117 protein-coding genes, 8 tRNA genes and 5 pseudogenes (1 of these 130 running past the window's edge) are annotated in these 111,254 nt (G+C 59.2%); 104 read left to right on the forward strand and 26 right to left on the reverse strand.

Annotated elements, in window-relative coordinates:
- From Tam1G_RS04090 to Tam1G_RS04100, 3 genes and pseudogenes are all read left to right on the forward strand, one after another.
- A pseudogene (locus Tam1G_RS04090) lies at positions 1 to 236 on the forward strand (integrase catalytic domain-containing protein); the annotation flags it as partial.
- Between the two features lie 157 nt (positions 237 to 393).
- Positions 394 to 783: a chorismate mutase gene (locus Tam1G_RS04095; protein ID WP_033890643.1), complete on the forward strand. Its 390-nt coding sequence runs from the start codon at positions 394 to 396 to the stop codon at positions 781 to 783.
- A gap of 24 nt (positions 784 to 807) precedes the next feature.
- Positions 808 to 2,796 carry a hypothetical protein gene (locus Tam1G_RS04100; protein ID WP_101625563.1) on the forward strand — a complete coding sequence of 663 codons (1,989 nt, stop codon included), beginning with the start codon at positions 808 to 810 and terminating at the stop codon, positions 2,794 to 2,796.
- An 8-nt stretch (positions 2,797 to 2,804) separates the two neighbouring features.
- Here the strand turns inward: Tam1G_RS04100 and Tam1G_RS04105 are convergent, their stop codons facing one another.
- The 9 genes from Tam1G_RS04105 to Tam1G_RS04145 form a co-directional block, all read right to left on the reverse strand.
- Positions 2,805 to 4,124 (reverse strand): ATP-binding protein, encoded by a 1,320-nt coding sequence (locus Tam1G_RS04105; protein ID WP_243394866.1) that lies wholly within the window; start codon positions 4,122 to 4,124, stop codon positions 2,805 to 2,807.
- Between the two features lie 561 nt (positions 4,125 to 4,685).
- A complete protein-coding gene (gene valS / locus Tam1G_RS04110) occupies positions 4,686 to 7,415 on the reverse strand; it encodes a valine--tRNA ligase (protein ID WP_101625565.1) in 2,730 nt (909 codons plus the stop codon).
- Between the two features lie 50 nt (positions 7,416 to 7,465).
- Positions 7,466 to 9,013, reverse strand: a complete 1,548-nt coding sequence (locus Tam1G_RS04115) for an ABC transporter substrate-binding protein (protein ID WP_033890637.1) — start codon at positions 9,011 to 9,013, stop codon at positions 7,466 to 7,468.
- Positions 9,014 to 9,037: 24 nt separating this feature from the next.
- Positions 9,038 to 9,709 (reverse strand): endonuclease III, encoded by a 672-nt coding sequence (nth, locus tag Tam1G_RS04120; RefSeq protein ID WP_033890636.1) that lies wholly within the window; start codon positions 9,707 to 9,709, stop codon positions 9,038 to 9,040.
- Positions 9,710 to 9,758: 49 nt separating this feature from the next.
- Positions 9,759 to 10,526, reverse strand: a complete 768-nt coding sequence (locus Tam1G_RS04125; RefSeq protein WP_165781898.1) for a winged helix-turn-helix transcriptional regulator — start codon at positions 10,524 to 10,526, stop codon at positions 9,759 to 9,761.
- Between the two features lie 128 nt (positions 10,527 to 10,654).
- Positions 10,655 to 11,359 carry a hypothetical protein gene (locus Tam1G_RS04130; protein WP_101625567.1) on the reverse strand — a complete coding sequence of 235 codons (705 nt, stop codon included), beginning with the start codon at positions 11,357 to 11,359 and terminating at the stop codon, positions 10,655 to 10,657.
- A gap of 82 nt (positions 11,360 to 11,441) precedes the next feature.
- Positions 11,442 to 12,020, reverse strand: a complete 579-nt coding sequence (locus Tam1G_RS04135; protein WP_101625568.1) for a manganese efflux pump MntP — start codon at positions 12,018 to 12,020, stop codon at positions 11,442 to 11,444.
- 163 nt (positions 12,021 to 12,183) lie between these two features.
- Positions 12,184 to 12,675 carry an inorganic diphosphatase gene (locus Tam1G_RS04140; protein ID WP_033890633.1) on the reverse strand — a complete coding sequence of 164 codons (492 nt, stop codon included), beginning with the start codon at positions 12,673 to 12,675 and terminating at the stop codon, positions 12,184 to 12,186.
- Positions 12,676 to 12,775: 100 nt separating this feature from the next.
- Positions 12,776 to 15,064, reverse strand: coding sequence for an alpha-1,4-glucan--maltose-1-phosphate maltosyltransferase (locus tag Tam1G_RS04145; RefSeq protein WP_165781899.1), 2,289 nt, complete (start codon positions 15,062 to 15,064; stop codon positions 12,776 to 12,778).
- Between the two features lie 233 nt (positions 15,065 to 15,297).
- Here Tam1G_RS04145 and Tam1G_RS04150 point away from each other — a divergent pair, with 233 nt between their 5' ends.
- Complete coding sequence (locus Tam1G_RS04150) at positions 15,298 to 17,271, forward strand: cell surface protein (protein ID WP_101625570.1); 1,974 nt, start codon at positions 15,298 to 15,300, stop codon at positions 17,269 to 17,271.
- A gap of 44 nt (positions 17,272 to 17,315) precedes the next feature.
- Here the strand turns inward: Tam1G_RS04150 and Tam1G_RS11620 are convergent.
- Positions 17,316 to 17,418, reverse strand: a tRNA-Met gene (locus Tam1G_RS11620).
- Positions 17,377 to 17,748, reverse strand: a complete 372-nt coding sequence (locus tag Tam1G_RS04155) for a helix-turn-helix domain-containing protein (RefSeq protein WP_242689699.1) — start codon at positions 17,746 to 17,748, stop codon at positions 17,377 to 17,379. Before Tam1G_RS04155 ends, Tam1G_RS11620 begins: the two co-directional genes overlap by 42 nt.
- An 83-nt stretch (positions 17,749 to 17,831) precedes the next feature.
- Here Tam1G_RS04155 and Tam1G_RS04160 point away from each other — a divergent pair, with 83 nt between their 5' ends.
- The 60 genes and pseudogenes from Tam1G_RS04160 to Tam1G_RS04430 all read left to right on the forward strand — a co-directional run bounded on the left by Tam1G_RS04160 (position 17,832) and on the right by Tam1G_RS04430 (position 56,475).
- Positions 17,832 to 18,101, forward strand: a complete 270-nt coding sequence (locus tag Tam1G_RS04160) for a helix-turn-helix domain-containing protein (protein WP_101625572.1) — start codon at positions 17,832 to 17,834, stop codon at positions 18,099 to 18,101.
- A complete protein-coding gene (locus Tam1G_RS11625; RefSeq protein ID WP_165781900.1) occupies positions 18,098 to 18,508 on the forward strand; it encodes a hypothetical protein in 411 nt (136 codons plus the stop codon). The genes Tam1G_RS04160 and Tam1G_RS11625 overlap by 4 nt, the downstream gene beginning before the upstream one ends.
- Positions 18,509 to 18,605: 97 nt before the next feature.
- Positions 18,606 to 19,505, forward strand: a complete 900-nt coding sequence (locus tag Tam1G_RS04170; protein WP_101625574.1) for a prohibitin family protein — start codon at positions 18,606 to 18,608, stop codon at positions 19,503 to 19,505.
- An 11-nt stretch (positions 19,506 to 19,516) separates the two neighbouring features.
- Complete coding sequence (locus tag Tam1G_RS04175; protein ID WP_101625575.1) at positions 19,517 to 19,705, forward strand: hypothetical protein; 189 nt, start codon at positions 19,517 to 19,519, stop codon at positions 19,703 to 19,705.
- A gap of 403 nt (positions 19,706 to 20,108) precedes the next feature.
- Positions 20,109 to 20,390 (forward strand): hypothetical protein, encoded by a 282-nt coding sequence (locus Tam1G_RS04180; protein WP_101625576.1) that lies wholly within the window; start codon positions 20,109 to 20,111, stop codon positions 20,388 to 20,390.
- On the forward strand, positions 20,387 to 20,878 hold the full coding sequence (locus Tam1G_RS04185; RefSeq protein WP_242689700.1) for a hypothetical protein: 492 nt from the start codon (positions 20,387 to 20,389) through the stop codon (positions 20,876 to 20,878). The genes Tam1G_RS04180 and Tam1G_RS04185 overlap by 4 nt, the downstream gene beginning before the upstream one ends.
- Positions 20,878 to 21,426 (forward strand): annotated as a pseudogene (locus Tam1G_RS04190) (single-stranded DNA-binding protein). Before Tam1G_RS04185 ends, Tam1G_RS04190 begins: the two are co-directional and overlap by 1 nt.
- Before the next feature lie 13 nt (positions 21,427 to 21,439).
- On the forward strand, positions 21,440 to 21,853 hold the full coding sequence (locus Tam1G_RS04195; protein ID WP_101625578.1) for a hypothetical protein: 414 nt from the start codon (positions 21,440 to 21,442) through the stop codon (positions 21,851 to 21,853).
- Between the two features lie 62 nt (positions 21,854 to 21,915).
- On the forward strand, positions 21,916 to 22,923 hold the full coding sequence (locus tag Tam1G_RS04200; RefSeq protein WP_243394867.1) for a hypothetical protein: 1,008 nt from the start codon (positions 21,916 to 21,918) through the stop codon (positions 22,921 to 22,923).
- Entirely contained in the window at positions 22,920 to 23,336 is a 417-nt protein-coding gene (locus tag Tam1G_RS04205) for an HNH endonuclease (protein ID WP_242689701.1), read from the forward strand. Before Tam1G_RS04200 ends, Tam1G_RS04205 begins: the two co-directional genes overlap by 4 nt.
- Positions 23,333 to 23,986, forward strand: a complete 654-nt coding sequence (locus Tam1G_RS04210) for an exonuclease domain-containing protein (protein ID WP_101625580.1) — start codon at positions 23,333 to 23,335, stop codon at positions 23,984 to 23,986. The genes Tam1G_RS04205 and Tam1G_RS04210 overlap by 4 nt, the downstream gene beginning before the upstream one ends.
- Positions 23,983 to 24,363 carry a DUF3310 domain-containing protein gene (locus Tam1G_RS04215; protein ID WP_101625581.1) on the forward strand — a complete coding sequence of 127 codons (381 nt, stop codon included), beginning with the start codon at positions 23,983 to 23,985 and terminating at the stop codon, positions 24,361 to 24,363. The genes Tam1G_RS04210 and Tam1G_RS04215 overlap by 4 nt, the downstream gene beginning before the upstream one ends.
- Complete coding sequence (locus Tam1G_RS04220) at positions 24,360 to 24,623, forward strand: hypothetical protein (protein ID WP_101625582.1); 264 nt, start codon at positions 24,360 to 24,362, stop codon at positions 24,621 to 24,623. The genes Tam1G_RS04215 and Tam1G_RS04220 overlap by 4 nt, the downstream gene beginning before the upstream one ends.
- Positions 24,620 to 24,928 carry a hypothetical protein gene (locus Tam1G_RS04225; protein ID WP_101625583.1) on the forward strand — a complete coding sequence of 103 codons (309 nt, stop codon included), beginning with the start codon at positions 24,620 to 24,622 and terminating at the stop codon, positions 24,926 to 24,928. The genes Tam1G_RS04220 and Tam1G_RS04225 overlap by 4 nt, the downstream gene beginning before the upstream one ends.
- On the forward strand, positions 24,925 to 25,131 hold the full coding sequence (locus tag Tam1G_RS04230) for a hypothetical protein (protein WP_101625584.1): 207 nt from the start codon (positions 24,925 to 24,927) through the stop codon (positions 25,129 to 25,131). Before Tam1G_RS04225 ends, Tam1G_RS04230 begins: the two co-directional genes overlap by 4 nt.
- Positions 25,124 to 25,306 (forward strand): hypothetical protein, encoded by a 183-nt coding sequence (locus Tam1G_RS11505; RefSeq protein WP_133124972.1) that lies wholly within the window; start codon positions 25,124 to 25,126, stop codon positions 25,304 to 25,306. The genes Tam1G_RS04230 and Tam1G_RS11505 overlap by 8 nt, the downstream gene beginning before the upstream one ends.
- Positions 25,303 to 25,632: a hypothetical protein gene (locus Tam1G_RS04235; RefSeq protein WP_101625688.1), complete on the forward strand. Its 330-nt coding sequence runs from the start codon at positions 25,303 to 25,305 to the stop codon at positions 25,630 to 25,632. Before Tam1G_RS11505 ends, Tam1G_RS04235 begins: the two co-directional genes overlap by 4 nt.
- A complete protein-coding gene (locus Tam1G_RS04240; RefSeq protein WP_101625585.1) occupies positions 25,629 to 25,844 on the forward strand; it encodes a hypothetical protein in 216 nt (71 codons plus the stop codon). Before Tam1G_RS04235 ends, Tam1G_RS04240 begins: the two co-directional genes overlap by 4 nt.
- A complete protein-coding gene (locus Tam1G_RS04245) occupies positions 25,844 to 26,095 on the forward strand; it encodes a hypothetical protein (protein ID WP_101625586.1) in 252 nt (83 codons plus the stop codon). The genes Tam1G_RS04240 and Tam1G_RS04245 overlap by 1 nt, the downstream gene beginning before the upstream one ends.
- A complete protein-coding gene (locus Tam1G_RS04250) occupies positions 26,092 to 26,322 on the forward strand; it encodes a WhiB family transcriptional regulator (protein WP_101625587.1) in 231 nt (76 codons plus the stop codon). The genes Tam1G_RS04245 and Tam1G_RS04250 overlap by 4 nt, the downstream gene beginning before the upstream one ends.
- Entirely contained in the window at positions 26,319 to 26,552 is a 234-nt protein-coding gene (locus Tam1G_RS04255) for a hypothetical protein (RefSeq protein ID WP_101625588.1), read from the forward strand. The genes Tam1G_RS04250 and Tam1G_RS04255 overlap by 4 nt, the downstream gene beginning before the upstream one ends.
- Positions 26,549 to 26,776, forward strand: a complete 228-nt coding sequence (locus tag Tam1G_RS04260; protein ID WP_101625589.1) for an RNA polymerase subunit sigma — start codon at positions 26,549 to 26,551, stop codon at positions 26,774 to 26,776. Before Tam1G_RS04255 ends, Tam1G_RS04260 begins: the two co-directional genes overlap by 4 nt.
- Before the next feature lie 145 nt (positions 26,777 to 26,921).
- Positions 26,922 to 27,767 carry a hypothetical protein gene (locus Tam1G_RS04265; protein ID WP_101625590.1) on the forward strand — a complete coding sequence of 282 codons (846 nt, stop codon included), beginning with the start codon at positions 26,922 to 26,924 and terminating at the stop codon, positions 27,765 to 27,767.
- A gap of 91 nt (positions 27,768 to 27,858) precedes the next feature.
- A tRNA-Ser gene (locus Tam1G_RS04270) sits at positions 27,859 to 27,943 on the forward strand.
- 8 nt (positions 27,944 to 27,951) lie between these two features.
- Positions 27,952 to 28,028, forward strand: a tRNA-Leu gene (locus tag Tam1G_RS04275).
- Between the two features lie 138 nt (positions 28,029 to 28,166).
- The gene (locus tag Tam1G_RS04280) at positions 28,167 to 28,478 is read left to right on the forward strand and encodes a hypothetical protein (RefSeq protein WP_133124973.1); all 312 of its coding nucleotides are present in this window, start codon (positions 28,167 to 28,169) and stop codon (positions 28,476 to 28,478) included.
- Between the two features lie 2 nt (positions 28,479 to 28,480).
- Entirely contained in the window at positions 28,481 to 28,801 is a 321-nt protein-coding gene (locus tag Tam1G_RS11995) for an HNH endonuclease (protein ID WP_279324889.1), read from the forward strand.
- Positions 28,802 to 29,143: 342 nt separating this feature from the next.
- The gene (locus Tam1G_RS04290) at positions 29,144 to 29,668 is read left to right on the forward strand and encodes a bifunctional DNA primase/polymerase (RefSeq protein WP_101625593.1); all 525 of its coding nucleotides are present in this window, start codon (positions 29,144 to 29,146) and stop codon (positions 29,666 to 29,668) included.
- The gene (locus Tam1G_RS04295; RefSeq protein WP_101625594.1) at positions 29,655 to 30,683 is read left to right on the forward strand and encodes a DUF4417 domain-containing protein; all 1,029 of its coding nucleotides are present in this window, start codon (positions 29,655 to 29,657) and stop codon (positions 30,681 to 30,683) included. The genes Tam1G_RS04290 and Tam1G_RS04295 overlap by 14 nt, the downstream gene beginning before the upstream one ends.
- A 43-nt stretch (positions 30,684 to 30,726) precedes the next feature.
- Positions 30,727 to 31,359, forward strand: coding sequence for an ADP-ribosyltransferase domain-containing protein (locus Tam1G_RS04300; protein ID WP_101625595.1), 633 nt, complete (start codon positions 30,727 to 30,729; stop codon positions 31,357 to 31,359).
- A 2-nt stretch (positions 31,360 to 31,361) separates the two neighbouring features.
- A complete protein-coding gene (locus Tam1G_RS11630; protein ID WP_165781901.1) occupies positions 31,362 to 31,538 on the forward strand; it encodes a hypothetical protein in 177 nt (58 codons plus the stop codon).
- Positions 31,535 to 32,338 carry an ADP-ribosylglycohydrolase family protein gene (locus tag Tam1G_RS04305; RefSeq protein ID WP_101625596.1) on the forward strand — a complete coding sequence of 268 codons (804 nt, stop codon included), beginning with the start codon at positions 31,535 to 31,537 and terminating at the stop codon, positions 32,336 to 32,338. Before Tam1G_RS11630 ends, Tam1G_RS04305 begins: the two co-directional genes overlap by 4 nt.
- Before the next feature lie 10 nt (positions 32,339 to 32,348).
- Positions 32,349 to 32,600 carry a hypothetical protein gene (locus Tam1G_RS04310; RefSeq protein ID WP_101625597.1) on the forward strand — a complete coding sequence of 84 codons (252 nt, stop codon included), beginning with the start codon at positions 32,349 to 32,351 and terminating at the stop codon, positions 32,598 to 32,600.
- Positions 32,601 to 32,646: 46 nt separating this feature from the next.
- Positions 32,647 to 33,435: a hypothetical protein gene (locus Tam1G_RS04315; protein WP_133124974.1), complete on the forward strand. Its 789-nt coding sequence runs from the start codon at positions 32,647 to 32,649 to the stop codon at positions 33,433 to 33,435.
- Between the two features lie 20 nt (positions 33,436 to 33,455).
- On the forward strand, positions 33,456 to 33,881 hold the full coding sequence (locus tag Tam1G_RS04320; RefSeq protein ID WP_101625599.1) for a hypothetical protein: 426 nt from the start codon (positions 33,456 to 33,458) through the stop codon (positions 33,879 to 33,881).
- Positions 33,847 to 35,298, forward strand: a complete 1,452-nt coding sequence (locus Tam1G_RS04325; RefSeq protein ID WP_101625600.1) for a terminase — start codon at positions 33,847 to 33,849, stop codon at positions 35,296 to 35,298. The genes Tam1G_RS04320 and Tam1G_RS04325 overlap by 35 nt, the downstream gene beginning before the upstream one ends.
- Positions 35,295 to 36,848 (forward strand): phage portal protein, encoded by a 1,554-nt coding sequence (locus Tam1G_RS04330; protein ID WP_101625601.1) that lies wholly within the window; start codon positions 35,295 to 35,297, stop codon positions 36,846 to 36,848. Before Tam1G_RS04325 ends, Tam1G_RS04330 begins: the two co-directional genes overlap by 4 nt.
- Positions 36,748 to 37,482, forward strand: coding sequence for a VG15 protein (locus Tam1G_RS04335; RefSeq protein WP_133124975.1), 735 nt, complete (start codon positions 36,748 to 36,750; stop codon positions 37,480 to 37,482). The genes Tam1G_RS04330 and Tam1G_RS04335 overlap by 101 nt, the downstream gene beginning before the upstream one ends.
- Before the next feature lie 97 nt (positions 37,483 to 37,579).
- Positions 37,580 to 38,191, forward strand: coding sequence for a capsid assembly scaffolding protein Gp46 family protein (locus Tam1G_RS04340; RefSeq protein ID WP_101625603.1), 612 nt, complete (start codon positions 37,580 to 37,582; stop codon positions 38,189 to 38,191).
- A 24-nt stretch (positions 38,192 to 38,215) separates the two neighbouring features.
- Positions 38,216 to 39,295, forward strand: a complete 1,080-nt coding sequence (locus Tam1G_RS04345) for an SU10 major capsid protein (RefSeq protein ID WP_165781902.1) — start codon at positions 38,216 to 38,218, stop codon at positions 39,293 to 39,295.
- 1 nt (position 39,296) lies between these two features.
- Positions 39,297 to 39,704 carry a hypothetical protein gene (locus Tam1G_RS04350; RefSeq protein ID WP_101625604.1) on the forward strand — a complete coding sequence of 136 codons (408 nt, stop codon included), beginning with the start codon at positions 39,297 to 39,299 and terminating at the stop codon, positions 39,702 to 39,704.
- Entirely contained in the window at positions 39,701 to 40,054 is a 354-nt protein-coding gene (locus tag Tam1G_RS04355) for a hypothetical protein (protein ID WP_101625605.1), read from the forward strand. Before Tam1G_RS04350 ends, Tam1G_RS04355 begins: the two co-directional genes overlap by 4 nt.
- Before the next feature lie 2 nt (positions 40,055 to 40,056).
- A complete protein-coding gene (locus Tam1G_RS04360; protein ID WP_080825783.1) occupies positions 40,057 to 40,314 on the forward strand; it encodes a hypothetical protein in 258 nt (85 codons plus the stop codon).
- 10 nt (positions 40,315 to 40,324) lie between these two features.
- Entirely contained in the window at positions 40,325 to 40,678 is a 354-nt protein-coding gene (locus tag Tam1G_RS04365; protein WP_101625606.1) for a hypothetical protein, read from the forward strand.
- 9 nt (positions 40,679 to 40,687) lie between these two features.
- Positions 40,688 to 41,308, forward strand: coding sequence for a phage tail tube protein (locus Tam1G_RS04370; RefSeq protein WP_101625607.1), 621 nt, complete (start codon positions 40,688 to 40,690; stop codon positions 41,306 to 41,308).
- 78 nt (positions 41,309 to 41,386) lie between these two features.
- Positions 41,387 to 41,698 (forward strand): hypothetical protein, encoded by a 312-nt coding sequence (locus Tam1G_RS04375; protein ID WP_101625608.1) that lies wholly within the window; start codon positions 41,387 to 41,389, stop codon positions 41,696 to 41,698.
- Between the two features lie 11 nt (positions 41,699 to 41,709).
- Positions 41,710 to 42,066 carry a DUF5361 domain-containing protein gene (locus Tam1G_RS04380; protein ID WP_133124976.1) on the forward strand — a complete coding sequence of 119 codons (357 nt, stop codon included), beginning with the start codon at positions 41,710 to 41,712 and terminating at the stop codon, positions 42,064 to 42,066.
- A gap of 39 nt (positions 42,067 to 42,105) precedes the next feature.
- Positions 42,106 to 45,069, forward strand: a complete 2,964-nt coding sequence (locus Tam1G_RS04385) for a tape measure protein (protein ID WP_243394869.1) — start codon at positions 42,106 to 42,108, stop codon at positions 45,067 to 45,069.
- A 19-nt stretch (positions 45,070 to 45,088) separates the two neighbouring features.
- Positions 45,089 to 45,868, forward strand: coding sequence for a phage distal tail protein (locus Tam1G_RS04390; RefSeq protein ID WP_101625611.1), 780 nt, complete (start codon positions 45,089 to 45,091; stop codon positions 45,866 to 45,868).
- A 20-nt stretch (positions 45,869 to 45,888) separates the two neighbouring features.
- On the forward strand, positions 45,889 to 49,233 hold the full coding sequence (locus Tam1G_RS04395; RefSeq protein WP_101625689.1) for a phage tail spike protein: 3,345 nt from the start codon (positions 45,889 to 45,891) through the stop codon (positions 49,231 to 49,233).
- A gap of 12 nt (positions 49,234 to 49,245) precedes the next feature.
- Complete coding sequence (locus Tam1G_RS04400) at positions 49,246 to 49,791, forward strand: nitrate reductase (protein WP_095346233.1); 546 nt, start codon at positions 49,246 to 49,248, stop codon at positions 49,789 to 49,791.
- Between the two features lie 14 nt (positions 49,792 to 49,805).
- Positions 49,806 to 49,988, forward strand: coding sequence for a hypothetical protein (locus tag Tam1G_RS11635; RefSeq protein WP_022527298.1), 183 nt, complete (start codon positions 49,806 to 49,808; stop codon positions 49,986 to 49,988).
- Positions 49,975 to 50,967: a hypothetical protein gene (locus tag Tam1G_RS04405; protein ID WP_242689703.1), complete on the forward strand. Its 993-nt coding sequence runs from the start codon at positions 49,975 to 49,977 to the stop codon at positions 50,965 to 50,967. Before Tam1G_RS11635 ends, Tam1G_RS04405 begins: the two co-directional genes overlap by 14 nt.
- Positions 50,968 to 50,983: 16 nt before the next feature.
- Positions 50,984 to 52,564 carry a hypothetical protein gene (locus Tam1G_RS04410; protein WP_101625612.1) on the forward strand — a complete coding sequence of 527 codons (1,581 nt, stop codon included), beginning with the start codon at positions 50,984 to 50,986 and terminating at the stop codon, positions 52,562 to 52,564.
- 522 nt (positions 52,565 to 53,086) lie between these two features.
- Positions 53,087 to 53,701: pseudogene (locus tag Tam1G_RS11905) on the forward strand (RNA-directed DNA polymerase); the annotation flags it as partial.
- Between the two features lie 344 nt (positions 53,702 to 54,045).
- Positions 54,046 to 54,381, forward strand: a complete 336-nt coding sequence (locus tag Tam1G_RS11910) for a hypothetical protein (protein WP_242689704.1) — start codon at positions 54,046 to 54,048, stop codon at positions 54,379 to 54,381.
- Positions 54,378 to 54,512, forward strand: a complete 135-nt coding sequence (locus Tam1G_RS12000) for a CD1375 family protein (protein ID WP_278251017.1) — start codon at positions 54,378 to 54,380, stop codon at positions 54,510 to 54,512. The genes Tam1G_RS11910 and Tam1G_RS12000 overlap by 4 nt, the downstream gene beginning before the upstream one ends.
- A complete protein-coding gene (locus tag Tam1G_RS04420) occupies positions 54,509 to 54,832 on the forward strand; it encodes a hypothetical protein (protein ID WP_101625613.1) in 324 nt (107 codons plus the stop codon). The genes Tam1G_RS12000 and Tam1G_RS04420 overlap by 4 nt, the downstream gene beginning before the upstream one ends.
- A 62-nt stretch (positions 54,833 to 54,894) precedes the next feature.
- Entirely contained in the window at positions 54,895 to 56,127 is a 1,233-nt protein-coding gene (locus Tam1G_RS04425) for a GH25 family lysozyme (protein WP_101625614.1), read from the forward strand.
- 84 nt (positions 56,128 to 56,211) lie between these two features.
- On the forward strand, positions 56,212 to 56,475 hold the full coding sequence (locus tag Tam1G_RS04430; RefSeq protein ID WP_101625615.1) for a phage holin: 264 nt from the start codon (positions 56,212 to 56,214) through the stop codon (positions 56,473 to 56,475).
- Positions 56,476 to 56,543: 68 nt separating this feature from the next.
- On the opposite strand, the gene Tam1G_RS04435 is transcribed toward Tam1G_RS04430, so the two are convergent.
- Entirely contained in the window at positions 56,544 to 57,368 is an 825-nt protein-coding gene (locus tag Tam1G_RS04435) for a tyrosine-type recombinase/integrase (RefSeq protein ID WP_101625616.1), read from the reverse strand.
- A 95-nt stretch (positions 57,369 to 57,463) separates the two neighbouring features.
- Positions 57,464 to 57,537, reverse strand: a tRNA-Met gene (locus Tam1G_RS04440).
- Positions 57,538 to 57,664: 127 nt separating this feature from the next.
- On the opposite strand from Tam1G_RS04440, the gene Tam1G_RS04445 reads away from it, so the two are divergent.
- The 9 genes from Tam1G_RS04445 to Tam1G_RS04485 all read left to right on the forward strand — a co-directional run bounded on the left by Tam1G_RS04445 (position 57,665) and on the right by Tam1G_RS04485 (position 66,125).
- Positions 57,665 to 58,705, forward strand: coding sequence for a homoserine O-succinyltransferase (locus Tam1G_RS04445; protein ID WP_101625691.1), 1,041 nt, complete (start codon positions 57,665 to 57,667; stop codon positions 58,703 to 58,705).
- Positions 58,706 to 59,078: 373 nt separating this feature from the next.
- Positions 59,079 to 59,888, forward strand: a complete 810-nt coding sequence (gene atpB, locus Tam1G_RS04450; RefSeq protein ID WP_033890627.1) for a F0F1 ATP synthase subunit A — start codon at positions 59,079 to 59,081, stop codon at positions 59,886 to 59,888.
- An 89-nt stretch (positions 59,889 to 59,977) separates the two neighbouring features.
- The gene (gene atpE / locus Tam1G_RS04455; RefSeq protein ID WP_033890625.1) at positions 59,978 to 60,208 is read left to right on the forward strand and encodes an ATP synthase F0 subunit C; all 231 of its coding nucleotides are present in this window, start codon (positions 59,978 to 59,980) and stop codon (positions 60,206 to 60,208) included.
- 94 nt (positions 60,209 to 60,302) lie between these two features.
- Positions 60,303 to 60,821, forward strand: a complete 519-nt coding sequence (locus Tam1G_RS04460; protein WP_033890624.1) for a F0F1 ATP synthase subunit B — start codon at positions 60,303 to 60,305, stop codon at positions 60,819 to 60,821.
- Positions 60,822 to 60,867: 46 nt separating this feature from the next.
- Positions 60,868 to 61,698 carry a F0F1 ATP synthase subunit delta gene (locus Tam1G_RS04465; RefSeq protein WP_033890623.1) on the forward strand — a complete coding sequence of 277 codons (831 nt, stop codon included), beginning with the start codon at positions 60,868 to 60,870 and terminating at the stop codon, positions 61,696 to 61,698.
- 81 nt (positions 61,699 to 61,779) lie between these two features.
- Positions 61,780 to 63,408, forward strand: coding sequence for a F0F1 ATP synthase subunit alpha (gene atpA, locus Tam1G_RS04470; RefSeq protein WP_101625617.1), 1,629 nt, complete (start codon positions 61,780 to 61,782; stop codon positions 63,406 to 63,408).
- 3 nt (positions 63,409 to 63,411) lie between these two features.
- Complete coding sequence (locus tag Tam1G_RS04475) at positions 63,412 to 64,332, forward strand: F0F1 ATP synthase subunit gamma (RefSeq protein WP_033890621.1); 921 nt, start codon at positions 63,412 to 63,414, stop codon at positions 64,330 to 64,332.
- A gap of 9 nt (positions 64,333 to 64,341) precedes the next feature.
- Positions 64,342 to 65,829, forward strand: coding sequence for a F0F1 ATP synthase subunit beta (gene atpD / locus Tam1G_RS04480; RefSeq protein WP_033890620.1), 1,488 nt, complete (start codon positions 64,342 to 64,344; stop codon positions 65,827 to 65,829).
- On the forward strand, positions 65,829 to 66,125 hold the full coding sequence (locus Tam1G_RS04485) for a F0F1 ATP synthase subunit epsilon (RefSeq protein ID WP_033890619.1): 297 nt from the start codon (positions 65,829 to 65,831) through the stop codon (positions 66,123 to 66,125). The genes atpD and Tam1G_RS04485 overlap by 1 nt, the downstream gene beginning before the upstream one ends.
- Positions 66,126 to 66,219: 94 nt before the next feature.
- Here the strand turns inward: Tam1G_RS04485 and nucS are convergent, their stop codons facing one another.
- Together nucS and Tam1G_RS04495 are read right to left on the reverse strand one after the other, a co-directional pair.
- Positions 66,220 to 66,933 (reverse strand): endonuclease NucS, encoded by a 714-nt coding sequence (gene nucS / locus Tam1G_RS04490; RefSeq protein WP_033890617.1) that lies wholly within the window; start codon positions 66,931 to 66,933, stop codon positions 66,220 to 66,222.
- Positions 66,934 to 67,018: 85 nt separating this feature from the next.
- Entirely contained in the window at positions 67,019 to 67,975 is a 957-nt protein-coding gene (locus Tam1G_RS04495) for an FKBP-type peptidyl-prolyl cis-trans isomerase (protein ID WP_101625618.1), read from the reverse strand.
- Positions 67,976 to 68,205: 230 nt separating this feature from the next.
- Between Tam1G_RS04495 and Tam1G_RS04500 the strand changes: the two genes are divergently transcribed.
- From Tam1G_RS04500 to Tam1G_RS04510, 3 genes are all read left to right on the forward strand, one after another.
- Positions 68,206 to 69,342, forward strand: a complete 1,137-nt coding sequence (locus tag Tam1G_RS04500) for a hypothetical protein (RefSeq protein ID WP_423220503.1) — start codon at positions 68,206 to 68,208, stop codon at positions 69,340 to 69,342.
- Positions 69,339 to 70,352 (forward strand): DUF8094 domain-containing protein, encoded by a 1,014-nt coding sequence (locus Tam1G_RS04505; RefSeq protein WP_101625620.1) that lies wholly within the window; start codon positions 69,339 to 69,341, stop codon positions 70,350 to 70,352. Before Tam1G_RS04500 ends, Tam1G_RS04505 begins: the two co-directional genes overlap by 4 nt.
- Before the next feature lie 131 nt (positions 70,353 to 70,483).
- The gene (locus tag Tam1G_RS04510; RefSeq protein WP_101625621.1) at positions 70,484 to 71,452 is read left to right on the forward strand and encodes a tetratricopeptide repeat protein; all 969 of its coding nucleotides are present in this window, start codon (positions 70,484 to 70,486) and stop codon (positions 71,450 to 71,452) included.
- 129 nt (positions 71,453 to 71,581) lie between these two features.
- Here the strand turns inward: Tam1G_RS04510 and Tam1G_RS04515 are convergent, their stop codons facing one another.
- The gene (locus Tam1G_RS04515; protein ID WP_101625622.1) at positions 71,582 to 72,208 is read right to left on the reverse strand and encodes a CYTH domain-containing protein; all 627 of its coding nucleotides are present in this window, start codon (positions 72,206 to 72,208) and stop codon (positions 71,582 to 71,584) included.
- A gap of 99 nt (positions 72,209 to 72,307) precedes the next feature.
- On the opposite strand from Tam1G_RS04515, the gene Tam1G_RS04520 reads away from it, so the two are divergent.
- From Tam1G_RS04520 to Tam1G_RS04570, 11 genes are all read left to right on the forward strand, one after another.
- A tRNA-Arg gene (locus tag Tam1G_RS04520) sits at positions 72,308 to 72,380 on the forward strand.
- Between the two features lie 327 nt (positions 72,381 to 72,707).
- The gene (locus tag Tam1G_RS04525) at positions 72,708 to 73,649 is read left to right on the forward strand and encodes a glycerophosphodiester phosphodiesterase family protein (RefSeq protein ID WP_101625623.1); all 942 of its coding nucleotides are present in this window, start codon (positions 72,708 to 72,710) and stop codon (positions 73,647 to 73,649) included.
- A gap of 113 nt (positions 73,650 to 73,762) precedes the next feature.
- On the forward strand, positions 73,763 to 74,152 hold the full coding sequence (locus tag Tam1G_RS04530; protein ID WP_033890612.1) for a Rid family detoxifying hydrolase: 390 nt from the start codon (positions 73,763 to 73,765) through the stop codon (positions 74,150 to 74,152).
- A 282-nt stretch (positions 74,153 to 74,434) separates the two neighbouring features.
- On the forward strand, positions 74,435 to 75,361 hold the full coding sequence (locus tag Tam1G_RS04535; protein ID WP_101625624.1) for a lysophospholipid acyltransferase family protein: 927 nt from the start codon (positions 74,435 to 74,437) through the stop codon (positions 75,359 to 75,361).
- A 52-nt stretch (positions 75,362 to 75,413) separates the two neighbouring features.
- Positions 75,414 to 76,415 (forward strand): NAD(P)H-dependent glycerol-3-phosphate dehydrogenase, encoded by a 1,002-nt coding sequence (locus tag Tam1G_RS04540; protein ID WP_101625625.1) that lies wholly within the window; start codon positions 75,414 to 75,416, stop codon positions 76,413 to 76,415.
- 46 nt (positions 76,416 to 76,461) lie between these two features.
- On the forward strand, positions 76,462 to 77,637 hold the full coding sequence (locus Tam1G_RS04545) for a D-alanine--D-alanine ligase family protein (RefSeq protein ID WP_101625626.1): 1,176 nt from the start codon (positions 76,462 to 76,464) through the stop codon (positions 77,635 to 77,637).
- Between the two features lie 370 nt (positions 77,638 to 78,007).
- Positions 78,008 to 79,177, forward strand: a complete 1,170-nt coding sequence (locus tag Tam1G_RS04550; protein WP_101625627.1) for an ABC transporter substrate-binding protein — start codon at positions 78,008 to 78,010, stop codon at positions 79,175 to 79,177.
- A gap of 34 nt (positions 79,178 to 79,211) precedes the next feature.
- The gene (locus tag Tam1G_RS04555) at positions 79,212 to 80,144 is read left to right on the forward strand and encodes an ABC transporter permease (RefSeq protein ID WP_101625628.1); all 933 of its coding nucleotides are present in this window, start codon (positions 79,212 to 79,214) and stop codon (positions 80,142 to 80,144) included.
- Positions 80,135 to 81,013 carry an ABC transporter permease gene (locus Tam1G_RS04560; RefSeq protein ID WP_165781904.1) on the forward strand — a complete coding sequence of 293 codons (879 nt, stop codon included), beginning with the start codon at positions 80,135 to 80,137 and terminating at the stop codon, positions 81,011 to 81,013. The genes Tam1G_RS04555 and Tam1G_RS04560 overlap by 10 nt, the downstream gene beginning before the upstream one ends.
- A 3-nt stretch (positions 81,014 to 81,016) precedes the next feature.
- Positions 81,017 to 82,261: an ABC transporter ATP-binding protein gene (locus Tam1G_RS04565; protein ID WP_242689705.1), complete on the forward strand. Its 1,245-nt coding sequence runs from the start codon at positions 81,017 to 81,019 to the stop codon at positions 82,259 to 82,261.
- Between the two features lie 160 nt (positions 82,262 to 82,421).
- Positions 82,422 to 83,501, forward strand: a complete 1,080-nt coding sequence (locus tag Tam1G_RS04570; protein ID WP_101625629.1) for a CPBP family intramembrane glutamic endopeptidase — start codon at positions 82,422 to 82,424, stop codon at positions 83,499 to 83,501.
- Positions 83,502 to 83,574: 73 nt separating this feature from the next.
- Here Tam1G_RS04570 and Tam1G_RS04575 read toward each other — a convergent pair whose 3' ends face one another.
- The 6 genes from Tam1G_RS04575 to Tam1G_RS12005 form a co-directional block, all read right to left on the reverse strand.
- Positions 83,575 to 84,372, reverse strand: a complete 798-nt coding sequence (locus Tam1G_RS04575; RefSeq protein WP_101625630.1) for a mechanosensitive ion channel family protein — start codon at positions 84,370 to 84,372, stop codon at positions 83,575 to 83,577.
- 87 nt (positions 84,373 to 84,459) lie between these two features.
- Positions 84,460 to 85,890 (reverse strand): aspartate ammonia-lyase, encoded by a 1,431-nt coding sequence (locus tag Tam1G_RS04580; RefSeq protein WP_081890018.1) that lies wholly within the window; start codon positions 85,888 to 85,890, stop codon positions 84,460 to 84,462.
- A gap of 84 nt (positions 85,891 to 85,974) precedes the next feature.
- Positions 85,975 to 86,619, reverse strand: a complete 645-nt coding sequence (locus tag Tam1G_RS04585; protein WP_101625631.1) for a TetR/AcrR family transcriptional regulator — start codon at positions 86,617 to 86,619, stop codon at positions 85,975 to 85,977.
- A 99-nt stretch (positions 86,620 to 86,718) separates the two neighbouring features.
- Positions 86,719 to 88,047, reverse strand: a complete 1,329-nt coding sequence (locus Tam1G_RS04590) for a DUF2974 domain-containing protein (RefSeq protein ID WP_033890598.1) — start codon at positions 88,045 to 88,047, stop codon at positions 86,719 to 86,721.
- Between the two features lie 195 nt (positions 88,048 to 88,242).
- A complete protein-coding gene (locus tag Tam1G_RS04595) occupies positions 88,243 to 88,800 on the reverse strand; it encodes a methylated-DNA--[protein]-cysteine S-methyltransferase (RefSeq protein WP_033890597.1) in 558 nt (185 codons plus the stop codon).
- Positions 88,801 to 88,892: 92 nt separating this feature from the next.
- Complete coding sequence (locus Tam1G_RS12005) at positions 88,893 to 89,018, reverse strand: NAD(P)H-dependent oxidoreductase (RefSeq protein WP_161786488.1); 126 nt, start codon at positions 89,016 to 89,018, stop codon at positions 88,893 to 88,895.
- 278 nt (positions 89,019 to 89,296) lie between these two features.
- Between Tam1G_RS12005 and Tam1G_RS04600 the strand changes: the two genes are divergently transcribed.
- The 3 genes from Tam1G_RS04600 (at position 89,297) to Tam1G_RS04610 (ending at position 89,596) form a co-directional block, all read left to right on the forward strand.
- Positions 89,297 to 89,369, forward strand: a tRNA-Gly gene (locus Tam1G_RS04600).
- Between the two features lie 41 nt (positions 89,370 to 89,410).
- A tRNA-Val gene (locus tag Tam1G_RS04605) sits at positions 89,411 to 89,482 on the forward strand.
- Between the two features lie 41 nt (positions 89,483 to 89,523).
- Positions 89,524 to 89,596, forward strand: a tRNA-Val gene (locus tag Tam1G_RS04610).
- Between the two features lie 35 nt (positions 89,597 to 89,631).
- On the opposite strand, the gene Tam1G_RS04615 is transcribed toward Tam1G_RS04610, so the two are convergent.
- Positions 89,632 to 90,861 carry an esterase/lipase family protein gene (locus Tam1G_RS04615; RefSeq protein WP_101625633.1) on the reverse strand — a complete coding sequence of 410 codons (1,230 nt, stop codon included), beginning with the start codon at positions 90,859 to 90,861 and terminating at the stop codon, positions 89,632 to 89,634.
- Positions 90,862 to 90,993: 132 nt separating this feature from the next.
- Here Tam1G_RS04615 and Tam1G_RS04620 point away from each other — a divergent pair, with 132 nt between their 5' ends.
- The gene (locus Tam1G_RS04620) at positions 90,994 to 91,617 is read left to right on the forward strand and encodes an HAD family hydrolase (RefSeq protein WP_033890595.1); all 624 of its coding nucleotides are present in this window, start codon (positions 90,994 to 90,996) and stop codon (positions 91,615 to 91,617) included.
- A gap of 83 nt (positions 91,618 to 91,700) precedes the next feature.
- Here the strand turns inward: Tam1G_RS04620 and Tam1G_RS04625 are convergent, their stop codons facing one another.
- Positions 91,701 to 93,224, reverse strand: coding sequence for an amino acid permease (locus tag Tam1G_RS04625; RefSeq protein WP_033890594.1), 1,524 nt, complete (start codon positions 93,222 to 93,224; stop codon positions 91,701 to 91,703).
- Positions 93,225 to 93,448: 224 nt separating this feature from the next.
- Here Tam1G_RS04625 and Tam1G_RS04630 point away from each other — a divergent pair, with 224 nt between their 5' ends.
- Positions 93,449 to 94,732, forward strand: coding sequence for an MFS transporter (locus Tam1G_RS04630; RefSeq protein WP_033890593.1), 1,284 nt, complete (start codon positions 93,449 to 93,451; stop codon positions 94,730 to 94,732).
- 10 nt (positions 94,733 to 94,742) lie between these two features.
- Here Tam1G_RS04630 and Tam1G_RS04635 read toward each other — a convergent pair whose 3' ends face one another.
- Together Tam1G_RS04635 and Tam1G_RS04640 are read right to left on the reverse strand one after the other, a co-directional pair.
- Positions 94,743 to 95,759 carry a PfkB family carbohydrate kinase gene (locus tag Tam1G_RS04635; protein WP_033890592.1) on the reverse strand — a complete coding sequence of 339 codons (1,017 nt, stop codon included), beginning with the start codon at positions 95,757 to 95,759 and terminating at the stop codon, positions 94,743 to 94,745.
- A gap of 187 nt (positions 95,760 to 95,946) precedes the next feature.
- Positions 95,947 to 96,648 carry a LysE/ArgO family amino acid transporter gene (locus tag Tam1G_RS04640; protein WP_101625634.1) on the reverse strand — a complete coding sequence of 234 codons (702 nt, stop codon included), beginning with the start codon at positions 96,646 to 96,648 and terminating at the stop codon, positions 95,947 to 95,949.
- Between the two features lie 238 nt (positions 96,649 to 96,886).
- Between Tam1G_RS04640 and Tam1G_RS04645 the strand changes: the two genes are divergently transcribed.
- From Tam1G_RS04645 to Tam1G_RS04695, 12 genes and pseudogenes are all read left to right on the forward strand, one after another.
- Positions 96,887 to 98,401 (forward strand): aminotransferase-like domain-containing protein, encoded by a 1,515-nt coding sequence (locus Tam1G_RS04645; RefSeq protein WP_101625635.1) that lies wholly within the window; start codon positions 96,887 to 96,889, stop codon positions 98,399 to 98,401.
- Between the two features lie 215 nt (positions 98,402 to 98,616).
- Positions 98,617 to 98,811, forward strand: coding sequence for a 50S ribosomal protein L28 (gene rpmB / locus Tam1G_RS04650; protein ID WP_033890590.1), 195 nt, complete (start codon positions 98,617 to 98,619; stop codon positions 98,809 to 98,811).
- 84 nt (positions 98,812 to 98,895) lie between these two features.
- Positions 98,896 to 99,327, forward strand: a pseudogene (locus tag Tam1G_RS12070) (ATP-dependent DNA helicase RecG); the annotation flags it as partial.
- Positions 99,328 to 99,360: 33 nt separating this feature from the next.
- A pseudogene (locus Tam1G_RS04655) lies at positions 99,361 to 101,391 on the forward strand (ATP-dependent DNA helicase RecG); the annotation flags it as partial.
- Positions 101,392 to 101,459: 68 nt separating this feature from the next.
- Positions 101,460 to 102,179 (forward strand): sulfite exporter TauE/SafE family protein, encoded by a 720-nt coding sequence (locus Tam1G_RS04660; protein WP_101625637.1) that lies wholly within the window; start codon positions 101,460 to 101,462, stop codon positions 102,177 to 102,179.
- Between the two features lie 15 nt (positions 102,180 to 102,194).
- Complete coding sequence (locus tag Tam1G_RS04665; protein WP_101625638.1) at positions 102,195 to 103,367, forward strand: PucR family transcriptional regulator; 1,173 nt, start codon at positions 102,195 to 102,197, stop codon at positions 103,365 to 103,367.
- Positions 103,368 to 103,594: 227 nt separating this feature from the next.
- Positions 103,595 to 104,956 carry an aminotransferase class III-fold pyridoxal phosphate-dependent enzyme gene (locus tag Tam1G_RS04670; protein WP_101625639.1) on the forward strand — a complete coding sequence of 454 codons (1,362 nt, stop codon included), beginning with the start codon at positions 103,595 to 103,597 and terminating at the stop codon, positions 104,954 to 104,956.
- A 30-nt stretch (positions 104,957 to 104,986) separates the two neighbouring features.
- Entirely contained in the window at positions 104,987 to 106,117 is a 1,131-nt protein-coding gene (locus Tam1G_RS04675) for an iron-containing alcohol dehydrogenase family protein (RefSeq protein WP_101625640.1), read from the forward strand.
- 49 nt (positions 106,118 to 106,166) lie between these two features.
- Positions 106,167 to 107,861 (forward strand): amidohydrolase, encoded by a 1,695-nt coding sequence (locus Tam1G_RS04680; RefSeq protein ID WP_165781905.1) that lies wholly within the window; start codon positions 106,167 to 106,169, stop codon positions 107,859 to 107,861.
- 53 nt (positions 107,862 to 107,914) lie between these two features.
- A complete protein-coding gene (locus Tam1G_RS04685) occupies positions 107,915 to 109,552 on the forward strand; it encodes an MFS transporter (protein ID WP_101625642.1) in 1,638 nt (545 codons plus the stop codon).
- A gap of 49 nt (positions 109,553 to 109,601) precedes the next feature.
- A complete protein-coding gene (locus tag Tam1G_RS04690) occupies positions 109,602 to 110,519 on the forward strand; it encodes an ABC transporter permease (RefSeq protein ID WP_101625643.1) in 918 nt (305 codons plus the stop codon).
- Positions 110,520 to 110,644: 125 nt separating this feature from the next.
- Positions 110,645 to 111,254 carry the 5' portion of a taurine ABC transporter substrate-binding protein gene (locus Tam1G_RS04695; RefSeq protein WP_165781906.1) on the forward strand. The gene runs 479 nt beyond the window's last position, so only the first 610 of its 1,089 coding nucleotides appear in the window; it begins with the start codon at positions 110,645 to 110,647; the stop codon falls past the right edge of the window.

The raw sequence follows: 111,254 nt of genomic DNA on the forward strand, positions 1-111,254 counted from the left end.
TCATACCCGACGACAAGCGAGAGGAGATCGAACACCCGCTCGCGCCCGTGAACCCGGCCGAGCTCGTCCGCCGCATCCACGACATCCAGGACCGGCTCGAAGCACTGGCGGCACCGCGCACCGCGCGGCTGGCCAGACGCATGGGCCCGGACATGGCATACTTGAACAAGACGCTCGCCCGGATCGCGGGCGTCGAACCGGAAGACGACGAAACCCCACAAGCCGACGCGGACTAGGATTTCACGCTCACCACAGGTGAGGCACCACTCCGGATTACGCGCTCATTTTCAAATGAGGCACCTCGCTGCTTGATAAGGGCTAGATTTGCCGAGCATGAAAGTACAGTATGTGCAGACTCGCGAAATACCGCGATAGGGGAGTATCCTCGAAACTATGAGCGAAACGAGCAGTGACTGGCAGAGGACGACCATCGATTCCGCCCAGGCGGCGGCACATCCGGAAACCGCGCAGGCGGTGGCGCGTATCAAAGCGCTTCGTCAATCCATCGATAATATCGATTCCGCAGTTATTTCCCTGCTCGCAGAGCGGTTCAAAACCACTTCACAGGTGGGTGTGCTCAAAGCCAATGCTGGTTTTGCTCCTGAAGATATGAAGCGTGAGGATTACCAGATCGAGCGCTTGCATCGCATTGCCATCGAAGCGGGCCTTGACCCGGAAATCGCTGAAAAATACCGCGAATTCGTTGTGACCGAGGCTAAGAAGCGCCACCAGCGCATCGCCGAGGCCGGTGGCGATCCGGGCGTGCTGGACGTGTTCGCCTGAGTTCGGTTGTCTTTTCAACTTGATATGAGACTTTTTCCTGCACTAATCAGCTGTGCATTGTGCGTAACAGGTGCTGTGGGCGGCGCTTGGGTATCTCGCCCACAAGAACCGGATTACGCTGCCATGCTTGACACGGCTGCTGACATCTATGCCGTAACCGATTCCGAGGGCGAACCCACGCGCTTCTATGTGGCATCGAATTCCGCAAAAGTCGATTCCACTCAACATGCGCCCGGAACCGTAAACCGTCTCCCTACATCCGCAGTCCAGCTGCCGTGGTCGATCAGTGTTGAATATTCGCTTGATGGCCCAAATGTCTCGGCTAGCAAAGTCGCAAATGCCTCAGGACTTGTAGGCGTGCATGTTACGGTTCGACCGGCGCATGCTTCTGGCAATACCGCTCGTCAAACCATTCCGATGGTGGCGTTCACAGTTCCCAGCCAAGTCGCCGATGATATCTCCGCCGATAGCAGCGTATCCGTCAGCACACAAGGCACCAATACGCTGATTGCGGCAGCTGGACAGGCCGGAACGACTCTGGAATTCAGCTGCTATATGAACGCCAAACATTTCACCATGAGTTCCATCGCGCTCGCTGTGCTGCCTGGCAATGCTACCGGCAATGATACCGGCAGTGGCGCGAATGCCAGCTCCGATGCTGCTCAGTTGACTTCCACCGCATCCATTTTGGTCGATTCGCTGACTGATGCCGGTTCCGGCGAGCATCAGCAGCTGATCGATCAACTCAAGGCCTTGCGCACCAACGAGCAGCAGCTCGCCCAATCCGTGACTGCTGAACGTACAGCCGCGCATAAGCAAACATTCCAGAATTACATGGCTGCCTATGTGGGCTCATACACCACGCATCTATCTGGTTCTATCGGCACTTCCACACAATTGCCTGCGCTGGTCGGTACGGCAGGTGAGCTTTCCGGCGATACGCCGCTTGCTCAGGCGGTGCTTGATTTGGCGAATGCGGTGAACAATGTGAGCGCTGCGCATATGCATGATGGTGCCGTGGATGCACTGGACGAAGTAATTCGTCGCATTCAGCAGCAGGGTACTACCGGTCTGGTCGATGATCTGACCAAGGAAGCCGCTGAGGAAGCCACTAAAGGTTCCAAGCAGTATGCGGCAGGGCAGAAGCAGTTGTCTGCTGCGATGATTCCTTATTCGATGAAGTACACGGACGTGTACACGGCCAAGCTCAGCGCTCTGACCGGTGAATCTTCCGCAAATGCTTCGGCCTATGCGCAGCAGGCCATCAGCGAAACCAACAGCAGCGATGAGCTTAAGGATTCGCAGACCAAGGTAGATGCCGCAATGGCTGCGCTCGCCACCGCGTGCGAGCATACCGGCAAATCGCAGGCATTGAAGCAGATTCTGCTGCGATTCTCCGATCAGTTCGAGGGTGGGAGTACATCTGCAAAAACAACGCAGGATGCTGCGTCTGATTCCGCCGTACATCTGTTTACGCAAGGTTTGGTGGATTCGCAAGCCCAGTCGTTCTACGGGAAAACCAAGGCGGCTCAAGCCAAGCGCAAAGCCGCCGCTGCGCGCAAGAAAGTGCAAGCTGCCCAGCAGCAACAATCCCAGGATTCCAATGCTTCGCTGGTGGATGACGCAATGTCGATGTCTGCCAGCGATGTGATGAGCTATGCGAACGGCCTGACGTCCGCGCTCGGCGGCGGCAAATCAGATAGTTCTGCCAGTTCAGATTCTGGAAGTTCCGGAAACTCCACAGATGCGAATGCGACGGATGATGCTGCGGCACAGCAGACTGCGAAGAAGAATGAAGCTGACGAAGCTCCAATCCTCTTCGGTTTTGGTCAAAGCGACACTGGTGGCACATTGTTTACGCATGATATGAGCGCGCTGATTGCCGAGACGGTGGAAATCGGCGATGCAGGCCAGCTTATTGCCGAAGCAGTAACCCAACTAGGCTCAGCTGCGATTTCGCAACAGTCATCAGCACAAGCTCCCGCTTACCTTATAGTTATTCCCACGGTGTGAATATAGATTTATTCCGCATGCGCCCAATCGCTGTAGTGGCGCCTCAGATATGACCTGAGCCCATTAATCGCCCACAATGGCAGATTCGCCACCCATGACTCATCACGGTATCCGGCAAGGCTTGCACGGATTGCATGCACAAGCTCAAAATGGTCATACGCATATTTAAGACTCTTGGCATGCAGATTCTGTTCTGCCTTCACCTCGATTGGGTAAATCACGCCGTTGTTGCTGATGGAAAAATCTATTTCCGCGCGCCCATTTGGATTCGCCCAGTACGTGGGCTCAAACGCGTCTGCCACAAGCTGCTGGCATACATACTGCTCGGTCAGAGCACCTTTGAATTCGGTGAATATCTGGTTCTGCTGCGTGATTACAGACGGTTCAAGATTGGCCAATGCGCCTAGAAGGCCGATATCGGATGCAAACATTTTGAAGGTGGAGGTGTCGGTATAGCTCGTTAATGGTTCGCGCAGCGCAGAGGCGCAATATACCTGATGGATAACACCGTAATCACGCAGCCACATGATGCTTTCTTCAAAATCACGAGCGCGCGCACCCGGGCGTACCACGCCATAGACGAATTTGCGGTTTTCTTTGGATAACTGTGCAGGTAATGTGTGCCAGACCATGCGGATGCGGTCAACCAGTCTTGCCGGAGCGTGCTTGGAGAAGTCGAGATCGTATGCGTCGAGGATTTCTCGTTGGATATTGCGTACTTCGGCTGCGTTCGACCCATTAAGATGGGCAGCTACTGCTGCCGGCATGCCACCAACGAACAGGTATTGCTTAAGCATATTGTGCAATCGGTCGTTGAACAATGAGTTGATTTGCTCAATCTCGCCATTGCGAATCAGGTTTGCAAGTTGTGGTTGCCCGGCATTTTCCAAGTATTCGAGGAACGTGAGTGGGTGAAGTGTCAGCATGTTGACTTTGCCTACAGGGAAAGAAGCATCGGGATGTTTCGATACACCCATGTACGATCCAGTAGCAATCACATGCTGTTCCGGTGCTTCTTCGCAGAAGTATTTCAGCGCGGTCAGTGCGCGCGGGCATTCCTGGATTTCGTCAAAGAAAATAAGCGTCTTCCCAGGGGTGATGTTCACGCCGGTATAGAGCGAAAGATTGCTCAGAATGGTATTGGGGTTTAGATTGCCTTCGAATAAGCTTCGCACTTCGATATCGCGCATAAAGTCGATGCGCAGCACATTGCTGTATGCTTGGCGACCGAATTCGGAAACGATCCAAGTCTTGCCGGTCTGCCGGGCTCCACGCAGGAGCAGAGGTTTGCGGTTGGGCTGCTGTTGCCATGTTTCTAAGTCGCTCATCAATGTACGTTGCAATTTCTCGACCATGACTACCTCGATTACCCCTACCAAAATGTGTGTGACTCCCACATTTTATCATCCAAAAATGTGGGAGTCACACACATATTAGGATCCAAAAATGTGGGAGTCACACACATATTAGGATCCAAAAATGTGGGAGTATGTGTTGTGCCTAAGTGTGAGGGAGAGGCTGGTTCCAGTGATTGTTGCAACACCTGATGATTCGAGAGGAGATTTCAGGTGGGCAGGTGGGTGTTCGATGGTATTGGGTACGCGACCCGGAATCAGATGTGTCAAGCACGTCGTGACCGGTATGTGGAGCTTATCCGCGACGGCATGAACACATGAATCTCAAACAGGAGTTGCATCGCCTGCGTATCCGTCACGGCCTTGACGCTGCATAAGGCGCAACTTATATGTTGATGGTTCCATCTATGACAGATGGAACCATAATGAATTTTCACGAGCATAGGGATGATTTCAAAAAATAAGCCGTTGAACTGACGTTACATCAGTTCAACGGCTTTGAACTACCCTTCAGTCAGCTAGCGCTGGGGTGAATCACTTCTTCTTTACCGGCGGTTCGCCGAGCTCGCTGGCGGCCACGGCCACCTCGGTCTCGGGAGCGTCTTCCGCGGCGGATTCCTCGGCGTGCTTGGCAACCAGGTCGAACTTGCCCACCACACGGCCGGCCTGAGCGATATCACCCAGAGCGGCGTGAATGGCGTCCACACCTTCCTGAGCGGCGGTCAGAGCCACGGAGAGAATCGGGGTCTTCATGGAGACCTTGGCCTCGGACTTGATCTTGCGCAGCTGCTCCACAGCCTTGCCAGCCCAAGTCAGCAGCTCCGGAGAAGCGCCGGTGGCAGCCTCAACGTACGGTTCCGGAGTCGGCCATGCAGCGCGGTGCACGGAGCCGGAGCCGGCGTGCATCCAGCTCCAGACCTCTTCGGTGGCGTACGGCAGGTACGGTGCCAGCAGACGGGCGAAGGCATCAAGACCCAGGCCCAGAGCGGTGCGGGCGGAACGAACAGCCTTCTCGGAAGGAGCCACACCCTTCTCATCCGGAGTGCCATAAGCACGGTTCTTCACGAGCTCGATGTAATCATCGCAGAACTGCCAGAAGTAGCTTTCGATGACCTCCAGAGCCTTGGAATGCTCGTAAGCCTCCAGCGCGTCAGTGGCCTGGCGAACCACCAGAGCCAGCTTGGCCATAGCGGCGCGATCCAGCGGCTCGGTCACATCAGTCGGATTCCAAGCAGCAGTAGCGGCATCGCCAACGTGATGGTTCTCGTCTTCGCGGCCGATAGCCAGAGCGAACTTGGTGGCGTTCAGCAGCTTGATGGCCAAGCGGCGGCCGATCTTCATCTGGCCGACGTCGTAGGTGGCGTCAAGGCCCAGACGAGCAGCGGCAGCCCAGTAGCGCACAGCGTCGGCACCGAACTTCTCGATCGGCTCGTTCGGCACCACGACGTTGCCCTTGGACTTCGACATCTTCTTGTGGTCCGGATCCAAGATCCAGCCAGACAGGGTGGCATGGGCCCACGGCAGGCACTTGTTCTCAAGGTGAGCACGGTCCACGGTGGAGAACAGCCAGGTACGGATGATGTCCTGGCCCTGAGGGCGCAGATCCATCGGGAACGTAGCCTTGAACAGTGCCTTGGAAGCCTCATCCGGCTCAGCCCAGTGGGTCACGATCTGCGGGGTGAGCGAAGAGGTGGCCCAAGTATCCATGATGTCCTTCTCGGCGGTGAAGCCACCGGGCACATCACGCTGAGACTCGTCGTAGCCTTCCGGCACATCAATGGTCGGGTCGATCGGCAGACGGTCCTCAGACGGGGTCAGCGGGTGATCGTAATCGGCGGAGCCATCGGCCTTGACCGGGTACCACAGCGGGAATGGCACACCGAAGAAGCGCTGGCGGGAAATCAGCCAGTCGCCGTTCAGGCCGTGCACCCAGTTCTCATAGCGCACACGCATGAAGTCCGGGTGGAAGTTCAGTTCCTTACCGCGCTCGATGAGCTCAGCGTTCAGCTTCGGGTCAGTGCCGCCGTTCTTCAGGTACCACTGGCGGGAAGTGACGATTTCGAGCGGCTTGTCGCCCTTCTCATAGAAGTTCGTCATACGCTTGGTCGGCGTCGGCTCACCGTCCATATCGCCGGATTCACGCAGCTTGTCGACAATCACCTTGCGAGCGGAGAACGTGGTCTTGCCAGCGGTCTCGGCGAAGATTTCACGGCCGGCCGAATCGGTGATCCAATCCGGGGTGTCCATCACGATGCGGCCGTTGCGCTGGATGATGGAGCGGGTCGGCAGCTTCAGATCGCGCCACCACTGAACATCGGTCACATCACCGAACGTGCAGCACATGGCGATGCCGGCGCCCTTGTCCATTTCGGCGGCCGGGTGAGCCAAAATCGGCACCTTCACCTTGAACAGCGGGGAGTAGACTTCCTGGCCGAAGTACTTCTTGTAACGGTCATCATCCGGGTTGGCGATTAGCGAAGTGCAGGCGGCCAGCAGTTCCGGACGAGTGGTCTCGATGTAAATCGGGGTGCCGTCTTCGAAGCGGAAGGCGATCTTGTGGTAGAAGCCCGGGTATTCGCGGGATTCCAGCTCGGCCTGAGCCACTGCGGTCTGGAAGGTCACATCCCACAGACCCGGAGCGTCCTGCTGGTAGGCCTCGCCGCGGGCCAAGTTGCGCAGGAAGGCCTTCTGAGCCACACGCTGCGGGTGTTCACCGATGGTGTGGTAGGTCTGGGACCAGTCGATGGAAAGACCCAGCTTGCGCCACAGTGCTTCGAACAGCTTCTCGTCCTGAGCGGTCAGCTTCTCGCACAGCTCGATGAAGTTCTTACGGGAAATCGGCACCTGATCCTTGGCCTGAATCTTCTTGCCATCAGTGCCCTCGTACGGCGGCTTGAAATCCGGGTCGTACGGCAGGGAGACGTCCACGCGCACGCCGTAATAGTTCTGCACACGGCGTTCGGTCGGCAGACCGTTATCGTCCCAGCCCATCGGGTAGAACACGTCGTAGCCGCGCATACGCTTGTAACGAGCGACCACGTCGGTATGCGTGTAGGAGAACACATGACCCACATGCAGGGAGCCGGAAACGGTGGGCGGCGGGGTATCGATGGAATACACAGCCTTGCGGTCACGAGTGTTGTTGAACTTGTAGGTGCCGTTTTCATCCCAAACGGCGCGCCACTTATCCTCAAGACCGTCTACACCGACCTTGTCGGGCAGCGGGGTGAGGTTGGCGTTGATGATGGAATTGCCTTCAGTCATAAGGCCAAAGTTTATGCATGTTGTATGACAAGGAATAACTCTCGTAAGAGCTACTGCTTATCCAATGCTCCCAACGGCATGCGCGTATCAATCAGACCGGTCGGATAGCCGGAGAGTTTGCTGTTGGCCACGGTGAAGCATTTGCGCGTGTACAGCCAATCGCTTGCCGCGTCCTGGCTGATTGTGCGCGCATACGCCTTCAGTCGTTCCGCATAGTCGGCATCATTGGTGGCCGCACGAGCATTCGCATAGGCTTGCTGAGCTTCGGCATGATTGTAATGGAAGATTGAATCCGGGTTTGCGAAGTCCCCTATGCCATCAGAGCCGTTCATGCTCATAATGGTGAGTTCCCAGGAACCATCCTGAATGCGCTTGGCATAATCCTCATCAGATACGACTTCAAGGTTGACTTTTGGCCTTGGAATTTGACCGATCTGCTGGGCGATATTCTCCGCCATCGAACGATATTGTTCAGTGACTACGAAATCAACAGTGGTCAGATAAGTGCCAAAGTACCAGGTCATTGACTGTACTTGCGATAGGTCATGTGGGAACAGTCCGGTCAAATCCTCATACCCGGTTTCCAGAGGACTGATCGGGCCGCCCAAAGCACCGGCTGAGTCAGGTTGAGAGGAAGCAATGGATGCGGCATCGATGAGATAGCGGAACGAGGTGCGCACTTTTTCATCAGACATGATGGAATCAGTGCCGGTATTGAATGCCAGCAGTACTTTGTCTGTTGTGGCACCTTCGCTTACCTTAAGATTCTGTTTATCTGCAGCAGCAGAGGCAACAGCTGCAGTGGTCGGCATGGCCAAATCAATGCTGCCGTTGTTAAGGGCTTCAGTGAGCTGGTTCTCATCGGAATATTGGTTGAATGCTACTGACCCCACTTTGGCTTTGGTGCCGTGGTATGTGCTGTTGTATTGCAATGTGAGCGATTGTGCGGCAGTGAATCCGCTGACGGTGAATGGTCCTGAACCAATAGGCTGCTTGGCGTAATCGATGTTGCCGGCTTCAGAATCGTAGACAATGCCCAATCGTCCGGATAATGCGCGTAACAGGGTGGGGTTCGGCTGCGTGAGCTTGATGATAACAGTGTGAGCATCCGGGTTCGTGATGGATTTGAGCTCGCCAAGCTGATCAACGTCGGCGTATTTATTGGTGACGGCCTGCTGCAGCGACCACACTACATCCGCGGAGTCCAACGTATGCCCATTGGAGAATGTGACGTTGCTGGCGATGGTCAATGTGTAGGTGAGGCCATCTTTTGAAACATCCCATTTGGTAGCGAGCCCGGGCTTAAGCTGATTTTGCTGATCTACTGTGACGAGGGTTTCATACACGTTATCGATGAGCAGACGCTCAGCTGCGGCGGAGCTTGATGCGCGAACGTCCAGCGATTGCGGCATGTCGCTAATGCCTACGGTGACGCGTGCGGTGGGGGAGGATTCGATGCCAAGATCATCGACGATGTTGCGATGCTGCAACATCGACCATCCAGCCCATACCAGCGTGCTTAACACGAGAGCCACTGCAAAGAAGACTCCCCAACTAACTAGTCCGCTGTTCTGCTTGTGATGTTGCTTGCTGCGCATGCCCTTCAGTCTAACGATGGCATGCTACCGACTGACGGCCGGCTCATAACTTGGGCAGGAATCGGCGAGCGGGCAGTTTGCACAATCGGGTTTGCGCGCATGGCAGGTGGCTCGGCCGAATAGAATCAGTCGATGGCTGAGGTCCGTCCACTCGTCAGGTGGGAAACATGCTGTGATTTCATGTTCGATTTTGACTGGATCCGGGTGAGTGGAACGCCAATCCGTACGCCAGCGCAGGCGGCCGGTAACGCGCATCACATGCGTATCGACCGGGAAGCCTGGTATGCCAAAAGCGTTACCCAATACTACGTTTGCGGTTTTGCGGCCTACGCCGGGCAGACTGGTCAACTCCGCCATTGTCTGCGGTACAACACCACCGAATCGTTCATCCAATGCGGTTGCCAAGCCAATGAGATGCTGTGTTTTGGAACGGTAAAACCCTAGCGGATGAATAATATCCTCAACCTGACTTGGATTCGCGGCAGCCAATGCGGCGGCGGTAGGGTAGGTTGCGAAAAGTTCTGGAGTAACGGTATTGACTCGTTTATCCGTGGTTTGTGCGCTCAGTACCGTGGCGATAAGCAGCTGCAATGGGGAAGTGAAGTTCAGTGCACATTGTGGCGCTGGAATCACTTGGCACAGCACCTCGTATTCCTGATGCATGCGGGCGATGCGTTGGGATTTACTTTCGCGCATAAGAGCGGCCTTATCAGTATGAAAGCTCTACGCAGTTGGGTGCTGCTGATTACTCTGCGATACCGTTGGACTCAGCAGCGCTATGCATGCTGGCTTTGGCGGCTTCCTGGGCGGCAGCATCGCCCTTATCGTTTTCAGGCGGGTCGAAACGGTAACCCACGTTGCGCACCGTGCCGATGAGATGCTCATATTCGCCGCCGAGCTTGGCGCGAAGACGACGGATGTGCACATCCACGGTTCGGGTGCCGCCGTAGTAGTCGTAACCCCACACTTCCTGCAGTAGCTGGGCGCGCGTGAACACACGTCCTGGATGCTGTACGAGGTACTTCAGCAGCTCGAATTCCTTATAGGCCAAATCAATGGGGCGGCCGTGCAGAGATGCTGTGTAGCCGTTAGTATCCACGATGAGATCGCCGGAACGAATCTGCCCGTCTTCCACGGTAGTGGTCGGTTCAGCCGATGAGCCGGGGGAAGTGGCGGCCGGAGCATTGCCCCGCTCGGAAACCAAACGGAGTCTGCCCTCAACCTCAGCAGGAGAAGCAGTGGTGACCACTACGTCGGCAATACCCCACTGGGAGTTGACCACAGTGAAGCCACCCTCAGTGAGCACCAGAACAATAGGAGTGGAAAGACCGGAAGCATGGATGAGGCGGCACAAGGTTTTAGCGGTAGCCAAATCGTCGCGAGCATCGAGGAACAGAATGGTGTTTTCCGGCATTTTCACCAAGCTGGCGGCATCCATAGGAAGAACGCGGACTCGATGAGACAGCAGCGCGAGCGATGGCAGTACCGTTGCGGGGTCGCTAGCGAATGTCATTAACGTTAAGTCCGTCACGCTAATCCCCCTTGGCGAATGTAATGCAATCGCAAATTTTCCATCATTGTACGCGCCAACTCGGGACACTGGTTGCGTATCGTTGCGAAAATGATACGCAACCAGTGCCACTAAGCCAAGAACCGGCTCAGCAGCAGCGTCGCAGAAGCGATAGTCACGCCCATCAGCATAACCGGCAACAATCCAGTGCCAATCCACGGTTCACGAGTAGTTGGATCAGGATCCGCATCCCGCACCCACAGCACGGAAGCCACTGCCAGAGCCAGAGCAAGTATTACTAATACAGCAACCGTGATATTGCCTTCAGTGGTGCCTTTGGCCACCAATGCAGCGAGGTTGGGCAGGAAGCACCAGCCGGCCACAGCAATGGCGGCGACACCGGAAGTGACTGCATGGGACAGTGCGCGAATGAGATGAGACCGTTCCTTGCGAGCCATTTGGCGGCCGAATGAGAACACCACCAGCACTACAAGCAGGAGGCCTACGGCCAGAGCCCAGGAATACCAAGGCAGCACGCCACCATCTTCAGTGGTCATCTGCGGTGGTACCTCATGAATGGGGAAGGGAATGACCACGAACAGCAGTGAAATCACACCGAAAATCAAGGTGATGGCACGGTCGAACACCGAGCCGCGGAACGGCCAGAACAGTGTGAACATGCCCAGCGTGAGAGCCGAGAAAATCAACGAAGCTTCAGGTATTGGCCCAGGCGTGGTGATGGCAGTGGCTGCGATAAGCAGCACATAAGCCGTAAGCTGAGCCAACAGCATGCTGATTGCCTTGTGCTTCCAGTTTTCCTGAGTGATCTCGGTCATGTGAACCTCTCGAAAAGTCATTGCTCGGTCTCATCCTACGCTGTGTGCTGGAATGAGACCGAGCAATGACTGCTGCGGCTGATTAGAAAGCGATGATACCGAGGTGCTCAAGCAATACTTTGAGACCGATGAGAATCAGCACCACACCGCCTGCGATTTGCGAAGGTTGCTGCCAACGTGCGCCGAAAACGCGACCGATGTAGAGGCCTGCCGCAGAGAAGAGACCGGTGACGATGCCGATGCACGTGACGGCGAAGATGATGTTGGTTTTCATGAAAGCAAGACTCACGCCCACGGCGAATGCATCAATGCTGCAGGCCACGGCGAGAGGCAGCATGTGCTTCCAGTCGAATTGAGGTGTTTCCTTGGCGTTCTCCTCGGGCTCCTCGAATGCCTCGTGCACCATGTTGCCGCCGATGAATACAAGCAGACCGAAGATGATCCAGTGATCGAATTCGGTAACGTATGAGCTGAACGCGGATGCGGCAAAATAGCCGAGCAGAGGGAATAATGCTTGGAATCCGCCGAACCACAAGCCGGTTTTGATGGCGTCTTGTGTACGAACTTTGGAGACGGTAAGCCCCTTGCCAATGGAAACGGCAAACGCATCCATTGAGACGGAAACGGAAATCAACAAGGTTTGAATGATTATTGAAATCATGAATATTGAGAAGGTTCATCGCCGCTGTACTGCGCGATGGGCCTCGACCAGCGCTCCCACACGCCGCCTACGCCTAGTTGAAAAGACAAAACATCACTATACAACAAAAGGCCCCCGAAGGAGCCTTTTGTCATGTTCTATTGCGTTTGAGCGCAGCTAGAAATCACTTGGAAGCGGCGAGGCGCTCGCGAGCTTCCTTGATTTCCTTCTCGGCCACGTCAGCACCGGTCCAGTAGTCACCAGGCTTGACTTCCTTACCCGGCTCCAGGGCCTTGTACTGCTCGAAGAAGTGCTTGATCTCAGCGAGGTGGTACTCGTTGACATCCTTGACATCCTTGATGCCGTCGTAGCGAACGTCAGCCGGCACGCACAGCACCTTGTCGTCGCCGCCCTCTTCGTCTTCCATGTGGTACAGACCAACGGCGCGGCATTCGATGACGCAGCCCGGGAACACGGAGTTCTTGACCATCACGAGAGCGTCCAGCGGATCGCCGTCCTCGCCCAGGGTGCCCTCGATGTAGCCGTAGTCATCCGGGTAGCCCATAGCGGTGAACAGCTCACGATCCAGGAACACGCGACCGGTTTCCTGGTCGACTTCGTACTTGTTCTTGGAGCCGCGCGGAATCTCGACCACAACGTTGAAGGTTTCTGCCATTGTTTATCTCCTTGTCTGGAAACTATTCGTTACACACACTACTACCGACTGTGCGAAGTCACACAGTGTTGCCCTTCGCACAGTCGGCATACACGACATATCACTGCACAGACAGGATATGAGCCACGTCAGCCCACGGGGCGAGCGAAACGTAGTTGTCCCAGCCCCACTGGAACTCACGGCCGGTCAGCTCATCGCGCACCGTAAGCGGACGGTCGGTAGGCAGTCCAAGCTCGCCCAACTCCACATGCACCATAGCCTGATGTGCGTTGTGACCGTCGAGGTTGACCACCACAATCAGCGTATCCGCCTGGCCGGTGCCGGTCAGCTCGGCCGGCGTATGGCGGGCGAACGCCAGAATGTTCGGATCCGAGGTGGGCAGAATAGTCAGGTTGTGGTAGCTCAGTGCAGCCGGATGAGAACGACGAATCTTGTTCAGCGAAGTGAGCATCTTGGCCACGCCATAACGCTCGGCCTTGGACCAATCGCGAACCTTGACCTCGTACTTCTCGTTATCGATCTGCTCCTCGAAACCGGGGCGCTGCCTGTTCTCAATCAGCTCGAAGCCGTTGTAGATGCCCCAGCTCGGGGAGCCCATAGCTGCGAGTACCGCGCGCACGCAGTGGCCGGCGATGCCGTTGTCGCGCACGTAGGCGGTGAGAATATCCGGGGTGGTGGGCCAGAAGGTGTTGTGCTGGTAGTAGCCGTCGTCGCCATTGGTGACCGGCAGATACTCCTCCAGCTCCTCCTTGGTGTTGCGCCACGGGAAGTAGCAGTGGGACTGGGTGAAGCCCACATAGCTCAGTGCACGCATCATGCCCGGGCGGGTGAACGCTTCAGCCAGGAACAAGATCTCCGGGTGCTTCTTGGTCACGGCGGCAATCACGTCCTGCCAGAAACGAACCGGCTTGGTATGCGGGTTATCAATACGGAAGATGGTAACGCCTGCGTCGATCCACAGGTTCAGCACGCGTTCGACTTCCTTCTCAATGCCGGGCATATCGGCGTTGAAGTCGATCGGGTAGATGTCCTGATACTTCTTCGGCGGGTTCTCGGCGAAGGCGATGGTGCCGTCCGGCTTGTGGCGGAACCAATCCGGGTGCTGCTTAACCCACGGGTGGTCAGGAGAGCACTGCAGAGCAAAATCAAGGGCGATTTCGAGACCCAGCTCATGAGCGCGAGCGGTCAGAGCCTTGAAATCATCCATCGTGCCAAGCAGCGGGTCGACGGTATCATGGCCGCCAAGTTCGGAGCCGATGCCGAACGGGGAGCCCGGATCATCAGGACCAGCAACCAGCGAATTGTTGCGGCCCTTACGGTTGGTCACACCGATCGGGAAGATCGGCGGCAGGTAGACGATGTCGAAGCCTTCGGCCTTGGCACGCTCCAAACCGGCGAGCGAAGTCTTCAGCGTACCCTGAATAATCTTGCCGGTGTTCGGATCGACCGTGGCACCTTCGGAGCGCGGGAAGAACTGATACCAAGCGGCGAAGCTGGACTTCGGACGTTCCACCTTGAAGCGCTGCGGCTGGCTGGGAGAAATGCCGTCGCGCAGCGGGTTGGACTCATGCAGTGCGGCGATGTGCGGGTTATCGCCGGCTGCCAGACGCTCCTCAGGAGTCAGGGATTCATCGGCCATCGTCTCAGCGGCCTGCTGCAGTGCCTTGCGCTCGCGGGCAGGAAGGCCGGCATCCGGGGTCACGGCCCAACGAGCCAACAGCTCGGCACCGGAGTTCAGCGCGTTATCCACATCGTCATGAACCTTCACCTTGATGCGGGCATCATGCAGCCAGGACTTGTAGGTGTCTTCCCAGCCCTCAATGGTCACAGTCCATTCGCCAAGTTGACGCTTGACTGCGGCATAACCATCTTCCCAAGGCTTCAAATCGCTGTGCTCGCCGCACTTCAGCGTGACTTCCCAACGATCCAGACCAGCGTTCGTGCAAGTCATGGCGCGGCGCAGCGTTTCCTTGCCGCGTGCATTGCGCACGATGGCGGTGGCGCCTACCTTGGTACGACCTTCGATGAACACCTGGGCGGTCACCTTGAATGGTTCGCCAAGCTCAACGCGTGCCGGGTAGATGCCGCGCTCTTCGCCAGGCGTAATGTCCATGACGTTGATGCGGCCGAACAGGCCAGGCTCATCAGCGGGAATGGACGGGGCCGGAGCTTCGCCGGTCAGGCCCTTGAGCGCTGCATTGGCGCGTGCGGTTTCGGCATCGACGCGCTTGCGCGTGGTCTTGGTGGTTTTGGATCGGGAAGTCGCCTTTGACTTCGCTGCCTTGGAGGACTTGGAGACCTTAGTGGTCTGAGCGGCCTTAACGGCCTCGAGGGATTCTGTTTCAGATGTGCGCGAATCCGCGCTATGTTGTACTGCCATACGGCCCATTCTAAGGGGAATCCGACATTTGGCGTGCATTGTGGACAACTTTTGGATGAACGTTCGATAAATGGCTTGAAGTGGATAACTCGTTGTCCAAGTTATCCACAACTCGCCAGTAAACGGCAAGCTCGGACCACATTGCCCGAAAAACGGCTGATGAAAGCCGTAAATCTGCCATGCTCATGGTCTATTCGCTCGCAATGATGTGGGTGAATTCACACCACGGAAAGGATGGGAACATGGCGGCATCATGGTGGAAGAAACGCGTGATTGCTTTTGGGGCCATGCTGGCGGGTCTGGCAATGATGATGGGCGTAATTATCGGAACGCCTGCAAGGGCTTATGCGGCAATAGTGCTTTCGCCCTCGCGCGCACATCAACGCATCGACTTTACGTTCGACGGTAATCGGCTTCAATTAGGTGTTATAGCTAATGATGCCGATAACACCCGGTATTACTGCATTGAAGCCAGCCTCATCACCGATTATGTCAGCGGCCCCACACGCGTGGTTGATGATGACATGGAAGTGCGGCGCATGGCTTGGCTTCTTGACCGCTATCGCATTGCGTCAACCAATGATTATGCGGCTATCGCGTCGCTGATTCAGGACAAATTCGGCAACCAGGAGCAGTGGAAACCGCAACGTGATTATCTTGTGCCGCTGTATCCGGAAGTTTTCGCTCGAGCGCAGGAGATGTGGAGTGAGGCGGAGCGCAATACGCAGGGCAATGCAGTAATCGAGAGCACATATGCCGAAGGTTTGCGTCAAGGCACTGTTACGGTGGCAGTGGTTAACGGGGATGAACGCCAGCCGCAGCCGGTTGCAGGCGTGCCGTTCACCATTACGCTCGAGGGTCCGGCCGTGTTTGAGGATAACGGTCTCAAAACATTGAGCAAGACCTCCACCGAGCAGGAGCAAACCTATCAGTGGAAGGCCACCGGGCGAGGCGAAGTGCGTGCAAGCGTCACCTATGACATTCCGCGAATGAGACATATGGATGCCCGCCAAGATATGCGCGCGTTCGATTCGTTCAGCTCGGTTCCGGGTGAAGCGGTGACATTCAAAGTGCGCAAGGATTTCACGCCATCGGTGCATACGCAGGTTTCAAGCAAAATATTGGATGCTGGCGCAGCGGTATTCGATGAGGTGACCAGCGCAGTGGTTGGCTCTGATAGTCACTGGGTGCCGGATTTGCTATTGAACGCTCAGGGATATTACTTTGCCGAACTTGGCGTTGACGATCTGGCGCATATTACGGCGCCTCAAACTGGTGAAAGTGCTGATGATTATTTGGCCCGTTTGAAAGCGGACGGATATGCGCCGGTTGCCTATGGCAGTGCATCATTCAGCGGGCCCAACCAAAGCGCTCGCGTACAGGCTATGACCAAACCGGATGGCAGTAAGCCGTATCTGACTCGTGCAGGCGGTGGATTCAGTACATGGGTGTGGGTTTTCCGCAAAAGTGAGCAGAGCAAAGAAGCGCAAGATTATCTCACCGGTGACTGGAGCAGTACGTTCTTGGAAGCTGAGGAAAGTGGTTCGAATCGCAGCAGGTTGACTGTGGAATCAACGGTGACTGAGCATTCCGCTCAGATAGGTGCCGAATTAAGCGACACCATTACCGTCACCGGTTTCCCGGATGACCACGGCAACTTTACCGGCGATGAGGTTTTTGGCTTTGGTGCTGATAGACCGCACGCGCAGGTAAGCGTCTGGTGGGCAGGTGATTCAGCCGATCAGACGCAAGATGAACACTATAAGCCGAGCGGTGCCGCAGTGCCTCAGGAAGATGAGCATCATCGCAAGTTAATAACGTGGGATATTCCGGCAAGGAACGGCACGTTTAAGATTGGCGCGGGAACGCTCGACGCCAATGGTGACCCCATGACTATTACCGCACAGCAACATGGCTGGTATGTATTCGTGTGGGAATTCAAGGGCGATGACCGTGTGATGCCTGCAACGAGCAGATACGACGATGCATGGGAGCGCACTCGTGTGACCGAGCCCTGCGATCCTGAGGAACCGTGTGAGCCTGATGAACCAGATGAGGAGGAGCCAGAGGAACCTGAGGAGCCGGTCAAGCCCGAAGAGCCTGAAACGCCATTACCGTATACCGGCATCAATATGATGCCTCCGTTGGCGGTAACGGCTACGGCCATTCTCATCGGTGGCGTGATGCTGTTCATAGCCAGCAGGCGGCATATCTAGTCGGAAATACGAAAAACCGGAATCCATTCGGATTCCGGTTTTGTTGGTAGCGGGGCATGGATTTGAACCATGGACCTCTGGGTTATGATCCCAAACGACCCAAAATCAGGCCGCCAGAACCACTGCCGGGGTCTTCCATGCCCCGCCACCTAGGCGGAAGTCGTCAACGTTGACGACTGATAAACCTCCATTCTTTCCATCGAGGATCGCTCGAACTTTCGACGGCGTAAGGTCGTCGCGCTGCAATGTATCAAGGGAGATACCAAAGTAGTCGGCGGCGGCCAGCATATCTTCGTAGAACCAACGATTTTTCCCCTTGAGCAGGTTGGTAATCATCGCAGGGTCTTTTCCGATGTAGGCGGCAAGGTCTTTGCGTTTGGTGCCAGAGGCAGCCATGAACATGTTTAGGTTGTCGTTGGCTAACGCCTGACGATCCGTCTTGGGGGCCACACTCGGCGGCGCAAATACTTGAGTCATATTCAACATTGTAAGCCATATCCGAAAAATTGCAACACGCCGAATTATGTGAATGTGCTTGAACAGGACTATTGTACTTGAACATGACTCAAGTTGATAAGCAAAACTCAATCACTGCCGAGCGAGTTGAATACCTGCGCCGCATGCGCCACCTCAAGCAAAACGAGGTAGCCAAGGCAGCGGCAATGAGCGATTCCCTGTACAGCCACAAAATTCACGGCCGTACTCAATTCATGCCAGAAGAACTCCGGGCGCTCGCCGACTTCTTCAACACGTCCGTTGACTACCTCATGGGCCGCACCCTCGACCCGTGGCCCGTGGACAACCCCCAACCGGAAGAGGCGACGGCATGAGCGAGTCCGATCGCGAACCCGTATTGCTGTCCTCTCTGGAGGCATTGCAGCACAATCTTCAGGACGCCGGAATGCTGCGCATGAAAGCGTCCCTGTATTCGGAGGCTGCCGTGCGCGAGGCGCTGGGAGACTCCGAATACAGGCGAATCTCGGAGAAGCTGGACAGGCGCGCGCTGCTGGCGCAGCTCGACGCGGTGTCCTTGTTCCTTCTACAAGTCCTTGGTCTTGTTTCGGTCGGTGAGGGCGAGGTCGATCTGCTGAGCGCCGAAACCGATGTAATGGACGGCGCGGGCGAGTTTCCTCACCTCTTCGCTTTCTGCATGATCCCGGAGCCACGCGGCGCTACTGGTTCCGACGCGGAGATTATCGAGCGCTTCGTTAAGCGCCTCTCGTTGTGTCTGCATTGAAATTCTTCCTTTCCCCGCTGTCGTGCGGATTGTTTTGGTTGGCACCTTCAAGCCTACCGGCGACGGGGAAAGGGCCTTGCTCCTGAAAGGAACCCTCATGATCTGGTTTATTGTCTCCATCGTCCTGCTGCTCTTCAGCGCCGTCATTACCGGCGTCGCGCTGTCCAACAACGTCAAGGGGGCCGGCATCGGCCTCATTCCGGGCCTCATCGGATTGCTGCTGCTGATCCCCTCATGCCTGTACTCCGTGGACGTGGGCGAGGTCGCGGTCATCCGCAACATGGGCGGCAGTCTGGCCGGCCATTCCGAAGACGCGGGCTTCCATTTGAAGACGCCGTGGCAGAGCGTCATCAAATACGACACCCGCAACAACCTCATCAACTTCTACAAAGACACCGATTACAAGTACGAGGGCGGCAGCGCGGTCGGCAAGCAAGTCACCGTCAACGACAAGAGCGGCGCTTCCGCCGACATCGACATCCAAGTCAACTACAGCCTCGATCCGAGCGCCGCCGAATACCTGTACTCGGAGTACGGCAAACAGCAGACGTTCACGCAGAACTACATCAGTAACGATCTGCGTTCCGTGGCCCGCGAACAGTCCGGCCGGTTCGACACCCTGACGATGCTCACCAACCGGGGCGAATACACGAAGGCGGTGCAAGAGGCGCTGGCGGCTAAGTGGAAGAAGATCGGCCTGACCGTAGAACAGGTCAGCGTGCAGGACGTGCGCTATGGCGACGAGATCGTCAAGAAGTACAACGAGGCTCAAGCGGCCGAGATCGACAGGCAGAAGGCGTTGAACGAGCAGGAAGTCGCCAAGACCGAGGCCGAGACCAAGAAGATCAAGGCGCAGGGCGAGGCCGACGCGAACGCCGTGCTCAACGAAAGCCTGACCGACAACGTGCTCAAACAGCATTACATCGACGCGCTGTCCAACGCGGATCAGCTCGTCGTCGTCCCTGACGGCGCTGACACGCTCGTCCAGACCAAGTAAAGGAGGCGGTCATGTTCAAGCGCTACCCGTACACGATCGGCCTCGTGGCCGTCGTCTCGTTCATCTGCTGCATAGCGTGGCTGCTCACGCATGAGGCGTGCATGCACCCGCTCGGCAACGGCTTGGCTGCATGGTGGGCGTTCGTCGTCGTGCCCACCTTGTTCATCGCCATCGCCGAGGAAGCGGGGGATGAGGCGTGAACGTCCCCGTGCTGACCATCTAAAAGGCTTGCCCGCCATCATTGCATTCCCTTCCAATATGGCGGGCGGCGACAAGGAAAAGTCGTTAACACCGCCTCTCTCAAACCCCGCGCGCCGTCGGCTCCCCACATTTTTCCGGCGGCGTGCGGTACGGGCGGGCAGGTTCGCCCCCGGCCAAGATCGGCGCAGTGGTGGCGTCGGCAACCAGCCGGGACGTGGTTCGATTCCACGGCCGTCCACTGCGATCGCGTCAACGTCGCCCCCTCGCACGCCACTGACAGGACAACGCGGAATGCCCGTGCGAGCGGGGAGCGATGGACACGGCAGGCTTCGACTCCTGAGGCCGCACCACCGAGTCCAGCGCGACCGCAACCCACATACTCCGACAGAAAGGAACGCGCACATGGTGCATCAGCCGCCACCGGACGAATACGACCACAGGGAAGAGGGATGCAGCCTGTTCGAGTGGCCCCTGAGCGACGAGGCGCTGCACATGGGTGCCGGCGAGCTTTTGGACTCGCTCATAGACACGATCCGCAGGCTCAACGTCGATCCGCAATGGGATCGCACGCTGATCTTCCCCCGCTTCGACGATGTGGTCGTGGATCGCGGACGCCGGCAGATCACCGCGCGCTGCATGTGGAAGATCAAGCCCGACTATCAGATGAAAGGAACCAAGAAATGACCGATATCTCGCTTGAGGAGCGCTTGGCCCGTAGCCTCGCCGGCCGGCTGCTCGGCTACACCGAGGGCGACGTGGACGACATCGCCAACGTGAAGGACTCGCTCGAAGACGCTCTCAAGGACGCCGGCGTTGAACTGTGCAAGCCGGTCAAGGCCGGCGTGTACGTCGCGCCCAACCCGGCCGAGGTGTCCGACTTCCTCGAAGAGGTGTTCAAGAACGTCAAACCGCAGTTCGTCGTCACCGATGACGCCGATGACGACGACGAGGAAGAGGACGACGGCCCGGATGATGACGGCGAGCTTGCCGAGCTGGAGCATATGCGCGACGTGGCCGACATGGCCTATGCGGCGCTCTCCGACCTCGCCCTGCACTGCCACAACCGCCGCGAAGACGTGGCATGGGGCATCGCGAGCAGCGCAGCCAAGGACGCGCACACCCTCGCCACGTTCGTCGGCGACTGGATCGAGGACATGGAGGACGAGGACTAGTGGCCGGCGAAACCATTCTCACGATCGTCGGCAACCTCACCGCCGACCCCGAGATACGCACCACCGGCGGCGGTGCCCCGGTAGTGAACTTCACGATCGCCTCGACGCCCCGCAACCACAACCGCCAATCGAACCAGTGGGAGGACGGGCCGGCCCTGTTCATGCGCTGCTCGTGCTGGAACGACATGGCGCAGCACGCCGCCCAGAGTCTCGCGAAGGGCATGCGCGTCATCGCACAAGGCCGGCTCTCGCAGCGCTCCTATCAGGCTCAGGACGGCACGAACCGCACCGTCATGGAGCTGACCGTGGACGAGATCGGCCCCAGCCTGCGGTATGCGACCGCGCAGGTCATGAAGCAGAGCGGCGGTAATCACGGCGGGTATTCGGGCGGCACCACCTACGGCAACCCCGCCGGCAACCCGCCCGCCGCGCCACGGCCAACAGCGGCACCGGCTCAGCCGCCGGCTTCCGATCCGTGAGCCAACGGCAGCGGCTACACGTCGGACTCATTCGCCCCGGCCGATCCGGCCGGCGAACCGGAATTCTAGAAAGGACGCTCTCATGGCGAAAAAGAAGGACAAGGGGATACAGGACTCGCTCATACCCGACGAGATCACCCCGTTGCAGCTCCTACCCCTGTCGGCCGCCGCCGGCGCGATCAAGAAAGCCGCCAGCGCGTTCCGCGTCAAGGCCGCACGCCTCTTGGAATGCGAGGACAAGGCCGAATACATCGAGAAGTACAAGGGCATCAGCCCCTACGTCGAAGCCCTATACGACGCGGACGCCGCCGCGCAGCACATCATCGACGAAGCCACGCTCATGGACGACCTGATGACCTACCCGACCGACACGCGCCGGCGGATCATGCGCGACGACCTCGAACGATCGTTCGACCCGTTCCACGGGCTGCCCACCACCGATGACGGGGAAGACGGCGGGGAGGCCGTCGATCCGAACACCGGCGAGATCAAATAACCCATCACATTGAGAGAGGCTTATATGCAGCAGTCAAATAAACGGGATGGTGCGTCGTGTCTGTGAACTTCGACAGCACCTTCGGCTTCGATCCGGGCGTGCAGGACAGCAGCATGGCCGCACGCGGCCTGTACGCGACGATGGTGACGTGGTGCGACCACCAGATATACACGCGGCCGGACTCGTTCGACGGAACCTTCGACCTCAAGCGCGTCAGAAGCGTCGGCGGAAACGCCAGACTCGTGCGCGAACTCGTGGAAAACGGCCTCTTCGAGGAGGTCGGCGAAGGCTTGTACAGGGTCGTGACCCGTCGCGGCCTCGCCGTGTTCGGCAGCTTCAAGAACCAGAAGAAGCCGCTCACACCCGAGGAAGCCGCCGAACTGCACGAAAAGAAAGCGGCCGCCGGCCACGCCGGAGGCAAGGCATCAGGCGCGGCAAGACGAGCCAAAGCCGAAGCAAACGCGAAGCAAAACGAAGCAGACGCGAAGCAGACTGCTTCAACTTCAACAAAGCAAACAGGAAGCACTACCGTACCTAACCAAACCATGCCTTCTTCCTCCCCTAACCCCTCCGGGCCGGAATCGAAGCAAACCGTGTCGATCGCCGAAATCGAGGCCCGGGCGATGCTCGACCCGTTCGCCACGGCGTGGAGCCTGTACCCGAAGCACACCGGATCGCCCGACCGTGCCCGGATCGCATGGCAGGCCATCGTTGACGGCCGTGCCGTGACGCCACGGGCCACGCCCGAAGCGCTCCTAGCCGCCGTGACCCGCTACCAGAAAGCCGTCCGAGACGGCGACGCCGATGACCGGTTCGTCAAGGGCATGGGCAGATGGCTCGAAGAAGGCGGATACCTCGACTGGCTGCCCGCGCCACCGAAACCCCGGTACACGTGGGGCATCTGCGACGAGCAATGGCTTCAAGACCACATCCTCAGCCAAGTGCCCGAAGGCAGCTTCGAAGGCAGCATCGTCGGAACGTTCTGGGCCAACGTCAAAGCCGGGGGAGACCCCGAACAGGCGGCCGAGAGGGTCGTCAAGGAACTCACAAGGAAAGGAAGGCCATCATGAGCGGGCCGACGCCCGAAACCCGGCGCACCGTGCTCGGCCGGGACGGCTGGAAGTGCGCCATCTGCGGCCGTGAGATCGACTGGCGTTGGAGCGGGTACAGCATCCACCACCGGCTCAAACGAAGCCAAGGCCACGGATACACCGGCCTGCACCAAGCCGGCAACCTGCTGCCCCTGTGCGGCAGCGGCTCGGACGGCTGCCACGGCTGGGTACACGACCAAGCCGGCGAGGCCGCCTACCAGCTCGGCTACCTCGTCCACCCGTGGCAGAACCCCACCGCCACGCCCGTCTACTATCCGCGCCACGGATGGCAGCAGCTCGACGACGACGGCCGACGCCAACCCGCCCAACCGCCGGAAGGCATGCCCGACTACATCCCCGACATCAAACACCCGGAAGGAACCCAAGAATGAACACCACCACCGAAACCCGCTCGCTCACCGTCGGAGGCGTCGCCATCCCGCTCGACCCGCCCCGACCGCCCAAGAAGCCCCACAGGCTTTTGTGGATCGACACCGAAACCACCGGCATCGGCCGCACCAATGCGAAACTCTTGGAGATCGGCATGATCGTCACCAGCATGGACGGCGCGACCGAACACGACCGGTTCGTCTGCCCGGTACGCCCCGACAAAATCAGCCTCTACGACCTCGACCCCAAGGTGCTGCGCATGCACCTCGACAACGGACTGCTCGAAGAAGTCATGGACATCGACCCCGATGCCGCCGGCTACCGCAAGACCGCGCTCAACCTCAGCGAATTCCTCAACGATCAGGCAGCCCAATACGAACTCCACCCCGCCGGCACCAACGTGGACTACGACATCGACCTGCTCACCAACCAACTCGCCGGATACATCCACCCCGACTACCTGCGGGAACTCACCAACCACCGCAAACTCGACCTCAGCACATTCCGCCTCGCGGACACCGCACTGGGCGTCAACCCCTACAAAGGCCACGCCGGCACCCACCGCGTCACCGACTGCATCACCCGAGACCGCAACGACTACGCCACCTACCTCGACCTGCTGCGCACCGCCCGAGAGGAACCCGAATCATGAACTGGATACACGATCCCGTGAACAGCCCACGCCATTACACCGACTCGCACCCCGGCATGGAATGCATCGACCTCACCGCCGACACCACCTTCTGCCTCGGCAACTGCTGCAAATACCTGTGGCGCTACCACTCGAAGGGCCGACCCGTCGAAGACCTCGAAAAAGCCCGATGGTACCTATGCCGCGTCATCGACAACGGCGAAAAGATCGCATGGACGCAACGCCAGACACGCATCCTCACCCGACTACGAGGCCAAGCCGAACAAGCCGGCCTCGAACACGAATACCGCATATGGCGAGACCTCGCCCTCGGAGACACCGACACCGCCCTCACCAACCTCGACATCCTCCTAGAACACGAAAGGAACAAGCAATGAGCACACGCATCTACTGCGACCAATGCGACACCGAAACCAGCGAGCGCGACGCCCTGCGATTCCACCTGTCGGGCTATTCGGCCAACCGCACCACTATGGGCCGGATCGAGGAAATCGAAATCGACATCTGCCCCAAGTGCGCCGCCTCGTTCAACGGCACGCCCATCGGCCGGCTCGACATCAGCCGAGACCTCACGCTCCCCGGTGCCCCATACAAGCTCGAATACCAGCCCCAAGCCCAGAAAGGACAAACCGCATGAGCAGCATCATCACCAACGAGATCGAAGAACGCTACCCCTACCCCGACAACGGCGAGCGCCCTGTTTCTCAGACCCGGTTGGGTGCGTGCCTCGCGTCGCGCAAGGCGTACAGGGCCGGCGTGGGGCGCACGCCTACCGATCGTGAGATCGACGCGGCGGCGCTCGCCGTCTACACCGGCACCACCGGCATGAGCTTGGAGGAAGTCAGCCCGTTGTGGCCGAAGCTGAACCCCGAAGCCAAAGCCCAATACCGCAAGCTCGCCCGATTGGCATTGGACGCGGCACGCAAGGAGGCCATGCGATGAACGAGACGACCGGGAAGATATTCACGCGGCACATGCTCGAAACTGCGCTCGCGAGCGCTCTGGACATGATTAGCGAAACCCTCGCCCCGCCGACGGTGTATGAGATCGATCGGAAGGATATCAAGGCGCTCGCCGGCAATGTGTTCGTGCTCGGCGGCATCCCGACCGATATCAGCGAACTGGAAGAAGCCCGGAATGAGTAGTCAGTACTGCAAGCCCGCCGGTTCCGATCCGGTATGGCGCTGCCACATATGCGGCCAATGGTGGCATCTCGACCTGTGGGGCGAATTCTGGGAGCCAATGAGCACCCTCACCGCGTTCCTCTTCTACCACCCGAAATGGAAGGCCGAACGCAAACACAGAAAGGCCCGCGCATGAGCATCGACATCACCCAACAGGCATTGAACGCGCTCGCCGACGCCGGCCTCGGCAACGACAGCCCCGCAGAAGCCTACGTCATCGGATACACCCAAGGGCACGACGACGCGCTCGCGCTCGCCGTCCAGATCGAACAGGCCATCAACCATAGGCCGGCAAGCCCGGACGAGGCCGAACGGCTCGCGATGCGACTGCGCGACGAGGTTGGCGACTGCCCGATTGTCTACGAGAGCGACAAAGTCATCGCCGACAAGGTATTCGACTGGTGGGTGCGGCTCGCCGCCACCGCCTTGGACATCATCAACGGAACGGAGGCCACGCGATGAGCGATCGCATACGACTCACTCCGGCCATGCGCGACCTGCTGCTCGAAATCTGGGAGCAGGGCAGCGCCTACCCGGCGGATCGCAACCAACGGCGCACCTTCGAAGCCCTCGAAGAGCGTGACTACATCGAACACGTCACATGGGGCCGATGGCAGATCACCCCGCTCGGCGAGATCGTCGCCAAACAACTAGCCAAGAAAGGAAACCGGTAATGCAGGTCAGCTTCACCTCCCACATCCCGGCACACAGCCCACTCACCATCCAACAACGCCTAGAAGCCGCAGGCTTCACCAACGTCCACGTCAACGCCATCAGCGACACCACCGAACCCTTCGTGCGCACCAACCGCGAAACCATCCAAGCCTACGAAAACGGCAAACACGCCATCCTCAACACCATGAACCACCTCAGCAAACTCAACGACGAAATACACCACAACCCCTACCAAGACGGCACCAAATGACCGACTGGAGACACCAAGCCACATGCCGACAATACGACCCCGAACTCTGGTTCAGCACCCGGCCAGACGAAACCAAAACGGCGCTCGCCGTCTGCCGGCAATGCCCGGTCATCGACGAGTGCCGCCAGTTCGCCGACCATAACAACCGGATCAACGGCTACCCCCTGCAAGGCATCTGGGGCGGCCGCAGGTATGGCACAGGACGATCCAAGAAAGGACTCTCATGAACAACATCGACACCACCGTCACCGCCCACCAGATAGGGCCCATCGTCATCATGCGAGGCACCGCCACCCCAATCGGGAAGGTCTCGCACCCCGAATGCTTCGGCCGGTTCACCGTCATCGCCCTATCGCCCGCCACGGCGATCCGCAAGTGCATGCGCCGCGTCGCCCGGATGTGCGCCGACCACTCGGCGCGAGAACAACTCGACCGGCAGGAAGGAGCACGGGCATGAAAGTCACTGACGGCATCCGGCGGATCATCGAGGACTGGCACGACAAGGGCGTCAGCCCCGAGGACACCGCCCAAAGCCTGCGCATCCCCATCGACGAGGTGCGGGCCATCATCCTGCAAGCTCACCCCGCACCTCCGCAGCCCAAACGACCCGAATTCCTCGAACCCCGCATGAGCGCGCTGGAAGAGACGGCCGACGTGCGGGACAATAGGAAGGAAAGTTAAGGAAAGTAAGCAAATCGTTGAAAACAAGCCATTCCCGGCCGTCTCGTCACGTCGGGAACGGCATCGAGGCAAATAAAAAGCCCCCACCCGAAGACAGAGGCTCGCATACCCAAAGAACAAGTCTACCAGCAAAGGGCGGGGAACGATGGAACCACAGCGGACATGCGCGGCATGCGGCCACCAGACCAACGAAGGCCGACGCCTCTGCGACGAGTGCACCAAGGAATGGGCCCGCCGCCTCGCATGGCTCCTTAAAGCCGGCATGCCCGCCCTCCAACAGATTGTCTACAAACAAGCCACCACCCGCGAGCGCTCCCCGCGTCACGGCAACGCGGCGTATGCGTCGCCGCCGGTCAACGAGACCGCCCAAGCCCTGTTCGGCACGGTGGAGGTTCACTTGCAGCTCATGGGCGGCATGCTCAACCTTGCCCCGGTCGGCCATGACCGGTACGGGCGCGCCCGCACCCTGAAACAATGGTCTGAGCTGATCCGCTTGCTGCTGCATCGCCTAGGCGAGCTCGCTGGGCTGGAGACGGCCGGAGACCTGTACGCGGACACCACGCGGCTCGCGGAAAAGGTGGATGCGGCGACCACGCGCACTGCGGAACGCCTGCTGATCGGCGTATGCCCCGACTGCCTCAACGAGCGGGACGAGCAGGGGAAGCCGATACGCACGCCCATCTACGCCGCCCAATCCTCACGGTACGCGGTATGCCCCGCATGCGGCGCATGGCTCGATTTGAAGCGCATCAGGCTCGAATACCTGCGCAGCGCCGGGCTCATGCACATCACCCGCACCCAAGCCGACGCCGCACGATGGATACGCGACAACACCGGCGTCAACGTCACGGGCAAGGACTTGGCGAACTGGCGCAGCCGGGGCAAAATGCCGTCCACGCGGCGCATCGACCGCCATTACTGGGAGTGGAACATCATGGAGCTATTGGCCTGTGCGCAGGATCGAGCGGAACGCGACCGCGGCGACGTTTGAGGTTTGAGACAAAAACGTGTTACGCTGTCGCGTGTAATCGGAGTGTCAAGAAAGCCCTGCCCATGTCGGCGGGGCTTTTTTGTCCCCCGCTGGATGGTTGGCCGAGCGGTCGAATGCACCCGCTTGCTAGGCGGGCAACCGGCAACGGTTCGCGGGCGCGAATCCCGCACCATCCGCCCTTGAGGCCCCATTAGACCAATCGGTAGAGTCAACTGATTCAAGTCCAGTCAAGTCACGGTTCGAATCCGCGATGGGGCACCAGCCGCCGCCGGCAATCGTGCACGGCCGGCCATGCGGCACCCGAAAAACACCACCACAAGCGGCGAGCGCCGGCGGGCTTTTCCTCTCCTTTCTCCCGCCGGCCGCTTCGCCGTTGTCTCGGAGAGGGAGGCTACACTGTTGGCTCGCATTCGTGTTCTGAGGCGCTTCCCGAAGGATTGGGGGCGGCTGCGCCGGTTCGACCCGGCCAATCCGGCCCATATGCGCCTGCTGCAAGAGGTCGTCCATTATTGGGCGGGGGACTGGCGTGGCATGATCCCCGTGCAGGTGGCACCCTGCCGTATCCGGTTCGACCGGGGGCACCTGTATGCGCCCTCCTGCATACGCGGCCATACGGGCGGCCCGGTGATCCGCGACGGCATGCCGTTGGTCAAATACCACGCCATCCCCATACCGGCCGAGCTCAGGCCCATGCTGTGGGGGCTGCTGTGAACGTGCGGCGCAGCAACGGGGCCGCCCGCAGCCGCATCCGCAAGCGCCTGCTGTCACGGGCCAACGGCCGGCCGATATGCGCCCTGTGCGGCCAGCCCATAGACACCAGCCTCAGGACGCCGCACCCCGGCAGCATGGAGATCGACGAGAAGCTGCCCGTATCCAAGGGCGGCGACCCGTTCGACCTCGACAATTGCCAGCTCACGCACCGACGCTGCAACCAGCGCAAAGGCAACCACCAATACACCAGACTCGACACCGACCCGAACGCCAAGCCCGCGCCGCCGGCACCCAAGCCGATCCCGCTGTCCCGGCAATGGTAGGGGCGGTATACCCTCACCCGCCCGCCTAGCCCTTCCACGGTCATAGGGCCATAGATACCCCCGGCGGCGGTTTTTCCACGGAACCTCCCCGCAGGGCGTTCCGCCCGACGGCGCGGAAACACCGTGTACGGCCGTTTCGGCCGCGTTTCGGCGGTTCCGGGGCTTTGTTGCCATGATCGGCCGCGTTCGCCGTCCTGCGCCGATCGGCCCCGAACGGCCGGCCTCGCATGCCAGCAACCACGCTCGAAGCGCTCGAAAACGTTGCAATACCGCTTGTCAAGCGTTACAAAACATGATATAGTCTTGAATATGGGAAGACGTTGCGAGATCGACGGAACGTACATGGCCGGCGACAACGGGCACGGAGGCAGCGAACGGCGCGTATGCTCAGGCCGCTGCCGCGTCGAGGCGTACCGGCGGCGCAAGGCCATCCCCGACGAGATGAAGGCGCTGCGCAGGTGGGTGCGCGCCGACGGCAAACGGCCCATCCAACCCGACGGCAAACCCGCGTCCAGCACCAAGCCGGCCACATGGTCGGCGTTCGAACAGGTAGCGAACACGGGGGAGGGCGACGGCTTCGGGATCATGCTCGGCGACGGGCTCGCCTGCTACGACCTCGACCACATCCTCGACGAGCAAGGCCACGTCAAGCCCCGCCACCCCGGCCGGCTCATCCTCGACCGGCTCGAACGCGAAGGCTGCGTGTTCGCCGAGATCAGCAGCAGCGGCGAAGGCCTGCACCTGTTCGTCCATTCCGACGCCCCGAGCTGGAAACGCGAAGGCGTGGAATTCTACAGCCACAGCCGCTTCATCCGCATGACCGGAATCAAGTGGAACCCGAAAAGGAGGCGCAATGCTCATCAGTGACATCATCCCCTACGAGCGCAACGCCCGCCACAACGACAAGGCCATACCCAAGGTCGCCGAAAGCATCCAGAAGTTCGGCCTGCGCGGCAGCATCGTCTTGGAATCGCGCGACAACCCCGTCATCGTATGCGGGCACACGCGCGTCGCCGCCATGAAAAGCCTCGGCTGGACGGAAATACCCGACGACCACATCGAATACTGCGACGGCCTGACCCAAGACGAGATCGACGCCTTCCGCCTCATCGACAACAAGACCGGCGAGATCGCCACATGGAACGTCGCCCTGCTGAAAAGCGAAGCCAAACGCCTCAACGGCAAACTCGACTTCGCCCGCTACGGCTTCGACTTCAAAAGCAAGGTCAAACCCTACGGGGCCGAACGCACCCGCACCGACGACTACTACAACCTGCGCCTGTGCGACATCGACGACTGCTCCCCGGACGGCATGCCCCTGCTCGCCCCCACCGACATCCGACCCGCCCGGCTCATCGGCTTCAACTACGCCAAAAGCTGGAAGGACGACAAAACCGGCGTCGGCATCCACTTCTTCCTCGACGACTACCAATTCGAACGCCTGTGGAACAGGCCGGAGGACTACACGGGGCTGCTTAAGGGCTTCGACATGGCATGCACGCCAGACTGGAGCCTCTACCTCGACATGCCCCGGCCGATGCAGCAATGGAACATCTACCGCTCCCGCGCCATCGGCGACTGGTGGCAACGCCACGGCCTGACCGTCGTACCGACCCTGTCATGGAGCGACGAGAACAGCTACGAATACTGCTTCAACGGCCTGCCCACCGGCTCCACCGTCGCCGTGAGCACCATCGGAGTCAAGGGCGACCCGGAGCGCGAACGACTCTGGCACCACGGCATGGACGAAGCCATCGACCGCGTGAAACCCAAGCGCGTGCTGCTCTACGGCGGCACCCTCGGCCACGACATGCATGGCATAGAGACCATCGCATACGCCAACACCGTCACCGACCGCATGGCCGGCGACAAGCCGCCGTAAACCCGGCGCAAGCATGCCTGAAAACTGAAAAGAGGTACCCGACATGGGCGGACGAGGCGCAACCAGCAGCCACGGCAAAACCAAAACCAAGGAAAAGCCGCGACAGAAAGGCCACCTCACCGGCGACCAAATCCCCAAGAACGCCGAAGAGACCGCCAAATACATCGGCTCGACCGTTCAGGAAGCCAAGGACATGTTCGACGCGGTGCAGGACTTCACGGGCAGCGCATACTCGGGCATCCGACGCGCACAACGCGGAGAGAAGGCGTCCGACATCCCCGAGCTGCAAAAGAAGTACGACAGCGAGGCCAAACGGATCGAAGGCTACATCGAACGAGCGCCCAAATGGGGAGGCGGCGTCACCTACCGAGGCATGAGCCTTCCAGCGTCCGCCGTCAAAGGACTCAAGGTCGGAGGAACGTTCGACGTCAACCTCGGCACCGCCTCATGGAGCACGCAGGAAAGCACCGCCCGCAACTTCGCCAAATCAAGCAGCGGCGACAAACCGGTCGTGTTCGTCAGCCAGACCCAGAGCAAGGGCACCTCCATCAAGCACATCAGCCGCTTCACCAAGGAAAACGAGGTGCTGGTGTCCAAGAACGCGAAATACACAGTCACCAACATCTCGACCAAACCCGGCAGCCCATACACCTACGTCTACGTAAAGGAGAGCTAGACATGACCGCCAAGAACACCACCAAGAAGACCACCACCGCATCGGAAGACTGGTCACACCCCAAGCAGTACACCCGCCGACGCGGCGAAATGGCCGCACGCGGCCATCAGGACGGCCTCGACTTCATCAAAGGCAACGCCAAGGCCCTCGGCCTCGACAAGAAGAAGGGCGGCAAATGACCCACACGCTCAAAGACGCCGTCTATGGTCAGGCCGTAGCCGACGCGCTCGGCGTACCCTACGAATTCCAACCGCGCGGCACCTTCCACGCCACCACCATGACCGGCCACGGCACCCACAACCAGCCCGCCGGCACATGGAGCGACGACACCAGCATGGCGCTCGCCATCTGCGACAGCATCCGCAGCAACAAGGGGCGCATCGACCCGGACGACATGCGCGAACGGTTCAACGACTGGTACCAGCACGGCGATTACACCATCGACGGGCTCTTCGACATCGGCAACACCACCATCAAGGCCCTGCGGGCCGGCCACGGCATGACCGGCGAATACGACAACGGCAACGGCTCGCTCATGCGCACCATCCCACTCGCATTCACCGACGCCAGCGAAACGCAAGTCGAACAGGTCAGCGCCATCACCCACGCCAACCCCACCAGCACCCGAGCATGCGTGAAACTCATCCACTACGCCCGCCAACTCGCCGCCGGACACACGCCGCTCGACGCGATAGAAACGGCCGGATACACGAGGGCGCTCGCCGACGAGCCCGAGGGCATGATCCGTTCCGGCGGGTACGTGCTCGACACGCTCAAGGCCGCCGTCTGGTGCCTCGTCACCACCGACGATTACGCCGGCTGCGCGCTCAAGGCCGTCAACCTCGGCGACGACACCGACACCACCGCAGCCGTCGCCGGCGGCCTCGCCGGCATCGTCTACGGCACCGAAGGCATCCCCGCCGAATGGATCGCCAAACTGCGCGGCAAGGACGTCATCGACGCATGCCTGTTCGCATAGGAGGAACATCGTGACACACATCAGAAAGGCCGCGATCCTGTGCGACAAGTGCGGCGCGCGCATCGACATCGACCCGGACGTCGCCAGCCCGTTCTCATCGTCGATCCTGCACCGCGAAAGCGCATGGCGCGACTGGATCGAGGTCGATACCGGCCGACACCTGTGCCCCGAATGCGCGGGGCATTACCGGGAAGTGAAGCGGCGCATGGAACGCGAGCTGCGCGAGGCAGCCGGCGTGCGCACCATCGACTTCGACTACTGACCGCCACCAAACCAAACGAAAGCCGCCCCACGGGGTGGCTTTTTCTTTGCCCGAAAGCGAGACGCAGAACATGGAGCGCTCCCAATTCGAAGCCGATTCAAGGCTCGTGGAATTCTGCGAGGTCGGCGGCCGCCTGTTCACTGCCGACGACATGGAACTATGGAACCCGCAGGACGCCAAGACCGTCACCTTCCCCGACTGGGACACGGCCTTCGCCTACCATGACGGCGCGTACAGCTTCGCCGACAACGTCAGGGAGATGCGCAGCGTCCTGATCGACGAGAACGGCGGTCGCGGCGCGTCCAGCAGCACCAAGGGCGCGATGAAGACCTTCAAGTTCGGCCACGCCCCGCACAAGAGCGGCGAAGACCTCGGCAAGACCAAATTCCCCGCCGAATTCAACGACGGCGAGAAAACCCAGTCGTTCGACAAGGCCCTAGCCAAGTTCCGCAGGAAGCACGCCGACAGCGACACCGAATACGCGATCACCGTGGACGAACAGGGCTACGTGCACCAGTACAGGCACGGCGGCAGCACGGCCGTGCAGATCGCCGGCCGCAAAGGCCAGATGGTCATCCACAACCATCCCAGCGGCGGCGCGTTCTCCGACAGCGACCTTCTGTCCACCGCACAGACCCCGGCCAAGGGCATCGTCGCGACCGGGGCGAAGGGGAGCTACATCGTGAGGAAGACGCAGAAGTTCAAGGCCAAAGCGTTCGCCAAAGGCGTCAAGACCGCGCAGATGCAGGGCACCAGCTACGACGACGCCGTTGACAAATGGCTCACCGCCAACCAGAAGAAATACGGCTACCAGTACGAATTCCGCAAGGCCTGACACAAGGGAGGCGGCGACGCATGGACGACCTCAAGCCCGAACTCATCGCCGCCGACCCCTACAAAAGCCGCAAATGGGACGAACTGACCACCGGCGCGGACATCGACCCCGCAGCCGTGCCCACGCTCACCCTCCTCGTCAACTGGTACGCGATCCTCGACCAATGCATGCGCGACATCAGCGCCGACGACGGCACCCACGTCGCCTACGTCAACGATCAGGGCGACGTCAAGGCCATGCCCCAGATCGCCACCATGAAACAGGCCAGCGCCGAAATCAGGGCGCTCAACAAACAACTGTTCGCCGACGGCGGCGACACCGCCCTCATCCGCCGCGAAACCAAGGCCGCGCAGCGCGACAACCCGCTCGAACGCGCCCGACGCGCCCGCGAACTGAGACTGGAGGTCAGAAATGGCGGCAAGGCTCAAAGGAAGGCAGCAACCTAGCTACCAGCTCACACCCCGCCACGCGGACAGCTACGGGCCCGACGCGGCCGCATTGGCCGAGGGGTACGGCATGCCGCCCGACCCGTGGCAGCGAACCATCCTCGACGGCTGGATGGGCACCCTCAAAGACGGCCGCTGGGCCGCCGGCGACTGCGGCGTCAGCGTGCCGCGCCAGAACGGCAAGAACGGCGTCATCGAATTCCTCGAACTGTACGACACCGCCATACTCGGCCTGAAAATCCTGCACACCGCCCACGAGGTCAAGACCTGCCGCAAGCACTTCCTCAGGATGAAGAACTACTTCGAGAACGCCCGCCAATACCCCGAGCTAGCCGAGGCGGTGGACTACATCAGGAACACGAACGGACAGGAAGCCATCGTCCTGACCAACGGCGGCAGCATCGAATTCATCGCCCGCTCCAAAAGCTCGGGCCGAGGCTTCACCGTGGACATCCTCGTATGCGACGAGGCGCAGGAACTCACCGACGAACAGATGGAGGCCATACAGCCCGCCACCTCGTCCGCACCCAGCGGCAACCCCCAGACCATCTACGCCGGAACCCCGACCCCGCCAAGCTCGCCCGGCACCGTGTTCGAACGCATCCGCCGCACCGCCCGCACCGTGAAGCCGAAACGCACATGCTGGTACGAATGGGGCGTCGAAGAGATCGGCGACATCCACGACCGCACCCGCTGGGCGCAGGCCAACCCCAGCCTCGGCATCCGACTCGTCGAAACCGTCATCGAAAGCGAAGTCTCCAAATTCACCCCCGAAGGCTTCGCCCGCGAACGCCTCGGATGGTGGGACGAATCCCAATCCAACGCCACCGAGATCAACCCCGACGACTGGGCCGCATGCAAGACCGACCACCCATGTCAGGAAGGCCGCAACAGCTTCGCCGTCAAATTCAGCCCCGACGGAGCCACCGCAAGCCTCGTCGCCTGCGTCCGCCCGCCCAAGGGCAGCGACCTCAAACCGCACATCGAACTCATCGACGTGCGCAGCATGCGCAACGGCGTCATGTGGCTCGCCGACTTCCTCGAACAACGATGGCGCAAAACCGTCGGCATCGTCATCGACGGCCGCGTCGGAGCCCCCACCCTCGTCCAGATGCTCAAGGACCAAGGCGTCTCCAGCCGCGTCATCGTCACCCCGACCAGCCGCCAAGTCGCCGACGCCGTAAGCATGTTCGAACAGGCCATCAACGACCACAGGCTCACCCACTTCGACCAACCCGGCCTCAACGACGCCGCAGCCCACGCCAAACACCGCAAGATCGGCGACGGCTACGGCTACGAGCCCGGCGACCAAAACACCGACGTCATGCCCCTCGAAGCCGCAGCGCTCGCCTACTGGAACCAGAAGACCAGCCGCCGCGACCCCGACCGCAAGCAAAGGATGGTACGACTCGCATGAACGGACTCACACCGGTCACGGACTTCTCCCGCGGACCGCAATGGTTCACGCCGCCAAGCGGCGTGGAGGGCCTCGACCCCGAGACCGAACGGCTCATGTTTCCCCTGTTCGCCGTATGGAACCGCAAACGCGCCCGCAACATGCTGCGCAGCGCCTACGCGGACGGCAAGCACCGGCTCGACCACATCGGCTTCTCCATTCCGCCAGCCATGCGCCACATCGAGGAGGTCGTGGGATGGCCCGCCAAGGCCGTTGCGGCCCACGCCGAACGCTGCATGTTCGACGGCTTCGTCAGTCCCAGCGCGAACGACGACCCCTTCGACCTCGACGCCGTGTTGTCCGCGAACCAGTTCGGCCTCGAACTGCCCCAGGCGATCCGCAGCAGCATGACCCACTCGGTCGCGTTCATGACGGTCTCGCCAGGAGACCCGAACGCCGGCGAACCGCCGGTGATCGTCATGCCCTACTCGGCGCAATGGTCGGCCGGCCTGTGGAACTTCCGCACCCGCAGCCTCAAGGCCGGCCTCGTCGTCAAGGACGTGGACGACTACGCCATGCCGACGATGTACAGCATCTACACGCCGAAGGAAGTGACCACGCTCAAGCTCGCCGGCAAATGGGTCGTGGACAACGTATGGAGTCACAACCTCGGCCGCGTGCCGATGGAGGCGCTGCCGTACCGCCCCGACATCGACCGTCCATTCGGCCGCAGCATCATCAGCCGACCCGTCATGAGCATCACCGACGACGCCGTGCGCACCGTCATGCGCACCGAAGTCAGCGCCGAATTCTACAGCGCACCGCAACTGCTGCTGCTCGGAGCCGACAAAGACAGCTTCCTCGACGACAAAGGCAACCCGATACCCGTATGGGAATTCATCATCGGCCGCATCAACGCCATCAGCCGCGACGACAACGGCGACGTGCCCACCGTCCAGCAGATCAGCCAACAAAGCGTCCAGCCCCACGTCGAACAGATGCGCGAACTCGCCAGCCGCTTCGCCGGCGAAACCAACGTACCCGTCTCCAGCCTCGGCGTCGTCACCGACAACCCATCCAGTGCCGAAGCCATGCACGCAGCCGAAAAAGACCTCGTCATCGACTGCGCCGCAGCCAACCGCGTCTACGGAGCCGCCCTGCGCCGAATCGCACAGGACATCATCATGATCCGCGACCGCACCGCCGACATCACCGACGAAATGGCCGGCATCACCGCCAGATGGCGCTCGCCGGCGCTGCCCAGCGTGATCGACAGCGGCGACGCGATCGTCAAGCTCATCGGCGCGTTCCCGTGGCTCGCCGACACCAGCGTCGCCCTGGAGGAGGCCGGCTTCACCGACGAGCAGATCACCCGACTGCTCGCCGAGAAGCGCCGCAACCAAGCCACCGCCACCGCCACGCAGATGCTCGCCGCCCTCACCTCGCAACAGACGCAGAAGGAACCCGAGAATGGTCAGCAGGACACAACTCAACCAGCTCAACCTGACGCAGCAGCAGGCGGTCAGGCTGGCGATAGCGGAGATGCGCAAACTGTGGACGACTCTCAATGAGCTCACGCCCGAATGGCAGCACGACCTGCTGCTCGACGCGATCCCGCAACTCGCCGCCAGATACGGCGACATCGCCGGAGCCGCAGCAGCCGAATGGTACGAAGCCACCCGCCTCGAAAACACCGGAGCCGCGTTCGACGCCCTCACCTACGGCAGCTTCAGCCCCGACGCCATCAAAGGCAGCATCGACGCCAAGGCCTACCCCATGATCCTCAGCGGCAACCCCCAGCAGGCGTTCGACTTCCTCACGGGCGCGATGCAACGCTGGATCAGATACGTCGGCCGCCAGACCATCGCACGCAACTGCCAGCACGACCCCTTCAAACCCAGATGGGCCAGAGTCCCCAGCGGCGCGAAGACCTGCGCATGGTGCGAAATGCTCTGCTCGCGCGGCTTCGTCTACTACTCCAAGGAAACCGCCGGAGCGCTCGCCCACTGGCACGACGAATGCGACTGCTCGATCGTGCCCGAATGGGAGAAGGACGACACCCACATCGCCGGCTACGACCCAGACCTCTACTACTCGCGGTACAAGGCCGCGTGGGACGCGGCCGGCGGCTACGGGGCCACCGACGCGCAGGTGACGCACTGGATGCGCGTGCTCAATCCGGGGGCCTACACCGACAACGCATAGATTTACCGCGACCGGAACCGGATCGCGGCGGCACTCGCACCGCATTGCGTGGACACCAAACAACCGACGGCCGGACAGCCGGCAAGGAGAAACGACCATGTTCCGAAAGTCATGGATGAAGCACATCCGCACGATCGTCGCCGAAGGCGAGACCGGCGGAGACTCCGAGAACACCGCCGAACAGGCGGGAGAAGCCCCCAAGGACGAGCCGCAGCGCACGTTCACCCAAGACGAGGTGAACGAACTCGTGGAACGCCGTCTGGCGAGGGAACGGGCCAAGCAGGGCGACATCGCCGAGCTGCGCCGCAAGGCCAAGCTCTACGACGAAGCCGAAGAGGCCAACAAGACCGAGACGCAGAAGCTCACCGAGCAGAACCAGAAGCAGGCCGCACGCATCGCGCAGCTCGAACACGGCAAGCTCGTGTCCGACGCATGCATGGCGCACGGTATCCCCGCCGAATACGCCGACCTCGTGACCGGCGCGGACGAAGAGGCCGTCAACGCATCCGCCGAGAAGGTCGCCAAGCTCATCGGCGGCGCGGCCAAGCCGCAGGTCGAACCCCCGGCCGTCACCGTGCCGAGCGAAGGCATGCGACCGGCATCCACCGGCAGCAAGACCATCTACGAGCTCATCGCCGCCGCCGAGAAGAACGGCGACACCGCCAAGGCCATCGCGCTCAAGAGCACGCTGCTCGCGGACAAGAACTAACCAACCGATCCGAAAGGAACCATCATGCCCGGAATCACCGGTCAGGGAACCACCTACAACCTCCCCAACTACGTCGGCGAACTGTTCGCCGTCAGCCGCGAGGATACCCCGCTGCTGTCCGCCATCGGCGGACTGACCGGCGGCCGATCCACCACCGCCACCCTGTTCGAATGGCAGGGCTACGACCTGCGAGACCCCGACGCCAACCGCCAGCGTCTCGAAGGCGCGGCCGCGCCCGACGGCGAGGCCCGCGTGCGCTTCCACGCCAACAACGTGGTCGAAATCCATCAGGAAAGCGTGGAGATCAGCTACACGAAGCAGGGGGCCACCGGCAACCGATCCACGGACGGCATGCCGACCGTCAGCGTGGGCGGCACCGTCATCCCGGCCGACGAGCTCGGCTGGCAGATCACCCAGCAGCTCAAGCAGATCAGCCGCGACGTCGAAGCCTCGTTCATCTCCGGCACCTACCAGAACCCGACCGACAACACCAAGCCCCGCAAGACCCGAGGCCTGCTGGAGGCCATCGCCACCAACGTGGCGACCACCACGCACACCGCCGCGCAGCTCACCGCCGACGACGTGCTCGACCTCGCGCAGCTCGCGTGGGACAACGGCGGCATCCGCGAGACCGAAACCCGCACCATCGTGGTCAACTCCACCCTCAAGCGAGCCCTGACCCGCGCGTTCGTCACCGACCGCAACTATCAGGAAGAGACCCGCAACGTGGGCGGCGTCAACCTCCAGACCATCGAGACCGACTTCGGCCGGTTCAACATCATGCTCGACCCCTACGTGCCCAAGGACAAGCTGCTCGTCCTCAGCCTCGAAGAGCTCGCGCCCCGCTTCCTCGAAATCCCCGGCAAGGGCCACTTCTTCGCCGAACCGCTCGCCAAGACCGGCGCGGCCGACAAGGTGCAGCTCTACGGAGAGATCGGCCTCGAATACGGCAACGAGAAGGCCCACGCCGTCCTCACCGTGGGCGTGACCGCATCCGAGAAGACCGCCGCCGAACCGGCCGCCCAGTCCGACGAGCCGGCCCCGGCCGCCCAGTCCGACGAGCCGGCCCCGGCCGCCGCGAAGCGTTCCGCCAAGAAGGCCTGACATGGCCGACAGCGACGCAACGGAAGAGCAGCCGTTCGCCACCGTCGCCGACCTTGAGAAACGCTGGTACGGGCGCACGTTCACCGGCACCGACAAGGAGGACCACGTCAAGGTCCTCCTTGAGGACGCCAGCGACCTGATCCGCCAATACCCCGGACACAAGAGGTGCACCACGGCCACGCTGCGCCGCATATGCTGCGCCGTGGCCCGCCGCACCCTCGAAAACGAGGAAAGCGACCTCAACAGCAACGTCACCAACATGAGCGAGACCGTCGGCCCCGTGTCGCAGAGCTACACGTTCGGCAACAGCGGAGCCGACATGCGCCTATGGCCCAGCGAGGAAAAGGAACTCGGCGTGGGACGCCAGCAGGCATGGAGCTACGACCCGTTCGAGGGGGCCAAGCCATGAAACGCATCCAAGGCGTAGACATCCGACTCGCCCGCCGCGAACCCTATCGGCTGCCCGACGAGATGAACGAACAGACGCTCATAGACCTGCCGCCCGAGACCATCGCCAACGCGATCGTCACCGACGGCACGCAGGCCAACGCCGGCGAAGCCGAACGCCCGCAAGGCACGGACACGGCCATCACCGTGTACCTGCCACGCTCATGGCCATGGCGAAGCCTCAGGGGGGCCCGCCTCACCATCGACGGCACCGATTACTGGGTGCACGGCGACCCGCACCCGGTACGAACCAACCTCACCCCGACCGGATACTGGCCCGTCGGGGTGCAGGCCAGCACGAGGAAGGCGTGAACATGGCACGAACCCGCGTCAAACTCGACCTCAAGGGCTTCCGCGCCTACCGGCGAGACCCGACCGTCAAGGCCGTCCTCGACGAACAGGCGCGGGCATGGGCCGCAAGGGCGAACGGGGCAAGACGCCGCCGCAAGGCCGAATACGAGGCGGTGCCCGCCGCCGACAGCGAACACGGCAGCGTCGCGCTCGTCCACACCGGCAACATCGAAGCCCGCTTCGACAACGCCGAAAACAACACCCTCCTCCACACCATGTAGGAGCCGCCGCATGTCCAGCATCGCATCCACCGCCATCCAATGGATCAACCAACACCTGCCGGACGGATACACGGCACACGGCAGCACGCCAGACCCGCGCCCCGAACGATACATCACCGTGCAGCGATCCGGCGGCGTCAGGACCCGCTACAGGGACGACGCCATGCTCATCGTCCAAGTCAACGCCCCCACCCGCTCGCAGGCCGCAGACACGGCCGAACAAGTCGCCGACCTGCTGCTCGACATGTGGCGGCTCCCCGAAATCGCCGACGTCGAGATACACAGCATCGCCGACGTCAGCCTCAACGGGCCGCCGGTCGAACACCGCTACCAGATCACGGCGGAAATCACCACAACCACCTAAGGAACCAACATGGCAACCAAGAACAACAAGAAGAACGTAAGCCTCGGCAAGCCGATGGTCGCCGGCGTCGCCTACCGCGCCCCCGCCGGAACCGCACTGCCCGCCGACGCCACCACCGCGCTCGCGGCGGCATACGAATGCGTCGGCTTCCTCGGCGAGGACGGCATCACCAACGCCACCGACACCGACAACACCACCATCAACGACATGGGCGGCGTGCAGGTCATCAACGAGATCAGCAGCTACGCCGAGACCTACCAGTTCATCATGATCGAGACCCGCGCCGAAAGCCTCAAGGCCCGCTACGGCGACGGCAACGTCACCGCCGCCGGAACCGGCGACGCGACCACCCTCACCGTCCTGCACGCCATGCCCGACGGCGAATCCTGCGTCTGGGTCTTCGAAATCCTCATGACCGGCAACCGCGTCAAGCGCATCATCATCCCCGACGCCACCATCAGCGAGGTCGGCGACATCACCTACTCCAGCACCGAGGTCATCGGCTACGACGTCACCTACAGCGCCAACCCGTCCGACCTCATCGACGGTGCCACCAGCAAGGAGATCATCGCCCCGCTGTCCAAGGCCGCCACCAAGGCGCTCAAGCAGGCGCTCCACGCCGCAGCCTGACCCGCGCACCGATAAACAGCCAAGCCGACCGGAACCACATCCGGCCGGCTTTTTTCGACTTCCGTGAAAGGACAACCAATGACAACCAAGCCGCAGGATCACAAGCAGCCCAAGGACAAGCCCCGCAGGATCGAGGTCATGGGCGCGACCCTGACCATCGACCCGTCCATCCTCGACGACCTCGATATGGTCGAATACCTCTACGACCTCCAGCACGCCGCCGACAGCGACGACGGGGGCTTCGCTATCGTGCCGTTCCTGCGCAAGCTGTGCGGCGACGACTACACGAACGTGAAGAAGGCGCTGCGCGACGACAACGGGCGCATCCCCTTCGAGAAGGTCGGCGAATTCGTCCAGCAGCTCATCGAAGCGCTCAACCCAAACTCCTGACGCTCGTGGAAATGATGGAGGCCGCGCCCGACGCCCTGCGGGCCGACCTCCAACGCTTCTACGGGCTCGACATGGACGAGATCGGCCACACGGTGAGGGTGCGCCGCGCCGCCGACCTCGCCGCCAACCTCCCCGAAGACGCGCTCACATGGGGACGCATCGATGAACGCGCCACATGGGGCACTGCCAAGCACCTGCTCGCCACCATCGCCGACAACACCGGCTTCCTCGCGTGGACGAAGACCAAGGCCGCCAAGCAAGGCGAATGGCGCGGCGCGATCGAACGCCCCGGCTTCCCCAGAACCGCCAACGTCCAGAAGCTCGACCCCGACAACATGCTGCGCATCCTGCGCATGCCACGAACCTGACCGAAGGGAGCGCACATGGTCGCACTCGCACACGCCTACGTGCAGATAGTCCCATCCATGAACGGTGTCGGCCGAACCATACAGGACGCCTTCGGTTCGGCCGGAGACAAAGGCGGTGCACAGGCCGGCAAGAACTTCACCTCCGGCTTCTCCGCCAAGATCGGAGCCGTCGCCGGCGTCGCCGCAAGCGTGTTCAACAAGGTCGCCGGCGTGGTCGCATCCAGCCTCAACAGCGCCATCGGCCGAGCCGACCAGATGAACAACTTCCCGAAGGTCATGAAAAACCTCGGGTACTCCAGCGAGGACGCGGCAGCGAGCATCAAGAAGATCAGCGCCGCGCTCGACGGCCTGCCCACCACCAGTTCGGCCATGACCGGCATGGTGCAGCAGCTCGCCCCGTTGACCTCGAACCTCGACGAGGCCACCGACATCGCGCTCGCATTCAACAACGCCATGCTCGCCGGCGGCGCATCCACGATCGAGCAGGAAAACGCGCTCACCCAGTACACGCAGATGCTCTCCGCCGGCAAAGTGGACATGCAGGCGTGGCGATCCATACAGGCCGCCATGCCCGGCCAGCTCAATCAGGTCGCCGAAGCCATGATGGGTGCCGGTCACAACGCCAACGACCTGTACGAGGCCATGAAGGACGGAACCTACAGTTTCGACGACTTCAACAAGACCGTCATGCGCCTCAACGACCAAGGCTTCGCCCAATACGCGAGCTTCGCCCAACAGGCCAAGGACGCCACCCAAGGCATCGGCACCGCGTTCGAGAACGTCCGCAACCGTGTAGCCAAGGCCGTCCAGAAAGTCATCGAGGCCATAGGCGTGGAGAACATCGCCGGCGCGATCAACAATTTCAGCTCGCAATTCGGCAAGATCGGCGACGCCGCAGCCGGAATGGTGGGATACGTTAAGGACTGGCTCGTACAGCTATACGGCAAATTGCAGGACAACGGCGCACTCCAATCATTCAAGACAGCATGGGACAACATCGTCGGCATCGTCAAACAGGTCGCCAACCTAGTCATCGACTGGCTCAAACTCATCCCGCCAGACGGTGCCGCCGCAGCCCTCAAACTCGTCGCCGACATCCTCAAGACCCTCTCCGACATACTGCCGGGCCTAATGCCGTTCATCATCGCATTCGGTACCGCATTCGCCACATGGAAGACCGTCAACGCCACCGTCAACGGCGTCACTAAAAGCATCGGCGCATTCACAACAGGCATCGCCAACGCCAAAGCGCTCGCCACGGAATTCTCAAGCGTTGTCACGGCCGCAGGCGGCCCGCTCAAGGCACTATGGGCGCTGTTCATGGCGAACCCCATCGCCATCGTCATCACTCTCGTAGCCGCCCTCGTCGCAGGTCTCGTCTGGTTCTTCACCCAGACCGAAACCGGCCGCAAGGCATGGGCCGCGTTCACCTCATGGCTCTCCGAAACATGGACGGCGCTCGCCGAGGGCGCGAAGGCGATATGGAACGGGCTGGGCGAATTCTTCGCGGGCTTGTGGCAGTCGATCACTCAGGGTGCCTCCGACGCATGGAACGGCTTCGTTGGCTTCCTATCCGGTCTGTGGGCCACGATTAGTGGCGGCATCTCCACGGCATGGACGAGCATCACCACGTTCCTGAGCGGCGTATGGACGGGCATCAGCACGACCGCCACGACGATCTTCACCGCGATCCGCGACTTCATCGTCAACGTGTTCACCGTGCTCGGCGCATTCATCGTCGCCCCTTTGCAGGCGATCCAGAACGGCATCAACACCGTGTTCGGCTGGATACTGTCGTTCATCACCCAGCAGATGAACAGCACGAACACCGTGTGGAGCACCGTGTGGACGGCGATCTACAACGTCGTCAGCACGATCTTCACGGTGATACGCAACTACATCTCCACGGTGGTGAATGCGATCCGCACCGTCATCGTCGTGTTCCTCAGCCTCCTCAAGGGAGACTGGAGCGGCGCATGGGACGCGATCAAGTCGTTCTTCACGACCACATGGGACGGCATCAAAGCATTCCTGTCGAACATCCTCGACGGAATCAAGAGCGTATGGGCGACCGTATGGACGGCCGTAAGCACGTTCTTCACCGACGTGTGGAACAACATCGTCGCGTTCTTCGCGCCCATCATCAACGGCATCAGGAACACGATCAGCACCGTCCTCAACGCGATCAAGAGCGTATGGACGAGCATCTGGAACGCTATCAAGAGCGTCGCATCCACCGTATGGATGGCGATCAGCTCGGCGGTGTCCTCGTACATCAACAACGTGCGCAACACCATCGGCACCGTCCTCAACGCGATCAAGAGCGTATGGACGAGCGTATGGAACTCCGTCAGCTCGCACCTGTCGAACATCTGGCACGGCATCACGTCGGCCGTATCCAACGGCATCCAGAGCGTGAGCAACACCGTCGGCCGCATCCGCGACACCGTGCTCGGCGCGGTCAGCGGGGCCGGCCAATGGCTGTACGACACCGGCCGTCAGGTCATCCAAGGCCTCATCAACGGCATCGGCGGCGCGTTCCAATGGGTCAAGAACACGATCAGCAACCTCGGCAGCAGCCTCGTCGGCTGGGCCAAGGGCGTGCTCGGCATCCACTCGCCATCGAGAATCTTCCGCGACGAGGTCGGCAAATGGATACCCGCCGGCATGGCCCAAGGCATCGACAAGGCCAGCGGCCTCGTCGCCGACAGCATCGACGGCCTCACCGACATGGTCCCGACCGTCAGCCTCAAGACCGACACCAGCCGGCTCGAAACCCCGCTCGCATACCAGCCCCGCATCGCCGGCGGAAGGATCGCCTACACAGTGGACGACCGATCGGCCGACTACGCGACCAAGCAGGACATCATCGACGCGATCGACGCGGCCCTCGCCGCCGGCATCACGCTCAACCTCAACGACCGTGGCGGCGAGGTCATGGCCGGCAAACTCGCCAAACCAATGAGCTACGAACTCAACAGCCTCGCCATGAGAGGCCGTTAAAACCAGAGAGGAAAGCATCATGCTCTACCAGCGACGCATGCGCCTGCCGCATGTCGAAGACCCCACGCTCAACGGCGTCCCGCTGGAGCGCATGATGTTCTCCCTCGCCGCCGACGGCATCACCATCGACGCCACCAAGCCCACAACCAGCACGCAGGACATGCCCGGCCGCGACGGACAACTCGACCTCACCCTCGAAGACCCCACCGGGGCCGCGTACATGGGCAACCGCGCCATCACGCTCACCCTGTACGCGATCGGCGGCGAAGACGACATCCTCGCCGCCAAAACCCGCCTCGCCGCCCTCGCCGGAACCATCGTCACGCTCTCATGGCGCAGCCTGCCCGGCGAATACCGAGGCCGCATGAGCCTCGGCGCATGGGCGGACAAATGGGCCGGCCCCCGCCAGATCGCCACGCTCGTCACCGTGAGCATCGACGCCCACCCCTACCTGATCGGCCGCGGCCGATCCATCGCGCTCAAAACGGGCGCGAACACGATCCACGTCAAAGGCAACCGGCCATGCTGGCCCACATGGACGCTCACCCCCGCCGCCAACGCCAAGACCGTCAGCATCAAGGACGCGCACGGCCACACCCTCGCCGTCGCGTCCACCACCGCCATCACCGGACGAATCAGCATCATCACCGACCCCGACCACCGGGAGCTGCGCGTCAACGGCAACCTCATGGCTCCGACCCTCGAATCCGACTACTTCCCCCTGCCGCCCGGCGTGCACACGCTCGCCCTCACCGGCTGCGCCGGCATCCTCACCTACCGGCCGCTCACCCTCATCTAGGAGACTCGACCATGCGTTACATGATCTTCGACCGCTGGGGCAACCCGCTCGGCGACCTCCCATACGCCATCAAAGCCATCCGCACCAGAGCCACCGACGGCATCGACACCCTCGACATCACCACCATCGGCGAGATCAACAAGGACGAACGCATCGTGTTCAAGGACTCGATGGGCCGTTGGGCGGAATACCTGTGCCAGTCCACCCAGACCGCCCGCGCCGCAGGCATGCCCGTCACCGTCGCCTACTGCACCGGCAGCATCGCCGAACTCTCGCGCACCTATATCGAGGACAAACGCAACCGCAACGCGAACGCCAAAGCCTGCCTCGCCAAAGCCCTCGAAGGCACCCGGTGGGCAGTCGGCACCGTCGAGACCGGCACCCTCACCGGCACCGCCGACCTCAGCTTCTACCACTGCACCGTCCTCGAAGCCATCCAGAAGACCGCCGACACCTACGGGCTCGAAGTCCAGACCGAAGTCCAGCCCGACCCGACCGGCAACCGGATCGGCCGGCGCATCATCCACCTCGTCGAACACCGAGGCTCCGCCAACACCACGAAACGCTTCGAATACGGCAAAGACCTCACCCAAATCAAACGCGACATCGACAGCGGCGACGTCATCACCCGCCTCTACGGGTGGGGCAAAGGCATCGAACAAACCAACGACCAAGGCGAGGCCACCGGCGGATACAGCCGCAAAATCGGCTTCGCCGACGTCAACAACGGCAAACCCTACGTCCAAGACGACCAAGCGCTCGCCAACTGGGGCATACCCGGCCCCGACGGCACCAGACACCACAGCGAGGCAAGCGTGGACTTCCCCGATTGTGAAGACCCCAAGGAACTCCTCACCCTCACCAAAGCGGCGCTCAAGACCCGCGCCACGCCCGTCGTCTCCTACACCGCCGACGTGACCGCCCTCGGACAAGCCGGCTACAGCGCGGAAGGCACGGACGTCGGCGACAGCGTGCAGATCATCGACACCAGCTTCGCCACACCATTGCGCCTCGAAGGCCGCATCCTCCAGATCGAGGAAGACCTGGCCGGCAGCCTCGCCGACACCAAGATCACCCTCGGCAACATCCGGCAATCCTACACGCAGCGCCTCGCCGCCCAACAGCAGGCCCTCGACAAACTCGTCTCCAACTCCGGCGCATGGAACAGCGCCGCCGGCGGCACCGGCCCGTACATGAAGGACCTCATCGACCGCATCAACCAGATCATGAACGCCACCGGCGGATACACGTACCTCAAACCCGGCCAAGGCATCTACGTGTACGACAAGCCCGAAGACCAGAACCCCACCCAATGCATCCACATCGGCGGCGGCTACTGGCGCATCGCCGACCACCAGAAAGCAAACGGAGACTGGGACTTCCGATCGCTCGCCAACGGCAAAGGCATCTTCGCCGACGCGATCTACACCGGCCTGCTCTCCGATGCCGCAGGCTACAACAGCTGGAACCTCGACACCGGCGACTTCAAACTCTCCGCACGGACGACGGTCGGAGGAAAAACGGTCGACGCGATCGCCGGAGACTCATCGTCGGCAGCGCTCGCCGCAGCGAAGAAGTACGCCGACCAGATGAAGCGTGAGTCCGACCAGACCGACCTCGACAACCTCGCCGCTGCCAAGGACTACGCGCAGGCGAAAGCCGAAGAGGCCCGAAAGAACGCGCTCGCGTCCGCCTCGACGGACGCGACGAACAAGGCGAACGCGGCCCTCGAAGCCGCCAAGAAGGCGGCGCAGGCGTACGTGGACGCCTTGGACGAGTCCCTTGGGCAGAAGAGCGTGTTCGACCGGCTCACGAACTACGGCAAGATCCAAGGCCTGTTCATGCAGAACGGCAACCTGTATGCCAACGCGTCCTACGTCAAGTCCGGCGTCCTGGACGCGAACCTCGTCAAGGCGGGCATCCTGACCGACAAGAAGGGCCTGCAGTACTGGGACATGACCACCGGCGAATTCCGACTGGCCGGAACCAGTACCATTGCCGGCAACAAGGCGAGCGACCTCGCCACCACCACGGCGGCGCAGCGGCTCACCTCCGAAGCCGAGGCGGCGGCCAAGAAATACGCCGACGGCATCGGAACGGACACGCTCACCTCAGCCAAGGCCGACGCCGCAAGCAAAGCAAACGCCGCGCAATCCGCTGCGGCCGCCGATGCTACCAAGAAGGCGAACAGCGCGGAAGCCAACGCCAAGAAAGCCGCCTCGACGGACGCGACGAACAAGGCGAACGCGGCCCTCGAAGCCGCCAAGAAGGCGGCAGCCGACGGCGACACCAGCACGCTCGAAGCCGCCAAATCGTATGCCGACAACACGGCCACGAGCCATGTGAACACGTTCGAAAAGTCGCTCACACAGCAGTACATCTTCAACAAGCTCACGAACAACGGCCAGCTGCAGGGCCTGTATATGAGCGGAGAATTGCTGTACGTCAACGCTACGTACCTGCGGTCCGGCATCATCAGCGGCGCGAGAAGCTACTGGAACCTCGACACCGGAATCTTCAGCATGAGCGACGCGAACGGAGTCGAAACGGTTCATCTCGACGGCAACGGCAGCCACAACACGCTCACCGGCACCTTCCAGACTGGCACGTCCGGCTCACGACTGTGGATGAGCCCGAGCTTCAAGCAGACACCAGTCGGCGGAACCGCCGACATCACCGGCGCCGGCGTCTCGTTCATCCACGCAACCACGGCGGCGCAGCATCCATACATCGCTGCCGAGTCCACGAATTCCGAACTGGGCGAGATCTCGACGCTGACGTTCAACGGCGGCCGTCGGGCGGACACCGATCCGGGCGCCTTCGTGCGAGTTGGCAGCACGAAAAACAACAACAACAAGAAAGAGGCTATATTCCAAGCGCTCGCCTTGCGCGACTACAGCGTGGCGTCCAGTGACGCGAAAAGCTCCGGCGCGAGACTGGTGTCCCTCGCCTCTCCTGCGACCGACGCTTTGGACACATACGCGGAGATCGCATCATGGGATCCGAACGGCGTCGTCGGTGTAAAGGCTGACATCAACACGGGATACCTCTACATGGGTGGTTTTCTCGGAGGATACACGAACCGTCACACGTTCGTGGGATCCGCGGCATGGCAGGCATGGAAACCGAATGGCGGATCAATATCGGTCGGCGCAAGCGTCTCCGTGCACTTCTCCACAGGGTCCCCAGCCAAATACGGAAGATACTACGCCGTCGCAAACGCCGATGGCGAATGGGGTGGCATCGTCATGCATGTCAAAAACACCGGAGGCCAATCGGGATGGGACATCCAACTGTACAACGCTGACCGAAACCCTTGTTCGGTCACGATGTGGTGCGAGACGCTCGGATGGCTCGTTAAATAAGGACGGTCGAACATGAAACAAACCATGACCATGAACGACGGGAACATCATCGTCAACTGTGACGAACCCGTCAACGGATACCAGCAATTCGTGTTCTCCCCAGGAACCATTGCATCCTGGACGGCACTGCTCGGACTTGGATCCACAGCCGAAGCAGTCGCCGCGATAATGCAAGGCGTCGAGGACACGACGCGATACGATCCGTCAACCGGCAGGGGGGTCTGGACGGAGGCCTATGAAGCGCTCGAAGCGGCGCTGAACGACAGTGCGGCGGACATGTCAATGCTCGCCGATGACGGAACCGTCCAGAACGATCCGCTGACTGTAGCCCGCAACGACACCAGAAAAGGCATGTACCTACCAACCATCCCGCAACAGGCGCAATCGGTATCGACATACGCCCTCGAAGACTCAGACGCCGGAACCGGCATAGACACGTCCTGCGTTGACGCACAGGCGCTTTCCGACCTGCTCTCAGACAAGACGGTTGCCAATGCCATCGACAACGCCGAGGAAAGCTTCTACGCAAGCCTCATGCCGCAACCAATAACCAGATGAAAGGTAGTAGAAAAATGAACGATGACCAGCAGTACGTCAGCTTCGACCGACTCGTATCGCAGAAGCTTTCCGAACAACTCGCCGACGCGAACCGGCAGATCGCCACACTCGCCGCCATGTGCGACATCAAGGACGCGCAGATAGCCGAACTCCGCAGCCAGCTCGAAAACAAGGACGACGGCAATGGCAACGCTTGACGCATTCCGCACCGCAAGCGGCGACCCACTCAAACTCGACTTCGCCAACGACTACGTGCCGGACGTGCGCCTCAACGCCGGCGACATCAACGGCCGCACCATCACCGTCGAACTCACCGACAACGGCACCCCCATCACCGACACCGACGGCATCACCGTCGCGCTCGCCTACAACACCAGTCCCGGCAGCGACCTCGGCGACCGCGTGACCATGAGCGCGGTCAGCGGCGCGGCCACGGCCACGTTCCGCGCGGCGGTGCCCCGCAAGGCGCTCGTCAAGCCCGGACGCATCCTGCTGGGCATCGAGATCAGCAGCGGCGGCCACAAGGTGTGCTCGCGCAACTTCTACGGGCTCGTGGAACGCGCCGTGTTCGACGCCACGTCACCCGACGCGGACGACAAGCTCGGCCGGATCGAACAGCTCATCCTCGACGCCGACAAGGCGACCGGCAGCGCCAACACCGCAGCAGGCAAGGCCACCACGGCCGCGGCGGCGGCGAACACGGCGGCCACGGCCGCGAACACCGCCACGGGCAAGGCCACCACCGCCACCACGAACGCCGACTCGGCGGCCACGGCCGCGAACACGGCGGCATCCAAGGCGAACGGCGCGGCGAGCTCGGCCACCACGGCCGCATCCAACGCCAACGACAAGGCCACGGCGGCAGACACGGCCGCGACCGCAGCGGCCACGGCGGCCGGCAAGGCCAACGACGCCGCATCCAAGGCCACCAGCGCCGCCGGCGACGCACGCGACGCCGCCGAAGCAGCCCGCACCTCGACCATCGAATACGCGCAGCTCTCCGACGACTGCAAGGAAAAGATCGCCGCCAGCGCCAGCGCGGGCGTGGTCTTCGCCACACAGGCCGAAATCGACGAACAGTACGAGACCGTGATCGAACCCGCCCTGGGCGGCGACGCGATCCAGCCCCTCACCCAAGACGACATCGATTGGGCGCTCGACATCATCAACCGATAAACAGGAAGGAGCCATCATGGCGAACACGCAGAAGGTCATGACCTTGGAGGACACCGCCAAGCTCATCGCCAAAGTCCACGCCAACGCCACAGGCGGCGCGAAGTTCGAATACGACAATGCCAAGGGCGAATACGGGAACGTCGCCGCCTACATGGCCGCCCACACGGACGGCAGGGTGTACGGCGTGAAATTCCCCAAATACACGTACAGCAACACGCCAACCGGCGTGAAGACCCGAGACAACGCCAACCTGGCCATCGAGATCAGCACCAACGACAAGGCCGGCCGCGACGACTACGCGCCCCTGAACGCCTTCCGCGTGTGGGACGTGAACGCCACCGTGGACGACGACGGCGTGCCCCACGTCACCGCCATCGACGGCATCGACACCCGCTTCAAACGCGACGGCAGCAACGGCGACGTGTACGTCATGACATGCCCCGGATACTACAAGCTCGACAGCACGAGCACCCACAACGAATTCCTCTACAGCGACACCCAATACGACGGCTACACACCATTGCCCGGCGTGCTGCTGCCCGACGGCAGCAAACGACCATGCCTGTTGTTCGCGAAATACGCCGCCTCCCTCGACTCCCAGCAACGCCCCCTGTCCGTCAGCGGCAAGGAGATCGACCGCGAATTCGGATCCCAGAACCGAGCCATCGACTACGCGCTCAAAAAAGGCAAGGGCTACGCCGGCCGATGCGCCGGCGACAACTTCTACATCCAGCTCATGCTCATGCTCAAATACGCCACCAAAAACTCGGACGTGCTCGGCGGCTGCTGGCAGTACACGCCTCAGACCGCCGTCACCAAGGCCGAAACCGGCGTCAAGCGCGTCATCATCGCCACCAGCAGCGCCGGCAACTTCGACATCGGCAGCACCATCAACATCGGCACCGACAAGGAACGCAACAACACCGGCAACTACAGCGCCGCCCGCGCCCGCACCATCCTGAGCAAGACCAACCTCGACGCCAACAACACCGCCCTCAACCTCGACGGCGACGCCATCACCACGACCACCGCATGCTTCGTCAGCAGCATGCCGTGGAAGACCGGGGCCACCGACAAGCTGCTCGGCACCGACGGCCGCCCATCCGCCGCGTTCGCCGCCAACCACCAACCCATCCGCCTACAGGGCATCGAACTATTCAACGGCATCTACGAGACCGACGCCGACCTCATCGTCAACGCCGTCAAGGAAAGCGACGACAAGGGCCGACTCGACATCTACCGCGTGTTCGACATCACCAAGGCCAGCAAGACATCGACGGCGAACTACACCAAGATCGGCGAATTCCCGGCCCGCACCAAAGCCATCGACAACTCGTGGAAACAAGCCGAGGACTTCACGCTGTCCAACGGTGTGCTCATCCCCACCGGCATCGCGGCCACCAGCACCACCGGCCTGTGCGATGGCGTATACGCCAACCCGCTCACATCCCAAGGCCTCCGACAGGTGCGGCGCTTCGGCGGCCTCTGGGGCGGGGCTGCCTGCGGCGCTTTCGCCGTGTACCTCTCGGACGGCCTCGCGGGTCGCCGGTGGGGCGTCGGGGGCCGCCTTTCTGCGCTCGGTCGCACGAAGGCGTAGCCGCAGTGCGATGGGGGTGAAGCGCAGCGAGGGGGCGAAAGCCCCCTCCTACGTTTCGCAAGCAATCTTTGGGATTTGTGGCGGTACGCCTCCGACGTTCGTGCGCTTGGTGCAGCGCTTCGGCAACCTCAGGAACGGGGCTGCCTGCGGCGCTTTCGCCGTGAACCTCACGAACGACCTCGCGAATCGCAGGTGGAACATCGGGGGCCGCATATCCGGTCAATCCTGTCAACAAACACGATCATTACGCCACAACTACCCTCCACGCCAGCCAGTGAGAGGGCATGCCACGGCCCAGCCGAAAATCCAACCGAGCACCCGGCCGGTACCCGAACCCCTCCAGCAACGGGGAACGCCGGCATAGTCCAGATAGGAAACGCTCTGAAAACCCACTGCAAGAACACCCATTGCGCCACCCCCGCGTTCGTCCGCGCCGCGATCAGCCACTACCTCAAAGGCAAACAATCCCGGCGCGACGTCACCCGCTTCCTCGCCGCCAATCCAGACCTCGACCTGCTCGCCATGCGGATCGCCGACGAAATCCGCGAAGGCCGCTTCCGAGACACGAGGATCACGTACTTCAACCGCATCGAACCGATCAGCAACAAGCACCGCGTCATCGGCCGGGAATCGGTCAGACACCAAATCTACGACCATGTGGCCGTCATGGCGCTCCAGCCGCTCTTCGACGCGAAGGTGGGACGATGGCAGACCGCCAGCATCCCCAATCGCGGCACCATCGACGCGCGCAGGGCAATCAAACGCTGGACACGCGAACGAAGCTCGAAATGGTTCGTGAAGCTGGACGTGCGCAAATACTATCCGAGCATCGACCGGCCGACCCTCAAGAGACTGCTCGCCAGAGACGTCGGCGACCCGATCCTGCTGCGCCTCGTGTACCACCTCATCGACCGATACCAAGGCGACAACGGCCTCAACCTCGGCAGCTACCTAAGCCAATGGCTCGCCAACTACTACCTCAGCCATGCCTACCACTGGATCGAATCGCCGGCCATGACCATCGAACGCACCAGCCGGCGCACCGGCGAGATCACCACCCGCAGGCTCATCACGCACCAACTGTGGTACATGGACGACCTGCTGCTCATCGGCACCTCCAAACGAGACCTCAAGATCGCCGCCCGCCGCATCGTCCATTACCTGCGAGACCGGCTCAGACTCGACGTGCACGAGGAATGGAACTGCAAACGCCTCGACCTCGAACCCATCGACATGGTGGGCTACACGTTCCGGCCCCACGGCCGCGTCAACATCCGCAGCGGCGTATTCCTCCGCGCCCGCCGAACGTTCAACAAAGCCCGACGTCGGCCAATGAGCGTGTTCCTCGCGCGACGCTGCTGCTCCTACTACGGATACCTGCGCAACAGCGACAGCATCCGATACCGGCGACGCCACCGCATCGACCACACCATGCGCCGCGCCACCCGGCACCTATCCACCCAATACAGGAAGGCAAACCAATGCTCCAGACAGTATCCAGCCCCGAACCCCTCGAAGAGGTCAGCTACTACCCGCGCGGCGACGGCCTCGCGGACATCCGCATCCGCCGCAACCTCGCCACCGTCCTGCACGAGGACGGCGATACCGCATGGACGGAATACACCGCCGACGAAGCCTATACCGTGCGCGACCTGACCGAGCAGGAAGCCATCGAACAAGCCGATTCGATATGGCTGGACTGCCTGCAAGCCTCCAAGACCGACAGCGAACGACTCAGCGAACTGGAGGCGTCCAGCCTCGATCAGGACGAGGCATTGGCCGAAATCTACCAGCTCCTCGCAGGAGGTGAAGCATGAGCAAAGCCATGATCCGCGTCTACGCCCGCCTCGTCATCGCCGGCCGCAAGACCATCGACGACGTACCCGAAGCCGGCCGCGAAGCCGTACAGGCATACATCGACGGCCTCGCGGGGGAGGGCGGCGAGTGAACCCCATAGCCCAACAGCTCACCGTCTGGGCCGCCACCGGCATCATCGGAGCGATCGCCGGCTACGCGATCGCATGGTGCCGCAGCCGCATCAAACGCGACGGCGCTATGGACGTGGGCGTGCGCGTCCTGCTCCTATGCGAACTCGAACGCCAGCAACGCGAACTCGTCGCAGGCGGGGCCACCGCTGACAACGAGACCAAGGCCCGCGCCCAGACCGTCTACGACGCCTACCACCAACTCGGAGGCAACGGGCACGGCACCCAAGTCAACAACGACATCCAGAACATGCCGATAGCCCCGAAAAAACCACAGGTTTAGCCCTCGCCGATCCCGGCGGGGGCTATTTTCATGCCCACCCAACACACAGGAAGGATAAGAATTTGGGCAAATACAAGAACAAAAGCAAGCCGATCACCGCGCTCATCGCCGCAATCGTCGCCATGCTGCTCGCCACCGCGCCGGCCATCGCAATGGCCGACATGGTCGGCATCGACGTGTCCGGCTGGCAGGCCGCGAACGTCACCTGCACCGCCAGCTACGACTTCGCCGTCGTCAAGGTCAGTCAGGGCATCGGCTTCGAGAACTCCAGTTGGCGCACGCAGGCCAAATGCGTGACCGACCGAGGCAAGAGCCTCGGCCTCTACCACTACGCAGGCGGCAACAACGCCACCAGCGAGGCCGACTACTTCGTCGCCAAGGCGAGGGACTACATCGGCAAGGCCGTGCTCGTGCTCGACTGGGAGTCCTACCAGAACGCCCAGTGGGGCAACAGCAACTGGGTGCGCCAGTTCGTGCAGCGCGTCCACACGCTCACCGGCGTATGGCCGATGGTGTACGTGCAGGCCAGCGCTCTCAACCAGATACCCAGCGACGTGCGTGCCAACTGCGGCCTATGGGTCGCCCAGTACGCCAGCAACGCGCCCACCGGCTACCAAAGCCGACCGTGGAACTACAGCCTGTACGGCGAGGCCATGCGCCAGTACACCTCCAACGGCTGGATCAGCGGCTACAACGGCCCGCTCGACCTCAACTACTTCCGAGGCGACGCATCCCAGTGGCAGGCCTACGCCAACCCGGCCGGCAAGGCGCAGACCACGACCCCGCCGCAGGTCGAGAAGCCGCCGACCCAGACCGTCGATCTACAGGCCCTCGCCACCGCCACGATCCGTGGCGACTACGGCAACGGCCAGCAGCGGCGCGACGCGCTCGGCGCGAACTACGACAAGGTCATGGCGATCGTCAACCAGCGCCTCAACGCCGGCACCACCACGACGCAGCAGGCCACGACCTCCAACACCACCCGTGTGACCGTTCGCTCTGGTGACACCATGAGCGCGATCGCCACACGCACCGGCCTGTGGCCGCTGTCCAAGTGGAGCGTGCCCAGCGGCAACCTCAACCTGATCTACCCCGGTCAGGTCGTCGCCTACAACGGCGGCGGCAGCACCGCCACCGCCGGCAACGCCCCACCGGCGACCCGCACCGTGACCGTCCGCAGCGGCGACACCCTCAGCGGCATCGCGGCCCGCCTCGGCATCAGCTACACGCAGCTCACCGGCTATCGCAGCGGCAACCCCAACGTGATCTACCCCGGCGAAGTTCTGCATTACTGAGAGCCAACCCGAACCCAACCTAGGAACCTTGCACCCGACACTGGGCGAGGTTCCTAGGTTCCAAATCACAGAATCGAGGACAATATGACCGACGAAAACACCGAACCGAAGACCGCCAGCACGGAGCCGACCGTGCCTGATTGGCTGCTGCCGAACCGAGCCTATGACGTGCTCAAATGGCTCGCGCTGATCGTGCTGCCGGCCATCGGCGTGCTCGTGCAGACCCTCGGCCCCGTCTGGGGCTGGACGTGGGCCGATCCGGCCGCGACGACCATCAACGCCGTCGACCTGACCATCGGCGTCGTCATCGGCGCAAGCACCCTCAAGGCATACGCCACCAAGCACTGACAAAACAAAGCCCCCGAACCCATCGCATTCAACGCGGTAGGCTCGGGGGCTTTTCGTCGTATATGGGGCTAGGCGGCGAGGCGCGTGGCGGCGACCGCCGCCCTCAATCGATCGTCCGGCATGGCGATGTACCGTTGCGTGGTCTCGACCGAGGCATGGCCTAGGAGCTTGGAGACGAGCAGCAGGTCTCGCGTGGCGGCGTAGGTCGTGGTCGCGTACCTGTGGCGCAGGCTGTGCGCAGTCCATCCGTCGCCGAGCAGCGTCGAGAGGTGCCGGCCGATGTAGCTCGACTCGACGTGTCCCGACCATCGGCCGGGGAAGCAGTAGCCGTGGGCGGATCGGATCAGCAGGGCGAGGTCGTCGCCGATCGGCACGATGCGCTGCTTGTCGCCCTTGCCTACGACGACGAGGCTCCAGCCCACGAGGTCGCGCATCACGTCGCGGCTGTGAACCTTCGCTATCTCGAAGCGCCTCAACCCGCATTCGGCACCGAGGCGCAGCATGAGCCGCTCCCCGTCTGTGGCCTTGCGCAATGCGGCGAGTATGACCATGTCCGGGCACGGCCGTGGGTGAGGTTCGGGGCGCTTGACTGTCGGCAGGAACTCGCTCGGATCGCACTCGGATCGGCCGGACACCTTGAGCCATCGGAAATAGCTGACGCAGGCGTTCTTAGCGCCCTTGCGCGTCTCCGGCTTCCAGTCCTTCGCGGCGAAGTGCGCGAGCAGGTCGTCGCCCTCCACGTCCCTCGGATCGCCCTCAAGCGCCCTCGACAATGCGGACATCTGGCATCGGCGAGTGCCGATCGTGTTGGGGGAGTAGCCCGCCGCCTTGAGGGAGTCGAGCCATGAATTGATTGATTCTGCCCAGAGCGGGCTTGGATATTGTTTTTTCACAGGACATCATCGCCCGTTCAGCGTGTTTGGCCCTGTAGGGCACGGCGGATAAACGAAAGGCCGCCACGAATAATCGTGACGGCCTCCGCCCGCAGTAGCGGGGACAGGATTTGAACCTGTGACCTCTGGGTTATGAGCCCAGCGAGCTACCGAGCTGCTCCACCCCGCGTCGGCTTGTCTTTCAGACAGCTCTATCTACAATACTGATAGATTGAATATTGTCAACGCGGATGGCGCTCTTCGGCGTGTCGCGTTGCGGGGATGCAACATATCCGGAACAAGACCATAATGAAAACATGCCTATCAAGATTCCCAGCGGCCTGCCGGCCCGAGCCATTCTCGACTCCGAACGCATTTTTGCTCTCGAGAAGCCTGAAGCGGAGCGCCAACGCGTGCGCCCGCTCAAACTGGTAATCCTGAATTTGATGCCTAAAAAGATTGAGACCGAAACACAGTTGCTGAGGCTCATCTCCAAAAGCCCGTTGCAGGTTGAAGTCGATTTCATGAAGACCTCCACCCACGAGGCCACGCATGTGTCCGCCGATCATCTGGTGAAGTTCTACGAGACGCTGGATGCGTTCAAAGACAATTACTATGACGGTTTTGTGGTTACCGGTGCTCCGGTGGAACATATGCCGTTCGAGGAAGTGGACTATTGGGAGGAGTTCAAGACCATTCTTGATTGGGCCTCCACCCATGTGTTCTCCACCATGTACCTGTGCTGGGGCGCAATGGGCGCGCTGTATTACCGCTATGGTGTGCGCAAGGTGGACTATCCGCAAAAGATCTTCGGTGTGTTCCCGCAATATCTGCAGGATGAGTACTGCTTCTTGACTAATGGTTTTGATGAAATCGCTTTGCAGCCGCATTCGCGCCTGGCTGGCGTAAACGAGGCTGATTTGGCGCTGAAGAAGCAGGAGCTTCAAGTGCTGACCTGGGGGCCGCAGTCCGGCCCGGGTCTAGTGGCTACGCGTGACTTTTCCGAAGTGTTCGCGCTGGGGCATTGGGAGTACGGCAAATACACGCTTGCTGAAGAGTATGAGCGCGATATGGCCAATGGCATGACCAACGTGCCGTTCCCGAAGAACTACTTCCCTCATGATGACCCGTCTTTGGAACCGCTGTTCAGCTGGCGTGCCCACGGCAATCTGTTGTGGCGCAACTGGCTGAACTGGGTGTATCAGACCACGCCATATGACCTGACCGAGGTCCCGGAGCTGAGGAAAGAGAAGAAGCTCGGCACCGATCGCTCGATTCGGCATTTGCCGGGAGGTCCACGCAAGGACAACTTCGAGCCATTCCTGCATGACGGCTACGGCGTGATTCAACGGGGTTGATGGGCCTGCTCTAGGGTATTCGTGTCGTTATGTGACCGCTCCGCGGACGTAGTGATGTTCATTATTTGGACGCTTAAATAAACGAAATTCGGCAGCTCCAGAGCAAACGTCTAATAGGGAATCGGAACATAACGAAATGATAAAACCCTTATGGCAGTAAGGGCGATGGCGGACACGCCCGAATGCCGTTGACTTTGTCCCAAGTCAGGCCAATAATCACCTTTCAGTCATTCGGAGTCGAATGCCGCAGCGTCGACTCCTGTCCCCGCACGGCAGGCCCCGGAGCGGGGAGCGGAAGTAACCAATACGTCACATTTGCGCGTCCCGCTGGTCTAAACTGACACCTGACATTGAAGAAGCAGGAGGCGTGAGAATGAACGAAGCCCTTTTGAACGGGTTAGCTTTGGCCGCAGACGGTCCGAAATTCCCGACCGTTAACGACTTCCTTCTTCCACAGATCATCTTCCCAGGAACCCCGTTTGCGATGAACCGCATCATCATGGTGCGCATCATCGCCACGGTAATCATGCTGGTCATCCTCGGCATCTCCGCCGCACGAGCCAAGCTGATTCCTGGCCGCTGGCAGGGTGCCGTGGAATGGGTCATCGAATTTGTGCGTGACCAGATCGTCTACCAGGTGATGGGCAAGGAGCGCGGTCAGCGCTACCTGCCGATGATTACCACCATGTTCTTCACCATTCTGGTGTTCAACCTGTGCGGCATCATCCCTGGCTTCAACATTGCAGCCACCGCTACCATCACCATGCCGTTGGTCTTCGCTGGCTGGTGCTTCTGCCAGTACTGGATCGCTGGCATCCGCGAGAAGGGTCTCGGTTCCTTCTTGAAGGATGAGCTCTTCCCGAAGGGCGTGCCCGCTCCGATCTACATCCTGCTGACCCCGATTCAGATTTTGGAGCTTCTGGTGATTCGCCCGGTCTCCCTGACCCTGCGACTCTTCGCCAACATGGTCTCCGGCCACATCACCGTTGGCGTGTGCCTTGCCGCCACCCAGTGGTTCCTTATCGAAATCCCGAACAAGCTGTGGTCCATCCTCGGCGTCGGCACGCTTGCCGCAGGCCTGATTATGACCCTGTTCGAGATCTTGGTCGCAGCACTGCAAGCATTCATCTTCGCCATGCTGACCACCGCATACATCAACATGAGCTACCCGGAAACCGAGTGATTTGAGGACTTCGGCCCCAATCACCGGTACCCCTTAAAGATTTTCAAGATTTCCTTCGTTACAGAAGAAAAACCAGAAAGGAAAAACCCATGGATATCATCACCCTCGCTGAGGTCGCTGGTAATCTCAACGCAATCGGTTACGGCCTTGCCGCCATCGGCCCTGGCATCGGTCTGGGCATTCTGATTGGCAAGACCATCGAAGGTACCGCTCGTCAGCCTGAGCTCGGCGGCCGTCTGCAGACCCTGATGTTCCTGGGCCTGGCATTCGTCGAGATTCTGGCCCTCCTCGGACTGGTGGCCGGCTTCATCTTCCAGTGATTGTGGCCGTTGCCTATCGCACGGTGCAAGCCGATCGGTGGCAACGCAAGAAAGCAATCGCAAACGGAAATGAAGCTATGAAAGGAGAACGGCAATGACTTTAGCGGAAAACGGTATTAACCTGTTCATCCCCGAGGTCTACGACATCGTATGGTCGCTGGTTATTCTGGCCATCATCGCGGTGTTCTTCTACAAGTTCTTCATGCCGAAGTTCCAGGCCATTTTCGATGAGCGTACCGCCAAGATTGAGGGCGGTATCGCCAAGGCTGAACAGGCTCAGAAGGAAGCTGCTGAAGCCAAGGCCAAGTACGAGAGCCAGCTGAGCAACGCCCGCGTGGAAGCCGCCAAGATTCGTGACGACGCCCGCGCCGAGGCATCGCATATCGTTGCCGATGCTCGTGCCCGTGCGGAAGCCGATGCCGCTCAGATTACCGCCAACGCTCAGCGTTCGCTGGAATCCCAGCAGCAGCAGGCTATGGTCTCGCTCAAGGGCGAGGTCGGCGCTCTGGCCACCGCTCTGGCCGGCAAGATTCTTGGTGCCAAGCTCCAGGACAGCGATGTGCAGTCCTCGATGATTGACTCCATGATCGCAGACCTGGACGCCAAGAAGTGACCGTGAACATCGTCAGGAACATCCGTAACCAGAAAGGGAGGTGACCATGCGAGGAGAGGCATCTCGTATTGCAGACCGCGAGTCGCGTGATTCGCTGGCCCCGAAGCTGCGTGACACCCGTGAGGATGCATGGCGAATCGGCAATGAACTGTTCAAGATCACCAGCGTGCTCGATCACAACATTGCGTTGGAGCGTGCGCTGACTGATCCCTCCCGCCCCCAAGCGGATAAGGTCGCAGTACTGAACGAACTGTTCAAGGGCGAAGCTCATCCGATGACGGTGGAGATTATGACCGATCTGGTTGCCCGCCGTTGGAGCCGCGCTCGGGATATCGCCAACGCAGTGGAGGACTTCGGTGTGGACGCCATGATGTACTACGCTGACGCCACCGACGCCACGTTGCAGGTGTCCATCGAACTCTCGCAGCTGCATTCGGCCTTGCTGACCCTGCCGGTTGTGCGCGCCAAGCTGTATGACGATCAAGCTTCCAGTGATTCTCGTGTAAAGCTCTTCCGTGAAATCTTCGACGGTAAGGGACTGAACAAAATCACGATGAGGCTCGCCGAACACGCTACGTGCAACCTGCGTCGCCGCCGCTACTTGGAAACCATCCAGTGGCTCATCAACAAGTTCTCCCGCCATATGGGCGAATCGATGGTCACAGTGACCACCGCAACCCCGTTGAAGGATGAGCAGATCGAACGCCTGACCAAGGTCTATTCGGCCAAGGCCGGACGTCCGGTGCACATCAATTCTGTGGTGGATCCGAGCGTGCTGGGCGGTATGCGCATTCAGGTGGGCGATGAAGTCACGGATAACACCGTGGTAGCCCAGCTGCAGCATCTGAACCGCACCGTGAAAGCGGGCACTAACTGAGTGGTCGGTGCATCAGCACCCTCCGCGCAGCGGAACACAAGCAAAGACTTGACTGAACAATAACCAATAGAAGGAGTGATCATGGCAGAACTGACCATCGATCCCGCCTCGATTCGCAAGGCCTTGGATGACTTCGTGTCGTCCTACCAGCCGAGCGACACCCCCACCCAGGAAGTGGGATATGTCGCCACGGCAGGCGATGGCATTGCCCACGTGACGGGGTTGCCTGGTTGCATGGCCAATGAGCTGCTGACGTTCGAAGACGGCACGCTCGGCCTGGCGTTCAACCTTGACGCCCGTGAGATCGGCGTGGTTATCCTCGGCGATTTCGCTGGAATTGAGGAAGGCCAGGAAGTGCGCCGTACCGGCGAAGTGCTCTCCGTGCCTGTCGGCGACGGCTACCTCGGCCGCGTCGTGGACCCGCTGGGCAAGCCGATCGACGGCCTCGGCGAGATCAAGAGCGAAGGCCGCCGCATCCTCGAAGCCCAGGCTCCGGACGTGATGCACCGCCATCCGGTCGACGAGCCGCTGTCCACCGGCCTCAAGGCCATCGACGCAATGACCCCAATCGGTCGTGGCCAGCGCCAGCTCATCATCGGCGACCGCCAGACCGGTAAGACCGCCATCGCGATCGATACCATCATCAACCAGAAGGCTAACTGGGAATCCGGCGACCCGAAGAAGCAGGTGCGCTGCATCTACGTGGCCGTGGGCCAGAAGGGCTCCACCATCGCATCGGTGAAGCAGAGCCTGGAAGATGCCGGCGCTATGGAGTACACCACCATCGTGGCCTCCCCGGCTTCCGATTCCGCAGGCTTCAAGTACATTGCACCGTACACCGGTTCCGCCATCGGCCAGCACTGGATGTACAACGGCAAGCATGTGCTCATCGTCTTCGACGATTTGTCGAAGCAGGCTGAAGCCTATCGTTCGATTTCCCTGCTGCTTCGTCGTCCGCCGGGGCGTGAAGCTTACCCGGGTGATGTGTTCTACCTGCACTCCCGTCTGCTCGAACGCTGCGCCAAGGTCTCCGATGACCTCGGTGGTGGCTCGATGACGGGTCTGCCGATCGTCGAGACCAAGGCAAACGATGTGTCTGCCTACATCCCGACCAACGTGATCTCCATCACCGACGGTCAGATCTTCCTGCAGTCCGACCTGTTCAACGCCAACCAGCGTCCTGCTGTGGACGTCGGTATCTCCGTCTCCCGAGTCGGTGGCGCTGCACAGACCAAGGCACTGAAGAAGGTCTCCGGTACGCTGAAGATCTCCCTGGCGCAGTACCGCTCGCTGGAATCCTTCGCCATGTTCGCCTCCGATCTGGATGCGGCATCCAAGGCTCAGCTGACCCGTGGTGCTCACCTGACCGAGCTGTTGAAGCAGCCGCAGTTCCACCCGTACTCGATGGAACAGGAAGTCGTCTCCGTGTGGACTGGTACCCACGGCAAGCTCGACGATCTCGAGCTGAAGGACGTGCTCCCGTTCGAGCAGGGTCTGCTGGACTACCTCGACCACAACACCGATATCCTCAAGACCATCCGCGAGACCGAGGACTTCACCGCCGATACCGAGGCTGCCCTCGGCAAGGCTGTGGATGCCTTCCGTGCCACCTTCGTGACCTCCAGCGGTAAGCCGCTGGTCGACAAGAAGCCTGACACTTCCAAGGCCGCTCCGGTCGAACAGGAAAAGATCGTGGCGGGAGAGAAGTAAGCCATGGGCTCGCAACTCGCATTGAAATCACGCATCCACTCCACTGAGTCGTTGGAGAAGATCTTCAACGCTCAGGAGATGATCGCGTCTTCGCATATCGCCAAGGCCCGCGATGTGGCCCTGAACGCGAAGCCGTACACCGATGCGATTTTCGATGCCGTGCAAGCATTGGTGGCGCATACCCATATCACGCATCCGATCGCTGTGAAGGACGAGGACAACCCTCGCGTGGCTGTCCTCGCCCTCACCTCGGATCGTGGCATGGCCGGCCCGTACACCTCTTCGATTATCCGTGAAACGGAATCGCTGCTGGCCCGCCTTGAGGCGGATGGCAAGCAGCCGGAGCTGTTCGTGTACGGCCGTCGTGGTTCGACGTACTACAAGTACCGCAACCGTGACGTGGCGGCCACATGGGAGGGCGACACCGATCAGCCCGGCGTCGAGATCGCCGAGACGATCTCCAACACACTGATGGACGCCTACATGAAGCCGGCTGAGAAGGGTGGAGTTTCCGAGCTCTACATCGTCTTCACCGAATTCATCAACATGGTGGTTCAGAAGGTGCGTGTGCTGCGCATGCTGCCCGTGGAAATCGTGGGGAACGAAGCCAAGGTCCCCGATCCGGAGGATGAGAAGGCATCAGAGGATATTCCTCCGCTGTACGCCTTCGAGCCGAGCCTGGACGAAGTACTGGACGCAATTCTGCCGAAGTACATTCAGTCTCGTATCCACGAATGCTTGCTGACTGCTGCGGCCTCTGAGACTGCAAGCCGTCAGAACGCCATGCACACGGCAACGGACAACGCACGCAATCTGGTCGACGACCTTACTCGTAAGCTCAATGCTTCGCGTCAGGCCTCGATCACGCAGGAACTTACCGAAATCATCGGCAGTGCTGATGCACTGAACACAAAGGAAGAGTAGGAACGCACTATGGCTGAGAATCAGACCACTGTGGCTTCCGAGACCAACGGCGAGCCGATTCACGGACGCGTCACCCGAGTCCAGGGTTCGGTTATCGACGTTGAGTTTCCGGTCGGCCATATGCCCGACATCTACAACGCCCTCCATGTGACCATCGTCAACACGGGCGCCAAGGAGGAAGGCGAGGCCAAGGCGACCGAGATCACTCTCGAGGTCGAACAGCACCTCGGTGACTCCACCGTGCGCTGCGTGGCACTGAAGCCGACTGACGGCCTGGTGCGCGGCGCCGCTGTGTACGACACCGGTGCTCCGATTTCCGTGCCGGTCGGCGATGTGACCAAGGGCCACGTTTTCGACGTGTCCGGCAACATCCTCAACAAGAAGCCGGATGAGCAGATCACCGTTACCGAGCGCTGGCCTATCCACCGCAACCCGCCGGCATTCGATCAGCTGGAATCCAAGACCCAGATGTTCGAGACTGGTATTAAGGTCATCGACCTGCTGACCCCGTACGTGCAGGGCGGCAAGATCGGTCTGTTCGGTGGTGCAGGCGTGGGCAAGACCGTGCTGATTCAGGAAATGATTCAGCGCGTGGCCCAGAACCACGGCGGTGTGTCCGTGTTCGCAGGCGTCGGCGAGCGTACCCGTGAGGGTAACGATCTGATTGGCGAAATGGACGAGGCTGGCGTGCTTGAGAAGACCGCTCTGGTCTTCGGTCAGATGGATGAGCAGCCGGGTACCCGTCTGCGCGTGCCGCTGACCGCACTGACTATGGCAGAGTACTTCCGTGACGTGCAGAACCAGGACGTGCTGCTGTTCATCGATAACATCTTCCGCTTCACGCAGGCAGGTTCCGAGGTGTCCACGCTGCTGGGCCGTATGCCTTCCGCTGTGGGTTACCAGCCGAACCTGGCCGATGAGATGGGTGCTCTGCAGGAGCGCATCACCTCTACGCGAGGCCACTCCATCACCTCGCTGCAGGCCATCTACGTGCCGGCCGATGATTACACCGACCCGGCCCCGGCCACGACCTTCGCTCACTTGGATGCAACCACCGAGCTTTCTCGTGACATTGCTTCCAAGGGTATCTACCCGGCAGTGGACCCGCTGAGCTCCACCTCGCGAATCCTCGATCCGCGTTACGTGGGCCAGGCTCACTACGAGTGCGCCAACCGCGTCAAGGCCATTCTGCAGCGTAACAAGGAGCTGCAGGACATCATCGCCCTGATCGGTATCGACGAGCTCTCCGAGGAAGATAAGACCACTGTGAACCGTGCTCGTCGTATCGAGCAGTTCCTTGGCCAGAACTTCTACGTGGCTGAGAAGTTCACCGGTCGTCCGGGTTCCTACGTGCCGGCCGATGAGACCATCGAAGCCTTCACCCGCATCTGCGACGGCGTGTACGACGACGTTCCTGAGCAGGCATTCTCCGGCATCGGCGGCATCGACGATCTCGAAGAGAAGTGGCACAACATGCAGAAGGAACTGGGTGAGTGATGGCTGAATCGGAAAAGACCACGATGAAGGTGAACATCGTCGCTGCCGACCATCCTGTGTGGCACGGCGAAGCATCCAGCGTGACCATTCCCGCCTCTGAGGGCGGCATGGGTATCCTGCCGGATCACGAGCCTGTGCTCACGGTAATCAAGCAGGGTACGCTCACCGTGGTTGAGCCCGATGGCAATCGCCATATGTTCGAGGTGACAGACGGATTCATCTCCTTCGACTCGAACAAGCTCACCGTGGCGGTCGAGCGCGGCCGTGACGTGCAGTACTCCAGCACGGAGGACTGAGCTCGCAGCTAGCGCGACATAGCGTAAAGAGGGGCTTTCTCTGAACCATCAGAGAAAGCCCCTCTTTCATGTTGGAACAGCCACGTTAGCCGCGTTAGAACAAACGCAGCGAATCGTCTTCGGTGCCTTTCATATCGTCATAGTCAAGAATCAGACAGGTGAAACCGCGATCCTTGGCCAAGACCTGGGCCTGCGGTGTGATGGTTTGCGCGGCGAAGATGCCATGCACAGGGGCCAGCAGCGGGTCACGATTGAGCAGTTCGCAGTAACGGGTCAGTTGCTCAACGCCGTCAATACCGCCGTGACGCTTGATTTCCACGGCCACATGCTCACCCTCAGCATTGATGGCCATAATATCCACCGGGCCAATAGCAGTTGGGTATTCGCGACGCACCAGCTTCGCACCCTTGCCGATGCGCTCGATCTGCTCGGCAAGATAACGCTGCAAATGATCCTCCACACCATCTTTGATCAGGCCTGGGTCTTCGCCTAAATCATAGGTTTGGTCGGAATAGACATGATTCAGCGTGACTTCCAAAACATCCGAGCCCTTATCCGCAGTGACGCGAAGCACTTTCTCGGCAACCTTTTGTTCGTCTCCGGCCTCTTGCACATCCTGCGTATCCGGCACAATTTCCTTGATCGTGCATGGCGCGGTCATCCAGTTGAGCGGTTTATAGGAGCCCAACTCAGAGAAAATCAGCAGGCTTGAATCAGCCTTAATCAACAGTACACGTTTGGCCAGCGGAAGTGTGGCGTTGAGTCGGCCGGAATATTCGGCCGAGCAGTCGGCAACAATAATGCGCATAGGCACCCACTGTAACGTAATCCATAACAAAAGGGCTCCCGTTAAGGGAGCCCAAAGTCAAAAGACTGCAGAACGATTACAGCAATCAGTACGCAGCGAGAATATCGATGACGAACACCAGTGTAGAATTCGCGGGAATCGAACTCTGAGCAGAAGTACCGTAGCCATCATCTGGCGGAATCACCAGCAGCACCTGAGAGCCAACGGTCTGACCAATCAAACCCTTCTGCCAGCCGGTGATTACCGTGTGCTGACCACCAGAGTACAGATCAGCATCAATGGTGGTGTTCTTGGTCCAGGAGGAATCGAACTGGGTGCCATCGGTAAGCCAGCCAGTGTACTTGACCACCACAGTGTTCTTATCGGTCAACTCCTTGCCGGAACCCTTGATCAGCGTCTGGGAAATCAACGAATCCACGGAACCCTGACCATTCATATCAATCGAAGGCTGGCCGTTCTTGGCGCGAGTCACCTTCGGCAGATTGGCGGGCACATCCTTGACCTCCTCGCCGGTGGCCTTCTCAAGATCCTTGGACTTGGAGACGAAGGTCATCGCCAGAATATAGGAGTAGCCGGAAGAATCGGAATCATTGACGCCGAAACCGATAGTGGTGTTGATCTTGGCACCCTTGATCTGGTTGTAGTAGGTGGAGGAGAGCGTGGAGGAATCCACCTTAAGCGAGCAATCCGGAGTGTTCTTGGTCCAGGTGTCCATCAGCTCGGTGCCGTCCTTGACATTAAGAGCAATGCCCTGAGCGCAGACGCGGTCGCCATCTTCAATAGTGTCTCCATCGCCCTTTTGCAGCACTACATAAGAGCCATCAGACACTGTCATCGGAGTATTGAAGGAGATGGTCGGCTTTTCGCCAAGCTTGCCCTTAGCGGTTACGCCAGCAATCTGATTGGCGGAAGACTTCGAAGAATCCTTGGAATCGGAAGAAGAAGAGGAAGAGCTGGAGCAAGCGGCCAGCGATACACACATGACCAGCGAGCATGCCAAAGCGGCGGCTTTGAGCAAGGGTTGGAAGTAAGACTTACGCATGGCATACCACAGTACCGGCAAACCCTGATTTTTCGCGTTCTAAGGTAATAGACAGGTGAAGATTGTAGAATGGTGACGTTATGAGTGCTCAAGAACAGACCATGAGTCCTGATCAGGACGTCATCGATCCTCTGAAGAACGACTCCGTGGAGCATGATTCCGCTGTGAGCGACTCCAGAGAGAACAAGGACGGCGAGCCCAAGCGTGCCGCGCGTCCGACTCGTCATGCCATGATCATGCGCGGTATTGTGACGCCGATTTTCGGCCTGCTGGCTGTGGCGTCCGTGGTGTTGGGGATTTTGAACGCCACGATATGGAAGCCGTCCTCGCAGATTACGGCAACCTCCACCATCACCGGTGCCCGTTATATTGTGACCGATCCCGGCGTGCTACCGCTGCTTGATCAGAATGTCACGCTGACTGTGGACCCGGCTTCCTCGGCAACACAGGTTTGTGTGGCGCTGGGATCCGCCAAGGATGTGGCCGGTTGGGTGGCCTCTGAAACGTCGTATCAGCGCATCACCGGATTGTCATCGTGGTCCACACTCGCCACGCAGCGAGGCAAATCCACAACCCAGACCACAGCCACGAGTGATGCCGATGCCGTGGCGTTCAAGGATTCGGATATGTGGTCTCAGGTCAAGTGCGGCAAGAGCAATGTGACATTGACCAGCACGAAGACCAGCGATTCCACAATGGCGATTATTGACCTGGGCAAGGGTGGCGGCAGCAGAGGTGCTGATGTATCCATGCGTTGGGTGCGTTCGCAGGTGCCTGATTTCGCTATGCCGTTCTACCTGTCTGGCGGTTTGCTGGCTGTAGTGGCTGTGCTATGCGCCTCCGTGTTCGCCATGCCTCCGCACAAGCGCCGCAAGCGTATGGTGGAGGGCAAGGCCACGATTCATACGGACTTGTCGTTCGCTGAGCGTGCTGAGCAGGGACTTATCGGTGCCAAGCTGCCTGAGTCCGTGCCGGCTCGCAAGCGTCATCGTCATGCCGCACACCGCCGTGGTGCCAAGCTGGCGGATGAAGCGCAGGAAGCGCCAGTTGAGTCTCCGATTATCGTCGATCCTGCGGCTCGCAACTTGGTGGCTGATCAGCAGGCTGCCGCAGAGTATTCCGGTAGTGCTGCGGATGTGCTGGGCACTGATACTGCACCGGCTGCTGAGCCGGTTGCCGACGATTCTGATATTGCTCAATCTGGTGCTACAACCGAATCGGCATTCAGCACGCCTGATGATGAGGCGACTTCGGTGATTACGAACGACGAACTGCAAGCGTACTTCGCGCGTTTGGCTCAGGAAGTACAGCATGAGCATGAATCCGCAGACGACCAACAGAATGATGAAGAGGAGGGGAACCGATGAGCAAGCGCTGGAACAGTCTGAAGAAACTGAGTGTGGCTGCCACCGCTATCGTGGCTCTGGTTCTGCCTCTGGGCGCATGCGAAGGTCAGCTGCCGACTGTAACAACATCGACATCGTCCAAAGCCACTCCGGATTTGACCGAAGCACAGGAAAAGAAGATTCGCACCAAGATTCTGGAAACTTTGGATAAGGCTGATGAGGCCCGTTCTGCGGATGGTTATAAGGCAGTGATGGGTGGTCCACAGCTGGAGATTCGTACCAGCCAGGTGACCATTGCGCAGAAAAGCGGCAGCATGAACAAGTACGCCACTATTCCGAAGGACATTGCTCAGGTGGTGATTCCTACGGATGATGGCTGGCCGCGTTCGGTGTTCACCATCACCACCACCACGGATGATCAGCAATCTCAGCGTCTGCTGGTTTTGGATCAGAACAGTGCCCGCGAGAACTACAAGCTGGTGGCTATGGCACGACTGTTCGATGGCGTGAGCATGCCGAAGTTCGAAGTGCCCACGTCCGGCTCCCAGATGGGTACCGCCAAAGATGAGGGGCTGGTGGCTACGCCGACTGATGCGCTGACACAGTACGCCGATGTGTTGCAGAACGGTTCGGACAGCAAGTACGCGTCTACGTTTACGGACGATATGCTGCGTCAGCGTATCTCCACGTTGACCAGCACTGTGCAGGAAGGTATCGCGCGCAACAACGGTACTCAGGAGCAGACGTTCACCGCGGTGCCCGATCAGATGTGGATTATGCGCACAGCCGATGGCGGTGATCTGGTGGTAGGCCGTATTGACTCCGTGTGGACTCGTCAGGCCGGAGATGGCCGCGAATCGCAGCCGGCTTCCGACGATGAGAAGATCCTCTACAATTCCGACCAGTACACCAGCACCATGAAGGTCACGTATGTGAACGTGGTGGCGCTGTATATTCCGCAGGCGGGGGACGATGCGCAGATTACTGCTGTGGGTGCCGACCGCCAGCCGGTGAAGGTGGAAGCACTGTAAATTGTCCGCCTAACGCTGAGTCAGGATAATCGGACTCGTAATTTCGATGCTGGAACTACAATCGGTTCCAGCATCGTTTTGTTATGCGCAAGTATGTGTGACTATGCGCGTGTTAAGCGTGGAGGCAGAGTATGGCTGATCAGCAGTTCAATCCCGGGGTTTCGTTGGCGGGTGCCGTTGATTTGGAAGCATTGAAGCATCAGGTGAAGGCCGAGCCGGGGCAAGCTGGCGGTGCGCCTGCCGCTGGCGGATATGTGATCGACACCACCGAGAATACGTTCCAGGCTATGGTGCAGACTTCTGCCACGTTCCCCATTCTGATGCTGCTGTGGGTGCCGACCGATGATCGTCTGTTCCCGATGGCGCGTGCGCTGGGTGATGCCGTTAACGCGTTGGAAGGTAAGATTCAGCTTTCTCGTATTGATATTGCCTCGAATCCTTCCATTGCCCAGGCGCTTCAGGTACAGGGCGCTCCTGCCCTGTTCGCATTGATTGGTGGTCGCCCAATGCCATTGCTGCAGGGTTTGCCAGGTGATGACGAATTGAAGCAGCTGTGCGATGAGGTTGTCCCGAAGATTATTCAGGCTGCGGCTCAGGCTGGCGTGAGCGGTACTGCGCCATATTCCGGTGATCCTGATTCCGATGCGGCCAAGAGCGCTGGCGCAGCTGGTGCGGGCGTTGAGCAGGTGCCGCCTGAACATGCTGAGGCACATCGTTTGGCGGAAGAAGGCGATTATGCCGGCGCTGCCGCCGAATACAGTCGTGTGCTGGAAATGAATCCGGGAGACTCTTTGGCCGCTCGCGAACGTGCCAAGGCTCTGCTGCTGGCCCGTTCCGGTCAAGCTAATGTACGTGAGGTGCGTGCTGCTGCCGCTGCTGCTCCCGACGATGTGGAAGCACAGCTCGCCGTGGCTGATATCGACATGATCGGCGGCCAGATTCAGGATGCATTCGACCGTCTGCTCGACTTCCTCGCGGCTGGCCACAAGGCGGATATTGAGCCGGTGCGTAAGCGTCTGCTGGAATACTTTGCTATTCCCGAGCCGACTGATGAACGCTTGAAGCGTGCTCGCCGCCGCCTCGCCACACTGATGTACTGAATGTGCACGTTCTGCACGTTCTCGCGGTAGCTTGCGGCTGGGATATGCCGCTCTTGGGATTGTTCTGGCCGCTCGGGCCAAGCTTTACGCCTGAGAGCGGCATATCCCAGCCGCAAGCTTTATATCAAGTCACACCATGCGATTCTTGCCGAAATAGGGCTGGAACTCCGGTCCGTTTTCGGCAAGTTCGGTTTCAAAGTCGCTGGCCCATTCACTGAATGGGCGGTCGGCCAATCCATCGTTATTGAATCGGGGTTGGTCGGTGATTTCGGTGATGCAGAATTTCGGAATCGTCAGATTTGTGACCGGGCCGGAACGCTCAGCCTCGGCCACGACGAGCGGCGCATTTGGACCACCGAATACATCGATGCTCCAGCCATCTTCCGCAATCCATACGGAATAACGGTTTTTGATGATTATTTCGCCACCACGCTTGATGAGTTCCGCGGCGATACGGGTGTCGATTTCACGCTCGACTTCATATCGTGTGCCGCCAACGGACGGACCTTTGACTGTTACATACGCTTCGGTGAATCGTTCGCGGTATTCGTCGAGAACGGCAAGTGGATTTACATCCGGAGTCATGTCGATTTGCAACGTATGCGAGGCAAGGCGGATGCGTAGCGCATAGTTATCGGTGTGTACGTAATAACTTTGGATGATTAGTGTCGGGATATCGCCATCGTCATATTCTGCGGGCAGTTCACGGCAGAAGAACCGGCGTTCATATTCGAAGTCATCTGTAAGTTCCGACATAACCCCATTGTAGAGCGCACTTGCGGGATTGCTGGGAAACTGGCTTGCGTATTGTGTGTGGCGCGGTGTGCATCGTGGTGTACAGTAGTGAAGTTGTTCGGGTTCGTAGCTCAGTGGATAGAGCGTCTGTCTCCGGAACAGAAGGTCGAGGGTTCGAACCCCTTCGAGCCCACAAGTAAGGTCCTGCCTCCCTCGGAAGCAGGACCTTTTGCATACCGTCTGCGTGCTGTTTGCATACTGTCTGCGTGCCATATGTGCTGTTTTGCGCATCAGCTGTGTGCCGGGCCGTACCATCCGTGCAGTTACTGCCGGTACTGGGCTGAACCGAGCCGATTCTCGGTCCTATGCGTGCCGCGCGTGAGCAAGCACCCTGAGATTTCCCTGAGATAACCATGAACTTGCCATGAAAGCAGGTGTTTTGGCTGAATCAGCATCACATAATGAGGGTGTTAGGCAATGCGTGTAGCGCAGAGTCACATGCCATTGTTGGAGGTGCGAAATGGCGGGATTCGGTCGTTTTCGGGAGCTGGCGGCGCGAATGAATCGTCGCTGGATTGCTCAGATAGTGATACTGGTGCTGTCTTTGGCGCTGGTGGTTGCGGTAGGCGTGGTGTCGGAAGTGCGCACGCGGCGCAAAGAGCAGGGTGATTCAGGTAGCTGGCAGGTGCAGCCGCTGGCCATCGCTCATAGGGGAGACGATTCCGCTCCAGAAAATTCAACCCATGCCATTGCCAATGCTGGTGCCGATGGGGCCGACTATGCCGAAATTGATGTACGGCTGGATGCTGATGGTGTGCCGGTGGTATTTCACGATCGTATGACCGGGCGTCTCTCGGCCGATGGTGATGACGTTCCCGTCCGCAGTTTGCATACGCATGAGCTGCAGCACATGATTATGCGCCAGCATGATGAGAATTTCCATGTGCCTACGTTGGATGAGGCCGTTATGGCTGCACAGCATGTCAATGATCATTTGGGTCTGTTGCTTGATTTGAAAACTGGATCCGCCGATGCCGGAAAACTGACGCAAGCGGTTTCCAAAGTCATAGAACAGCGTGATTTTTCTGGGCGTGTGATGATTATGGCGGTGAATGATGATGCCATTGCGCATATGCGCAAACTGCATCCCGACTGGCAGATCGGCAAATGTGTAAGTCCTGCCGGGCACCCTGAGGTCGGGTGGCCGCGTGATGCAAGCTTTGTAGTGATGCGTGGCGATCGCTTGGATCCGGCCGTTGTGAATCGGGCGAACCGTGACAATGTGCCGATTTACGCCGGTGTGAGCAGCGATTATCGGGAAGGTGGACGTTGCCTGAAAATGGGAGCGGATGGTGTGTTGGGATCGAGCGCGAGGAGCGTGCATGAACTGTCCAACCGATTTGCCGTTACCATGCGGGGCAACGAGCCGGGGCAACGCGCTGAGCGCCCGGTATGGCGATGAATTGTGCCTCGGGTGGTTGCTGCCGTGGCCGTATGGCGGGCATTGCCGGTCGCAGGTACTGTCGAGGCAACTAAACTGCACCATAATCGGCTTAGTCAACGAGAGGACTCATTATGAGCGAAAAGATGGAAGCAGTAGCTACTTCTGAAGCGCCGGCAGCTCTGGGTGCGTACAGCCAGGCGGTCAAGGCTAATGGTTTTGTGTTTGTGTCCGGGCAGCTGGGCATTGATCCGGCTACTGGTGAGCTTGCAGGCGAGACCGCTGGCGAGCAGGCAGCACAGGCGCTGAAGAACATCAAGCATATCCTCGATACTGCTGGTACAGGCATTGAACATGTGGTGCGTGCCACCATCTACCTGAAGAACGTCGAGGACTTCAAGGAAGTCGATGCTCGCTACGCTGAGGTATTCATTGGCTCCGTTAAGCCCGCTCGCGTTGCCTTTGGTAACAATATGATTCCGAAGGGCGCTCTGGTGGAGATCGACGCCATCGCTGTGCTGTGATTGCTTCGGTGTCTTTCCTCTAATTGCGCTAGAAATTCAGGAAAATAGCCGCATCAGCCCGAATTCCTTGCACTGATATGGTGTCAGTGCAAGGAATTCGGGCTGATGCCTTTAATTTCCGGAATTTGTTGCACTGAGGGCTTCTCAGTGTACGAAATTTGGGATGATTGGGTAGTTTTCCGGAATTTCTTGCGCTGACAGCCGCACATGTGCGTACTTGAGATGATTCTGTGCTGAGTCTCTTTTCTGACTTAGGTCCCGGGGCGTGCAACAATAGTGGGCATGGCATCCAAAGGAAAACCGTCACCGCGTTCTGCGGTCAGCCCATTATCTGACGCACAGGTCGCCAAGCTCGCAAAGCAGCATAAGCTTGTTGACCCCATGCATGACTTCCCGACTGGACCAGGGCGCAAAGCCAAAGTCGAGGAGATTAACGCGCAGAATCCTCAAGCCACTAAGCGGCTACTCACCGGCGTGGATGTGGTATTCAACGCCAGCTGCAAGACCCGCGCTTGGGGTTTGGAACATGTGCCCGAAGACGGTTCGTTTATTACGGCGGCGAGCCATGTGACGATGTTCGATGTGTTCGTGCCTATGGCCAGCCTGTTCCACATGGGCCGCCGACCGCGGTATATGGCCAAGGCTGAGATGGCGAAGTGGCCTCTGATTGGCAAGTGGTTCCAACTGGTTGGCATGCAGCCAGTGCAGCGTCATTCCGGTAAAGCTAAGCAGATTGAAGAAACTTCCATTGATATTTTGACTTCTGGCCGTCCGCTTACCGTGTGGCCGGAAGGTACGGTGACTCGTGACCCGAAGAAATGGGTGATGAGCATTAAGGAAGGCGTGGCCTATATCGCGTTGGAATCCTCTCGCCGATTGGGGCATCAGGTGCCGCTGTATCCGGCAGTTACGTGGGGAGCGGCATCGATTAATCACTGGTGGCCGTGGCCTCGTAAGAATGTGGTCATGTGCTATGACTGTCAGCTCGATTATTCGGATTTGCTGACGGATATGGATTCGTGGGGTGAAGAGCCGCCGGCTGAAGCGGTGAATGAACTGATGTGGCGCGTGCTGAAGCGTATGAACACCGTGCTTGCTGAAATTCGAGGCGAGCAGTTCCCCGCTGAGGGCTATTGGGATTACCGCAGTATGTCTCGCAAACCCTGGCCCGAAGTCGGCGGCCCATTCCCGGCCGGCAAAGTGGAGTAGCATTGCACAAGGTGCAGTGAAGCTTGAAGTTCAGACAGTAGGAGTAAATGGTATGGGTAAAAAGGTAACGGTTCTTGGTGCAGGAGCATGGGGTACCGCCTTCGGCCAGGTTTTGGCCGACGCCGGCAATGATGTGACCATGTGGGCCATCGAGCCTGAAATCGTGGAAGGTATTCGCGACCATCATCGCAACGCAGTGCGTCTGCCTTCTGTAGAGAAGCTGCCGGATAACATGACCGCAACCGGTGATCGTGCCGAAGCAGTCAAGAATGCCGAGATCATCGTGGTGGCTATCGCCGCTCAGTTCGCGCGCGTCGCGCTCGCCGAATTCAAGGGGCTGATCCCCGAGAACGCCATTGTGGTGAGCCTGATGAAGGGTATTGAGCGTAAGACCAACAAGCGTATGGACGAAGTGGTACGTGAAGCTCTTGACCTGCCGGCTGACCGTTTCGCCGCCATCTCCGGCCCGAATCTGTCCAAGGAGATTGCTGATCGCCACCCGGCCGCTACCGTGGTGGGTTGCGCCAACCTTGACAATGCCAAGAAGGTGGCAGAGGCCTGCACTACCAGTTATTTCAAGCCATTCGTAACCAACGATGTTATCGGCTTGGAAATGTGCGGCAGCTTGAAGAATGTCACCGCGCTCGCCGTGGGCATGGCTCGTGGCGCTGGCTATGGTGAGAACACCGCCGCCATGATTGAAACCCGCGGTCTTGCCGAACTGACAGCCCTGGGTGACGCTGCCGGTGCTGATCCGAAGACCTTCGCCGGTCTTGCCGGTGTGGGCGATTTGATTGCCACCTGTGGCTCCCCGCTCTCCCGTAACTACACGTTCGGTTCCAACCTGGGCAAGGGCATGAGCGTGGAAGAGGCCACCAAGGTGAGCAACGGTGTGGCTGAAGGCGTGCCGACTACGGATGCGGTCGTGGCGCTCGGCAAGGAACTCGGTGTGCCGACTCCGCTGGCCTACCAGATGAGCCGTGTACTGAACGAGGGTATTTCCTGCGCTGAAATGTTATCCGGATTGTTTGGTCGTGAGATCACAGCCGAGTAGGCTACCAATAGGTTTGAATCGGTTGTAGATAGTACAAAGGATGGTTATGACCAAGAAGCGTATTGTGGTCCTGTATGGTGGGCGCGCAGATGAACACTCCATTTCATGCATTTCCACGGCTGGTGTGCTGGGTGCATTGGATACCGAACGTTTTGAGCCGATTCCGGTTGGCATCACCAAGGATGGCAAATGGATTGTCAACGGTGAAGACCCGCGTGGTTGGTCCCTGGATGGCAATGAGCTGCCGACTGTGAAGATCACGCCGGAATCTCGCCCGGTGATGATTGATCCTTCTCGCGGCAAGGACGGCTTCTTTGCCGGCGAGCCTGAGCACCTCAACGGTGCTGATTCCAACCTTGTTAGCCTCAACGATTCGGAAATGCGCCATACGCTGACTTCTCTGGGTCATGTGGATGCTGTGCTGCCGGTATTGCATGGTCCCTATGGCGAAGATGGTACGGTTCAGGGTCTGCTGGAAATGATGGGTGTGCCATATGTGGGCTGCGGCGTGTTTGCTTCCGCCGCCTGCATGGACAAGCATTACACCAAGATCGTGCTCAACGCTGCTGGCATCCCCACGGCTCCTGGCATCATGGTGGACGCCCGCAACTTCACCGCTGCCGATGTGCTTGAGAAGGTTGAGGCAGCTGGTCTTGCCTACCCGCTGTTCGTCAAGCCTTCCCGCGCTGGCTCCAGCTTCGGCGTGACCAAGGTCGAAAAGGCCGAGGATCGTGAGACCCAGCAGGATAAGCTGGCCGCCGCTGTGGCTACTGCCGGCGAGCACGATTGGAAGGTGCTGATTGAGCAGGGCATCGATGGCCGTGAAATCGAATGTGCCGTGCTGTGCCCGAAGGCCGGTGAAGAGCCTGAGGCCAGCTGGCCGGGTGAAATCGTGCTTGATCATCAGGATGATGATCAGTTCTACGATTTCGATTCCAAGTACATGGATGCTTCTGCCAGCCATGTTGAAGTGCCGGCCAACCTGCCGGTCAGTGTCTTGGAAGATGTGCGTGATGTGGCTCGCCGCGCCTTCAAGGCCGTGGATGGCGCTGGTCTGAGCCGTGTGGACACGTTCGTGACCCCGGACGGTACGGTGATGGTCAACGAGATCAACACGATGCCGGGCTTCACTCCGATTTCCATGTACCCCAAGGCTTGGGAAGCCACTGGAGTCGGCTACACCGAACTCATCACTCGCCTCATCGAAGGCGTGCTGCGCTAAGCGTCCTAAAATTTCGGGAGAAATCCCAAATTCGTGAAAATAAGCCACTGACAGTTGCTCAGTGGCTTATTTTTTTCGTAATTTCGCCATACCTCGTGAAAATGAGCCGCTGCCGGCTCACAGCGCCGACTACGTAATTGACATATCAGTCGGTAACCGTCACTAGTTCACTTTCAGTTTCCTTTTGTTCAACAGCTGTACTGCAAATGGCGAACAGTGTTCACCTGAACGCCAGTGTCGGGACAGATACCCCTCTTATTTTTGTGTTTTGGAATTATGGGCTGCGCAAATCAGTGTGATCAGCGCCCCGACTCCCAGGATTCGGTCTTCTCAAACCGTGTCTGGATGTATGTTGAGCAAAGGAATATCAATGAACAACCTGCGTAAGATTGCAGTTGCCTCCGTGGCTGCCGTGCTCGCGTTCTCAATGGCCGCTTGTGGCTCCTCTAACGCTTCCTCCGATGGTGGCAACTCCGGTTCCACCGGTAAGGCCGTCAAGGTGAACGAAAAGTCCGCCAAGGCTACCTCCCTCTCCGACTTTGGCACTATGGACGACCTGGTCAAGGCCGCTGAAGAAGAAGGTGCCCTGAACGTCATCGCTCTGCCGCACGATTGGTCCAACTACGGTGAAGTGATCAGCACCTTCAAGAAGAAGTATCCGAAGATTAAGATCACCGAACTTAACCCGAACGCTTCCTCCAAGGAAGAGCTTGACGCTGCCAAGACCAACAAGGGCACTGATGCCGCTCCGGATGTGTTCGATGTTGGCCAGTCCATCGCCGCCACCTCTACCGACGCTTTCGCTCCGTACAAGGTGCAGGCTTGGGACAAGATCCCGGACGAGAACAAGGATGCCAACGGCGCTTACTACGCTGACTACACCGGCATCATGTCCATCGGCTGGAACAAGGATAAGTACGGCGATATCAAGTCCCTGAACGACCTGCTCGACCCGAAGTTCGCCGGTACCGTGGCCCTGAATGGCAAGCCTGCCGAGGCTGGCGCTGCCTTCAACGGCTACCTGATGGTCAACCAGCTCGCTGGCGGCGACATCAACAACCTGCAGCCCGGCCTTGACTTCTTCAAGAAGCTCAAGGACTCCGGCAACCTGACCACCGTTGACGTGACCAACGGCACCATCGACTCCGGCCAGACCGGTGTGGTGATGGACTGGACCTACAACCAGGCCTCCTACAAGAAGGAACTGAAGTCCAAGGGCGTGAACTGGGAGTACAAGACCTTCCCGAAGGCTCAGGTCGTCAGCTACTACAACCAGGCCATCAACAAGAATGCTCCGCACCCGGCCGCCGCACGCCTGTGGGAAGAGTACCTGTACACCGCTGAAGCCCAGAACCTGTGGTTCAAGGGTGGCGCCAACCCGGTGCTGCTGGATTCCATGAAGCAGGACGGCACGGTCGATCAGGACACTCTGAAGGATGCCGTGACCATCGAGGGCAAGCCGGTTTCCTACTCCAACGATGATGCCAACCGCATCACCGAATGGCTCCAGAACAACTGGGACAAGACGATCGGCAACTGAGAGTAAGCCTCTCGGGAAAAGGTCTGCACACATTATGACCGCTGCAATCGCACAGAACGGGCCTGCTGCCGCCAAGGCGGCGGGTCCTTCCGCATCTTCTGCTTCCTCCGTGCTGGCCAAGCATCGCCAGGAACTCGGCACCATCGCCGTCTCCCTGCCGTTCTTCGCCTACACTGCATGCTTCCTGCTGGCTCCTACGGTGATTGTGATCGTCGGCGCCTTCCAGGACCGCAATGGCGCCTTTACTCTTGCGAACTTCAATAACCTGTTCGCACCGAATACCATTGCCGCATTCGTCACGTCGATTTTGGTCTCCATCGCATCCTCGGTGATTGGTGCTGTGGTGGGTGGCCTCGCCTCCTACGCACTGGTGATTGGTGCCAAGCCGAATGGCTTGCTGCGTCGCTTGATTTCCGCCATCTCTTCGGTGCTTGCGCAGTTCGGCGGCGTGATGCTGGCGTTCGCGTTCATCGCCACCATCGGCATCAATGGCATCGGCACTATGCTGATCAAAACCTTGACCGGTTACACGGTGAACCCGAATTGGCTGAGCTCCCTGCCTGGCTTGGTGACGATTTACTGTTACTTCCAGATTCCGTTGATGATCATCATCTTCCTGCCGGCGGTCGATTCGATTCGCCCGCAATGGCGTGAAGCCTGCGAATCCTTGGGCGGCAACACTTTCCAGTACTGGACGCGTGTGGCGCTGCCGATTTTGGCACCCCGCTTCATCTCCGCGTTCCTGCTGCTGTTTGCTTCCGCATTCTCCGCATACGCCACCGCAGCTGCTCTGTTCTCTCAGCGTTCGATTCTGGTTCCGCTGATGATTCAAGGCGCTATGCGTAACGAAATGGACGCCAACCAGCAAGGCTTCGCTCAGGTGCTGGCGTTCGCAATGATCGTGGTCGTGGCCATTGTGATGCTGTTGAGCCACGCTGTAGAAAAGAGGGCTGGACGTTGGCAGTGAACGAAACCTCTACGACTGCTGCAGCTTCCGCTGTGAAGCCGCCGCAGCTTCGCGCCGCACGTGTACGCAAGCAAAGCATCATCAAATTCGTGATTCTGTTTGTGACGCTGGCTTTCCTGTTCGTGCCGCTGCTGGCAATGTTGATCTTCACACTGCGTCATCCACTGTCCGGCCGCTGGTCTGCCGCTCCGTGGATTGCGATCTTCACCGGTAATGGCGAATCCTTGGGCGCTGACCTGACCGTGTTGTGGCAAGGCCTTGGCACTTCACTGGCTCTGAGCGTGGTCACCGTGGTAATCATGCTGTTGCTGATGGTGCCCACAATGGTGATTGTGCATATTCGCTCCAAGGCATTGGAACGTGCCATCGAATGGGTGGCGACGCTGCCGCTGACCATTCCGGCCATCGTGCTGGTTGTTGGTTTAGGCCCGATTTATCGCTGGCTGTCCGCTGACGTGCTCAACACCAACCCAATCTGGCTGTGCTTTGCCTATGTGATTTTGGTCATGCCGTTTGCCTTCCGCGCGATTGCCGTGGGTCTGAACTCCATTGATGTGAAGACTTTGGTTGAGGCTTCGCGCTCGCTGGGTGCATCCTGGCCGAAGGTGTTCTTCCGTGTGATCATCCCGAACCTGTGGCAGTCGATTCTTTCTGCCTCCTTCATTTCCATTGCCGTGGTGCTGGGCGAATACACTGTCGCCTCGCTGCTCGGCCGCATGAACCTGCAGGTCGCGCTCTACCAGCTCGGCCAGTCCAATTCGCAAATCTCCACCGCCATGTCGCTACTTGCTTTGCTCTTCGGCGTGGTGCTGCTCGTCGCACTTGACTTGATTTCCGATGCGATGCGCAAATCTAAGGAAGGTAAGTAAGCCATGACTTTCGATCGCAATACTGCGACTGCACCTGTTGCTGCCAGTGCAGCTGCTGTTGAAGACGCATTTAAGAACGACCCCACCGCCACCCTCGAAGGCGTGCAGGGCAAGGACGTAACCAAGGCTGCCAAGGCCCTTTTGAAGGACTCCGCAAAGCGCGGCGGTGGCTCCATCCAGATGCAGGATGTCGTCAAGATTTACCCCGGTGCCACCAAGCGCGCATTGGATGATTTCAACTTGGACATCAAGCCTGGTGAAATGGTGGTGCTGCTCGGCGGTTCCGGCTGTGGCAAGTCCACGGCCCTGCGCTCGCTGGCCGGCCTTGAAGACATTCAGGGCGGTCGCATTATGGTCGGCGGCCAGGATGTGACTGGCGTGCCGGTGAACAAGCGCGAGATGGCTATGGTGTTCCAGGCCTATTCGCTCTTCCCTCATATGACCGCACTCGAGAACGTGGAGTTTGGTCTCGAGGTGCGTGGCGTGAGCAAGGAAGAACGCCGCAAGGTGGCTATGGAGCAGCTTGAATTGGTGGGTTTGGCCGATCAGGCCAAGAAGTACACCCAGCAGATGTCCGGTGGTCAGCAGCAGCGCGTGGCTCTGGCCCGTGCATTGGCCATCAAGCCGCGTGTGCTGCTTTTGGATGAGCCGCTCTCCGCACTGGATGCCAAGGTTCGTGTGCAGCTGCGCGACCAGATTCGCCGCATTCAGCTCAGCACTGGTACCACTACCGTGTTTGTGACCCACGATCAGGAGGAAGCTCTGGCCGTGGCTGATCGCATCGGCGTGATGAACAAGGGCAAGATTGAGCAGATCGCCGCCCCGCAGGACCTCTACCAGCGCCCGGCCACCGAATACGTGGCTACCTTCATCGGTTTGACCAACCGCTTGCCTGGTGCCTCCAATGGTGAGGAGGCTGTGGTGTTCGGTCAGCGTCTGCCGCTGATCGCCGGTTCCGCCACCGGTGATTCGGTAGCTGTGCTGGTGCGCCCGGAGAATCTTGCGTTGTCGCTGCCTGATCAGCATAATTCCAAGGTTGGTGAGCGCGCCCGCGTGGAAGTCATTCACTTCCTTGGCTCTCTGGTGCGTGTGGACACCGTGATTACCTCCGGCGAATTCCAGCGCTGGAATAAGGGCGAGCAGCTGAAGGTCACCGTGCAGCTGCCGGCCAATGAGCTGCCGGCCGGCCTGTCTTCCGGCGATGACGTCATCGTTACGCCGCGTCCGGTCGCCGCGCTTGCCTGCTGAGTGTCAGTAGATAGATGAGAATGAGCCGCCAACAGTAATGCTGGCGGCTTATTTTTTGAAAACAGGCATTAACTCGAAAATTTAAGCCGCTACCGTTGCTGCATTATGTGCCGTATCCTGAGAACAAAGGACACGAGCCGTACTGAGTAGGGGAATGAGTATGAGCCAACCGATGCCGCAACAGCAGCCGCAACCGTCTTTGCCGCAGCTGAACCTTCCGCCATCGCAATGGTCGGAAGCGCCTCAGCCATCTCAGCCCCAGCGCAACTGGTGGTTTGTGGCACATCGTCGCTTCACATTGATCGGTGTGGCGCTCACTCTGATGATAGTGTTCTGGCTTGGTCTGAATTTCTTGGCCATTGGCGCTTTGCATCAGCTGTTTGGCTCCAACGTGCCCGCTTGGGCTTCATTATTGGCCTCTTCTGGACCGCTCTATGTGGTGGCAATGCCGCTCAGCATGCTGATTTTCACACTGGTGCCGGCAATCAAGACTCGTCAGTATGCCATGAAACCGGGCGAATTTATTCAACTGTTTATCATGTGCGTGCCGGTGATGTACTTGGGCAACATTATTGGCAATATTCTCTCCGCTGTTATGACGGACGGTCAGGCTACCAACAGGCTCAATAGTGTGGTGGCAGGTAACGACTGGTGGGTGAATGCGCTCTATATCGGCATTCTGGCCCCCATATTCGAGGAATGGATTTTCCGCAAGGAGATTATTTCCCGTGCTCGTCGGTATGGCGAGAAAACCGCAATAGTTTTCTCCTCATTGGCATTTGCCTTGTTCCACATGAACCTGTTCCAGTTCTTCTATGCTTTTGGCCTGGGACTGATTTTCGGATACGTTTACATGCGCACTTCGAAACTTCGCTACACCATAGCCATGCATATGATTATTAATCTCAATGGAACGGTACTGGCGCCGTTGCTGTTGAATGCGGTGGATCCGAAGCTGCTGAATGGCGGCATGAGTCAAAGCGAAGTCATGCAGATGATGGAAAGCGGCAATACCGGTGGGGTGGAGATTGTCGGCATGTATGGCACAGCGCTTATCGCATTGCTGATTGCTGGCATTGTGCTACTGGTGCGATGGAGCCGGCAGCGCCGCTGGGAGTTCTATCCTGCTCCTGAGGAACTGCCGGCAGGTCTGAAAGTTCGCACGGCATACGCAAACCCTGGTGTCATTGTGTACTTGCTGCTCACTGTGGGGCTCACCGTGTGGATGCTGTTTGTGTGATACAGCGGTAGTGCTGATATGAAAAAGCCGAGACTATTAAGGTCTCGGCTTTTTCATATCAGCACTACCGCAGTCACAGATTATCGGAGGAACCACCGTCTTCCACTAGGTACTGCTGATCCGATTCCGCAATAGCGCGGGCGGCCTTATCGCGAATGGTGGAAAGCAGCACGCCTTGGCGGGCAAACAACAGTACTTCACCGGTCATGCCGTACGGGGAGAATCCGGTGAACTTTACCAGCGGCGGCTGGCCTTCCAGAGTCAGGTCTGCGATGGCTGGAGTTACAAGGGCAAGGATATTACGGCTGACCTCGCTGGGGTCGCTGGACGCCTTGGCCGTGAACTCCAATGAGGTCATGCTTTCGCTCAATGGGGCAAGCTTGGTGAGTGCCGCCGTATTGAGCACGGAATTCGGAATAACCATAATGTCGCCACCGCGGGTGCGGACGGCGGTATGACGCCATGTAATGTCATGTACCACGCCAGTCACGCCCTGCACGGTCACCAGATCGCCAGGCTGAATTACACGGCCGAGCATTAGGCCGAAGCCGCCAATCACATTCGCTATCGTATCCTTGAGTCCCAGCGATAAGGCAACACCACCAACGCCAAGAGCGGTAACCAGTGTGGTTGGATTAATGCCGAACACTGGTTGCAGCACCATCGCGATAGCTGCCACCCAAATCAGCACACGCGTCAGATTGACGAAAATCGAAGCGCTTGGAATCTGGGAATTATCCAGTACTGTTCTTAGCAGTCGACTCAATACGCGGTCGGCAGCAAACGCCACCACAATCATGAGAATCAGCCAAATCAGTCGGCCGGTGTTTGCTTGGAACCATTGTGCAATAGTTGTTTCAAAATCGCCCATAGTGCTCACTGTATCGAGAGTATTGGTGGAATTTGTGGAGATAGGTGGACGTTTGCTGAACGTGCAGAGGTTCGCAAACGTTTTTGACTACTCCTGATGCTCGCGACAGGTCTGGCCAAGTCCTCGAGCCAAACGAATCGGATCGAGAATCTCATCAAGCTGCTCAGCAGGCAGATCAGTGCGCTCGCCGGCTACTTCACGGACCGTGCGACCTGTGTGAACCGCTTCGGCCGCAATATCCGCAGCCTTCTCATAGCCGATGTAGTGGTTGAGCGCGGCGGAAATCGAAGGAGAAGATTGTGCATAGGCGCGGCCGATTTCAGCATTGATTTCAATACCTTCCACACAATTGGTGCGGAAGATTGTCATGGCGCGGGTGAGCAACGCCATGCCGGTAAGCAGCTCATGCACCATCAGCGGGTCGAATGCGTTGAGCTGTAATTGACCCTCGGCAACAGCCCAATTCACGGTTACATCCATGCCGAAGATGCTGAAACAGCATTGGTTGACGCATTCTGGAATCACCGGATTCACCTTGGCCGGCATAATCGACGAACCAGCCTGACGGGCCGGAACATTGAGGTCATTGAAACCGCAGCGTGGGCCGGAATTGAGCAGACGCAAATCGTCGGCTGCCTTCTTGAGATGCACGGCCAAGCTTTTCACGGCGGCGGATGTGGCCACATAAGCGCCCATATCGGTCATGGCGGCCACTGGGTCGGGAGCAGCGGTAATGGGTAGGCCGGTGATATTCGCCAAATGCTCAGTGGCGGATTTACGGAATCTGAGGTCCGCGCAGATGCCGGTGCCGATGGCGGTGGCGCCAAGATTCAGCTGGGCCAGTAGCGGAACCACGCGGTCGAATGCGGCCAAGTCGGACTTCAACAGGGTGGCGAAGGAGTGGAACTCCTGACCGTACGTCATTGGCACGGCATCCTGCAACTGGGTGCGGCCAATGGTCACATCGTTGATGTGTTTATCCGCCAGATCATGGAATGCCTTGGCCAGCTTTTTGGTGGCCTCAGCCAGCGGTCCGATGGCATCGATCAGTGCCAGTTTGCAGGCGGCAGGATAGGTGTCGTTTGTGGATTGAGATTCGTTGACATCATCGTTGGGGTGAATGTAATGATAATCGCCGCGCTTATGGCCGGCGATCTCCAATGCGCGGTTTGCGATGACCTCGTTCATGTTCATATTCGACGAGGTGCCGGCACCTCCCTGCATCACGTCAACCGGGAATTGGTCGGCAAGCTTGCCGAGTTCGATTTCCTGACAAGCCTGGCGAATCGCTACGGCTTTGGCATGATCGAGCAGTCCGAGTTCCTCATTGGCGATGGCGCAGGCGCGCTTAACCGTGGCGTAGGCGCGAATCAGCTCAGGGTGCTGGCCATCGGTGATGCCGGAAACAGGGAAGTTTTCAATGGCTCGTTGGGTGTGAATGCCCCAATACACATTGTCGGGCACCTCTAGTGTGCCGATGCAGTCATGTTCCAAACGGGTGGTGATATGTTCGCTCATAATCCCCATCTTCCTGTGTTGCGGTCTGAAACGCCAGCATTGAGGGTGGATTGCGCCTTGTGAGAAACCTTGTGAGGCGAAGTGCTAGCTATCCAGTTTTCGGGCGTTATGTGCGAAGATGCGGTTCCAATACGTGAGCATATTCTCGCGGCTCATGGCAAGATAAATGCCCATAGCCAGTACGGCCACATCTTCCTTGAGCAGGTCCTTCAGCTCTATGGTGCCGCTCAATTCCGGCCAGCGTTGCAGTACGGCCAGCATACCGCCAACAGAGAATTCGACCATCAGATCGGTTTTCAAATCAAGGTTATCGGGGTCTTTTTGCAGCATGCTGATCATTTGCAAGCGTGCGAAGTCGCGCAGTGATTCAGCGAGCTCAACCGTGCTATGCGGGCCGGCGAGTAGAACCAAACGGTCGAGACGACGATGCTGATTGGGGTCCGAGAGCAAGGCGGTGACGCGTTGACGCCATTGCTCTTCAGGATCGCCACTTGGGTCTGGAGCTTGGTTGATCGGGATGGCTTCCACCTGATGCATGATGGCGGAATCGGCCAATTCGGGAAGGCTGGAGAAATGATAGTAGAAGGAGTTTCGGTTCACGCCGGCTTCGTGCACCACATCGGTGACGGTGATCTTGCGGTAATCGCGGTCGGCGAGCAGTTCCCAGAAGGCGTTTTCCAGACGGTCTCGAGCGGGAAGCACTTCGGAGTCATTGCGTGGGCGTGGCATGGTGTCCTCTTTCGCTGCTGTTGTGAGAGTGGTCAGGGTGTCTAATTTTGAAAATTATTATACAATCCAACTAATTTTTGGCAAGCGATACCATCCGCATTATTGTTCAGCGGATTGCTGAGATTCAGGTTGAGGTTCTGCCTCCGATGGCTGTGATGATGGCTGTGATGCTTGAGCTTGTTGCGGGCGCTTCGACTTGGCGGTGGAAGCGCGGAACAAAATCAGTAATGCTGAAGTCAGATGGCGGCGATCCTCAGGCGTAAGACCAACGAAAGCGCCCAGCATTGATGGAATCGATGCCGGGAATCTGCTCATCATTTCACTGAAACTATTGGCACCCGTGGCATGCAGCACAGTGAACAAAGCATCCACAGCGCGCTCGCGTTGCTCAGTAGTCAGATTCGTAATCCACTGGTTCAATTCCTCATTGAACAATTGCGAACTTGAACTTAAATCCGGTTCGGTGACGAACCTGTCACCATCCACCTGCCAGGTATAAGCCGAATGCTGCATGATGCCTTCCGAATCGGAGGCCACCACGCGGCAAGGCTCTGGGGTATCGAAAATCATGCCCACAATCGAGGAACTGGGCACGATTTTCGTCACCTTCGGCTGAATACCCAAATAGGCGGGACTGGAAACCACATACGACGGGAAACCGGGGCTGTCCAGCGAATAGACGTGCTGAATACGCTTCTGTACGGCAGGCTCCGCATTCATCGCGGCGTAAATGGCCAGATTGCCGCCTTTCGAATGCCCCACCAAAATAATCGGACCAGCCCAAAGACGTGCGACGGTATCCAGATAGGCGCTGGCGGCACGTTGGGCAGGCACTGGGTACTGGAAGGTCATGTTGAAATCTTCCTTCCAGCCGATGAGTGAATCATCGGTGCCTCTAAAGGAGATGACCAGTGTGCCTTTATGCGTGGGGTTGCGGCGGTTGCGGCCATCCGGCAGCTGGAATGTGGCGGCTGCGAACTGTGTTTGTTCGCCTCGGTTGACATGTTCCACCACTGCGCCGAGTCGCACGTTGGCAAAGCGCGAGGATTGCGCGCATGCCTGGAACAAATCGTGGGTAAGGTCAGGGTTGATAACCGACACCACTTGAGGCTCATGCGGCTTGTCGTCGGCAGTTGAGGCGAGCGAGCGGTGCAGTTCCTGATTCGCTTCCGCAAGACTCACCGATTCAAGCGCAGGGCGCCAGAGATTCTTCAACCAAATAACAGGATGCTTGGGCTCGAAAGCGCGCAGACGCGACGCGAATGAGGCGCCGGCCGATGGCTGGGACTCGTCCAACATAAGTGTGGGACTGATATTGGCCACATCCTCATAAATCAGTGTGGCAATCACCAGTGCATCGACTTCGTTGAATGGTTCTGCCTGAAACGAGCGTTCCTCGGCGTGCACGTATTCGATGATGCCACTCATACTGTGCCCCCTTGGTTGCGGCTCGTTACTCAGCTTGATCGCCTGGCCGGTGAAGTTGCCTTATTGCCCGTTCCTGCTTTTAAGAATATTACGAATGTGATTACCGGCCCGTCTGTGACTCTCTCATGGCGAACTATTTCAATGGTTTTCTCGCCATTCCTGGAGTTGATGATGGGTATGGATTGCAGCGAGTGGCTATTGCTGCATGGGGCCGAGGTCGAAGCGCGATAGGTCAACATGTTCATGCTCCAATAATTCGGCTTTGACATCCAGCCTTCCACCATATCCACCAAACGATCGGCCTGCCCCGACTACTCGATGGCAGGGCACGATGATGGTGATGGGGTTATGCTTCACAGCGCCACCCACCGCTTGCGCAGCCATTCGCCCGCCGCCTCGGCGTTCAGCAAGTTCGGCGGCCAGCTCACCGTAAGTCACCGTTTGCCCGTATGGAATCTCCGCTACCAGTTGCCAGACTTCCTTCTGGAAGGGCGTGCCATGCGGTGCAAGCGGGGGAGCGGAGTCAATGCTTGGGCACCCGCCGGCAAAATAGGCGGCAAGCCATTGACGGGTTTGCTGAAATACTGGCAGATTCGTATCTCCCGCGGTGCATTCGGATGCGTTGGTTTTTGCCCACCACCAATCTTCAAGGCAAAGTTCCGTGAGCGAGACGCCATCCGAGCCCATAAGCATTCGACCGATGGGCGTCTCTGCCGTGGCGCGGAATGTGGCGGATGGTAATGATGATGTCATACTGTCTATTATTGGTCTGACGTAAATGTAAAACCCTGCCAATCGGTGTTGATTGGCAGGGTTTTACGCTAAAGAAGCTAGAGAACCGGAACTCAGGCCTCAACGAACTTCAGGAAAGCGTCGGCCTCGGCGGCAAGCTTGGTCTTGCCTTCGTCGGCCAGCTGGTGGTTGAAACCGTTCTTGTGCAGGCTGCCCACAACGAATAGAAGCTTGGTCATTGCATCCCCCTTGTATTAGGTGTTTACCGAAAATCATTGTGCGCCGCGGTGTCTGACAATTGCTTCGCGTTGGGCGTAGAGAGCAGCGTGTGGCGAACTATTGTGAGCAAGGTCACATTGAGATGGAATGAGTGGGAGTGATCAGCGAGAGTGGAGCATGATGTTTTGCGGTGATGCCGCTCGTGGAAAAACGTTGAAATTCTGCGGAGACACGCGGGGATGATGCATTTTTCCGCAAAGTAGCGTATCTTATTCACCTGTTGCTTCAAACAACACATGCGGACATAGCTTAGTTGGTAAAGCGCAACCTTGCCAAGGTTGAGACCGCGGGTTCGAGTCCCGTTGTCCGCTCTCGGAAGACTGAACATTTGATTCAGTCTGATGGATGACCCGGGCGGTTGGCGCAGTGGTAGCGCACTTCCCTGACACGGAAGGGGTCACAAGTTCGAATCTTGTATCGCCCACTCGCATAGGCCGGCTTTGTGCCGGTTTTTCTATGCCAATCGGGCGATTGGCGCAGCGGCTAGCGCACTTCGTTCACACCGAAGGGGTCGTAGGTTCGATTCCTACATCGCCCACCCGATTTCCCGCCCAGCTAGGCGGGATTTTTTGTTTACAAACCGCGCTGCTTCAAGGCCGCCACTATCTGCACATAGAACTCACGTACATCGAATCCCGGAATATTCTCGCGGTTGAGATCGATCATATCCGCGTGGGAAATACCTCGAGTGCCGTTTGGCTCCAACCAAGTAAACCGTTCACCCCACGGGAATGACGGTTGGGCCACGAGCCCATCATTCGGACCGTCAAACCATTTGACCAACGGGTAGGTGAAATTGAGTGGGAACTTGCCTGTGGTGGCATGGGCCAGCTTGGAGCCGACGCTTTGGCAGATGATGCCGGCGAACGGTCCTGTGGTGCTCGCGTTGCCATGAAGCTCATTCGCATCGCCGATCTCGGCATTGAGCCGAGCGCATCCGGCCTGAGTTAAATCATGTACAGCTGCCATGAAATCGGGCTGCTTATCGCCCAGATGCGAGGCTGCGGTGTTGTATGCCGCTTCTACTTGTTTTTGTGCGGCAAGGGGAATCTTTTCCAGGAGATAGTCGGCGAAACCACAGCCGCGATGCGGTGTATTAATGGTGGTCAGCGACGCAACATATGGTGCCGCACCGCAGCGCGCAATGGCATAGCGCATGTCCAATCCACCCTTGGAATGCGCGATGACATTGACTTTGCCGCAGCCGGTGGTCTGAACAATGTGCAGGATGCGTTCGGTCAGCTCTCGTGCAGAATCCGGCACCGATGCTGCGGACTGATGATTGCCGTAATAAATCACCGCACCATTGCGTTGCAATTCAGCGGGAATACGCCCCCAATAATTCAGCGCTTTTGTGTCGCGGAAGAATACGCCGTGCACCAATAGCACGGGGTAGCGCGTGGCGCAGATGCGAGCTGCAGCGCGAGCGCGATTGAGCTGTTCCTTTGCCGATTCAAAACGTACTTCCTCATCTACTGTGCGGATAATAAGCCGCAGTGCAATAAGGTTGGCAATGGGAATCCAGCCACACAGCACGCCGATAACACGAATTTTGATGCCAAGCTGCACTGAAGTGACATAGACGGTGATAATGCCGATCCAGAAAATAATGGATTCGAGAATGATGGTGAGTGCTAGGGCGACTGTCCAGCTTGGCCAGCTATTTGCCCAAGGCGTTGGCCAGTCGGCGGCCAACATGGTGGTGAGGGAAGCGATGAGCGTCACAGTGGCAATAAGTGTGGTCCACCAGAAAATCCTGAGCATAATGACGCCGAAGCGGCATGCGGCAATGCGACCGGTCATAGTGCCTATGGTAGGCGCGAATAATCCGCGCACACTTTGGTGGAGATGAACAATACGTGTAGGGATTCTTGTTCCTTTTCCGGGCATATTTTTCTCGGACGGTGATGCTGTGCGGGGTCTACACTGTGCAGCATGGCTGGATTGGCTCGATACTCCAATGTGATTTTCGATTTTTGCGACGTCTTAGTTGATTGGCAGCCGCGTGTGCCGCTGGAAGGGCAGGCACCGGACGAGGTAATCGACCATCTGTTCGACCGCAATGATCCCTATGGTTTCTGGCATTACGACGAGCTCTCTGATCTTGGTTGGAGCGAGGAGAGGATTCTGGCTGATTATGCCCGGCATCATGGGTTATCTGGAGGCGAACAGGAGCAAGCGTTCCGGCTGTATTTTGAGCGTCAGAAACTGGCATTGGTGGGTATGCTGCCAGGGATGCCGGAAATTTTGCATGATTTAGATGCTGCAGGAGTGCGCTGCTGGGGCTTGACCAATTTCACAGTCAAGTACGTTGATGCAGCTCGTGAGCTATTCCCGGCTTTGGGATTACTCAAGGACGTTGTGGTTTCCAGTGCCGAACAGATTCACAAACCGGATCTTGAAATCTTCAAGCGAGCCATCGCCCGCTTTGGTATAGACCCTGCATGCACCGCATTCGTGGACGATAAACCGTGGAATGCCGAAGCCGGCACTGCGGCAGGCTTGCACGGCATCCGCTTCACTGGTGCTGATGCGCTGCGCGCCCAGCTGTTCGGCTAACAGGCATACGAACTGATATTGATATGGCAAGGTCCTGATTGCGGGAACAATCAGGACCTTAAAAGGAAGTTGATGAGAGCTGTTTACGGCAACTGTAGCGGCTCGTCTTCCTCTCGCGGATGCTTCTTACGCCACCATTGCTGCACGAAGTATGCGGCATAGCAAAGCGCAAGGAATGCCAGCTCCGCGCCCAGCGCGAATCGCTGTTCCTTATCGAAGAAGACCAGCAGGAACGAAGCAGTGCACAGAATGAACGCACCCCAAGAAGTCCACGGATAGCCTGGAGTACGGTACTTCAACTCCTCTGCGGTATGCCCCGAAGCAATCCAACGCTTGCGGAACACAATCTGGCAGTAGGCGATGGCGATCCACACCACCACTGCGGACAAACCGGAAAGCGCCACCAGTACCAGATATACGGTGGATGCAGCCACCACGGAAGAGAGCAGCGCCAACAGACCACCGGCCATAGCTGTGCACAGTGCCAGCACCGGCACACCGTGGCGATTCGTCTTGGCAAACCAGTGAGGAATCATGCCCTCATGGCCCATCGACCACACCATGCGCGTGGAAGCGTAGAGGCCGGAATTGGAAGCGGAGAGCACAGCGGTCAGCACCACGAAGTTCATAATATCCGCGGCATACGGAATGCCGATGGAACTGAACACCAGCACGAACGGGCTTTCGCCCACACCGGCTTCGCGCCACGGAATCAAAGCGCACATCACCACAATGGAGCCAATGAAGAACAGCACCAAACGCCACAGCGTAGTGTGAATAGCCTTCGGCACGGCGGTTTCCGGGTCTCGCGTCTCGCCAGCGGTCACGCCAATAAGCTCAGTGCCGGAGAATGCGAAGTTCACAGTCAAGATCGTGGCGAACACCGGCATGAAACCATTCGGGAAGATACCGTCCTTCACCAGATTGCCGAACATGGGGGCGTGGCTATAGCCCTTCATCGGAATAATGCCGAAAATCGCCAGCAAGCCGATGGCGATAAACGCACAAATGGCAAACACTTTAATAGAGGCAAACCAGAACTCAGCCTCCGCAAAGAATCGAACGGACAGTGCGTTCAATGTAAAAATCAGCACAATGCAGGCCGCTGACCATGCCCATGTTGGCGTATCCGGGAACCAGCGTTGCATCAATAGACCTGCTGCCGTGAACTCTGAGCCGAGCGCCACAGTCCATGTGAGCCAATACTGAATTGCAATCACGAAGCCGGTGCCTGGGCCAATGAACTTTTCCGCATAGACATGGAACGAACCGGTGACCGGCATTGCTACGGACAGTTCGCCGAGCGTCAGCATCACCAGGTACACAATCACGGCGCCAATGGCGTACGCCAAAATCGTGCCCATAGGGCCCGCCTGTTGAATCGTATAGCCGGAGCTCAAGAACAGGCCTGTGCCGATCACGCCGCCGAGCGAAATCATCTGCAGATGGCGTGATTCCATGCCACGCTTCAGATTTGTGTGCAGCGCGTGCTTGGTGTGTTCTTTACCGATATGGCTTGGTTCAGTGCCGGCGGTGTCGGCGTTGCTGGTGCCATCGTTCACTGTGGACGGCGACTGTGCCGCCTGGTCGGTTTCGGGTTGACTCATGTTGCTCTCTCTGACATGCGCGTTCCGTGGATAGACTCCCACAAGAGAGCCCGGAATAGTATACGTTGAAGGGGCTACGCGTGTACTGCGAACTGTTTTGCGAGGCTTTAGTGATGATGACATTGCCTGATATTGTTCACGTTCCGTTCAACTAAAACGGTGCTTTGCAGCTTTGCTGCACTTTTACGATGGAGACAGTCGTTATTTTGTGAGGAGTATTTTTCATGAGCGCTGCCAACATCGCGTCATCGCCCGCGAGCGGTACCAGTAATAAACTGTCCGCCCGCGAGAAGAAGTGGATTATCTACGATGTGGGCAATTCGGCATTCGTGCTGCTCTCTACCGCCGTGGTGCCGATTTATGCGAAATCTCTGATGCCTTCGGATGGCAACATCGTGTCCGCCTGGGGTTATGCGCAGACGATAGCTTCGCTGGTCATCGCATTGCTGATGCCGCTGCTTGGTTCTATCGCCGATGTGCAGGGCATGAAAATCAAGTTCTTCCTAGGCTTCTTCGGTACTGGCGTGGTGATGTGTTGCGCTATGGCACTGCCGCTAACCTGGCTGCCATTTCTTATTATTTATGTGCTTGCCACCATTGGTTTGAATGGCTCGCTTACGTTCTACGATTCAATGCTGATTGACACCACCACGAACGAGCGTATGGATAAGGTGTCTTCGCATGGGTACGGCTGGGGTTATGTGGGCTCCACGGTGCCGTTCATCGTGTGCATTGCGCTGATTTTCGGCGGGCCCGCACTGTTCGATTGGTCCACTGTAGCCTGCACACGCGCAAGCTTCGTGATTACTGCTGTCTGGTGGGTGGCGTTTACGATTCCGCTGATTACCAGCTACCGGCAGGTGCATTACCGCGCAACCCGCGACCATGCGCGTGAGGCGATTCGCGGCACCTTTACCGAGCTTGGTTCTACGTTCGGCAAGATCGTGAAGAACAAGCCGCTGTGGATGTTCATGCTTGCGTTCTTCTTCTACATCGACGCTGTGAACACGGTGATTTCGATGAGCACCTCCTATGGCACGCAGCTCGGCATCGACTCCACCCAGCTGGTGGTAGCGCTGTTGGTTACGCAGTTCGTGGCCTTCCCGTGCGCGATCTTGTACGGTCGACTGGCCGGACGCTTCGGTTGCAAGCCGATGATCACCGCGGCAGTGGTGGCATACATGGGCATCGTGTTCTTTGCCACGTTCTTTCTGAAGACGGCAGTGGAATTCTGGATTCTGGCGATTTTGGTCGGCATGTTCCAGGGCGGCATCCAGGCGCTTTCTCGCTCGTACTATGGCAAGATCATTCCGAAGGATCACGCCAACGAGTACTACGGCTTCTACGATATCTTCGGCAAAACCGCTTCGATCTTGGGTACGTTCCTAGTCGCCACAACGACTTCCCTGACCGGCAACGCCAGTTTCGGTGTACTTTCTATTGCCATCCTTCTGGTCGTCGCCCTGGTCTTCCTCACGTTGCAGAAAGATCCGACCAGGGCGGCGTGATATTCAGCCTTCAGCCTTGCAATAGTGCGGCTGCCTCGTCATACTCAGGGCATTGAGGCACGCCATTGATACTGCGGGTAATGGCGATGGATGTGGCGGCATTGGCCAGTTTGACGGCATCGGTGAGATCACGCCCCTCGGCCAGCATGGCGCACATTACACCGGTATGGCAGCCGCCTGCGGAACGGGTGTGCACCGCCTTGGTGGGGAATCCTGGAATGTGCACGGTCTCTCCGCCTGGCTCGCGTACCCAAGCGCCTAAGGAACCTACGCGTACCACCAATGGGGCGCGCAACGTATGGCCAAGACCATCACATAACTGGTGCATGAAATCATCCAAGCCGCCGCCGATAGTCACCTTGCTGTCATCAATCGGTGCACCGAGACGCTCAGCCAAAGTGGTGGCTTCTTGACGATTGCACGACCAAATCGGGCGTGCGAGCACCAAGTCCTCAAGCATATGGTCGTTCACCAAGCGCAGCGTATTGGTGGGGTTGATGACGAGTGCATAGTCGCGTTTGGTTGGGTCGGTGCCGGCTCGCAATAGGAATCCGTCCACGCCGGCTGCGGTATGGTCCATCAGCGTATTGCCGCTGATATGCACCACATCATGATCCTGCGGCTCCAACATGTCGAACGTGTCCACGCCGCCATGAGCTTCAGCACCATAGGAGGCGATGAACGTTTTCTTCGGCTCCCCGGAACTCAGCACAACGCGGAAGCCGGAATCTTCATCCAGCCGGTCCTGGCCGATATGGTTGATGCCGTTATCTTGGAATGATTGGCGAATGAAGTTGGCCCACAATCCGTTGCCGAGAATGCCGGCGTGCTCGGATTGCACACCCATGCGGCTTGCCGCTTCCAGCACGCGGTAACTGCCGCCGATGGCAGGCTTGGGGTGGTCGGCCACGGCAAAGCCGCCCTGCGGAGGTACGGCGTCCACGTTCATCATGATGTCTACCCACACCTGCCCCAAAGAAATCACGCTCGGGTGATGGGTGCCAATGCCTCTTCTCAGGTCTAACATGCCAGCCTCCTTTTGCTAGTCCATGCCGCGGGCGACGTACTACCATGCACGTTGAGTGCCGCGGGGAGCCCCTTCGCTCCTGTTCCCTTATACCGAGATTATAAGAGAGGTGGCTGTGCTGGGAATAGACAAAACGGCGAGTCTTATTGAGTAATCACTGGGTAATTCATGGGTGCACGCTGATGATTCAGAACATCGCAAGCGCGAAATCGACCAGCAGTTTGATGCCATACAACGTAATGACTCCGCCACATACGCGATTGAGTACATTGATGATGCGCGGGCTGAACTTGTGAGCGAAGGCGTTGACGACAAGCGTGACGCCAAAGAACCAGAGCACGGAGGCGGTTTCGACGCCGGTGATGAACGGTGTGGTCTGCTGCGCGTTGAGAGTGGCCGAGAATGCGCCAAGCATCAGCGTACCGTCGATAATGGCCTGCGGGTTGAACCAGGTGACGGCGCACGCGGTGCCGATGGTGCTGAGCAGACCTTGTACGCCGAGGTGCTGTGATGGAACCCGCGCGGCGTTAGGGGATGGGGAACTATTGCCGCCGCCGGTCGCCGTATCAGGCATAGCGCCGGTTCCGGCTTGATTGGCGGTGACGCGACTCTTGTGCGGCAACGCCAAGCCCAGCCCTATGCGAATCACCACCAATCCACCCAGCCCGAGCACGATATTCTCTAGCCATGCGTGGGACTGCATCAGCGCTCCGATGCCGAAGAAACAGGACAGCGATAGTGTCATGTCGAAGAAAATGACAATCAGCGCTGTGAGGAGCGCGTTGCGTCGTGTGCGCGTCAGGGCTGAATTGATGACGAACATATTCTGCATGCCGATGGGCGCGATGTAGGCAAGTCCCATCGTCAATCCCTGAATATACAGGCCCATGTTGCATCCTTCCGTTCCCTCGCGCACGTCTGCATTGGTTTGGCTGGATTGGTCACATCCAACTAAACCAGCCAAATCGCAATGGTGTTGTCTCTTTTCGATGGAATTGATATCTCAACAATCCCATTCATTCCAAAGCTATTGCCCTATGCTAAGCAATCGGCTACACTTGGCAACCAGCCAAGGTGACGGTATGGCACCCAGCCAAATATGATGCAATGACTGGAAAGGGGGAATCATGGCGCGCATCGCTCCGCTGGAAATCGATTGGAAGCCGAATCGCGAGGAGACGCGTCCGGTCACCGAACAGATCGTGGATTTCATGTGTGGGCGCATCGCGTCCGGCGCGTGGCCGATTGGTTCGCGCCTTCCCAGCCAACGCGCGTTGGCGGATGCGTTCGGCGTGAACCGGTCCACTGTCATCGCTGCGGTTGAGGAATTGGCCGATTATGGCATTGTCGAGGGTCGGCATGGCGCGGGCACACGTATTGTCAGCAACACGTGGTCGTTGATGCTTTCCGGCGCGCCTGACTGGGCGGATTATGTGGCTTCCGGTTTCTTCAAGGCGAACAACGACACGATTCAGTCCATTAACCGTTATGAATTCGACTCCGCCAAGACACGGTTGGGCACTGGGGAGCTTGACCCTCGTCTGTTCCCGCGTGAGATGTGGCGGCGCGTGGCATGCGAGGCGGCCGACGAGATCGATTCGCTCGGCTACCCTCCTCCCGAAGGACTGGATGTGTTGCGCGAGGCCGTCGCCTCTCATATGCGCTCGTGGAATGTGGACTGCAATCCGGAGCAGGTGCTGATTTCGTCAGGTGCATTGCAGGGTCTGCAGATGATTTCGGTGAGCCTGCTGTCTTCGGGGTCGACCGTCTATGCCGAGGCGCCCAGCTATATCAAATCGCTGCAGGTGTTCCAGTCGGCAGGCATGAGGCTTGCCGGAGTGCCGATGGGTGTCGACGGCCTCGATGTGCATGCGCTGGACGCGTCGTTACGCGAGAGGGCTGGCACAGGCTCGGGTCCCGGTCCACGCTCCGGTCAGGGCAGCGGCGGCAATGGCGGCAAGAATAGTAGTGCGGTGCTCTATACGATTCCAACCAACCACAATCCGACCGGCCTAACGATGCCGGCCGATCGCCGTCATCTGCTGATTGATGCATGCGTTGCGAATCGTCTGCCGATTATCGAGGACTGTGCTTATCAGGATCTGGTGTTTGATGGCGATGCGCCGACTTCGCTCAAGGCCTTTGACGACACCGGCATGGTGATTACGGTGGGAAGCGCATCAAAGTCACTGGCACCGGGATTGCGTATTGGATGGGTGGTGGCCGACGAGCGAATCGTGCATCGTCTGGCTGACGTCAAAATGCAGATGGACTATGGTGCCAGCACGCTGAGCCAATGGGTGTTCGCGCGATTCCTCACCTCCGGGATGTATGGCGAATATTTGGAACAGCTGCGCGCGGAATTGCGCCGTCGTCGAGATGCCGCGTTGGAGACTCTGGAGCGTTTGTTCTCGGTGCGCGCTCACTGGAATGTGCCGCAAGGTGGCTTTTACATTTGGTTGACCTTTGATGAGCCGGTGCGTATGGGGCGTCTTTTCCAGCGTGCGCTTGAGCATGGCGTGCTACTTAATCCTGGCGATATCTACGATTTCGCCGGCGATAACTCGCTGCGTTTGAGCTATGCGTACACGACGCCGGAGGAGTTTGCGCGTGCCGCCGAAGTGGTCGCATCGCTGGTATGAGATGTGCGGCCGCCTGAGTCGCATCGAATTTCGAGGCGTTCCGCTAGACTCGCTCAAAGTGCTCAAGTCGTCATCGCCGCGGCATGATACACGCAAGGGTTGCGGTTGTCGGTATTGGGCTATATATTTGTGAAGTTGTGTGTTCGGCATGTCGGGCAAAACCGGCGGTCGAACGCGTGAAAGACTTGAAACATCAAGGTTTAAGGGAGTCCATCATGGCAGCTCGTTGCGCAGTGTGCGGTAAGGGTCCGCAGACCGGTTACACCGTATCTCATTCGCACCGTCGTACCAAGCGTACCTTCCGCCCGAACCTGCAGTCTGTGCGCACCACCATCGACGGCGAGAACACTCGCCTGCGCGTGTGCGGCAAGTGCCTCAAGGCTGGCAAGGTTCAGCGCGTGGCCGCGTGAATCACGTATTGACGTCTGCAAAACCCGCTTAGCTTCGGCTGAGCGGGTTTTGTTTTAATAGAATGGGCCGCTATGAGCATTACGTTGAGCACCGCACTGGCATCGCTGATCACCAATAAGCGACGAGTGTCCGCGCTCAAATCGCTGGGCGTAACCACGGTGGGGGAGGCTCTGACCTATTTCCCGTTCCGCGTCACCGACCCGGTACGTTTGCAAACGCTTCGTCAAGCACAAATCGGCCAGCAGATGGCATTTGTGGCCACTGTGCGTGATGTGCGTGTGGTGCCCGGCCGCATGCTGCGCGTAATCGCCACTGTTGATGATGTCGACTTCGCTCGCACGCATAATATGCCCGGTGGCACTGCTCAACTCACATTCTTCGGCGGGCGTAAAAACTATATCGACTGGGTGAGCATGCGGCTTAAATCCAGTCCGATCTTGGTGGTCTCCGGCGTGCCAAGCGAATATATGGGGCAGCTGCAGTTCACTCATCCTGATTTTCTGACAGTGGCTCCGCCTGAGTTCGCAGCCGCAAACCAGCAACACATGGGCGCAAAGCTTAAATATGACGCCGATTCTATTGACGAAGCAGTTCTGCGCGTCACCCGCCCGCGTCCGGTCTATCATGCCAGTTCGCGCATATCCTCCGAGCATATTCATGAAACGATTCTGAATCTTCTATGGATGATGGGTGCGCGCACCTCGGCTTCGCAGGCTGCTCTAGTGCCGCCGTCTACCAGCAGTATTGCTGTGCAGCCGGAGGAGGGAATTGCGGCAGGTGGAATGATTGCTCAGCCAGAAGATACAGCTGCGGGCAATCCGGAAAATTCGGCAGCAGTTGGCACATTGGCTCAAGCTATCCCCGATATTCTGCCTGAATCAGTTCGTGCGGTCAAAAACCTCATGCATAGGGCCGAGGCATTCCTCGCTATCCATGATCCCGATTCACGAGGCCGATTCAATGAAGCCATCGCAACATTGCGCTATGAGGAAGCTTTCATTTCTCAGGTCTCGCTGTTAAAGGCCCGGTCTCATGCGCATAAGTCGGCGGCTCACTCCTGCCCCCTAGGTGATGCGACAGCCAATACCGCAGCAAATACGGCGGAAGGTGGCAGAGATGTGCATAATCTCCGCGACCAGTTCATCAGCGCCCTGCCATTCGCCCTCACTGCTGGCCAGCGGCAGGTAATCGATGACATTGCAGCCGATTTGTCCCGCGATTGGCCAATGCAGCGCTTGTTACAAGGCGAAGTGGGCTCCGGCAAAACCGTGGTGGCGCTTGCCGCCATGCTGCAAGCTGTAGGTGCCGGATACCAGGCCGTGCTCGTGGCGCCGACTCAGGTGCTGGCCGAGCAGCATGCTGAAACCATTGGCAGGATGGTGGCAGGCCTCAAACCGGAAGTGCCGGTCACGCTCCTGACCGGTGGCATGAAACTTGCCGCGCGCCGCAAAGCATTGGCCGCAGCCGCCAGTGGTGAACCCGGCATTATCGTGGCCACGCATGCAGCCTTCTCCAAAACCTTCCAAGCTCCGCATCTGGCTCTAGTGGTGATTGATGAGCAGCATCGTTTCGGCGTGGAACAGCGTGAAAGTCTCAACGCCAAAACCGATGACGGCACCACGCCGCATCTGTTGGTGATGACCGCCACGCCAATTCCACGCACCGCCGCCATGACTTGGTTCGGCGACCTCGACATCTCCTGGCTTACCGAGCTGCCCGGCGGCCGCAAGCCGATTCGCACGGTGGTGGTGAACGAAGCCGATGCGCCCACAATGGTGCGCATGTTACAACACATCCGTGCGCGCGTCGACGCGGGGGAGCGGGCCTACATCGTCTGCCCTCGTATTGATGAGGACAATGATGCGGATGCGGCAGCTGGCAAACGCAAACAGAGCGACGCCGAAAGTATCGGTATCGATAATCCTTACGAAACCTATGACGACAACGGTGAGGCCGAGGCCCGCCCGCCGCTGCACTCGGTGGAGGAGATCGCCGGGCGACTGCAAAAACTCCCGCAGTTTGCCGGTATCCAGTTCGCCACGCTGACCGGACGCGATAAAGACGATGTCAAAACTCAAGTCATGGCTGATTTCGCAGCTGGCAAAACGCCGATCTTGGTATCCACTACGGTGATTGAAGTTGGCGTGGACGTGAAACAGGCCAGCTGCATCGTGATTTTCGATGCCGATCGCTATGGCCTCTCTCAGTTGCACCAGTTGCGCGGACGCGTAGGCCGAGGTGGCACCAGCTCGTGGGCGTTCCTGATTTCCCGTGCCGAATCCGGATCGATTGCCGAGCAGCGACTCGAGGTCATCCATAATTCGCTTGATGGTGCCGAAATCGCCCAAGCTGACCTGGAATTCCGTGGTGCCGGCGATGTGCTGGGCGACGCTCAATCCGGTGGTAAGTCAAGCCTGAAACTGCTGCGCGTGGTCAAGGATGCGGACATGATTGCCGATGCACGCGCTCGGGCCGAACGAGTGCTGGTTGCTGACCCGGAGCTCACGAACGAAGTGCAACTGGCCGGAGCGGTACTCGATTTCACGCGTGGCAACGAAACCTTCCTGACCTCCAACTGAGACCGTAACGCGCCAGTTTACGCAAACTCACTACGGTGTGGGCCAGTCTACCTACACAAGGAGGGCCCATGAGCGAGACTGTGCGCGATGCGTTGTTTGTAGTCGTGCTATTCGCGGCGAACGTGATTCAGGCAATCACCGGATTCGCAGGAACCGTGCTTGCCATGCCGTTCTCCATGCTGCTGCTCGGTACCGATACCGCCAAAGTAGTACTGAATATCACCACATTATTGGCATGTTTATGGCTCGGTGTGCAGCACCATGCACATATTCGCTGGCGTATTCTTGCTGAGATGGTGGGGCTTATGGCTATCGGCATGGCGGCCGGCGTAGCACTCTATGTAGTGCTGCCTCTCGACCCGTTGCAGAAGGCCTATGGCGTGTTCATCATCGTGATTGCGTTGAAAAATCTGATATGGCCGTCTCATGCGGAGCCGCCGCACTGGCTGCTTGTCATCATCGTGTTGTTGGCCGGTGTGATTCATGGCATGTTCATCTCCGGTGGTGCGCTACTGGTGATTTACGCTGCGGTGCGACTCAAAGACAAGAATGAATTCCGCGCCACGATGGCATGCGTATGGGTGGCGCTGAACTCGGTGCTGGCTGTGCAACAAGGGGTGTCCGGTGTAATGACGCCACATGCGTTAATGCTCACCGCGGTGTCGATTCCGCCGCTGATTGTGGCGATTGCCATCGGCAACCATCTGCAAAAGCAGGTGAGCCAGCAGGCTTTCCTGAAACTCACCTATGTGCTGCTGGTGATTTCCGGCGCCTCGATTGTGCTATAGCGGAGAGGAGCTGCTATGACCGTCCGATTGAAGGAATTAGTGGAGCAGGCCGCCGATAAGGATATGGTGCTGGTGGCTGGCAAAGGCGGGCTCGAACGGCCGGTGAGTTGGGTGCACATGGTCGAAAACGAGGAGATTGCAGGCTTCCTCGAGGGGCAAGAAATCGCCTTTACCACCGGCATCGGCTTGGAAACTCAGGAAGATCTCTACCCGCTGGTCAAAAGTGCCTATGCTTCTGGAGCTACCGGTGTGGTAGTGAATATCGGCCCGTTCATCCACCAAATCAGCCCAGATACGATTCGGTTCTGCGATAAGCATGATTTCCCGCTATTCAAAGTGCCGTGGAGCGTGCACATGGCGCAGATCATGCACAGCTTCAGCTTGGCCATCACGATGAGCGAGAAGCATAGCATGGAGCTGGCAGCCGCTCTGGAGAACGCCATCTTCCACCCGGATCGCGAGGAAATGTACCTTGAATACCTCGAACAATCCGGATTTGGCAAGGACTGGAACTATTGCGTCACCGTGTTCAGCGCGTGCGGAGAAACGAGCGGTCATGACGCCGAACGCATCGCCAAATACTCGCGTGAAGCCGAATCGTTGATTACGTCGAACCAGTGGCGTGTGGCCGTGGCGCATATCGAAGAGCGTCTTGTACTGGTGTTTGCTCGGTATACAGCTGAGCAGGTGGAAATGATGGTGCGTGAAATCATCGCTGCGATACGCAGTCGCGGAGTGATTCTTGAACGCACATACATTGGTGTCGGCAAAGTCACTAGATCCGCTCGTTGCATTGGCAAAAGCTATAATCAGGCACTCAAATTGGAACGATTGCAGCATCTGCGCGGGCGCGTGGGCGAGGTTGCGCTCTACGACAATTCAGGTATCGATAAACTGTTGCTTGCCGTTTCAGATCGTGCGATTTTGGAAGATTACTATCAAGACAGCATTGGGCCACTGGTGGAATACGACCGTGTGAACGGTACCGATTTGACCGAAACGCTGCATGCGTACTTCCAGTTCTCCGGCTCGGTCAAGGAGACTGCAGCCAGCATGTTTGTGCACCGCAACACCGTGAGCTACAAACTCAACAAAATCGAAGACATTCTGGGTGTAAGTTTGTCTGATTTTCGTACGCGCGAGTTCCTTTCTGTGGGATTGCAAGTGCGCGAGATTCTTGATTGCTAGGAGTGTGATTGTGCTGGAGCACAATCATCTTTAGGTTCTGCAATATAGAACGGCAGCGCGTTCGCTCATAGACTGCAAAGCAATCACGGAATCCACAAGGATTTCATGCAGTCGCCGAACGGATGACATGCGGAACCAAATGTTTCGATTGTGTATCGTGCACATTTCTTTCTCTCACATCGTCTCATCCATTCGGCTCACCAAAGCCCCTAAGAAAGGATGAGACGATGAGCGAATCACTGGCAACCAAGGAACTGACCGGCGAAGAAGTTGCTGAACTGCACCGCGAGTATGTGATGCAATCCTGGCACAAGCAGGGCGAGCCGGTGATGCCGGTCAAGTCCGCTAAGGGCATCTACGTTTACGACTATGACGGCAACAAGTACGCCGATATGTCGTCCCTGCTGGTGTGTTCCAACCTCGGCCACGAACTGCCGGAGATTGTGGACGCCATCAAGGATCAGGCCAGCAAGATGTGCTTCATGGCACCGGCCTATGCCTCTGAGCCGAAGTCCAAGCTCGCCAAGATGATCGTCGACCTTGCCGGCAACGACTTCTACCAGCGCGTATTCTTCACCAACGGCGGCGCTGATTCCAACGAAAACGCCATCAAGATGGCCCGCATGGTCACCGGCCGCCAGAAGATCTTCAGCTGCTACCGCTCCTACCACGGCTCCACCTTGGGTGCATCCTTTGCTTCCGGCGACTGGCGTCGTTTCGCCACTGAAGCCGGCGGCGCAGCCCCGAGCTTCGTGCACTTCATGAACCCGAACATGTACGAGGACGGCTTCAACCGTGGTGAGGATGACGAGAAGGTTACGGCCCTGTACTTGAAGCGCCTTGAAGATCAGCTCATCTACGAGAACCCGGATGACGTGGCCGCCATCCTGATGGAATCCATCGTTGGCGCCAACGGTGTGATTTTGCCGCCGAAGGGCTACATGGAAGGCGTTCGTGCCCTATGCGACAAGTATGGCATCCTGATGATTTGCGACGAGGTCATGGCAGGCTGGTGCCGCACCGGCAAGATGTTCGCCTGGCAGAACTTCGACATCAAGCCTGATATCTTCACCTTCGCCAAGGGCGTTACCTGCGGTTACGTGCCGCTGGGAGGCGTGGTGGTCTCCAAGCGGATTTCCGACTACTTCACCGATCACGTACTGCAGTGCGGCCTGACCTACTCCGGCCACACGCTGGCCTGCGCCGCCGGCGTCGCCGCAGTCAACTACTACGTCGAGCATGATATCGCCGGCCACGTCAAGGAGATGGAAGGCATTTTGAAGCCATTCCTCGAAGAGATGGAAGCCAAGCACAAGTGCGTAGGCGAATCCCGCTGCATCGGTCTGTTCTCCGCCATGACCATCGTCAAGAACAAGGAAACCCGCGAGCTGATGAGCCCGTACCACACCGCCAACCCGGTGATGGGCAAGATCATGGGTGCCCTGAAAGACAAGGGCTTCCTGACCTTCGGCCGTGAAACCAACGTGAACATCTGCCCGCCGCTGACCATCACCGCTGAAGAGCTCAAGGCCGAACTGCCCAAGGTGGACGAAGTCCTGACCTGGGTCGACGAAAACTTCTGCGATTGACCGCCTGCTCGCGCTGGGAAAGGAAACATCATGCTTTGGGATTATCAACAGCCGGTAGCTATTCGCTTCGGCAATGGTCGCGTTCGAGAAATCAAGGATGTGGCCGCTTCGATGGGCTTGACTGAAGGCGGCTTGCTCGTTTCAGAACATCTCTTCGCACAAAACGGCACTGCAGAGAAAATCGTTAAGGACTCCGAAGGAGCCATCAGTGAGATCTTCTCCGACTTCTCGCCGAACCCGGACGTTACTGAAGTGGACAAGGCTGCGGCCCTGATTCGCGAAAAGCACCTGAAATTCGTCGTGGCGATGGGCGGTGGCAGTGCAATGGACCTCGCCAAGTCAGCGGCCAGCATCGCATTGACCAACGATTCCATAGCCGAATACCACGGCACCGGTAAGGCCATGCCGCAGGAGCATCTGCCGATTATCGCAGTGCCCACCACAGCAGGCACCGGCTCAGAAGTCACTTGCGTATCCGTGCTCACCAATCGTGCGCTCGGCAAGAAAGCACCGATCGTCTCTGACGGCTTCTTCCCATCCGTGGCCATCATCGACCCGGAACTCACCTACTCGGTGCCACCGCACGTCACCGCATCGACCGGTATGGACGTGCTGAGCCAGGCAATCGAAGGCTACTGGAGTAAAGGCCATCAGCCGATCTGCGACGCCTGCGCCATCCACGCGGCACCGCTGGTCTTCAAATACCTGCCCATCGCTGTGGCCGAACCGAACAACGCCGAGGCTCGTCAAAAAATGTGCGAGGCGTCAGTGATTGCAGGTCTCGCTTTCACGCTGCCGAAGACCACATCCTCGCACGCCTGCTCCTTCCCGCTGACCAATATTCACGGCATTCCGCACGGTGAGGCTTGTGGCTTGACGCTTGATTGGTTCGCCCGCATCAACAAGAATGCCCAGCATGGCCGCGTGCAGGAGTTCGCTCGCGCCATCGGCTTTGAAGACGTCGATGCAATGGCCGACGCCATCCATGAACTCAAGGTCAAGGTGGGTCTGCGTACCGGATTGAAGGATCTCAACCTGAACGCCGAGCAGATCGCCGACCTGGTGCGCATCAGCCGCCATCCGAACCTGTACAACAACCCAGTCGAAATCACCGATGAGATGCTCCAGGACATGTACGAGCACCTCGCCGCCACCGACTGATCGCCGCGGAACCGGTAAACGGCATCTACAACCAACACGCAAGGAGACGATGATGGCAACGATCTACACTGGCGGCACAATCCGCACGATGACTGCGCCCGATGCAACCGCTCAGGCACTGCTCACGGATGACCGCGGCTGCATCGCCTTCGTGGGAAGCCTTGATGAAGCCCGCAATCGCGCACAGTCCATGATTACTGTGGGTGGACGTGTTCCTCAGGAGCACGACCTTGCCGGAGCCTGTCTGATGCCAGGCTTCATCGACTCCCATTCGCATTTCGCCGGCATGGGTCAGCGTCTGACGGACGCCGACCTGGCCGGCTGTGCCGATTTTGCCGAAATCGGCACCCGACTCAAGACTTTTCTGGCTGCACATCCACTGCCCGCAGGCGGTGTGCTGCACGGCTTCAATTATGATCAAAACGAGCTGGCTGAAGGCGTGCACCCCGACCGCCACGTACTCGATGCCATGCTCGGTGATGTGCCGACGGTCATCTCCCACGTATCCGGGCATGTGATCATCGTCAACACCGCACTGTTGAAGCTCATTGGCCTCGACCTGGATGCCGAAGCGCCAACCGGTGGCGTGTACGGCAAGGATACGGATGGCAAACTCAACGGCTACTTCGCCGAAACGCCTGCAATCATGCCGATTCTGATGTATCCGGCGGTCATGCCAAGCCAAGGCGTCGAAGACCTGGCCGATGCCATCCAGAACGATTACGCATCCCACGGCATCACCACCTGCCAGGATGGTGCCACCGCACCCGGATACGCCGAACGATTCGTCAAACTCGCCGAAAATCACCAGCTGAAGCTTGATCTGACCTGCTACCCCATGATGGGGCAGGATCTGGATGCCGTATTCGAATCCGTTGGCTCCTATGCCAGCGGTGGCACCAGCGAGGGCATCCAATATCTGAATCATCTGCGCTTCGGTGGCGTGAAACTGTTCGTGGACGGATCCCCGCAGGCGCGAGGCGCTTGGCTTTCCGAACCTTACGAGCCGCTGCCGGCATCTGCAAAAGCCAGCGAGCCGGCCGGCTACCGAGGCGCGGGCATCCTTAGCGACGAGGCCATGCGTGCATTCCTCGACCATGCGCTCGAACGCGGCTGGAAGGTCATGGCGCATTGCAACGGCGATGCCGCCAGCGAACAATTCCTCACCCAATACACCGCCGCCTACCGTGCCAGCAGCAAACCCGACAAATTCGATCTGCGCCCGGTGATGGTCCACTGCCAACTCACCCGCAACGATCAGTACGCGCGCATGGCAGCCGTGCACATGATTCCCTCGATATTCGTCTCCCACTGCTGGTTCTGGGGTGACGCGCACATCAAAAACTTGGGATTCGAGCGGGCCTCCCGCATTTCCGCAGTGCATGACGCACTTGACTACAATCTTCCTTTCACTTTCCACACCGATTCACCCATTGTGCCGCCGGATCTCATCTTCGCGGCATGGTGCGCCATGACCCGCGTTACCAAGCACGGTGTTGAGCTCGATCAGGCGCAATGCGTCGGTGCATGGGAGGCTTTCAGCGCCATCACGCGCAATGCGGCCTACCAATACGGCGAAGAAGCGCGCAAAGGCACTCTGGAAGCCGGCAAACTCGCCGATCTCACGATTCTTGACGCGGACCCGCTGGCCGCGTCGGCGGATAAGGCCGAAGCTGCGGCCAAAGTCCGCGAACTCAACGTACTCGAAACCATCAAGGAAGGAACCACGGTTTGGACAGCGTGATTGCCGTGCGCGGATAACAGCGAGCACGGCGCAAGACCAAGAGAGGCATCGTCATGGGAAAGACACACAACAGCAAGTCAGCATCGGCGGATGGCAGTAGTACTGCTGTCGTCAGACCATTCGGCTGGCGAGACAAAATCGGATACATGTGCGGCGATTTCGGCACGGACTTCATGTTCGTGTTCGCCGGCACCTGGTTCATGATCTTCTACACCAAGGTCATGGGCATCCCCGGTACCATCGTCGGCACCTTGTTCCTGCTGGCGCGCGTGCTCGACGCGGTGATGGACGTGACCGTCGGCGTGGTAGTGGACCGTTCCAAAGACCATCCGGGCGGCAAATTCCGTGTGACCATGATGCGATTCACCGCACCGCTCGTGATCCTCTCCTTCCTCATGTACCAGACGTTCGCCATTGATGCCGCCATGTGGGTCAAGATTGTCTACATGTCCGTGACCTACGTGGTGTGGTGCTTCTTCTACTCCTGCGTCAACATCCCGTTCGGCTCCCTGGCCTCCACCATTTCCGCCGAAGCAGACGACCGCACCAGCCTGTCCACCATGCGCAGCATGGGTGGCACTATCGGCGGCTTGATTCTCGGCATTGTGGCACCAATCGTGATTTACCAGAAGGTGGACGGTCATCAGGTCATCCGTGGTGGCGACGGCACACATATCTTCGCCATCGTGGCTGCAGTAGTATCCATTGCCGCATTCATCGGCTACCTGATCTGCTACTTCAACGTAACCGAACGCGTGCATCCCGACCCTGATCAGAACGCCAAGGAAGGCGAGAAGCGCTCGCCTGTGCACATGATTGCCAACGCGTTCTCCTCCCGTTCGATGCTGGGTATCGTGGCCGCCGCCCTGTGCTTGCTGGTGGCGCAGCTGTTCAGCAACCAGCTGATGACCTACGTGTACACCGACGTGTTCGGTTCGGCGGCGCTCGCCTCCATCTCCGGCCTGCTCGGCACGGCGGTGATGTTCCTGGTAGTGCCGTTCGTCAAGCCTTTGACTCGACGCTTCGGCCGCAAGTCCATCTGCGCGTTCGCCTCAGCGCTGGGCGCTGTCTCCATGCTGCTGCTGTTCGTGATTCAAACCCGCAGCGGCATCGTGTTCCTCGTTGGCGCAGTGTTCATGTACTTCGCGCTGATGGGCTTCAACTTGGTGATCTGGGCCATGATCACCGATGTGATCGACGATATCGAAGTCACACGTGACACTCGTGAGGAAGCCACCTGCTTCTCCTGCTACTCGTTCGCCCGCAAGATCGGCCAGGCAGTGGCCGGTGAGCTGGCCGGCCTGTCGCTCGACTGGGTCGGCTACCAATCCGGTGCCACAGCAGTGCAATCGGCGGCCACCAAGACCGCGCTCTACAATGTGGCGACCCTGGTGCCCGGCGTATTCTTCCTGCTCACCTTTGTGTGCCTGGTGATTATCTACCCGTTAAGCCGTGACCGAGTGCTCTACAACGTGGAGGTGCTACGCGTCAAGCGCAAGGGCATCACCGGCGAAGAAGCTCGCCTGCTCGTCAAGTACGAGGGCATCACCCCGACCGGCACCGCGCCGGAAGGCAGCACCATCGAATGGCCTGACTTCCATGAGCTCGAACGTGCACGTGAACTCTCCGCCCGTACCGGAATCGCGATTCGCGATCCGCAGGCAGAGGCGTCGACGCATATCGAACAGTAATGCCGCCGGCAAGATTCGTGAACGAATGTGAACACTAAGGAGAGACGATATGAGTGAAGCGACAACACCGAATCCGGATACGCCAGTCGTGGCGGGAACCGCGGTGGCCGGCACATCAATTGTGGAAGGTGCGGCTACCGCCAAGCGCAAACCGATGCCGGCATGGATGAAGTCGAAGAAAATCCAGCCGATTATCTCGCTGGTGTTGCTGATTGCCGTATGGTGGGGTGTCACCTCGGCAGGTCTGATCAATTCGTTGTATCTGCCTGGCCCGAAAGCCGTATGGGATGCATTCATCGAGGCAAACAGCTGCCGCCCGGCATCAGCTGGTTCCTCACGTATCGTCTGCGGTGAGCAGCAGTACTTCCTCTGGCAGCATCTCGTAGTCTCGCTGGAACGCATCGGCATCGGCATGGCGTTGGGCATTGTGGTCGGCGTGCTGGTCGGCTTCATTCTGGCGGAAATCGGTTGGTTGAACCGCATCATCCTGCCGTACATCAACTTCATTCGCGCACTGCCGCCGCTCGGCTACATCGGCCTCTTGATTGTCTGGTTCGGTATCGGTGACACCACCAAGATCTGGCTGCTGTTCCTTGCCGCATTCCCGCCGATTGTGCTCGCCACCGTTGATGGCATCAACGGTGTGAACCGTGATCGCGTGAACTCCGCGCTATCGTTGGGCGCTTCCCGCCCGAAGGCGTTCCTGTTCGTCGTCTTCCCAAGCGCATTGCCCTCCATTATGAACGGCATCCGACTGGCGGTCGGCTTCGCTTGGACCACCGTGGTGGCCGCCGAACTTAACAATGGTATCCCCGGTATCGGCGCGCTCGCCTATCTCTCCGGCACCGAACTCAATACGCCACTGACCATCGCCTGCATCTTCGTGATCGGCATCGCGGCCCTGCTGCTCGACTGGCTGATTCTCGGCATCACCCATCTGGTGACCCCGTGGGTGGGCAAGGAATAGGTGCCGTTGTGATGACGAATCCTCTCAGCTCCCCCTGTGAGGGGAGCTACCGGCAAAGCCGACTGAGGGGTAGTCATATGGAGTGCGCGACATCAACGTTGTACGTCGTAAGAGAGGAATCGAACATGCGTGAAACAACCCGTGAAACAGTCCGTAAGATTGGTGCATTGCTGGTATCCGCTACAGTACTCACTAGCCTTGCCGGCTGCGGCAAAATGCCCACCGCCGACGAACTGGTCGGCAACACCTCGGGCGCAGCCGTAACTGACTGCCCAGTGTCATCAGCCAAGAACGAGGACTTCAAAGGTACCATCCGCATCGCGTGGCAGGCCATTCCGAACGCGGACCTGATTGTCAAAGATAAGGGACTGTTGGAAGCCTGTTTGCCGAACGCCACTATCCAATGGAGTCAATTCAACTCCGGTGGTGATGTGATTCAGGCGTTCGGCTCGAACTCACTGGATATCGGCTTGGCTGGCTCCTCGCCGGCCGTGCGTGCGGCATCGGCCCCGCTGAACCTGCCGGTCAAAGTGGTGTGGATTCATGACATCATCGGTGACGCTGAATCTCTGGTGGCCCACGGTGGTGACTACAAGTCCATTAAAGATCTTGCCGGCAAGAACATCGCCGTACCATTTGGTTCTACCTCGCACTTCTCGCTGCTTTCCGCATTGCACAATGCTGGCATGAACGAAACCAGCGTGAACCTCATCAACCTTGACCCGGACAAGATGT

The sequence above is a fragment of the Bifidobacterium imperatoris genome (genome assembly GCF_002860405.1).
GTDB lineage: Bacteria > Actinomycetota > Actinomycetes > Actinomycetales > Bifidobacteriaceae > Bifidobacterium > Bifidobacterium imperatoris.

What these genes read in the sequence shown, in the direction of transcription:
- Tam1G_RS04640 (WP_101625634.1), bottom strand. Translation starts at nt 96,648, where the DNA reads ATGGGCCTGTATATTCAGGGATTGACGATGGGACTTGCCTACATCGCG.
- Tam1G_RS04575 (WP_101625630.1), bottom strand. Translation starts at nt 84,372, where the DNA reads ATGGGCGATTTTGAAACAACTATTGCACAATGGTTCCAAGCAAACACC.
- Tam1G_RS04180 (WP_101625576.1), top strand. Translation starts at nt 20,109, where the DNA reads ATGGTGCATCAGCCGCCACCGGACGAATACGACCACAGGGAAGAGGGA.
- Tam1G_RS04510 (WP_101625621.1), top strand. Translation starts at nt 70,484, where the DNA reads ATGGCTGATCAGCAGTTCAATCCCGGGGTTTCGTTGGCGGGTGCCGTT.
- Tam1G_RS04645 (WP_101625635.1), top strand. Translation starts at nt 96,887, where the DNA reads ATGGCGCGCATCGCTCCGCTGGAAATCGATTGGAAGCCGAATCGCGAG.
- nucS (WP_033890617.1), bottom strand. Translation starts at nt 66,933, where the DNA reads ATGCGCATTATTGTTGCCGACTGCTCGGCCGAATATTCCGGCCGACTC.
- Tam1G_RS04535 (WP_101625624.1), top strand. Translation starts at nt 74,435, where the DNA reads ATGGCATCCAAAGGAAAACCGTCACCGCGTTCTGCGGTCAGCCCATTA.
- rpmB (WP_033890590.1), top strand. Translation starts at nt 98,617, where the DNA reads ATGGCAGCTCGTTGCGCAGTGTGCGGTAAGGGTCCGCAGACCGGTTAC.
- Tam1G_RS04685 (WP_101625642.1), top strand. Translation starts at nt 107,915, where the DNA reads ATGGGAAAGACACACAACAGCAAGTCAGCATCGGCGGATGGCAGTAGT.
- Tam1G_RS12000 (WP_278251017.1), top strand. Translation starts at nt 54,378, where the DNA reads ATGAGCAAAGCCATGATCCGCGTCTACGCCCGCCTCGTCATCGCCGGC.
- atpD (WP_033890620.1), top strand. Translation starts at nt 64,342, where the DNA reads ATGGCTGAGAATCAGACCACTGTGGCTTCCGAGACCAACGGCGAGCCG.
- Tam1G_RS04595 (WP_033890597.1), bottom strand. Translation starts at nt 88,800, where the DNA reads ATGACATCATCATTACCATCCGCCACATTCCGCGCCACGGCAGAGACG.
- Tam1G_RS04345 (WP_165781902.1), top strand. Translation starts at nt 38,216, where the DNA reads ATGCCCGGAATCACCGGTCAGGGAACCACCTACAACCTCCCCAACTAC.
- atpE (WP_033890625.1), top strand. Translation starts at nt 59,978, where the DNA reads ATGGATATCATCACCCTCGCTGAGGTCGCTGGTAATCTCAACGCAATC.
- Tam1G_RS04135 (WP_101625568.1), bottom strand. Translation starts at nt 12,020, where the DNA reads ATGATTTCAATAATCATTCAAACCTTGTTGATTTCCGTTTCCGTCTCA.
- Tam1G_RS04540 (WP_101625625.1), top strand. Translation starts at nt 75,414, where the DNA reads ATGGGTAAAAAGGTAACGGTTCTTGGTGCAGGAGCATGGGGTACCGCC.
- Tam1G_RS11910 (WP_242689704.1), top strand. Translation starts at nt 54,046, where the DNA reads ATGCTCCAGACAGTATCCAGCCCCGAACCCCTCGAAGAGGTCAGCTAC.
- Tam1G_RS04365 (WP_101625606.1), top strand. Translation starts at nt 40,325, where the DNA reads ATGTCCAGCATCGCATCCACCGCCATCCAATGGATCAACCAACACCTG.
- Tam1G_RS04220 (WP_101625582.1), top strand. Translation starts at nt 24,360, where the DNA reads ATGAGCACACGCATCTACTGCGACCAATGCGACACCGAAACCAGCGAG.
- Tam1G_RS11625 (WP_165781900.1), top strand. Translation starts at nt 18,098, where the DNA reads ATGAGCGAGTCCGATCGCGAACCCGTATTGCTGTCCTCTCTGGAGGCA.
- Tam1G_RS04095 (WP_033890643.1), top strand. Translation starts at nt 394, where the DNA reads ATGAGCGAAACGAGCAGTGACTGGCAGAGGACGACCATCGATTCCGCC.
- Tam1G_RS04185 (WP_242689700.1), top strand. Translation starts at nt 20,387, where the DNA reads ATGACCGATATCTCGCTTGAGGAGCGCTTGGCCCGTAGCCTCGCCGGC.
- Tam1G_RS04370 (WP_101625607.1), top strand. Translation starts at nt 40,688, where the DNA reads ATGGCAACCAAGAACAACAAGAAGAACGTAAGCCTCGGCAAGCCGATG.
- Tam1G_RS04330 (WP_101625601.1), top strand. Translation starts at nt 35,295, where the DNA reads ATGAACGGACTCACACCGGTCACGGACTTCTCCCGCGGACCGCAATGG.
- Tam1G_RS04350 (WP_101625604.1), top strand. Translation starts at nt 39,297, where the DNA reads ATGGCCGACAGCGACGCAACGGAAGAGCAGCCGTTCGCCACCGTCGCC.
- Tam1G_RS04525 (WP_101625623.1), top strand. Translation starts at nt 72,708, where the DNA reads ATGGCGGGATTCGGTCGTTTTCGGGAGCTGGCGGCGCGAATGAATCGT.
- Tam1G_RS04210 (WP_101625580.1), top strand. Translation starts at nt 23,333, where the DNA reads ATGAACACCACCACCGAAACCCGCTCGCTCACCGTCGGAGGCGTCGCC.
- Tam1G_RS04245 (WP_101625586.1), top strand. Translation starts at nt 25,844, where the DNA reads ATGCAGGTCAGCTTCACCTCCCACATCCCGGCACACAGCCCACTCACC.
- Tam1G_RS04475 (WP_033890621.1), top strand. Translation starts at nt 63,412, where the DNA reads ATGGGCTCGCAACTCGCATTGAAATCACGCATCCACTCCACTGAGTCG.
- Tam1G_RS04145 (WP_165781899.1), bottom strand. Translation starts at nt 15,064, where the DNA reads ATGGGCCGTATGGCAGTACAACATAGCGCGGATTCGCGCACATCTGAA.
- Tam1G_RS04570 (WP_101625629.1), top strand. Translation starts at nt 82,422, where the DNA reads ATGAGCCAACCGATGCCGCAACAGCAGCCGCAACCGTCTTTGCCGCAG.
- Tam1G_RS04680 (WP_165781905.1), top strand. Translation starts at nt 106,167, where the DNA reads ATGATGGCAACGATCTACACTGGCGGCACAATCCGCACGATGACTGCG.
- Tam1G_RS04630 (WP_033890593.1), top strand. Translation starts at nt 93,449, where the DNA reads ATGAGCGCTGCCAACATCGCGTCATCGCCCGCGAGCGGTACCAGTAAT.
- Tam1G_RS04670 (WP_101625639.1), top strand. Translation starts at nt 103,595, where the DNA reads ATGAGCGAATCACTGGCAACCAAGGAACTGACCGGCGAAGAAGTTGCT.
- Tam1G_RS04240 (WP_101625585.1), top strand. Translation starts at nt 25,629, where the DNA reads ATGAGCGATCGCATACGACTCACTCCGGCCATGCGCGACCTGCTGCTC.
- Tam1G_RS04375 (WP_101625608.1), top strand. Translation starts at nt 41,387, where the DNA reads ATGACAACCAAGCCGCAGGATCACAAGCAGCCCAAGGACAAGCCCCGC.
- Tam1G_RS04690 (WP_101625643.1), top strand. Translation starts at nt 109,602, where the DNA reads ATGAGTGAAGCGACAACACCGAATCCGGATACGCCAGTCGTGGCGGGA.
- Tam1G_RS04405 (WP_242689703.1), top strand. Translation starts at nt 49,975, where the DNA reads ATGGCAACGCTTGACGCATTCCGCACCGCAAGCGGCGACCCACTCAAA.
- nth (WP_033890636.1), bottom strand. Translation starts at nt 9,709, where the DNA reads ATGCGCGAAAGTAAATCCCAACGCATCGCCCGCATGCATCAGGAATAC.
- Tam1G_RS04590 (WP_033890598.1), bottom strand. Translation starts at nt 88,047, where the DNA reads ATGAGTGGCATCATCGAATACGTGCACGCCGAGGAACGCTCGTTTCAG.
- Tam1G_RS04155 (WP_242689699.1), bottom strand. Translation starts at nt 17,748, where the DNA reads ATGACTCAAGTATTTGCGCCGCCGAGTGTGGCCCCCAAGACGGATCGT.
- Tam1G_RS04100 (WP_101625563.1), top strand. Translation starts at nt 808, where the DNA reads ATGAGACTTTTTCCTGCACTAATCAGCTGTGCATTGTGCGTAACAGGT.
- Tam1G_RS04495 (WP_101625618.1), bottom strand. Translation starts at nt 67,975, where the DNA reads ATGCGTAAGTCTTACTTCCAACCCTTGCTCAAAGCCGCCGCTTTGGCA.
- Tam1G_RS04320 (WP_101625599.1), top strand. Translation starts at nt 33,456, where the DNA reads ATGGACGACCTCAAGCCCGAACTCATCGCCGCCGACCCCTACAAAAGC.
- Tam1G_RS04460 (WP_033890624.1), top strand. Translation starts at nt 60,303, where the DNA reads ATGACTTTAGCGGAAAACGGTATTAACCTGTTCATCCCCGAGGTCTAC.
- Tam1G_RS04265 (WP_101625590.1), top strand. Translation starts at nt 26,922, where the DNA reads ATGGAACCACAGCGGACATGCGCGGCATGCGGCCACCAGACCAACGAA.
- Tam1G_RS04500 (WP_423220503.1), top strand. Translation starts at nt 68,206, where the DNA reads ATGATCATGCGCGGTATTGTGACGCCGATTTTCGGCCTGCTGGCTGTG.
- Tam1G_RS04230 (WP_101625584.1), top strand. Translation starts at nt 24,925, where the DNA reads ATGAACGAGACGACCGGGAAGATATTCACGCGGCACATGCTCGAAACT.
- Tam1G_RS04300 (WP_101625595.1), top strand. Translation starts at nt 30,727, where the DNA reads ATGGGCGGACGAGGCGCAACCAGCAGCCACGGCAAAACCAAAACCAAG.
- Tam1G_RS04625 (WP_033890594.1), bottom strand. Translation starts at nt 93,224, where the DNA reads ATGAGTCAACCCGAAACCGACCAGGCGGCACAGTCGCCGTCCACAGTG.
- Tam1G_RS04445 (WP_101625691.1), top strand. Translation starts at nt 57,665, where the DNA reads ATGCCTATCAAGATTCCCAGCGGCCTGCCGGCCCGAGCCATTCTCGAC.
- Tam1G_RS11505 (WP_133124972.1), top strand. Translation starts at nt 25,124, where the DNA reads ATGAGTAGTCAGTACTGCAAGCCCGCCGGTTCCGATCCGGTATGGCGC.
- Tam1G_RS04335 (WP_133124975.1), top strand. Translation starts at nt 36,748, where the DNA reads ATGGTCAGCAGGACACAACTCAACCAGCTCAACCTGACGCAGCAGCAG.
- Tam1G_RS04235 (WP_101625688.1), top strand. Translation starts at nt 25,303, where the DNA reads ATGAGCATCGACATCACCCAACAGGCATTGAACGCGCTCGCCGACGCC.
- Tam1G_RS12005 (WP_161786488.1), bottom strand. Translation starts at nt 89,018, where the DNA reads ATGACCAAGCTTCTATTCGTTGTGGGCAGCCTGCACAAGAACGGTTTC.
- atpB (WP_033890627.1), top strand. Translation starts at nt 59,079, where the DNA reads ATGAACGAAGCCCTTTTGAACGGGTTAGCTTTGGCCGCAGACGGTCCG.
- Tam1G_RS04580 (WP_081890018.1), bottom strand. Translation starts at nt 85,890, where the DNA reads ATGAGCGAACATATCACCACCCGTTTGGAACATGACTGCATCGGCACA.
- Tam1G_RS04380 (WP_133124976.1), top strand. Translation starts at nt 41,710, where the DNA reads ATGATGGAGGCCGCGCCCGACGCCCTGCGGGCCGACCTCCAACGCTTC.
- Tam1G_RS04195 (WP_101625578.1), top strand. Translation starts at nt 21,440, where the DNA reads ATGGCGAAAAAGAAGGACAAGGGGATACAGGACTCGCTCATACCCGAC.
- Tam1G_RS04485 (WP_033890619.1), top strand. Translation starts at nt 65,829, where the DNA reads ATGGCTGAATCGGAAAAGACCACGATGAAGGTGAACATCGTCGCTGCC.
- Tam1G_RS04395 (WP_101625689.1), top strand. Translation starts at nt 45,889, where the DNA reads ATGATCTTCGACCGCTGGGGCAACCCGCTCGGCGACCTCCCATACGCC.
- Tam1G_RS04400 (WP_095346233.1), top strand. Translation starts at nt 49,246, where the DNA reads ATGAAACAAACCATGACCATGAACGACGGGAACATCATCGTCAACTGT.
- Tam1G_RS04465 (WP_033890623.1), top strand. Translation starts at nt 60,868, where the DNA reads ATGCGAGGAGAGGCATCTCGTATTGCAGACCGCGAGTCGCGTGATTCG.
- Tam1G_RS04675 (WP_101625640.1), top strand. Translation starts at nt 104,987, where the DNA reads ATGCTTTGGGATTATCAACAGCCGGTAGCTATTCGCTTCGGCAATGGT.
- Tam1G_RS04150 (WP_101625570.1), top strand. Translation starts at nt 15,298, where the DNA reads ATGGCGGCATCATGGTGGAAGAAACGCGTGATTGCTTTTGGGGCCATG.
- Tam1G_RS04430 (WP_101625615.1), top strand. Translation starts at nt 56,212, where the DNA reads ATGACCGACGAAAACACCGAACCGAAGACCGCCAGCACGGAGCCGACC.
- Tam1G_RS04340 (WP_101625603.1), top strand. Translation starts at nt 37,580, where the DNA reads ATGTTCCGAAAGTCATGGATGAAGCACATCCGCACGATCGTCGCCGAA.
- Tam1G_RS04290 (WP_101625593.1), top strand. Translation starts at nt 29,144, where the DNA reads ATGGCCGGCGACAACGGGCACGGAGGCAGCGAACGGCGCGTATGCTCA.
- Tam1G_RS04620 (WP_033890595.1), top strand. Translation starts at nt 90,994, where the DNA reads ATGGCTGGATTGGCTCGATACTCCAATGTGATTTTCGATTTTTGCGAC.
- Tam1G_RS04205 (WP_242689701.1), top strand. Translation starts at nt 22,920, where the DNA reads ATGAGCGGGCCGACGCCCGAAACCCGGCGCACCGTGCTCGGCCGGGAC.
- atpA (WP_101625617.1), top strand. Translation starts at nt 61,780, where the DNA reads ATGGCAGAACTGACCATCGATCCCGCCTCGATTCGCAAGGCCTTGGAT.
- Tam1G_RS04140 (WP_033890633.1), bottom strand. Translation starts at nt 12,675, where the DNA reads ATGGCAGAAACCTTCAACGTTGTGGTCGAGATTCCGCGCGGCTCCAAG.
- Tam1G_RS04170 (WP_101625574.1), top strand. Translation starts at nt 18,606, where the DNA reads ATGATCTGGTTTATTGTCTCCATCGTCCTGCTGCTCTTCAGCGCCGTC.
- Tam1G_RS11630 (WP_165781901.1), top strand. Translation starts at nt 31,362, where the DNA reads ATGACCGCCAAGAACACCACCAAGAAGACCACCACCGCATCGGAAGAC.
- Tam1G_RS04115 (WP_033890637.1), bottom strand. Translation starts at nt 9,013, where the DNA reads ATGCGCAGCAAGCAACATCACAAGCAGAACAGCGGACTAGTTAGTTGG.
- Tam1G_RS04545 (WP_101625626.1), top strand. Translation starts at nt 76,462, where the DNA reads ATGACCAAGAAGCGTATTGTGGTCCTGTATGGTGGGCGCGCAGATGAA.
- Tam1G_RS04585 (WP_101625631.1), bottom strand. Translation starts at nt 86,619, where the DNA reads ATGCCACGCCCACGCAATGACTCCGAAGTGCTTCCCGCTCGAGACCGT.
- Tam1G_RS04225 (WP_101625583.1), top strand. Translation starts at nt 24,620, where the DNA reads ATGAGCAGCATCATCACCAACGAGATCGAAGAACGCTACCCCTACCCC.
- Tam1G_RS04565 (WP_242689705.1), top strand. Translation starts at nt 81,017, where the DNA reads ATGACTTTCGATCGCAATACTGCGACTGCACCTGTTGCTGCCAGTGCA.
- Tam1G_RS04410 (WP_101625612.1), top strand. Translation starts at nt 50,984, where the DNA reads ATGGCGAACACGCAGAAGGTCATGACCTTGGAGGACACCGCCAAGCTC.
- Tam1G_RS04635 (WP_033890592.1), bottom strand. Translation starts at nt 95,759, where the DNA reads ATGTTAGACCTGAGAAGAGGCATTGGCACCCATCACCCGAGCGTGATT.
- Tam1G_RS04130 (WP_101625567.1), bottom strand. Translation starts at nt 11,359, where the DNA reads ATGACCGAGATCACTCAGGAAAACTGGAAGCACAAGGCAATCAGCATG.
- Tam1G_RS04615 (WP_101625633.1), bottom strand. Translation starts at nt 90,861, where the DNA reads ATGACCGGTCGCATTGCCGCATGCCGCTTCGGCGTCATTATGCTCAGG.
- Tam1G_RS04505 (WP_101625620.1), top strand. Translation starts at nt 69,339, where the DNA reads ATGAGCAAGCGCTGGAACAGTCTGAAGAAACTGAGTGTGGCTGCCACC.
- Tam1G_RS04215 (WP_101625581.1), top strand. Translation starts at nt 23,983, where the DNA reads ATGAACTGGATACACGATCCCGTGAACAGCCCACGCCATTACACCGAC.
- Tam1G_RS04255 (WP_101625588.1), top strand. Translation starts at nt 26,319, where the DNA reads ATGAACAACATCGACACCACCGTCACCGCCCACCAGATAGGGCCCATC.
- Tam1G_RS04660 (WP_101625637.1), top strand. Translation starts at nt 101,460, where the DNA reads ATGAGCGAGACTGTGCGCGATGCGTTGTTTGTAGTCGTGCTATTCGCG.
- Tam1G_RS04125 (WP_165781898.1), bottom strand. Translation starts at nt 10,526, where the DNA reads ATGACATTCGCTAGCGACCCCGCAACGGTACTGCCATCGCTCGCGCTG.
- valS (WP_101625565.1), bottom strand. Translation starts at nt 7,415, where the DNA reads ATGACTGAAGGCAATTCCATCATCAACGCCAACCTCACCCCGCTGCCC.
- Tam1G_RS04555 (WP_101625628.1), top strand. Translation starts at nt 79,212, where the DNA reads ATGACCGCTGCAATCGCACAGAACGGGCCTGCTGCCGCCAAGGCGGCG.
- Tam1G_RS04105 (WP_243394866.1), bottom strand. Translation starts at nt 4,124, where the DNA reads ATGAGCGACTTAGAAACATGGCAACAGCAGCCCAACCGCAAACCTCTG.
- Tam1G_RS04250 (WP_101625587.1), top strand. Translation starts at nt 26,092, where the DNA reads ATGACCGACTGGAGACACCAAGCCACATGCCGACAATACGACCCCGAA.
- Tam1G_RS04390 (WP_101625611.1), top strand. Translation starts at nt 45,089, where the DNA reads ATGCTCTACCAGCGACGCATGCGCCTGCCGCATGTCGAAGACCCCACG.
- Tam1G_RS04360 (WP_080825783.1), top strand. Translation starts at nt 40,057, where the DNA reads ATGGCACGAACCCGCGTCAAACTCGACCTCAAGGGCTTCCGCGCCTAC.
- Tam1G_RS04325 (WP_101625600.1), top strand. Translation starts at nt 33,847, where the DNA reads ATGGCGGCAAGGCTCAAAGGAAGGCAGCAACCTAGCTACCAGCTCACA.
- Tam1G_RS04550 (WP_101625627.1), top strand. Translation starts at nt 78,008, where the DNA reads ATGAACAACCTGCGTAAGATTGCAGTTGCCTCCGTGGCTGCCGTGCTC.
- Tam1G_RS04295 (WP_101625594.1), top strand. Translation starts at nt 29,655, where the DNA reads ATGCTCATCAGTGACATCATCCCCTACGAGCGCAACGCCCGCCACAAC.
- Tam1G_RS04160 (WP_101625572.1), top strand. Translation starts at nt 17,832, where the DNA reads ATGACTCAAGTTGATAAGCAAAACTCAATCACTGCCGAGCGAGTTGAA.
- Tam1G_RS04665 (WP_101625638.1), top strand. Translation starts at nt 102,195, where the DNA reads ATGACCGTCCGATTGAAGGAATTAGTGGAGCAGGCCGCCGATAAGGAT.
- Tam1G_RS04260 (WP_101625589.1), top strand. Translation starts at nt 26,549, where the DNA reads ATGAAAGTCACTGACGGCATCCGGCGGATCATCGAGGACTGGCACGAC.
- Tam1G_RS04175 (WP_101625575.1), top strand. Translation starts at nt 19,517, where the DNA reads ATGTTCAAGCGCTACCCGTACACGATCGGCCTCGTGGCCGTCGTCTCG.
- Tam1G_RS04515 (WP_101625622.1), bottom strand. Translation starts at nt 72,208, where the DNA reads ATGTCGGAACTTACAGATGACTTCGAATATGAACGCCGGTTCTTCTGC.
- Tam1G_RS11635 (WP_022527298.1), top strand. Translation starts at nt 49,806, where the DNA reads ATGAACGATGACCAGCAGTACGTCAGCTTCGACCGACTCGTATCGCAG.
- Tam1G_RS04355 (WP_101625605.1), top strand. Translation starts at nt 39,701, where the DNA reads ATGAAACGCATCCAAGGCGTAGACATCCGACTCGCCCGCCGCGAACCC.
- Tam1G_RS04530 (WP_033890612.1), top strand. Translation starts at nt 73,763, where the DNA reads ATGAGCGAAAAGATGGAAGCAGTAGCTACTTCTGAAGCGCCGGCAGCT.
- Tam1G_RS04305 (WP_101625596.1), top strand. Translation starts at nt 31,535, where the DNA reads ATGACCCACACGCTCAAAGACGCCGTCTATGGTCAGGCCGTAGCCGAC.